Source organism: Bradyrhizobium sp. dw_411 (assembly GCF_018449695.1).
Taxonomy (GTDB): domain Bacteria; phylum Pseudomonadota; class Alphaproteobacteria; order Rhizobiales; family Xanthobacteraceae; genus Bradyrhizobium.
Genome location: NZ_JAAVUY010000016.1, coordinates 56,583 through 166,613 on the forward strand (window position 1 = coordinate 56,583; position 110,031 = coordinate 166,613).

Annotated in this window: 96 protein-coding genes and 2 riboswitches (1 of these 98 cut by a window edge); of the genes, 54 read left to right on the forward strand and 42 right to left on the reverse strand. The window is 59.9% G+C overall.

Features of this window, described 5'->3' with window-relative positions; all coding sequences use genetic code 11:
• Positions 1 to 55, forward strand: partial view of a hypothetical protein gene (locus tag HB676_RS25095; protein ID WP_249780459.1) — the end only. The gene continues 263 nt to the left of window position 1, outside the view; the window shows 55 of its 318 coding nt (coding positions 264-318); its start codon lies off the left edge, out of view; it ends in the stop codon at positions 53 to 55.
• Between the two features lie 58 nt (positions 56 to 113).
• Here the strand turns inward: HB676_RS25095 and modA are convergent, their stop codons facing one another.
• A complete protein-coding gene (gene modA, locus HB676_RS25100; RefSeq protein ID WP_213741148.1) occupies positions 114 to 881 on the reverse strand; it encodes a molybdate ABC transporter substrate-binding protein in 768 nt (255 codons plus the stop codon).
• Positions 882 to 1,013: 132 nt separating this feature from the next.
• Between modA and HB676_RS25105 the strand changes: the two genes are divergently transcribed.
• The 3 genes from HB676_RS25105 to HB676_RS25115 all read left to right on the forward strand — a co-directional run bounded on the left by HB676_RS25105 (position 1,014) and on the right by HB676_RS25115 (position 3,758).
• Positions 1,014 to 2,252 (forward strand): amidohydrolase family protein, encoded by a 1,239-nt coding sequence (locus HB676_RS25105; RefSeq protein ID WP_213741149.1) that lies wholly within the window; start codon positions 1,014 to 1,016, stop codon positions 2,250 to 2,252.
• 82 nt (positions 2,253 to 2,334) lie between these two features.
• The gene (locus HB676_RS25110) at positions 2,335 to 3,372 is read left to right on the forward strand and encodes an ABC transporter substrate-binding protein (protein WP_213741150.1); all 1,038 of its coding nucleotides are present in this window, start codon (positions 2,335 to 2,337) and stop codon (positions 3,370 to 3,372) included.
• 200 nt (positions 3,373 to 3,572) lie between these two features.
• Positions 3,573 to 3,758, forward strand: a complete 186-nt coding sequence (locus HB676_RS25115) for a hypothetical protein (RefSeq protein ID WP_213741151.1) — start codon at positions 3,573 to 3,575, stop codon at positions 3,756 to 3,758.
• Between the two features lie 37 nt (positions 3,759 to 3,795).
• Here the strand turns inward: HB676_RS25115 and HB676_RS25120 are convergent, their stop codons facing one another.
• Positions 3,796 to 4,299: a heme-binding protein gene (locus HB676_RS25120; protein ID WP_213741152.1), complete on the reverse strand. Its 504-nt coding sequence runs from the start codon at positions 4,297 to 4,299 to the stop codon at positions 3,796 to 3,798.
• A 125-nt stretch (positions 4,300 to 4,424) separates the two neighbouring features.
• Here HB676_RS25120 and HB676_RS25125 point away from each other — a divergent pair, with 125 nt between their 5' ends.
• The 5 genes from HB676_RS25125 (at position 4,425) to HB676_RS25145 (ending at position 10,853) form a co-directional block, all read left to right on the forward strand.
• On the forward strand, positions 4,425 to 5,465 hold the full coding sequence (locus HB676_RS25125) for an SMP-30/gluconolactonase/LRE family protein (RefSeq protein WP_213741153.1): 1,041 nt from the start codon (positions 4,425 to 4,427) through the stop codon (positions 5,463 to 5,465).
• 300 nt (positions 5,466 to 5,765) lie between these two features.
• Positions 5,766 to 7,622, forward strand: a complete 1,857-nt coding sequence (locus HB676_RS25130) for a sensor histidine kinase (RefSeq protein ID WP_213741154.1) — start codon at positions 5,766 to 5,768, stop codon at positions 7,620 to 7,622.
• 328 nt (positions 7,623 to 7,950) lie between these two features.
• Positions 7,951 to 8,739 carry a DUF4239 domain-containing protein gene (locus tag HB676_RS25135; protein WP_213741155.1) on the forward strand — a complete coding sequence of 263 codons (789 nt, stop codon included), beginning with the start codon at positions 7,951 to 7,953 and terminating at the stop codon, positions 8,737 to 8,739.
• A gap of 17 nt (positions 8,740 to 8,756) precedes the next feature.
• Entirely contained in the window at positions 8,757 to 9,071 is a 315-nt protein-coding gene (locus HB676_RS25140; RefSeq protein ID WP_213741245.1) for a hypothetical protein, read from the forward strand.
• Between the two features lie 138 nt (positions 9,072 to 9,209).
• Complete coding sequence (locus tag HB676_RS25145; protein ID WP_213741156.1) at positions 9,210 to 10,853, forward strand: tetratricopeptide repeat protein; 1,644 nt, start codon at positions 9,210 to 9,212, stop codon at positions 10,851 to 10,853.
• Between the two features lie 33 nt (positions 10,854 to 10,886).
• Here HB676_RS25145 and HB676_RS25150 read toward each other — a convergent pair whose 3' ends face one another.
• Both HB676_RS25150 and HB676_RS25155 read right to left on the reverse strand, forming a co-directional pair.
• Positions 10,887 to 12,119, reverse strand: coding sequence for an MFS transporter (locus HB676_RS25150; RefSeq protein ID WP_213741157.1), 1,233 nt, complete (start codon positions 12,117 to 12,119; stop codon positions 10,887 to 10,889).
• Between the two features lie 43 nt (positions 12,120 to 12,162).
• Complete coding sequence (locus HB676_RS25155) at positions 12,163 to 17,688, reverse strand: ATP-binding sensor histidine kinase (protein ID WP_249780460.1); 5,526 nt, start codon at positions 17,686 to 17,688, stop codon at positions 12,163 to 12,165.
• 476 nt (positions 17,689 to 18,164) lie between these two features.
• Here HB676_RS25155 and HB676_RS25160 point away from each other — a divergent pair, with 476 nt between their 5' ends.
• The 7 genes from HB676_RS25160 (at position 18,165) to HB676_RS25190 (ending at position 25,228) form a co-directional block, all read left to right on the forward strand.
• Positions 18,165 to 19,373, forward strand: coding sequence for an ABC transporter substrate-binding protein (locus HB676_RS25160; RefSeq protein ID WP_213741158.1), 1,209 nt, complete (start codon positions 18,165 to 18,167; stop codon positions 19,371 to 19,373).
• Positions 19,374 to 19,449: 76 nt separating this feature from the next.
• On the forward strand, positions 19,450 to 20,097 hold the full coding sequence (locus HB676_RS25165; protein ID WP_213741159.1) for a flavin reductase family protein: 648 nt from the start codon (positions 19,450 to 19,452) through the stop codon (positions 20,095 to 20,097).
• A 58-nt stretch (positions 20,098 to 20,155) separates the two neighbouring features.
• Positions 20,156 to 21,139 (forward strand): c-type cytochrome, encoded by a 984-nt coding sequence (locus HB676_RS25170; RefSeq protein ID WP_213741160.1) that lies wholly within the window; start codon positions 20,156 to 20,158, stop codon positions 21,137 to 21,139.
• Between the two features lie 50 nt (positions 21,140 to 21,189).
• Positions 21,190 to 21,867 carry a nitroreductase gene (locus HB676_RS25175; protein WP_213741161.1) on the forward strand — a complete coding sequence of 226 codons (678 nt, stop codon included), beginning with the start codon at positions 21,190 to 21,192 and terminating at the stop codon, positions 21,865 to 21,867.
• 46 nt (positions 21,868 to 21,913) lie between these two features.
• The gene (locus HB676_RS25180) at positions 21,914 to 22,666 is read left to right on the forward strand and encodes an SDR family NAD(P)-dependent oxidoreductase (RefSeq protein ID WP_213741162.1); all 753 of its coding nucleotides are present in this window, start codon (positions 21,914 to 21,916) and stop codon (positions 22,664 to 22,666) included.
• A gap of 264 nt (positions 22,667 to 22,930) precedes the next feature.
• Positions 22,931 to 23,923 carry a tripartite tricarboxylate transporter substrate binding protein gene (locus HB676_RS25185; protein ID WP_213741163.1) on the forward strand — a complete coding sequence of 331 codons (993 nt, stop codon included), beginning with the start codon at positions 22,931 to 22,933 and terminating at the stop codon, positions 23,921 to 23,923.
• A gap of 69 nt (positions 23,924 to 23,992) precedes the next feature.
• Positions 23,993 to 25,228, forward strand: coding sequence for an amidohydrolase family protein (locus HB676_RS25190; protein ID WP_213741164.1), 1,236 nt, complete (start codon positions 23,993 to 23,995; stop codon positions 25,226 to 25,228).
• A gap of 135 nt (positions 25,229 to 25,363) precedes the next feature.
• On the opposite strand, the gene HB676_RS25195 is transcribed toward HB676_RS25190, so the two are convergent.
• Positions 25,364 to 26,458 (reverse strand): helix-turn-helix transcriptional regulator, encoded by a 1,095-nt coding sequence (locus tag HB676_RS25195; RefSeq protein ID WP_213741165.1) that lies wholly within the window; start codon positions 26,456 to 26,458, stop codon positions 25,364 to 25,366.
• Positions 26,459 to 27,547: 1,089 nt separating this feature from the next.
• On the opposite strand from HB676_RS25195, the gene HB676_RS25200 reads away from it, so the two are divergent.
• From HB676_RS25200 to HB676_RS25210, 3 genes are all read left to right on the forward strand, one after another.
• On the forward strand, positions 27,548 to 28,303 hold the full coding sequence (locus HB676_RS25200) for a hypothetical protein (RefSeq protein WP_213741166.1): 756 nt from the start codon (positions 27,548 to 27,550) through the stop codon (positions 28,301 to 28,303).
• Between the two features lie 227 nt (positions 28,304 to 28,530).
• The gene (gene kdgT, locus HB676_RS25205) at positions 28,531 to 29,553 is read left to right on the forward strand and encodes a 2-keto-3-deoxygluconate transporter (protein WP_213741167.1); all 1,023 of its coding nucleotides are present in this window, start codon (positions 28,531 to 28,533) and stop codon (positions 29,551 to 29,553) included.
• A 348-nt stretch (positions 29,554 to 29,901) separates the two neighbouring features.
• On the forward strand, positions 29,902 to 30,585 hold the full coding sequence (locus HB676_RS25210; protein ID WP_213741168.1) for a DJ-1/PfpI family protein: 684 nt from the start codon (positions 29,902 to 29,904) through the stop codon (positions 30,583 to 30,585).
• 243 nt (positions 30,586 to 30,828) lie between these two features.
• Here HB676_RS25210 and HB676_RS25215 read toward each other — a convergent pair whose 3' ends face one another.
• A complete protein-coding gene (locus tag HB676_RS25215; protein ID WP_213741169.1) occupies positions 30,829 to 31,845 on the reverse strand; it encodes an AraC family transcriptional regulator in 1,017 nt (338 codons plus the stop codon).
• 38 nt (positions 31,846 to 31,883) lie between these two features.
• On the opposite strand from HB676_RS25215, the gene HB676_RS25220 reads away from it, so the two are divergent.
• From HB676_RS25220 to HB676_RS25230, 3 genes are read left to right on the forward strand one after another with little or no spacing between them, the layout of a single operon-like run.
• Positions 31,884 to 32,237: a hypothetical protein gene (locus tag HB676_RS25220; protein WP_213741170.1), complete on the forward strand. Its 354-nt coding sequence runs from the start codon at positions 31,884 to 31,886 to the stop codon at positions 32,235 to 32,237.
• A gap of 23 nt (positions 32,238 to 32,260) precedes the next feature.
• A complete protein-coding gene (mddA, locus tag HB676_RS25225) occupies positions 32,261 to 33,046 on the forward strand; it encodes a methanethiol S-methyltransferase (protein WP_213741171.1) in 786 nt (261 codons plus the stop codon).
• A 50-nt stretch (positions 33,047 to 33,096) separates the two neighbouring features.
• Positions 33,097 to 33,927, forward strand: coding sequence for a methyltransferase domain-containing protein (locus HB676_RS25230; protein ID WP_213741172.1), 831 nt, complete (start codon positions 33,097 to 33,099; stop codon positions 33,925 to 33,927).
• Here the strand turns inward: HB676_RS25230 and HB676_RS25235 are convergent, their stop codons facing one another.
• Positions 33,928 to 34,266: a hypothetical protein gene (locus tag HB676_RS25235; RefSeq protein WP_213741246.1), complete on the reverse strand. Its 339-nt coding sequence runs from the start codon at positions 34,264 to 34,266 to the stop codon at positions 33,928 to 33,930.
• On the opposite strand from HB676_RS25235, the gene HB676_RS25240 reads away from it, so the two are divergent.
• The 3 genes from HB676_RS25240 (at position 34,192) to HB676_RS25250 (ending at position 37,598) form a co-directional block, all read left to right on the forward strand.
• Positions 34,192 to 34,599: an Hsp20/alpha crystallin family protein gene (locus HB676_RS25240; protein ID WP_213741173.1), complete on the forward strand. Its 408-nt coding sequence runs from the start codon at positions 34,192 to 34,194 to the stop codon at positions 34,597 to 34,599. The two genes, HB676_RS25235 and HB676_RS25240, sit on opposite strands and share 75 nt — an antisense overlap.
• An 11-nt stretch (positions 34,600 to 34,610) precedes the next feature.
• Positions 34,611 to 37,016, forward strand: coding sequence for an endopeptidase La (gene lon / locus HB676_RS25245; protein WP_213741174.1), 2,406 nt, complete (start codon positions 34,611 to 34,613; stop codon positions 37,014 to 37,016).
• 144 nt (positions 37,017 to 37,160) lie between these two features.
• Complete coding sequence (locus tag HB676_RS25250; RefSeq protein ID WP_213741175.1) at positions 37,161 to 37,598, forward strand: NIPSNAP family protein; 438 nt, start codon at positions 37,161 to 37,163, stop codon at positions 37,596 to 37,598.
• 197 nt (positions 37,599 to 37,795) lie between these two features.
• On the opposite strand, the gene HB676_RS25255 is transcribed toward HB676_RS25250, so the two are convergent.
• Both HB676_RS25255 and HB676_RS25260 read right to left on the reverse strand, forming a co-directional pair.
• A complete protein-coding gene (locus tag HB676_RS25255; protein WP_213741176.1) occupies positions 37,796 to 38,176 on the reverse strand; it encodes a hypothetical protein in 381 nt (126 codons plus the stop codon).
• A gap of 140 nt (positions 38,177 to 38,316) precedes the next feature.
• On the reverse strand, positions 38,317 to 38,460 hold the full coding sequence (locus HB676_RS25260) for a hypothetical protein (protein WP_213741177.1): 144 nt from the start codon (positions 38,458 to 38,460) through the stop codon (positions 38,317 to 38,319).
• Between the two features lie 641 nt (positions 38,461 to 39,101).
• On the opposite strand from HB676_RS25260, the gene HB676_RS25265 reads away from it, so the two are divergent.
• A complete protein-coding gene (locus HB676_RS25265; RefSeq protein WP_249780461.1) occupies positions 39,102 to 39,542 on the forward strand; it encodes a hypothetical protein in 441 nt (146 codons plus the stop codon).
• Positions 39,543 to 39,746: 204 nt separating this feature from the next.
• On the opposite strand, the gene HB676_RS25270 is transcribed toward HB676_RS25265, so the two are convergent.
• The 6 genes from HB676_RS25270 to HB676_RS25295 all read right to left on the reverse strand — a co-directional run bounded on the left by HB676_RS25270 (position 39,747) and on the right by HB676_RS25295 (position 45,839).
• On the reverse strand, positions 39,747 to 40,877 hold the full coding sequence (locus tag HB676_RS25270; protein ID WP_213741178.1) for a murein L,D-transpeptidase family protein: 1,131 nt from the start codon (positions 40,875 to 40,877) through the stop codon (positions 39,747 to 39,749).
• A gap of 16 nt (positions 40,878 to 40,893) precedes the next feature.
• Complete coding sequence (locus HB676_RS25275) at positions 40,894 to 42,483, reverse strand: gamma-glutamyltransferase family protein (RefSeq protein WP_213741179.1); 1,590 nt, start codon at positions 42,481 to 42,483, stop codon at positions 40,894 to 40,896.
• A gap of 207 nt (positions 42,484 to 42,690) precedes the next feature.
• Entirely contained in the window at positions 42,691 to 43,053 is a 363-nt protein-coding gene (locus tag HB676_RS25280; protein ID WP_213741180.1) for a hypothetical protein, read from the reverse strand.
• 11 nt (positions 43,054 to 43,064) lie between these two features.
• On the reverse strand, positions 43,065 to 43,637 hold the full coding sequence (locus HB676_RS25285) for a dual specificity protein phosphatase family protein (RefSeq protein WP_213741181.1): 573 nt from the start codon (positions 43,635 to 43,637) through the stop codon (positions 43,065 to 43,067).
• A 10-nt stretch (positions 43,638 to 43,647) separates the two neighbouring features.
• Positions 43,648 to 44,025 (reverse strand): EamA family transporter, encoded by a 378-nt coding sequence (locus HB676_RS25290; protein WP_213741182.1) that lies wholly within the window; start codon positions 44,023 to 44,025, stop codon positions 43,648 to 43,650.
• Between the two features lie 5 nt (positions 44,026 to 44,030).
• Positions 44,031 to 45,839: a DUF190 domain-containing protein gene (locus tag HB676_RS25295; RefSeq protein WP_249780462.1), complete on the reverse strand. Its 1,809-nt coding sequence runs from the start codon at positions 45,837 to 45,839 to the stop codon at positions 44,031 to 44,033.
• A gap of 88 nt (positions 45,840 to 45,927) precedes the next feature.
• A riboswitch (Fluoride riboswitch) is annotated at positions 45,928 to 46,005 on the reverse strand.
• A gap of 235 nt (positions 46,006 to 46,240) precedes the next feature.
• A riboswitch (Fluoride riboswitch) is annotated at positions 46,241 to 46,301 on the forward strand.
• A 65-nt stretch (positions 46,302 to 46,366) separates the two neighbouring features.
• Here HB676_RS25295 and HB676_RS25300 point away from each other — a divergent pair.
• The gene (locus HB676_RS25300) at positions 46,367 to 46,546 is read left to right on the forward strand and encodes a hypothetical protein (protein WP_213741183.1); all 180 of its coding nucleotides are present in this window, start codon (positions 46,367 to 46,369) and stop codon (positions 46,544 to 46,546) included.
• Positions 46,543 to 46,920, forward strand: coding sequence for a fluoride efflux transporter CrcB (gene crcB, locus HB676_RS25305; protein WP_213741184.1), 378 nt, complete (start codon positions 46,543 to 46,545; stop codon positions 46,918 to 46,920). The genes HB676_RS25300 and crcB overlap by 4 nt, the downstream gene beginning before the upstream one ends.
• Positions 46,921 to 47,711: 791 nt before the next feature.
• Here the strand turns inward: crcB and HB676_RS25310 are convergent.
• A complete protein-coding gene (locus HB676_RS25310) occupies positions 47,712 to 48,380 on the reverse strand; it encodes a class II aldolase/adducin family protein (protein ID WP_213741185.1) in 669 nt (222 codons plus the stop codon).
• Positions 48,381 to 48,475: 95 nt separating this feature from the next.
• Here HB676_RS25310 and HB676_RS25315 point away from each other — a divergent pair, with 95 nt between their 5' ends.
• The 3 genes from HB676_RS25315 to HB676_RS25325 all read left to right on the forward strand — a co-directional run bounded on the left by HB676_RS25315 (position 48,476) and on the right by HB676_RS25325 (position 51,506).
• Positions 48,476 to 49,351, forward strand: coding sequence for an S-methyl-5'-thioadenosine phosphorylase (locus tag HB676_RS25315; RefSeq protein ID WP_213741186.1), 876 nt, complete (start codon positions 48,476 to 48,478; stop codon positions 49,349 to 49,351).
• Positions 49,348 to 50,451 carry an S-methyl-5-thioribose-1-phosphate isomerase gene (gene mtnA, locus HB676_RS25320; RefSeq protein ID WP_213741187.1) on the forward strand — a complete coding sequence of 368 codons (1,104 nt, stop codon included), beginning with the start codon at positions 49,348 to 49,350 and terminating at the stop codon, positions 50,449 to 50,451. Before HB676_RS25315 ends, mtnA begins: the two co-directional genes overlap by 4 nt.
• Before the next feature lie 233 nt (positions 50,452 to 50,684).
• Positions 50,685 to 51,506, forward strand: a complete 822-nt coding sequence (locus HB676_RS25325) for an outer membrane beta-barrel protein (RefSeq protein ID WP_213741188.1) — start codon at positions 50,685 to 50,687, stop codon at positions 51,504 to 51,506.
• 120 nt (positions 51,507 to 51,626) lie between these two features.
• Here the strand turns inward: HB676_RS25325 and HB676_RS25330 are convergent, their stop codons facing one another.
• The gene (locus HB676_RS25330) at positions 51,627 to 52,820 is read right to left on the reverse strand and encodes a CoA transferase (RefSeq protein ID WP_213741189.1); all 1,194 of its coding nucleotides are present in this window, start codon (positions 52,818 to 52,820) and stop codon (positions 51,627 to 51,629) included.
• A gap of 494 nt (positions 52,821 to 53,314) precedes the next feature.
• On the opposite strand from HB676_RS25330, the gene HB676_RS25335 reads away from it, so the two are divergent.
• Positions 53,315 to 54,634, forward strand: coding sequence for a TylF/MycF/NovP-related O-methyltransferase (locus HB676_RS25335; RefSeq protein ID WP_213741190.1), 1,320 nt, complete (start codon positions 53,315 to 53,317; stop codon positions 54,632 to 54,634).
• 72 nt (positions 54,635 to 54,706) lie between these two features.
• Here the strand turns inward: HB676_RS25335 and HB676_RS25340 are convergent, their stop codons facing one another.
• Positions 54,707 to 55,642: a hypothetical protein gene (locus HB676_RS25340; RefSeq protein ID WP_213741191.1), complete on the reverse strand. Its 936-nt coding sequence runs from the start codon at positions 55,640 to 55,642 to the stop codon at positions 54,707 to 54,709.
• A gap of 312 nt (positions 55,643 to 55,954) precedes the next feature.
• Here HB676_RS25340 and HB676_RS25345 point away from each other — a divergent pair, with 312 nt between their 5' ends.
• From HB676_RS25345 to HB676_RS25380, 8 genes are all read left to right on the forward strand, one after another.
• Positions 55,955 to 57,973: a hypothetical protein gene (locus HB676_RS25345; protein WP_213741192.1), complete on the forward strand. Its 2,019-nt coding sequence runs from the start codon at positions 55,955 to 55,957 to the stop codon at positions 57,971 to 57,973.
• A 371-nt stretch (positions 57,974 to 58,344) separates the two neighbouring features.
• Positions 58,345 to 58,737, forward strand: coding sequence for a hypothetical protein (locus HB676_RS25350; protein ID WP_213741193.1), 393 nt, complete (start codon positions 58,345 to 58,347; stop codon positions 58,735 to 58,737).
• 290 nt (positions 58,738 to 59,027) lie between these two features.
• Positions 59,028 to 62,906, forward strand: coding sequence for an FG-GAP-like repeat-containing protein (locus tag HB676_RS25355; protein ID WP_213741194.1), 3,879 nt, complete (start codon positions 59,028 to 59,030; stop codon positions 62,904 to 62,906).
• Complete coding sequence (locus HB676_RS25360; RefSeq protein WP_213741195.1) at positions 62,878 to 63,210, forward strand: hypothetical protein; 333 nt, start codon at positions 62,878 to 62,880, stop codon at positions 63,208 to 63,210. The genes HB676_RS25355 and HB676_RS25360 overlap by 29 nt, the downstream gene beginning before the upstream one ends.
• Before the next feature lie 86 nt (positions 63,211 to 63,296).
• Positions 63,297 to 65,462: a hypothetical protein gene (locus tag HB676_RS25365; protein ID WP_213741196.1), complete on the forward strand. Its 2,166-nt coding sequence runs from the start codon at positions 63,297 to 63,299 to the stop codon at positions 65,460 to 65,462.
• 17 nt (positions 65,463 to 65,479) lie between these two features.
• Positions 65,480 to 66,019, forward strand: coding sequence for a hypothetical protein (locus HB676_RS25370; protein ID WP_213741197.1), 540 nt, complete (start codon positions 65,480 to 65,482; stop codon positions 66,017 to 66,019).
• A gap of 152 nt (positions 66,020 to 66,171) precedes the next feature.
• Positions 66,172 to 66,927 (forward strand): methyltransferase domain-containing protein, encoded by a 756-nt coding sequence (locus tag HB676_RS25375; RefSeq protein ID WP_213741198.1) that lies wholly within the window; start codon positions 66,172 to 66,174, stop codon positions 66,925 to 66,927.
• Positions 66,928 to 66,939: 12 nt separating this feature from the next.
• The gene (locus HB676_RS25380; RefSeq protein ID WP_213741199.1) at positions 66,940 to 67,728 is read left to right on the forward strand and encodes a class I SAM-dependent methyltransferase; all 789 of its coding nucleotides are present in this window, start codon (positions 66,940 to 66,942) and stop codon (positions 67,726 to 67,728) included.
• Here HB676_RS25380 and asnB (HB676_RS25385) read toward each other — a convergent pair.
• Complete coding sequence (gene asnB, locus HB676_RS25385) at positions 67,714 to 69,612, reverse strand: asparagine synthase (glutamine-hydrolyzing) (protein ID WP_213741200.1); 1,899 nt, start codon at positions 69,610 to 69,612, stop codon at positions 67,714 to 67,716. The two genes, HB676_RS25380 and asnB (HB676_RS25385), sit on opposite strands and share 15 nt — an antisense overlap.
• 4 nt (positions 69,613 to 69,616) lie before the next feature.
• Positions 69,617 to 70,765, reverse strand: coding sequence for a glycosyltransferase family 2 protein (locus HB676_RS25390; RefSeq protein ID WP_249780463.1), 1,149 nt, complete (start codon positions 70,763 to 70,765; stop codon positions 69,617 to 69,619).
• A gap of 235 nt (positions 70,766 to 71,000) precedes the next feature.
• Between HB676_RS25390 and HB676_RS25395 the strand changes: the two genes are divergently transcribed.
• Positions 71,001 to 71,810, forward strand: coding sequence for a hypothetical protein (locus HB676_RS25395; RefSeq protein WP_213741201.1), 810 nt, complete (start codon positions 71,001 to 71,003; stop codon positions 71,808 to 71,810).
• Here HB676_RS25395 and HB676_RS25400 read toward each other — a convergent pair.
• The 4 genes from HB676_RS25400 to HB676_RS25415 form a co-directional block, all read right to left on the reverse strand.
• Positions 71,807 to 72,820, reverse strand: a complete 1,014-nt coding sequence (locus HB676_RS25400; protein WP_213741202.1) for an ABC transporter ATP-binding protein — start codon at positions 72,818 to 72,820, stop codon at positions 71,807 to 71,809. The genes HB676_RS25395 and HB676_RS25400 overlap by 4 nt on opposite strands.
• An 84-nt stretch (positions 72,821 to 72,904) precedes the next feature.
• Complete coding sequence (locus HB676_RS25405; protein WP_213741203.1) at positions 72,905 to 73,741, reverse strand: ABC transporter permease; 837 nt, start codon at positions 73,739 to 73,741, stop codon at positions 72,905 to 72,907.
• A 124-nt stretch (positions 73,742 to 73,865) separates the two neighbouring features.
• Positions 73,866 to 75,071 carry a class I SAM-dependent methyltransferase gene (locus tag HB676_RS25410; protein ID WP_213741204.1) on the reverse strand — a complete coding sequence of 402 codons (1,206 nt, stop codon included), beginning with the start codon at positions 75,069 to 75,071 and terminating at the stop codon, positions 73,866 to 73,868.
• A gap of 146 nt (positions 75,072 to 75,217) precedes the next feature.
• The gene (locus HB676_RS25415) at positions 75,218 to 75,763 is read right to left on the reverse strand and encodes a WbuC family cupin fold metalloprotein (RefSeq protein ID WP_213741205.1); all 546 of its coding nucleotides are present in this window, start codon (positions 75,761 to 75,763) and stop codon (positions 75,218 to 75,220) included.
• Positions 75,764 to 76,088: 325 nt separating this feature from the next.
• Here HB676_RS25415 and HB676_RS25420 point away from each other — a divergent pair, with 325 nt between their 5' ends.
• From HB676_RS25420 to HB676_RS25430, 3 genes are all read left to right on the forward strand, one after another.
• Positions 76,089 to 76,979: a sugar nucleotide-binding protein gene (locus HB676_RS25420; protein ID WP_213741206.1), complete on the forward strand. Its 891-nt coding sequence runs from the start codon at positions 76,089 to 76,091 to the stop codon at positions 76,977 to 76,979.
• Positions 76,980 to 76,991: 12 nt separating this feature from the next.
• Entirely contained in the window at positions 76,992 to 78,257 is a 1,266-nt protein-coding gene (locus tag HB676_RS25425) for a class I SAM-dependent methyltransferase (RefSeq protein WP_213741207.1), read from the forward strand.
• A gap of 75 nt (positions 78,258 to 78,332) precedes the next feature.
• Positions 78,333 to 79,013, forward strand: coding sequence for a class I SAM-dependent methyltransferase (locus HB676_RS25430; protein WP_213741208.1), 681 nt, complete (start codon positions 78,333 to 78,335; stop codon positions 79,011 to 79,013).
• Between the two features lie 180 nt (positions 79,014 to 79,193).
• Here the strand turns inward: HB676_RS25430 and HB676_RS25435 are convergent, their stop codons facing one another.
• The 12 genes from HB676_RS25435 to HB676_RS25490 all read right to left on the reverse strand — a co-directional run bounded on the left by HB676_RS25435 (position 79,194) and on the right by HB676_RS25490 (position 90,558).
• The gene (locus tag HB676_RS25435; RefSeq protein WP_213741209.1) at positions 79,194 to 80,369 is read right to left on the reverse strand and encodes a glycosyltransferase family 2 protein; all 1,176 of its coding nucleotides are present in this window, start codon (positions 80,367 to 80,369) and stop codon (positions 79,194 to 79,196) included.
• An 84-nt stretch (positions 80,370 to 80,453) separates the two neighbouring features.
• On the reverse strand, positions 80,454 to 81,116 hold the full coding sequence (locus HB676_RS25440) for a methyltransferase domain-containing protein (RefSeq protein ID WP_213741210.1): 663 nt from the start codon (positions 81,114 to 81,116) through the stop codon (positions 80,454 to 80,456).
• 42 nt (positions 81,117 to 81,158) lie between these two features.
• Complete coding sequence (locus tag HB676_RS25445; RefSeq protein WP_346347422.1) at positions 81,159 to 82,196, reverse strand: aminoglycoside phosphotransferase family protein; 1,038 nt, start codon at positions 82,194 to 82,196, stop codon at positions 81,159 to 81,161.
• Positions 82,189 to 82,815, reverse strand: coding sequence for a hypothetical protein (locus HB676_RS25450; protein WP_249780464.1), 627 nt, complete (start codon positions 82,813 to 82,815; stop codon positions 82,189 to 82,191). The genes HB676_RS25445 and HB676_RS25450 overlap by 8 nt, the downstream gene beginning before the upstream one ends.
• 3 nt (positions 82,816 to 82,818) lie before the next feature.
• Positions 82,819 to 83,868 (reverse strand): zinc-binding dehydrogenase, encoded by a 1,050-nt coding sequence (locus HB676_RS25455; RefSeq protein ID WP_213741212.1) that lies wholly within the window; start codon positions 83,866 to 83,868, stop codon positions 82,819 to 82,821.
• A gap of 11 nt (positions 83,869 to 83,879) precedes the next feature.
• Positions 83,880 to 84,803 carry a transketolase C-terminal domain-containing protein gene (locus tag HB676_RS25460; RefSeq protein ID WP_213741213.1) on the reverse strand — a complete coding sequence of 308 codons (924 nt, stop codon included), beginning with the start codon at positions 84,801 to 84,803 and terminating at the stop codon, positions 83,880 to 83,882.
• The gene (locus tag HB676_RS25465; protein ID WP_213741214.1) at positions 84,800 to 85,648 is read right to left on the reverse strand and encodes a transketolase; all 849 of its coding nucleotides are present in this window, start codon (positions 85,646 to 85,648) and stop codon (positions 84,800 to 84,802) included. The genes HB676_RS25460 and HB676_RS25465 overlap by 4 nt, the downstream gene beginning before the upstream one ends.
• A 43-nt stretch (positions 85,649 to 85,691) precedes the next feature.
• Complete coding sequence (locus HB676_RS25470; protein WP_213741215.1) at positions 85,692 to 86,690, reverse strand: GDP-mannose 4,6-dehydratase; 999 nt, start codon at positions 86,688 to 86,690, stop codon at positions 85,692 to 85,694.
• A gap of 13 nt (positions 86,691 to 86,703) precedes the next feature.
• Positions 86,704 to 87,315 carry an SIS domain-containing protein gene (locus HB676_RS25475; protein WP_249780465.1) on the reverse strand — a complete coding sequence of 204 codons (612 nt, stop codon included), beginning with the start codon at positions 87,313 to 87,315 and terminating at the stop codon, positions 86,704 to 86,706.
• A complete protein-coding gene (locus HB676_RS25480) occupies positions 87,312 to 88,250 on the reverse strand; it encodes an SDR family oxidoreductase (RefSeq protein WP_213741217.1) in 939 nt (312 codons plus the stop codon). Before HB676_RS25480 ends, HB676_RS25475 begins: the two co-directional genes overlap by 4 nt.
• A 108-nt stretch (positions 88,251 to 88,358) precedes the next feature.
• Positions 88,359 to 89,096: a sugar phosphate nucleotidyltransferase gene (locus HB676_RS25485; protein ID WP_213741218.1), complete on the reverse strand. Its 738-nt coding sequence runs from the start codon at positions 89,094 to 89,096 to the stop codon at positions 88,359 to 88,361.
• Between the two features lie 10 nt (positions 89,097 to 89,106).
• Positions 89,107 to 90,558, reverse strand: a complete 1,452-nt coding sequence (locus tag HB676_RS25490) for a PfkB family carbohydrate kinase (protein WP_213741219.1) — start codon at positions 90,556 to 90,558, stop codon at positions 89,107 to 89,109.
• A 286-nt stretch (positions 90,559 to 90,844) separates the two neighbouring features.
• Here HB676_RS25490 and HB676_RS25495 point away from each other — a divergent pair, with 286 nt between their 5' ends.
• From HB676_RS25495 to HB676_RS25520, 6 genes are all read left to right on the forward strand, one after another.
• Positions 90,845 to 92,410, forward strand: coding sequence for an oligosaccharide flippase family protein (locus HB676_RS25495; protein ID WP_213741220.1), 1,566 nt, complete (start codon positions 90,845 to 90,847; stop codon positions 92,408 to 92,410).
• 2 nt (positions 92,411 to 92,412) lie between these two features.
• Positions 92,413 to 94,251, forward strand: coding sequence for an asparagine synthase (glutamine-hydrolyzing) (gene asnB, locus HB676_RS25500; protein WP_213741221.1), 1,839 nt, complete (start codon positions 92,413 to 92,415; stop codon positions 94,249 to 94,251).
• Between the two features lie 3 nt (positions 94,252 to 94,254).
• Positions 94,255 to 95,343, forward strand: a complete 1,089-nt coding sequence (locus HB676_RS25505; RefSeq protein ID WP_213741222.1) for a glycosyltransferase — start codon at positions 94,255 to 94,257, stop codon at positions 95,341 to 95,343.
• A 72-nt stretch (positions 95,344 to 95,415) separates the two neighbouring features.
• Entirely contained in the window at positions 95,416 to 96,045 is a 630-nt protein-coding gene (locus HB676_RS25510) for an acyltransferase (protein ID WP_249780466.1), read from the forward strand.
• A gap of 9 nt (positions 96,046 to 96,054) precedes the next feature.
• Positions 96,055 to 96,981 carry an NAD(P)-dependent oxidoreductase gene (locus HB676_RS25515; protein WP_213741223.1) on the forward strand — a complete coding sequence of 309 codons (927 nt, stop codon included), beginning with the start codon at positions 96,055 to 96,057 and terminating at the stop codon, positions 96,979 to 96,981.
• Positions 96,978 to 98,153, forward strand: a complete 1,176-nt coding sequence (locus HB676_RS25520; RefSeq protein ID WP_213741224.1) for a glycosyltransferase — start codon at positions 96,978 to 96,980, stop codon at positions 98,151 to 98,153. Before HB676_RS25515 ends, HB676_RS25520 begins: the two co-directional genes overlap by 4 nt.
• On the opposite strand, the gene HB676_RS25525 is transcribed toward HB676_RS25520, so the two are convergent.
• The gene (locus tag HB676_RS25525; protein WP_213741225.1) at positions 98,119 to 99,465 is read right to left on the reverse strand and encodes a hypothetical protein; all 1,347 of its coding nucleotides are present in this window, start codon (positions 99,463 to 99,465) and stop codon (positions 98,119 to 98,121) included. The genes HB676_RS25520 and HB676_RS25525 overlap by 35 nt on opposite strands.
• A 296-nt stretch (positions 99,466 to 99,761) precedes the next feature.
• Here HB676_RS25525 and HB676_RS25530 point away from each other — a divergent pair, with 296 nt between their 5' ends.
• The 4 genes from HB676_RS25530 (at position 99,762) to HB676_RS25545 (ending at position 104,230) form a co-directional block, all read left to right on the forward strand.
• Complete coding sequence (locus HB676_RS25530; protein ID WP_213741226.1) at positions 99,762 to 100,823, forward strand: Gfo/Idh/MocA family oxidoreductase; 1,062 nt, start codon at positions 99,762 to 99,764, stop codon at positions 100,821 to 100,823.
• Entirely contained in the window at positions 100,820 to 101,287 is a 468-nt protein-coding gene (locus HB676_RS25535; RefSeq protein WP_213741227.1) for an N-acetyltransferase, read from the forward strand. Before HB676_RS25530 ends, HB676_RS25535 begins: the two co-directional genes overlap by 4 nt.
• 1 nt (position 101,288) lies before the next feature.
• Positions 101,289 to 102,389, forward strand: coding sequence for a DegT/DnrJ/EryC1/StrS family aminotransferase (locus HB676_RS25540; RefSeq protein WP_213741228.1), 1,101 nt, complete (start codon positions 101,289 to 101,291; stop codon positions 102,387 to 102,389).
• Positions 102,390 to 102,631: 242 nt separating this feature from the next.
• The gene (locus HB676_RS25545) at positions 102,632 to 104,230 is read left to right on the forward strand and encodes a tetratricopeptide repeat-containing glycosyltransferase family protein (RefSeq protein ID WP_346347423.1); all 1,599 of its coding nucleotides are present in this window, start codon (positions 102,632 to 102,634) and stop codon (positions 104,228 to 104,230) included.
• On the opposite strand, the gene HB676_RS25550 is transcribed toward HB676_RS25545, so the two are convergent.
• The 5 genes from HB676_RS25550 to HB676_RS25570 form a co-directional block, all read right to left on the reverse strand.
• A complete protein-coding gene (locus HB676_RS25550; RefSeq protein WP_213741229.1) occupies positions 104,208 to 105,434 on the reverse strand; it encodes an AMP-binding protein in 1,227 nt (408 codons plus the stop codon). The two genes, HB676_RS25545 and HB676_RS25550, sit on opposite strands and share 23 nt — an antisense overlap.
• A gap of 157 nt (positions 105,435 to 105,591) precedes the next feature.
• On the reverse strand, positions 105,592 to 106,434 hold the full coding sequence (locus HB676_RS25555; RefSeq protein WP_213741230.1) for an ABC transporter ATP-binding protein: 843 nt from the start codon (positions 106,432 to 106,434) through the stop codon (positions 105,592 to 105,594).
• Between the two features lie 132 nt (positions 106,435 to 106,566).
• A complete protein-coding gene (locus tag HB676_RS25560; protein ID WP_213741231.1) occupies positions 106,567 to 107,847 on the reverse strand; it encodes an ABC transporter substrate-binding protein in 1,281 nt (426 codons plus the stop codon).
• A 55-nt stretch (positions 107,848 to 107,902) separates the two neighbouring features.
• Complete coding sequence (locus tag HB676_RS25565) at positions 107,903 to 108,976, reverse strand: branched-chain amino acid ABC transporter permease (protein WP_213741232.1); 1,074 nt, start codon at positions 108,974 to 108,976, stop codon at positions 107,903 to 107,905.
• Between the two features lie 6 nt (positions 108,977 to 108,982).
• Positions 108,983 to 109,876, reverse strand: a complete 894-nt coding sequence (locus tag HB676_RS25570) for a branched-chain amino acid ABC transporter permease (protein ID WP_213741233.1) — start codon at positions 109,874 to 109,876, stop codon at positions 108,983 to 108,985.
• Between the last annotated feature and the right edge of the window lie 155 nt (positions 109,877 to 110,031).

The following is a 110,031-nucleotide window of genomic DNA, read 5'->3' on the forward strand; positions in this document are numbered from 1 at the left end:
CGCACTCCGGCCGGTGAAGCGCAAGCTGGTGCCCGCAGAGAATCGCGCCCGGTGAGGGCAAGGAATACTGAAGCGAAAATACTGAAGCGGCGAATAGGGTGGGGCGAGGCGGCCTAATCGGCGCCTGGCTCCATGCCCTTCGATTTGAACAGCGCCTGCGCCGATGGGCCGACCAGGGAAGCGATCAGGGCCTTGGCGGCGTCGCCTTCCTTGGTGCCTGCACCGATGCCGGCGGCGTAAACCGTGTAGTTCTGAATTTCCTTCGGCAGCGGTCCGACCAGCGTCACGCCGGCATGCGGCAGGATTTCGCTGATCTGGTGAATGCCAAGCTCGGCCTGGCCGGACTCGACATAATCGGCGACATAGCCACCCTGTTTGAGTTTTTCCTTTGGCTTGACCTGATCGGCTATCCCCAAGCGCTCGAGCAGCTTCTCGACATAGATGCCGCTGGAGCCGCCGCTGGCGGGATCGATGAAGCTGATCGACTTGGCGTCGAGCACGGCCTTCTTGAAAGCGTCGACGGTGGAAATGTCGGGCTTGGCTGCGCCGGTTTTCACCATGACGCCGACGCCGACCCGCGCCAGATTGATACGGCTGCCCGCGGTTACCTTGCCTTCGCCGATGAGCTGGTCGACGGTCTCGGGGGTCATCACCACCACATCGAACTTTTCGCCGCCCTGAATCCGCTTCATCAGTCCGCCGACAGTTTCATTCTCGACCACAACCTTGTTGCCGCTGGCCTTCTCGTATTCGGGGATCAGCGCCACGACAGTGGCCTTGAACGCACCGGCGGTGAGCAGCTTCAGCTCGGTGGCTTGCGCCACATGTGTGCAAAGGACGGCCCCGACGGCGCTGGCGAGCAGCAAGATCTTGTAGCGCATTTTTTTGTTCTCCAGTATCCGCAGGGCTATTTTGCCTCGTGCCCGGCGGGCACCGTAGCAAATCTGTTCGTTCGCTCAATAGGCCGGCGCAGCGGGATCATGCACCTCGTGCTCACGGTCGCAAAGTGGTAGATGCATGGACGGTTTTCGCACCAAAAGGAGACGCCGCTGTCCACACTTCTGATCAAGAACATCGGCGAGTTCTTTACCGGCGAACTGGCGAACCCTCAAAAACCGGTCAAGTCGATCCTGATCGACGGCGAGCGCATCGCCGAACTCGACCCTCCCGCCGACACCAAGGCCGACAGCGTCCTCGACGCCGGCAACAGCGCTGTGATGCCCGGGCTTGTCGACGGGCATGTCCATCCGGTATTCGGCGAATGGACGCCCACCCAGGACACCATCGGCTGGATCGGCAATTACGTGCATGGCGGCACGACGACCATGATCTCGGCTTGCGAACTGCACGTGCCGGGGCTCGATTATCAAAACCTCACCCCCGACCTCGTCACATCGCTGGCGGTGGTGACCGCGGCGACCACGGGCCGCATCCGCTGGAGCGGTGCGAAAGTCTATGCCGGCACCGTCATTCTGGTGCCGGGGATGACGGAATCGCATTTCGACCGATTGGCTGCGGCCAATTCAATTCTCGCGAAATATCTGTTCTATCCGCTGGCGGCCAACAAGGAAGAGGCGCTGCGTTACAATGCCTGGTGCCGCGCGCGCGGAATCCGCATCAAGGTACACACCGGCGGCGTTTCGCGCTCGGGCCTCAGCGAAATGTGCGGCTATGACACGCTGGAGTGGCTCAAGCCCGACATTGCCGCGCATATCAGCGGCGGGCCGATCCCGATGAGCGACGATGATCTCGACAAGGTCATCGATACCACGGACTTCGCGCTCGAGATCTGTTCGTCGGGCAATTATGGCTCGACCCAACGCGCGGTCCGCCGCCTCAAGGACACCAACAAGCTGGCGCGGTTGACGCTCGGCACCGATACGCCTGGCGGCACCGGCGTGATTCCGCGCGGCATGCTGCGTCAGCTTTGTTTCATCTGTTCGGTGTGCGGCGTGTCGCCGGCCGAGGCGATTGCAATCGCGACCGGCAATACCGCCAGGGCACACGGTCTCGACGTCGGTATTCTGGCCCCGGGCTGGCCCGCTGACATCGTGATCTGCGGTCCGGTGCAGGGCTCGGCCGGGACAAGCGTTGCGGACGCGATCGCGCATGGCGACTTGCCCGGCATCGCTTATGTGATCGCCAATGGCGAAATACTGGTCAGCGGGCGCAGCCGCCAGACGCCGCCGCCACAGCGAAAGTATTTCTTCTCATGTTGCGAGGCGCATGTAGGAAAATTTGCTGCAACCTGATCGAATGCAAAATGGTCCGCCAGCGCCGCACCGGATAAGTTGCAGCCGGTCGGGGAATGCCCTGACGGAGTGGAGATCGTCGATGCGCTTGAGCCTGATTGCCCGCGTGGCTTGTATCCTGGTCACGTCATTGATAACGGGCTCGTTTGCGCAAGCGCAGACCGTCGAAAAGACGAAAGTGGTCATTGCCGTATCGGGGCCGCCCGCGCAGATATATTTCCTTCCGGTCGTGCTCGCCAAACGGCTGGGCTATTTTGATGCCGCCGGGGTCAATGTCGAACTGCAGCATTTCAATGCCGGCTCGAAAGCGCTGGAATCCGTCCTCGGCGGCAGCGCCGACATTGTCGCGGGCGCCTACGAGAACACGGTGCGGATGCAGGCCAAGGGCCAGAGTATGCAAAGCGTGGTGCTGTTCGGCCGCTATCCGCAAAACGTGCTCGGAATTTCAAAGGAACAGGCTGGGAACTACAAGTCTCCCGCCGATCTGAAAGGAAAGACGATAGGCATCACCGGCCCGGGTTCGGCGACGCAGACGTTCCTCAATCTGATATTGGCCAATGCCGGGCTGCAGCCGGGCGACGTCACCACGATCACCGTCGGCGCCGGCGCAGTTGCTGTTGCGGCGATGAAACGCCCGGGTGAACTCTACGCGATCTCGAATCTCGATCTTGCGATCACTGAATTGACGATGGCAGGCGATATCGTTGTCGCCGTCGACAGCCGCACTGCGGAGGGGACACGGGCCGTCTATGGCGGAGAGTATGCGTCCGGCAGCCTGTATGCGCCTTCGGCGTTCCTGACCGGCAATCCCAATACCGTGCAGGCGATCGCCAATGCGATGGTGCGGACGCTGAAGTGGATGGCGGCGGCCACGCCTGATGAAATCATCGCCAAGGTGCCCCCAGACTTTTACCAGAACAACCAGGCCGTTTACCGGCAGGCGCTGCAGAATAATCTGTCGAGCTTTTCGCGCGACGGTCTGATGCCGCGCGAGGCGCCGGACAATATTTTGAAGGCGCTGTTCAAATTCGATCCTGTCATCGCCAAGGCTGACATCAAGATGTCAGCGACTTACGATAACCGGTTTGTCGAAAAGGCGCTTCAGGGTACCGGGCAATGAGCCGTTATTGTTTTTAAGGCGCCCTGCATCGGGGCGCTTAACCATACGCTCAACAATGCGCTTGACGCATTTGGCCATCACCTTTGGTCTCACTCAAAATGCAGCTAATAGGATGGGGGCTTTCGAGCTAAGCTCGTCATGGCCGGGCTTGACCCGGGGCATGACGAAAAACCGGTCGGTTCAAACGATATGGTCAAGTCATGAAACAGGAAGACTTAAAGGAAATGGCGCAGCGGTGCCGGCTGATGGCAGACACCGCCGATGAGTTCACCAAAAAGCGATTGCTCGACCTCGCTCTGAAATACGAGGCGCGATATGAAGGCCGGTCTCTGGCCTCCAAGCGGCTCAGCTCAATACCCGTCGACAGCCTGAATAAAGCTGGTTGAGCTGAGCGCCGGAACGGCCTTGGTAGAGATCGCAGGCTTACTTCAGTTGGTCTGCGACCTTGTCGAGCGCGGCCTTGATGCAAGCCTCGTCCTTTTCGCCACCGGGTGCGCCCGATGCGCCGGCGGCGCCGATCACGTCTTCTCCGACCTTGATCGGGAGCGCGCCCTGATTGGCGATCACGTTGGTCAGATGGATCAGTCCCAGCGTCGGATCGGCCTTCAGGCGGTCGACCAAAGCACCTGACGGCGCGCGGAACGTGCGCGCGGTATAGGCCTTGCGGAAACTGTTCTCGAAGGTGTGCGGGCCGGTATTGTCGCCACGCACCTGCAAGATGATTTCACCGGCGCGGCCGACCACCGTCACCGAAACCGCGTAGCCGTTGGTCTTGCATGTCGCCATGGCAGTTTGCGCGATTTCAATCGCGATGGAAGCCGTCAGGTCCTTGTGGCTGAGCAGTTCGGCGTTCGCCGGAGTGGCCGCCGAACCGATACAGACGGCGGCACAAGCCATCATGGCGTGACGAAGTTTGAAAATTGTCATGGTTTTCCCCCTTTTAAGTTTCTGTGAGACCTGCGGCCTCTTGAGACATGCTACTCTATGAGACCGAGTTTTATAACTCAATAGCAACCGGGACCCGTGCCGGCAAAACCCGAATGGACGAAACCATGAGATCCAATCCCATCGACGGCTTCCGCATCGACCGTGACGCGATCAGCTATGTCGGACACGATCTGCAGCGCCCGGAATGTATTCTGGCCGAGCGGGACGGATCGCTCTGGAGCGCCGACGCGCGGGGAGGGGTCATGCAGATCCGGCCTGACGGGACGCAGTCGCTGATTACGCAAGCGGTCGCAGCCGACTTTGCTTCAAAGTCGTCCGATGAAGAGCGGTTTACCGCCGGCACGCTGCCGAACGGGCTGGCGTTCGCGCCAAATGGCGACATCGTGGTGTCGAATTTCGGCACCGACCGGCTTGAACTGATGACGCGCGAAGGACACACGCGCGTTCTGGTCGATCGGATCGACGGCCAGCCGATCGGCAAGGTGAATTTCGTGCTGCGTGACAGCCGCGGCCGCTACTGGATCACGGTCTCGACCCGCATCCAGAACTGGATGAAGGCGCTTCGTCCCGATCTCGCCGACGGCTACGTGGCGCTTTACGAGCCCGACAGCGGCAGGCTTCGCATCGTCGCCGATGGCTTTCGCTTTACGAACGAGATTCGTTTCGATGCCACTGAAGAATGGCTGTATGTGGTCGAGACTTGCGGCCCCTGTATCACGCGTCTGCGGGCGGCCCCCGATGGCACGCTGAGCGACCGCCAGACCTTCGGGCCTAAGGATCATGGCGCGCCGATCGACGGCATTACGTTCGATGCTTACGGAAATCTGTGGGGCACCCATGTCATGGCCGACCGGATCTTCGCGCTGACGCCGGAAGGCGAATTGCGGATTTTGCTGGACGATGCCCCGGCCGAGGCATCGAAAAGGCTGATGGACGCGTTTTACAAGGGACAAGCCACGCCGGAATTGATGCTCGCCTGCGGCGGCACGATTGCGCCGTGGATGGCGAGCCTGACGTTTTTCGGAAACGATCTGCGCCAAGTCGCGATCGGCTCGCTGCGCGGCACAAGGCTGCCGGTGTTTACCGCTCCGGTAGCAGGGCTGCCGATGGCGCATTGGAATGATGCAGTGCCGAACAGTCGTTGAACTGAACGAGCAGCCGGGATTCTATTTGGATGTTGATGGAGATACCGCGCCGGTCCCGTGTTGGATAAGACCGCTCATTCTCAATGTCCGTTGCTGAAGGGCGAGCGGACGAAGGCAGCGCCGTCACTCGACTTCCGCAGATGATCCGGAGCGGACGCGTCGCATTGGACTACTCACTGTTTCATTCTCAAGGAAACTATCCGTAAGCCTGCGTTTATTGACCAAGCCTGCATTTCAGCCCACACTGCTCCAACGAGCAGGCATCGAGGTGTCTCGTGCCAGGTTCTAGCGTGGCTGCTGATGATCCTCGATAATTTCATCCCTTGCGCTCGAGCTATCGGTGCCGCTTACGTGCTGGCGATATTTGCCGCGCCACCGGCAGATGCCGCCGGGATTGAAGACAAACAAATAATGATCCTTCACTCGTTCGGCCAGGATTTCAGGCCTTGGGGGGAATACGCCAGAACCATTCGCTCCGAACTTTCAAGGCAGTCGCGGTGGCCCTTGAACATTAGTGACCACCCGCTCGTGGCGGCACGATCGATCGATAAAAATCCCGAAGTGCCCTTCGTCGAATATCTCAACGCGCTCGGTGCCCAGCGTCAGCATGACCTCATCATCGCCATCGGTGCGCCAGCGGCTGATTTCGTTCAGCGACATCGTGGCGAACTATTTCCTCAAACTCCGATCATTCTGACAGCAGTTGAGCAGCGGCGTGTTCGTTCGGACGACCTCACCGCTAATGATGCCGTTGTCGCAGTAGCTCATGACTACGCGGCTGTCTTCGAGAACATTCTTCGGCTTTTGCCTGACACGCAGACTATCGTCATTGTCAACGGGGCATCGCCGAACGAAAAGTTCTGGTTGGGTGAATTAAAGCGAGAGCTGGAACCGTTTGCAAATCGTATCAAACTGCTCTGGTACGAGGGTATGCCTTTCGAAGCCGTTTTGAAGGAGGCCGCATCGCTGGCACCAAAGTCGGCGATCTTCTGGCATTTAATGAACGTCGATGTCGCTGGCGTGGCCTATGAAGGGGATACCGGCCTGAAGAGGCTCTATGCGGTAGCAAATGCTCCGATCTTCTCCTATGACGACGGTTTTTTCGGGCGAGAGGTGGTCGGTGGGCCGATGTACTCGGTGCAGGACATCAGCCAGAAGACGGCTTCCGTTGCTGTTCGCATCCTGGCCGGAGAAAGGGCGGGCGACATACCGGTGCCTCCCACTCGGTTCGCTGCACCAAAATACGATTGGAGACTGCTGCAACGCTGGAAAATCAACGAAAGCCTTCTTCCATCAGGTAGCCAGGTCTGGTTCCGCGAGGCGTCAGCTTGGGAGAGGTATCGCTCGTTGATACTTCTCGTTTCGGCAGTAATGCTTGTGCAGGCGGCCTTGATCTCCGGTTTGCTCTATCAACGCCGCCGCACTCAGGCAGCCGAACTGGTTGCGCGGCAGCGGTTGACCGAACTTGCGCGCGTTAATCGCGTCTCCACCGTGGGTGAACTGACTGCAACTATCGCGCATGAGCTCAAGCAGCCTCTGGGAGCTATTCTCGCAAACGCCGAAACAATGGAGGCCATCCTCAAATCTCCTTCACCGGATTTGAATGAACTCCAAGAAATCGTTTCCGACATTTGCCGCGATGACCGGCGAGCCGACGACGTAATCGAGCGGGTTCGGGCCCTTCTGCAAAAAACACCATTTGAACCGAAGATCGTCGACCTGAATGACATTGTCGTCGAAACGCTTGAACTGCTCTCTGGCCTCACCGTATCCCGGCAGATCGAGATAGCATACTCGCGACCCCCGGAACCTTTGACCGTCAAAGGCGATCCAGTTCAGCTTCAGCAGGTTCTATTAAATCTTATTGTCAACGGGGTCGACGCTCTCTCAAGCAAGCGGGTCTCCGAGCGACGAATCAAGATAGGGACAGCGACAGTTGACCGGCAGGCAGAACTCTACGTATCCGATAATGGCCCTGGAATTGATTCAAACAAACTCAATGACGTCTTTCAGACGTTCTACTCGACGAAGCCTAACGGCATGGGGATGGGTTTGTCCATTGTCCGAACCATCGTTGAAGCCCATAACGGCCGCATAACGGCAGAAAATCAGCCCGGGGGCGGCGCGGTCTTTCGGCTCCGGCTGCCGCTTGCTTAAGGGGCTTTCGGACTTTGGCGTTACGGCTGGAGGCGTGACGGAAATACTGCCGGCTATTCTCGCGACGCGTGACCTTTCGCACGCCCGGCGATTTCCGCTTGTGGCTGAGCCGCCTTCTGGCGGCTTTTCGTTGCGGCCTCTGCATCGCGACGTCGGTTGATGGGCACTTATCAGACTTCGGCAACGACGCGGCAAGGTCCGCTTGGGGAGGAAGAGCGAACGGAGGGTAGGGCGCTGGTCTACGTTCGCGATTGACCCGAAGCCGACATGGGTCTGTCCCGAACGTACCCGCTGTGCTTTGATAAAGCGATGGGAAGGGGGGACTGCGATGAGCGACTGGATACACTATCTGCCGGTGCCATGGATGGCGCTTGTCGTGTTTGGCTTTACCTATCTGCTTGCCGCGGCTGTCTTCGTTGCCGTGACGGCGCTCGCAACCGGAGAGCGCGCCAAATCCTTTAAAGCGGTTTCTCCCGGAATGCTTCCGGTGCTCGGCATTATCTTCGGCCTGTTCGTTGCGTTTACCGCGGCGCAGGTCTGGGCCGACAATGATCATGCTGGTGCTGCAGTCAGCCGTGAGGCCAGCGCGCTGCGAGCGGTAACGCTGCTGGCTGCCGGCCTGCCGGACGAGCAGGAGGTGCGGCTGCTGGGCCTTGTTCGCAGCTATATCGAGCAGGCGGCGACGGTGGAATGGCCTGACATGGCGCACCAGACGGCCTCTCTGAGGGCTGCGCCAGCGGCGCTCGCCGAGGCGCTGCAACTGGTTGTCGCGATGTCGCCACAGGGCGCGGGTCAGCAGACGGCGCAACGTGAAATCATTTCCGCACTCGGCACCGCGCTGGATGCACGCCGGCAACGGATCATTATCAGCCAGTCTCAGGTTAATCCGGTCAAATGGTGGTGCCTGTATCTGCAGGCAGTGTGCGAATTGCTCGTGATCGCAATCGTACACTGCGACAACAGGCTGTCATCCGCCATCGCATTGGCCCTGTTTGCGACCGGTGTCGCCGTTTCGGTAGTGCTGATCGTCGCACATGATCGGCCGTTCACCGGCCAGATTTCCATAGGCCCGGGCTCATTGCTGCAAATCATGCCCGACGAACCGACGAAGCGGTGAGGTATGTTTGGGATGTGATGACAGCAACTTTCCCTGACTTTGCTGTTGCACAGACCGGTGTCACCGCTTCGATCGAGATGAAGTGGCGCAACGGCTGGTCGGCTTCCGCGGCATTCGAAGGCGAGTTCTCCAACGTCACCTCATCCTACGCCGGCAAGGGTGTGGCGCGTTACGCGTTACGTGTGGTGATGCCGGCTTTTGGCCCATTTCCGACATCGGAAGCGAAAGCAGTCATGTTTACTGTTGACGTGAAAGCGGACGAGAGCAGGGTGGCGGCCAGCCGGCTTCCGCTGACCCCGATCGCCGCGTTTTGGAAGCCGGTGATACCTTAGAAACCAGCGGCCGGCGTCAATCCGACCGGTACCCTCAGCCGACCATCTCGGGGTGTGATTTTGCCCAATTGAATCTGAACCGGAACGGCAAATACCGACACTTATTCCAGAATACTAAAGTTTGTCCACGGAGATGGCATGAGGCCAGCGGATTGGAGATTTTGGAGCGCTCTTTTTGCCGCAACGTTATGCCTGAATTATTCGGCCCTGGCAGGCGCTGACTGCGATGCGCCGGGCAATCCCGATGCTGCGATCGTCGATTGCTCGCAGAGCATCAATTCGGGGAAATGGAAGGGCAGCCGTCTGGCGGCTTTCTACACCAACCGAGGTGCCGCCTATCACGAAAAGGGCGACCTTGACCGCGCCATCGCCGATTTGAGCGAAGCGATCCGGCTTGACCCCAAGATCGCCATGGCCTGGAGCAATCGGGGGGCCGCTTATAACGAGCAGGGCGACAACGACCGCGCCATCGCCGACTTAAGCGAGGCGATCCGGCTCGATCCCAAATTGACCTTGGCGCTCAACAATCGAGGTAACGCCTACAGCGACAAGGGTGACTACGACCATGCCATCGCCGACTTCAACGCGGCGATCCGGTTCAATCCCAAATTTGCCGAGGCCTTCAGCAATCGAGGTGGCGCCTACAGCGCCAAGGGCGACAACGACCGTGCCCTCACCGACGTCAGTGAGGCGATCCGGCTCGATCCCAGCCACCCCAAGGCCTTCATCGGCCGAGGGATGATCTACAGCGCAAAGAACGACAACGACCGTGCCATCGCCGATTTCAATGCGGCGATCCGGCTCGATCCCACATCGGCCATGGCCTTCGATCATCGCGGCAGCGCTTACAACGACAAGGGTGATCACGACCGCGCCATCGCCGACTACAGCGAAGCGATCCGGCTCGATCCCAAACGCGCCAGGGCTTTCCAGCATCGAGGGTATGCCTACAACGACAAGGGCGACAACGACCGCGCCATCGCGGACTTCAACGAGGCAATCCGGCTCGATCCAAAATTCGCCGTGGCCTTCCACAATCGGGCTGCCGCCTACCGCGCCAAGGGCGATAATGATCGCGCCATCGCCGACTACAGTGAGGCGATCCGGCTCGATCCCGAAGATGCCAGCGCCTTCCACTATCGCGGGATTGCTTATCGCGACAAGGGCGATCTCGACCACGCTATCGCCGATTTCAGTGAGACGATCCGGCGGGATCCCAAAGATCCCGACGGCTTCTACGGTCGAGGTATCGCGTATCGCGCCAAGGGCGACTTCAAGCGCGCGATCGCGGATTTCGACGAGGCGATCCGGCTTAATCCGAAGCCGCCGGCGGTCTACTTTGCACGCGGGCTTTCATACTTGTTTGCCGGCTCGGCCGAAAAGGCGCTGGCCGATTTTAACCAGGCAAGTGCGTATGTCCCTGACGATGCCTATCTGGCGCTGTGGGCCGATATCGCCGGCCGGCGCAGCAATCTCCCGAGCCGTCTGGTGCAAACCGGTTCCAGGATCGACATGACCGTCTGGCCGGCGCCCGTCGTCAAATTGTTCATGAACCAGATAACGCCTACTGCCGTGCTTGCGGCGGCCGATGATCCGGACGGTGGCAAAAAGCAGGGCCAGGTCTGCGAGGTGAATTTCTACGGCGGGGAGCTTTCGTTGACGAAAGGGTTGAAAGAGGAAGCCATCGGCCTTTTTCGTCTGGCGGCCAGCGATTGCCCGCACGGTTTCAACGAGTGGGAGGCCGCGAATGCCGAGTTGAGAGCGCTTGGCGTGATGCCCTGAGCAGGTATGACCCGCTCTCAGCCGTCTGTCTCTTCAGCCATCGGTCTCGGGCAGGAACAGCATCATCACGCCGGCCAGGGCAAAACTGCCGGCGCAGAACGCGATGCCGACGGCGAGGCTGAATGAGGTCGCGACGAAGCCGATCAGAAATGGCGAAAATGCCGAAATGCCGCGACCGACATCGAAGCAGAAGCCGGTACCCAGGCTGCGGACATGCATCGGATAAAGCTTGGCGAAATACGACGCGTAAATGCCGGAATAGCCGAAGAAGAACGCCATCAGTGGGCCCATCCACAGCACCAGATTGGGGTCGGTTACGGTGGCGTAAATCGGCACCATGATGGTGGCGCCGATGAAGTTGACGATCAGCGCCTTGCGCCCGCCGATCTTGTAAGCCAGAAATCCGAATACCTGATATCCGATGAACATGCCGACGTTCAGCATCACCACGAACATCGACATGTGGGTAACGTCCATGCCGCGCTCCTCGACCAGGAAGGTCGGCACCCAGGTGTTGACTCCCCAATAGCCGATCAGTGCGAAGCTCGATGACAGCGTACCGAATATTGTGAAGCGCAGCAGGCCGGCCGAGAATATCTCGGTGATCGGGACTTTCGCGGCTCCGGCAATCTGGCGGGACTTTTTTTCCTCCTTCCAGGTCTGCGACTCCGGCACGTACAGATAAGTATAGAGCGCCGCCAGCAAAGCGACGGCGCCGCAGAAAAACATGACGCGCCAGCCGTAACGCGGCAACACGAAGCCGGCGAGCAACGCGGCCGAGCCGAAGCCGAGCGACCATGACGAGAACACGAAAGCCGCGGCGCGACTGCTCTGGTTCGCCGGCCAGGTCTCGTTGACCAACGCTGCGATGACACCGAACACGCCGCCCAGGCCGATGCCGGCGATGAAGCGCAGGACAAGGATCGAGGAATATCCAGGCGCGAGACCGGTCGCGGCTGTAAACAGGCCGAAGACCGCGATGCCGGCGATCAGCGCGTTCCGGCGGCCGTAATTGTCGGCGAACCATCCCATGATAATACTGCTCAGCCCGACCCCGAGCAGCGTCGCGGTACCCAGCAGGCCCGCGTCGGCCATCGTGATACCCAATTCCTTGATCATCAGGGGCAACGACATGGCCAGGATCATGAAGTCGAACGCGTCGAACATGTAGGTCAAAAAGCCGCTGATCAGGACGCGCCATTTGACAGCCAGTCCCCCGACCAGGGTGCGATCGCTGATAGGCACGGGATCGCCGCTGACGGTCATCGTCGTGCTTCCCGTGATCGCGGCAAAACGACGGATGCTATTTTCATATCGAAATCCCGGCGCGGACGGGCAGGATCAACTGGAAGACTGCCCCGCGGGGGTCCGTGGTTGCCCATAATTGCCCGCCATGTGCCTGGATGATCCCGCGGCAGATGGACAGGCCCATACCCAAACCGGCGGGCTTGGTGGTGTAAAACGCGTCAAATATCCGCTCGAGCTTCGCCGCTTCCACGCCCGGACCGGAATCCCGCACGGCAACGTGCACGCCACCGGCTTCCATCTTTGCGGTACTGACATGCAAGTCCCGCGTTGTCTCGCTGCATGCCTTCATTGCCTCGACGGCATTGATGATCAGATTGAGAATGACCTGTTGCAGTTGGACGCCGTCCCCTTCGATCAGGGGTAAATCCTCGGCAAATTGCGTGTGCACCGTGACGCGGTTCTTTTCCACTTCACCTTTCGCAAGACCGATGACGTCGACAATGGCGTCGTTCATATTCAAAGGGTCTCTTCGTGGTGGGGCCTTGTCGATCAATTCGCGGATACTGCGGATGACATCGGCAGCCCGCATTCCGTCCTTGACGATACGGGTGAGGGCCTCCCGGACCTGATCCATGTTTGGCGGCTGCGCATTCAACCATCGCAAAGCGGCTTGAGCGTTGATGACGGTAGCGCCGATCGGCTGATTGACCTCGTGGGCAATCGACGCCGAGAGCTGGCCGGTGATCGCGACGCGGTTCACGTGAGCCAGCTCCATCTGGATGTCGCGATATCGCCGCTCACTTTCCCGCACCGCCTCTTCCGACTTTTTTCTATCGGTCAAGTCGAGCACAAAGGCGACGCCTGCGTTGCTTCCTTCCTCGAACCTTGCGGCGCCGACCAGTACCGTCACGCGGCTTCCGTCTTTCCGGAAATACTCTTTCTCAACGGGCTGCGCGGTTCCCGCACCCTTCAAACCGGTCAGGAGATGGGCGTCGCTATCCTTCCATTCCGCGGGCGTCAGGTCCCTCCAGTTCAGGAAACCCGCGACAAGATCGCCGCGGTCATATTCCACGATGCGCAGAAAGGCATCGTTGGCATCTATGATCCGGCCATCGTCGCGCCAGATGAATATCCCGATGATATTGGAATCGACCAGTCGCCGAACCCTCGCTTCGCGTTCCCGAAGATCGTTGTAGAGACGCGTATTTTCCAGAGAGATCGCGGCTTCCGAAGCAAGCAGCTTGAGGATGGTCATCCGCGCCGATGTGAAGACATGGGGAGCAAGGTTGTTTTCCAGGTAGAGTACGCCGATCAACCCGGACTGCTTGAGTAACGGCAGACAAAGAATCGAACGCGCCTGATGGTGCTGAATGTACGCGTCCGCCGAAAATTGATTCGTACTCGTGGCATCCTCGAGAAGAACACTCTCTTTGGTCCGCACAACATAGTGGAGGATCGACTCCGGCATATCGCCGGCGGTGACGTTGGCCTGTCGCAGACCGACCGTTACCGTATTATCTCCAGCCGTGGCTTCGGCTTCGATCCGGTAGACGCCCTCGCGCGCGAGAATCAGCAGCCCTCGCTTGGCGCCCGCATTCTCGATCGCGGTGCGCATGAGCACGTCGATCAGTTTTTCCAGGACCACCTCGCCTGACACCGCCTGCGAGACTTTTATCACGGTGGCCAGATCGAGGTGTTCGACGGGCGACTGGATGGTGTTTATCCGGCCCGGCTCTTCCGCGGTAATCTGCGGATATAATTGATCGAGTTGACGTACCTTGCCGTCGGCTCCCCAGCGAAGATAAAGCGAGCGTGCATCGCGAAGATACATCGTCGCGATCTTGTCAAAACCGCGCGACGCATAGAAGCGCCCGGCGGCTTCGTTGGCGATCGCCTCATTGTGGACAAAGCCGTTTAGGCGCGCGGAACGGATCGCCTGTTCGTAAAGTTGCTCGGCGTCGAGCGCGCGATCCTCAATACGTGCGATCTCCGCGCCGACCAACGCCGCGCGATTGTCGAAATTCTCCGGGCAATGTTCCGCCCATATCTCAAGCTGCCGGTGGTGCTCGGCGAGCGACTCAGCATGCCGAAGCTTCTCGCCGGGAGATGCGGCATCCCAGGCCGAAGCGTGGGAGAGCGCGCCATAGAAGCGCAACTCCGCGATTTCGAACGATGGCGAAATCCAGAGCAACTCTTGTGCCCGCGATGAGGCTTCGACGGCCGAAGCATAATCTCCGGCAAGGAAGCGGGCTTGCAGCTTTCGAACGCAGTACCAATACTCGCAAATCATCAGGACCGGATCACTTGCCACATGGCGTTCGAATTCGGACTCGTCAAATCCCTGATGGTTGAGGCTGCCGAATTTCGGCGTTAACCCGCGAAGCGTGCGGATCAAGGCAAGCTGCGCTGTGATGAAGTTGACAACGATGCTGAACCGCGTCGTTTGGGCAAACGCCAGACCGGTTTCGGCTTCAAGCTGCGCCGCCGGAAGCGGGTCGCCCACGGCCAGGAAGTTGGTGATCAACTGGCTGCAGCTATAGGCGGCGAAGGTCAGATCGCCAACCCGATAGGCGGCATCGAATGCGCGGCGTATCAGTGGGCGTCCGCCAAGGGCATGTTTCGACCACGGCAGGACAATATTGCCAAAGGACATATAGGTGCGCGCCTGATAGCGCATTAAGCCCCGCCCTTCGACCAGTTCGTAGCCGAGGCGGCCAAAGCGAAATCCGTCGCCGTAATTGCCGAAGCGCGGGCCCGCGATGATGCCGAACCATACATAGGCGAAGCATGCGGCATCGCTGTTGCCATGCTCGAGGCTGAGCGTAACCATCCGGCAAATGACGAGTGAACACAGGTTTCCGTCGTAAAACAAAGCAGGCGTCACCAGCTCGGTCAGGACGTCGAGAATGTCGAGCAGGTCAGGGTCGGTCATCAGGGGCAGGTCGACGAGTTGTTCGATCGACCGGCGCCCGACCAGGGACGAGATGCGATCATACTCGCGCGTTGCTTCCTCCCTGGTCGGATGCGGCGACCAATCCGTACCGCTGCGCCGGAGATATTCGAGACAGACCTCCACGCCGCGGTCGATCCGGGTCAAGCTCGTATAAAGGGTAAGCCGTAATCGGGTGACGACAGCGATGTCGTGGCCGTCCTTGGCGCGCCGCGCCAGCATTGAAAGCCGGCTCTCGGCAGCGACCATGTCCGCGGACAGTAATTCGCATTCGGCCAGCAAATGCTCGATCGAAAAGATCAGGCCGTAGTTACGGTCCCAGCAGTCCTCCGCCAGCAAAAGCCGGCCGGCGGTGAGATATTTGAGCGCAGAGGCGTAGGCCGTCGAGGCCTTGGCGCGCCTGCCGGCAATGAAGTTCAATTGCGCAACCCATTCCCGTTCCTCCACCGAGTTAAGGAGGTGGGAGCCTCGGTTGAGCTGATTGACGATCTCGAAGATCGCCTCCTCCTGCTGGTCAGGAGGGGTCTGGGTCGCGATCAGCCGTCCTATCCGCAGATGGGTCTCGTCGCGCATTTCTTCGGGGATCGACGCATAGGCGGTTTCCTGAAGACGGTCATGAAGAAACCGGTAGGAATCTTCGGAACGAAAAATCAACCCGGCTCGAACGGCTTCCCAGAGTTCGCCATGCATGGCCTCCGAATCCGGATAGACCATCCGCAACCGGGCGAATTCCGCGCTGTTGCCGATGCAGGCAAGCCGCTGCAATGCCTGCTGCGTTTCGACCGGAAGACGATTCAATTTTCCGACCATCAGGTCCACCACATTGTCGGTGTAACCCTTGGCGTGAATGCGATCCACGTCCCAGGACCATCGCGCCTGCACTGGATCGAAGGCAAGCAGTCGTTCGTCAGCGAGCGTGGAGATGAACTGAATGGCGAAGAACGGATTGCCGGCCGTCTTTTCGTGAATCAGTTGGGCCAGCGGGGCGGCATATTTTGGTTCGCAATGAAGGGATTCCGACAGCAATTGCGTCAGGTCTTCGCGGACCAGAGGTGCCAGCACGATATTCTGCACCATCGCGCCGGCTCGGCGCACCGTGTCCAGCTTGCGAATGAGCGGATGAGCGGCATTGACCTCGTTGTCGCGATAGGCGCCGATCAGCAGCAGGTTCTGCATGTCGGCCCGGGTCAGCATGTCCTCGAGCAAATCGAGCGTCGCCGCGTCGAGCCATTGCAGATCGTCAAAGAACAGAACGAGCGGATGTTCGGGCCTTGCGAATATGCCGATGAAACGCCGGAACACCAATTGAAAACGGCCCTGTGCGTCCTGTTGGGGAAGTTCGGGTACCGGGCGCTGGTCTGCGATGATGTGCTTTAATTCGGGAACGAGATCGACAATCAGCATTCCGTTCGGACCCAACGCCTCGTCAAGCGCGTCGCGCCATTTGTGCAGCTCGGCTTCGCTCTTGCTCAGCAGCGGGCGAACCAGGCTCTGAAGGGCTTGTGCCAAAGTGGCATAGGGGATGTCGCGCTTGTACTGGTCGAACTTGCCCGAAGCAAAAAGGCCGCGAGACCGGATGACCGGTTTGTGGAGTTCATTGACGACGGAGGATTTGCCGATGCCGGAGTAACCGGAAACCAGCACCAGTTCGGGTCTGCCGCCGGCCACAACGCGATCGAAGGCGGCGAGAAGGGTATTGATCTCGTAACTTCGCCCGTAGAGTTTTTCGGGGATGAGCAGGCGATCCGGCATGTCGTGTTCGCCAGGCCATAATTCGTCGATACGGCCTTCTGCCTGCCATTGCGCGAGGCAGCACCGAAGATCGCTCTCAACGCCAACAGCCGTCTGGTAGCGCTCCTCGGCGGTTTTCGCGAGCAGCTTCATGATAATGGCGGAGACCGCGGAAGGAACGTTTCTCGTCCGGTCGTGAGGCGGCGGCGGCTGCATCGCGATGTGACAATGTACCCATCCGATCGGATCGGAAGCGGCGAAGGGAAGGCTGCCGGTCAGCATTTCGTAAAGGGTGACCCCGAATGAGTAGAGGTCGCTCCGTGAATCGATCGAGCGATTCATCCGTCCCGTCTGTTCGGGCGCCATGTAGGGCAGTGTTCCGGCGATGAACTCAGGGGGCCCGGCCGGCTGATGCTCCCGCGGAAGGCGCGATGCGATGCCAAAGCCCGTCAGCCAAACCTGGCCCGTGGCGGAATCGACAAGCACATTGGCCGGCTTGATGTCTTTGTGGATGAGGCCATGTCCGTGCAGCTTGCCGAGCGCAACCGAGAGAGCGACGGCGAGTTGCAGGAATCTTCCCAGTTCGAGCGGCTGACCGATCATCCGGCTGAGCGGCTCGCCGCCGGGATCCCGGAGCATCAGAATGGTCCGGTTGCGCTCGCGCACGAGGTCCATGGGCCGTAACGCCCATTCCTCATCCAGTTCGTCCTTCAACTCGTATTCGTGAGCCAATCGATCGAGGCCGCCCGGCCTCGGATAATTCGTGCCGACATAGACGGCCAGAACGCTATTCCGGTTGCCGTCAGCATCTTCGAAAAATGTCCTGCAGAAAACATGATCGTCATCCTCCCAGAACACCTGGAGAGGGTTCATTTCCTCGTCGCGGATCGACGAGGGTGTGTTCATCCTGAACTCTGGCTGGGCACGGCTCTTACCCGATCACATCTGGTCATCGCGCGGCCGGACAATGGACTGAAAGATGCTCTCTTTCCAGAGCATTCGCCGGGCAGGGACGATCCCGGACGAGAGAGAAACAATGCGTCAAACCAACTCCAAGCGCTGGATAATGCGAGGGTTTTCTGGAGGGCTGCCACCTCTGCGGGCATTTGGAGTTTGGCAATCGCGATCGTACGGTCGCCGATGGAGTTCGCGTCGCGCGGTATCGCGCTTGCTGGTTGACAGTCGCAAGCTTGCCCAAAGCCTTGTCCAGGCTTCGCCGATGCAGCGGCACGGTTTCTGCATATCGTTTCCGGATATCGTTTCCAGACATCGTATCGGCGTATCGTATCCGGCGATATCAAGGTAGAAAAGTTGCGCGCACCGGCAAAGCGCAGCGCTTAGCTATCTAAGGTTTTATATCTGCGGATATTCTAGGAGGTGGCATGTCGACCAGGGTTGCGCTGTTAGCATTGTCCGTGACGCTCGCTTTGACCCAGCATGCGAGCGCTCAGGTCTCGGACAGCGTGGTCCGCATCGGCTTGCTGACGGATTATACCGGTGTGTTCTCTGCCCTGTCAGGTCAAGGCGGGGTGGTCGCAGCCCGCATGGCGGTGGAAGATTTCGGCGGCACGGTGCTCGGCAAGCCGATCGAGATCGTGCAGGCCGATCACGGCAACAAGCCCGATACGGCGGCGGCGATCGCCAAGCGCTGGTACGATGTCGAAGGTGTCGACATGATCGCCGACGTGCCCAATTCGTCGGTGGCGCTTGCGGTTCAGGCGGTCGCGCGCGAACGGCAGAAGATCGTCATCGCGTCCGGCTCCGGCACGGCCGAATTCACCGGAAAGTCCTGCACGCCAACCAGCTTCCAATGGACCTGGGATACCTATTCGGCGGCGGTCGCGACCACCAAAGCCGTGATGCAGAGCGGCGCAGATTCCTGGTACATCCTCGCGGCGGATTATACGTTCGGGCGAACGATGGCCGCGGATGTTTCCGCGCAGGTGAAAAAAGCCGGCGGCACCGTCGCCGATGTCGTTCGGCATCCCCTGAATACGCTGGATTTCTCGTCGTTTATCGTTCAGGCGCAGGCCTCGAAAGCCAAGGTGATCGCGCTCGCCAATGGCGGAACCGACACGGTCAACGCCGTCAAGCAGTTCAACGAGTTCGGATTGCGCGAGAGCGGTGTCAAGCTGGTGGGCATGGCGGTTTTCATCACCGACGTTCACGGCATGGGCATTGAAAATGCGCGCGGCCTCGTTCTGACCAACGGTTTCTACTGGGATCGCACCGATGAAACGCGGGCGTGGTCGAAGCGCTTCTTCGCCCGGCATGGTGCGATGCCGACGATGGCCCAGGCGGGCGTCTATTCGGCTGTGACGCACTATCTGAAATCAATCGCATCTGGTGGAACCGACGATGGCGTGCGCGTCGCCGCGGAGATTCGGGCGCATCCGGTCACCGACTTCTTTGCAAATGGCGGCCGCGTCCGCGAAGATGGCCGGCTCGTGCATGACATGTACCTGGTCGAGGTGAAGAACCCCGACGAAGTCAAATATCCCTGGGATTACTACCGCGTCCTGCGGACCATTCCCGGCGAAGAGGCTGTGAGACCTCTGGCGGAGAGCGAGTGCCCGCTGGTACAGAAATAGCACTTAAGCTTGCACAAAGATCTGCTTACCGGAACATCTGCTTCTCGGAATGGCTGGATGAAGGGAGGAGGGCGCGATGACCCATGTCGTGATGTCAGGTTTGAGCAATATGCAGAAATACTGGCTGATCACCGGCAGCATCGCGCCGCGGCCGATAGCGCTGGTGACGACGCGTGGCGCGAACGGGCTCCACAATGCCGCGCCGTTCAGTTCGTTCACCTATATGGGCGAGGACCCGCCGCTGATGGTGATCGGGGTGGACCTTTACGGCGAAGAGAGCCACCGCCCCGGGGAAATCAAGGACACCCTGAAGAACATCCAGGATCGCGGCGAATTCGTCGTCAACATGGTCGACGAGAGCCTGCTCGAAAAGATGGTGCTGTGCGGCAGCGATTTTCCCTCCCACGTCTCCGAACTCGACGCGACCGGTCTGTCGCTGGCCCCGTCGCAGCACATGGAAACCCAGAGGATCGCGGAAACCCCGATTGCCTGGGAATGCAAGCTCTACAAGATTCTCGATTTCGCAACCTCGAGGTCGATCGTGTTCGGCGAAATCGTCGCGATGTATTTCCGTGACGATTTGATCGACGCCGAAGCGATGCGGGTCCGGGTCGATCGCTTTGCCCCCTGCGGACGGCTCGGCGGTCCCAACTATAGCCGCACGAGCGATCGCATCAGGCTGCCGGTGCCGACATTCACGTCGAAAGGCACCCCTCGCGTATAGCGGTTACTTTTGATAACAACGCTGGATTGCCGCTCGAAAAAATACCGGTGGGGGAAAAATGAGACTCGCAGTTGCAGGCGTCGTGGCGCTTTTGGGTGTTGCTGCCGGTGGTGTCGTCAGTGGGGTGTTGGCGCAATCGGCGAGTCCTGCACCCGGTCCTGCAGCGGCGCCGCCTAATCCGGAGTGGGCCTATCCGGCCAATCCGCCGGTCGCCGAGTTCGACGCCACTGTGGAGCACACTCTGCCGGGCAGCAGCCGGAAATATACCCAGGCGCAGGTCGAGAATGATTTCACGCCGCCTGACTGGTTTCCGGAGGATCATCCGCCGATGCCGGTGGTGGTCGCCACCGGACGCGCGCCGGCCGTCAAGGCCTGTTCCAAATGCCACGTCACCAACGGCGCCGGGCATCCGGAATCGTCCGATATCGCCGGAATGTCCGAAGCCTACATCATCCGCCAGATGACGGACTTCAAAGAAGGCCGCCGCAAAGGCGCCCGTGCCGGTTCGATGTTTCCGATCGCCAAGGCGGTAAGCGACGAGGAATTGCGCGAGGCCGCCCGTTATTATGCGGCTCTGCCGCGCGTCGCGTGGACCCGGGTGGTCGAAACCGACACCGTGCCGAAAACCGAATTGCGCGTCGGCGGCATGCGCTTTCCGGTCGCCAATGGCGGCACCGAGCCGATCGGCAACCGCATCATCGAGCTGCCCGAAGCGCCGGAGCGCGCCCATCTTCGCGACTCGCGGATGGGCTTTGTGGCCAACGTCCCCGTCGGCAGCGTCAAACGTGGCGAGGCGCTGGTGAAGGGTGAGGGCGGTCTGACGCCGGCATGCGCCACCTGCCACGGCCAAGACCTGAAAGGCATCGGCGAAGTGCCATACCTTACCGGCCGTTCGCCGATGTACGTGTTTCGTCAGCTCAACGACATCAAGATCGGCACCCGCGCCGGACCCAGCGCGGAGCTGATGCAGCCTGTCGTCGCGAAGCTTAGCCAAGACGACATGCTGGCGATATCGGCCTATCTGGCGACGCTGCCCCGATAAGGTTGAGAGGCAATTTTGAGTTTAGAGGCTATCCCGGGAATCCCAGACCCATGCAGTTCGATGACGTTATCCTCGGCCGCCGCAGCATCCGCGGTTACAAGCCCGATCCGGTGCCCAGGGCGCTGATTGAGGAAATCATCGGTCTGGCGATGCGCGCGCCGTCGTCGATGAACACCCAGCCCTGGAATTTTTACGTCATCACCGGCGAACCGCTGAACAAAATCCGCGCCGGGAATACCGAGCGGATGGTGGCAGGCGTGCCGCAGTCGCGCGAGTTCCGCACCGGACAGCCTTTTGCAGGTCCGCACCGCGACCGGCAGGTTGGCGTCGCCAAGCAATTATTCTCCGCGATGGGGATCGCGCGCGACGACAAGGAGATGCGGCAGGATTGGGTGCTGCGCGGCTTCCGTCAATTCGACGCGCCGGTATGCGTGATCGTGACCTATGACCGCGTGCTGGACGGCAGCGACGATACGCCGTTCGATTGCGGCGCTGTCGCGACCGCCTTGGTCAATGCCGCCTGGTCTCGCGGGCTCGGCGCCGTGATCAACAGCCAGGGCATCATGCAATCGCCTGTGGTGCGCGAGCATGCCGGCATAGCCGACGATCAGGTCATCATGAAAAGCATCGCGCTGGGCTGGCCGGATGAAAGCTTCCCGGCTAATGCGGTGGTGTCCGAACGAAAATCGGTCGAGGAAGCGACGGTGTTCGTCGGTTTCGGCGATTAGAGCAGTTTCGCGCGACCCGGCGCATTCACATTAAAGGAGAGAAGCGATGGACCTGAAGGGCGCGGTGGCATTGGTGACGGGCGGCAATGGCGGGCTGGGGCAGCGTATCTGCCACGCGCTCGCGCAAGAGGGCGCCCATGTCGCCGTGATGTATGCGCGCAGCCGCGAGCAGGCGGAAGGCGTCGCCAGCGAGCTGGCGTCACAATATCACATCAAGGCTCAGGCTTTCGGCTGCGACATCACCGATGGCGCGGCAGTGGATCGGCTTGTCGGCGAAGTGACAAAAGCTTTCGGTCGCCTCGATATCCTGGTCAACGACGCGGCCTACAATTTCGCGGTTCCCTTCGCCGACCTCGATGGCCTGACGCCGCAGGTCTGGAACGATATCATGGCGATCAACCTGACCGGGCCGATGCACCTGTCCAAGGCCGTTGCGCCCGTCATGAAAGCCCAGGGGCGGGGTCGCATCGTCAACATCGCTTCGGTCGCGGGGCTCGCCCCAACCGGTTCTTCGATCGCCTATGCCGTGTCGAAGGCGGGGCTCATTCATCTGACGCGCTGCATGGCGGTGGCGCTGGCGCCCGAGACGCTGGTCAACTGCGTGGCGCCAGGCCTCCTGGACGGCACGCGCGCGACAGCCAATCTCAAGTCCGAGCAGATCGAGCGCTCCGCATCGGCCTCGCTCCTGAAGAAGCCCGCCGACAAGGACGACTGCGCCGACATGGTGGTCACCATATGCCGCACCGAGACCATGACCGGCCAGACCGTCGTCATCGATTCCGGACGCATCTTCCATTAGCAGTGATGAGATTGGATTGAATTACAGCGACAGCGGAAATGCACTCCCTCTCCTGCTTGCGGGAGAGTCGGGGTGGGGTGCTTCGGCAAAACGCGTTAGTAGAGGGGAGGACAGACCTTCCCCCACCCGCCGCGCTTCGCACGGCGACCTCCCCCGCAAGCGGGAGAGGTTCAGTAACCCCGCAGTCTGTGGAACGCATTTTGCAGCGCTGGATCGGTTGTAAAAAACGCTTGATGACAGCGAGTAACCCTTTTGGAGTGATGCATGAAGGTCAGTCTGCCGCGCATCGTTTTTCAGTTTATCGGAGGCTTGCTTGTCCTGCTTTCGCTTGATCCTGCGCGCTCGCTGAGCGCTGAGGAATACCCGACGAGGCCGATCAAATTGATCGTTCCATTCTCGGTTGGAGGCGATGCCGATGTGATCGGCCGCGTCCTTGCGGAGCGTTTGGGCGCAGAGTTGAAACAGCCCATCATCGTGGAAAACGTGACTGGCGCAGGCGGCAATATCGGCGTGGAGCGGGTGATCCGTTCCGAGCCTGACGGTTACACGTTGCTGCTGGCGCCGATGGGGGTCTTGTCGGTCAATCCGACCCTGTACAAGGGGCTGACATTCGACGCATCCAAAGACCTGATACCGATTTCGCTCGCCTACGAGACCGGACATCTGGTGGTCGTGAATCCCTCCTTGCAAGCGAAGTCCCTGGCTGAACTGGCGGATCTGGTACGCAGCAAATCAGGAAAGTTCAGCTTCGGGTCCGGAGGTCTGGGAACGTCGACCCACCTTTACGGTGAGGTGTTCAAAATGACGACGAAGGGAGACATTCTGCATGTTCCCTATCGAGGCAATGGCCAAGCGTTGAACGATGTCATCGCCGGTCAGATCCAGATCATGTTTCCGCAAATCGCTTCGGCGGCAAGTCAGGCTGCGAGTGGTCTGGTCAGACCGCTGGCCGTCACGACGGATCATCGCTCGGCACTGCTTCCCGACGTGCCGACCGTCGTCGAGGCCGGCATGCCAGAATTGGCCGGAACCTCGTGGGGCGGCATCATGGCGCCGCGCGGCACGCCTCCCGAAGTCGTGGCGCGTCTGAACAGCGCAATCGTCAAGGTCGTCAACGGTTCGGATGTGCGAAGCCGCTTTGAAGCGATCGGCATCAACGCGCGCACCAGCACGCCCGAGGCATTGGGCAGCCTGATCGACACAGAACTCGCTCGCTGGAGGCGTGTCATTACGGCTGCCAATCTTACGATCAACTGAGGCCGCTGTCTCACCGCGAGTGCCGGATTTCTTCGGCTGTGAGCCCGCAGAAGTTTATGAAGGAAAACGATGGACCTGATCATCAGAAACGCCCTCATTCTCCGCGGCGCCGGGACAGAATGTGTCGACATCGGTATCCAGGATGGCAAGATCGTCGCGATCGAGAAGAGCCTGGCGGCTGAAGGTGAGGTCTATGATGCGAACCACAGACTTGTCTGCGGCGGACTCGTCGAAACGCATATTCACCTGGACAAGGCCTATCTGATCGACCAATGCCCTGCCTTGCCGGGGCGCGACATCAGTCCCGTGCCGTACACATCTTCCATCAAGCCGAAGCTGTCCACGGAAGAGGTGTATGGCCGGGCGGAACGGGCGCTCAAGGAGTGCCTGATGCGCGGAACCACGCATATCAGGACGCATGTCGAAGTCGATCCTGTCATCGGTATGCGCGGCTTCGACGCGATCGAAAAGCTCAAGGCTGACTACCGATGGGCGGCTGACATTCAGATTTGCGTGTTTCCGCAGGACGGGCTGACAAATTTGCCGGGAACGGAAGAGTTGATCATCCAGGGTTTGCTGCGAGGCGCAAATGTCATCGGCGCTGCTCCGCGATACGATACGGATGCCAAAGCGCAAATTTTGCGTATTTTCGAGCTTGCCCGGGAATTCGATGTCGACGTCGATATGCATCTGGATGTCGGTCCGACGGCCGATCACCTTGATATCTACGATGTGATCGAACTCACCAAGCGGCATGGTCTGGGTGGCCGCGTCACCGTCGGCCACATGGCAAAGCTTTCATTGTTGCCGCCGGCGGAGCTGGAAAAAGTCGGCGCGCGGCTGGCCGATGCTGGCATCAACGTCACCGTGCTGCCCGCGACCGATCTTTTCCTGATGGGCAGGAAGCATGATCATGCGGTCCATCGCGGCGTGGCCGATGCAAATTTTCTGGTCAAGTGCGGCGTCAATTGCTCGATATCGTCAAACAATATCATGAACCCGTCCACGCCTTACGGCGATTGTTCCCTGATCAGGATTGCGAACCTTCAAGCCAATGTGCTGCAGGTGGCGCTGCCCCACGAATTGGCCGAATGCTTTCACATGATTACAGATCGCTCAGCACGCATTCTCAATATTGGGAATTACGGCGTGCAGGTCGGCAATCCGGCCGACATCGTCATGATCGACGCGCCATCGCCGGAAAAGGCCGTCGCGGAAATTCGCCAGCCCGTCGCGGTCTTCAAGCGCGGGAGACGAACCGTGGCCTGGGATCTGCCGCAACTTTTGCAGCCGGCGGGTGCGTGATATTGAATTCGGCCTTCGGCACTTTGCAGACGTGGCGGTGAGGAACCAACGTCGAACCATTGCTGAACAACGCGATCTCGATTGTCCTCCATCCGCAGGGCGACCTCGGCGTATCGGCTGGTGTTGACCCCATCATCAGCCTTTCGATGGCAAGACCAACGGCGGCTGCACCGCTCTGAGCATGTTGACGAGCTGGCTTTGCCGGCTGGTGCCGGTCTTCCGGAAGATGCGTTCGAGGTAAGTGCGTGCGGTCTTGACCGTAACGGCATGCCGGACAGCGCAATCCGATAAGGTCAGACCGTCCGCGAGGTCCATTGCCAATCGAGCTTCCGCGGGCGTCAGGTCGAACAGCGCGTTGAGGAGATTTGCCGATGGCACGAGCTTGCTCGGAGCGATCGGTGTGGCCAGCACCAAAGTATCCGCGCCAGCGAAGATGTCGTGCGCTGCCCGTCGCAGCGGCAAGAGGTGAACGACGAACGCAGCCTCGCTGCCCACCGCCGGCACCGGAATGGAGCAGACTGCAGTGGTGCTCTGATTGATGCCGATCACAGCCTGCTGAAACAGCCGGTTGGCTTCCCCGTCAGCGATAGCCAACCCGCCATGGGCAACCGGCAGGAACGCGTCACTCATCCGCTGGAGGCGCGTATTCGAGGCCAGGACGCGGCCTGAGGCAGAGAGTACGGCGGCAGGCAATCCCATGATCTCAAGCGCCGATGCGGTTGCTTGAGCGCGTTCGATCCCAAGTCGGGCAGCAACGAGGCTTGCGCGGGCGAGATGCGGTCTTAGCGCATCCAGACGATCGATCTCGGCCTGCCTGTGTTTGCCGTCCTCAATCCATTTTTGAAAAACGAACGTTGCCAACTCGCCGGTTGGCATCGCGACGGCCGAACACAGGTGAGCGCCGATGCCAATTTCTCGAAGCATGACGCGGGCCGGATCGCGTGCGATCTCATCCTGTGTCATGAAATCGTCGACACAGACGAAGCTTGCCGGCTGCACGGCGCACATCCTCTGGGCGCTGTCGCAGAACTTCCACGTATCGCCCCTGATGAATTCATCGAACAGGGGGCGCAGATTTTCCAATGTCGTCCCGCGCGGCGGACCATTCTCGCTAAAAAAGAAAATTTGTGCACTGGCCGAGGCCGACAGATCGCTAGCCTTCTGCAGAACAGCGTTCCACAGCTCGGGAACGAAGGCAGCCTCATAAATGCATTCAATCAGATCAATCATGGCCACACGAAAAATATTTAGAACTTCAGAAGAGTCATACGTCGTCTGGCAATCCATTAATATCCACGGCCTACGTCCCGGCCGCAAGCCTGAAACCAGGCGATTTCAGGTGCGCGGTGTCGATTTGGCAGCAGGGGGCGATTTGGCTCGTTGCGGTCAGGCCACTGGGCCCATCCCTTTTCACGGCCGTGATTTGTCTTCTTGGTCGTCATTTGACGACTGGAAAGCGGACTGGTTTCAGAAAGAATCCGTGCGCGACAGACCGCGGCCAATTTTCGATTTTGAACGGCTTTGGAGCGCAGGAACCGCAATACGATGGCTGAGAGCTTTGGAGATCTCGAATGACCACTATTGTACGATTGCTCGCCCGCGGGGCCACATCCTATCCGACTGAAGTCGATGTCCTGAAGCAAATTGCATTATTTTGCTGTGCAGGTCTGTTGGTATCATTGCTCATGATTTCCTACGGCCTGGATCTGAGTTTCGGATTTTTTTGATGGGCGCGCGACTTCTGTTTCTGGCGTCGAGCGGTCTTGCCGATCTGGCCATCCGATGCCCGCCGCCGAGGCAGGGGCGGACGAGGGCAGGGCGCCGATCAATGTCTGCCTGGACATCTTGAGCTACAAATTTCCAGGGTAATTTTCGCCCTTGAATCATGCAGTTCATTTTTCAGTAACGGGGTCTCTAAATGAATTTTCTTCGTAAACGCATCGGGAGGTCTTCTACCGACAAGCGACTTTCAATCGTTACTGGCGTACCAGCAGATTTGGACGCGCAACTAGCCGAATTGAATGATCTGCGTGAGCAAGTCAGAAAGGCGCAGCTTCGGGCCAAGAAATTGGAGCAAACGAGCCATCGGAAAAAACAAATTTAGCACAAGGAGTCTGCCTCAGTTGGCGGCTCTTTCATGGCATCCAAGCGCATATTGGGCGATTAAGCTTGAAAAGTTAGGTTAACAACCGGCCCAAATTGATGTCGCGATAAAAAGCTGTACGTCTAGGAAATGTCTTTCTGCTTCCACAGCGTCAGCAAGAATACGGACGCGCTTGCCGCCGGATGGCCAATCGCAGCTCCTGTTTGGAGGTCACGATGGCACTCCTGACCGATCGGCTGGATGCCACGGCACTCGCCGCGGAGCTGGATGAAAAGGGCTTCGTTTGCATCGAGAATGCGATCGATCCGGCCTGGATCAGGCGCGCGCAGGCCTATGTCCACGGCCTGGTCGAAGAGAAGGGCAAGCGCTATTTTGCCCTGAACTGGCTTTCGCGCGATCGGGGCACCCCGCCTCAGGAACTCACCGACGATCCGCAGATGCGCCGGCTATTGGCGCAACTCGCGCAGATCGGCTGCCCCCGCGCGAAATTGGAGGAGGAAATCTATACAGGCCTGCGCGTCGTCGCAGGTCGTTCGGGCGACGAGAAGTCGCTGCTCCACCATTACGATAAACACGTGATCACGGCGCTGGCGCCGATATTGATCCCGGAGGGACCGAAGGGTCGCGCCGGCGAGTTGATCGTGTTCCCGAACCGCCGCGGCTATCGCCGGTTCGCGCTCGTCAACATCGTCGAAAAGGCGATCGTCCAGAGCAAATGGTACCGCAACCGCGTCTCGCGCAAGCTGGCGGCGGGCGATCAGGCGAACGTCAAATATCTGAAACCCGGCAACCTCTATCTGTTTTGGGGCTACCGGACCTTTCACGCGAATTTCCCGGTTGCCGGCGACGCGGTTCGGGCGACGATGCTGCTGCATTATGGCGATCCGCATCCGAGCAGCCTGATCCTGAAGGCCAACACGGTGCGGCAGATCCGCGACGAGCGCCGCATCGCGGAAAAAGCCACGGCCTGATTTCGACTAATCCGGCGGTCCAAGACGAATAATACAGCGCAAACGTGACGGCGAGCGCGAGTCCGCTGTTGGTAGCTGGCGGACGCAGCGAGTCCGATCCTTGATGTCCACAACTTCGAGAATTTTCCCCGCGTACCCTTTTTAGTTGTGGCGTCGGCCATCGGCGCACGCTATTGGCCGTTAACAACAAAAAATCAAACCGTAAAAAGCCGGGCGCGGGAGGCAATGTGAGGATTTTAAAGTCGATTGAGAAGGTTCCAGGTGGACTCATGCTGGTTCCTCTGCTGCTTGGCGCGGTCTGCAAGACGTTCGCGCCGGGCGCGGGCACTTATTTCGGATCTTTCACCAATGGCTTGATCACCGGCACGGTGCCGATTCTGGCGGTCTGGTTCTTCTGCATGGGCGCTACAATCGATTTGCGGGCAACCGGCATCGTGTTGCGCAAGTCCGGAACGCTGGTCGTCACCAAGACAGTCGTGGCGTGGGTCGTCACCATGATCGCCGCGCGCTTCATCCCCGAGGCCGGGATCACGACCGGCATCTTTGCCGGCCTCTCGGTTCTCGCCATCACCACTTCGATGGACATGACCAATGGCGGTCTCTACGCCGCGGTGATGCAGCAATACGGATCGAAGGAGGACGCAGGTGCTTTCGTGCTGATGTCGATCGAGTCGGGTCCGCTGGTCAGCATGCTCGTGCTCGGCGCGTCGGGTATCGCTGTGTTCGAGCCACGGTTGTTTGTCGGTGCCGTGCTGCCGTTCCTGATCGGGTTTGCACTCGGCAATCTCGACAGCGATCTGCGCAAGTTCTTCGGGCAGTGTGTCCATCCATTGATTCCGTTCTTCGGCTTCGCGCTCGGCAACGGCATCGATCTCAACGTGATTGGCCAGACGGGCATCGGCGGCATCCTGCTTGGATTGATCGTCATCGTGGTGACGGGAATCCCGCTGATGCTCGCCGATCGCTTCATCGCGGGCGGCAATGGCACTGCGGGATTGGCAGCGTCAAGCACGGCGGGAGCGGCGATCGCCAATCCCACCTTGATCGCCAACATGATTCCGAGTTTCAAACCCGTGGCGCCGGCGGCAACGGTGCTGGTGGCGACATCGTGCCTGGTGACCGCAATCCTCGTTCCGATCCTCAGCGGATTCTGGGCCAAGAGGATGGGGCATGTTCCAACGGATGAGGCCAGGCCCTCAACGGACGATACGAATGTCGAAAGCCTTCGGCAGGGCGTCGAGCCGATCTGAAGCGAGCCTCTAGCTGGTGTGATCGTTACTCGCGCTGGACGTCATCGGCGCGATAGCGAGCGGTGTGACTGAGACGCTCCCGGCATTGCTGCCGGGATTGGCACTGGCGTCGTGACAGGTGCTTTATTGCCGTCGGTCTGACAGGTGTGATGACTAAAACTGCCGAAACACCGTTGTCGAGACGAGAGCGGAAGAGGAGACGCGAACATTTCATTTCTGCGAATGGCCATAGCGGCATTGGGCCGCAGATATCTGCTTTAATTGCGCGGCCGGAGACATGCTATCGTCGGCCGGTAAGGTTTTGACGGCGCAAGGGCGCAGCGAGATCAGAATGCCGAGGAGAAATACGTGACCCAACATGTCCTCTTCATCGTCACCAACGCAGCCGTGATCGGTCCGCACAGCCGGAAGACCGGCTTCTTTTTTGCCGAGGTCGCTCATCCGTTCGGCGTGCTGGATAAAGCGGGTATCGCGGTAGAGTTCGCGTCGCCTGCCGGCGGATGGACGCCCTACGACGCGTACGACGAGAAAGACCCCGCCGAGAAAGAATTTTTCGAGAGCAAGGGTTTTCGACGGCTGAATCACAGCCGCAAGCTGTCGGAAGTGGATGCCGCGGACTACGACGCTATCCTCGTGCCCGGCGGCCTCGGGCCCATGGTCGATATCCAACGCAATGCGGACGTCCAAAGGGCAATTGTGCGTGCCTGGAGCACGAACAAGATCGTGACCGCTGTTTGTCACGGTCCGTGCTCGCTGCTCGGGGTCAACCTCGGTGATGGCACGCCCTTCGTGCGCGGCAAGAAGCTCACCTCGTTCTCCAGGAAAGAAGAGTACGACTACGCCCGCGATGACGTGCCCTACGAACTCGAAGACGCGCTAAGGGCAGAAGGTGCCGAATACTCGTCTACATCCAACTGGCAACCTCACGTCGTCGTTGATGGCCGCCTCATCACCGGCCAGAACCCCGCCTCGGCGGAACCTCTGGCGAAAGAGTTGCTCGTAGCCCTTAAACGGGGCGCCGTTCCGGCGTGAGCTGATGAGACGCGGGCTGGTATCAAGGCTGCTTAGGTACTTCGCCCTACGGCTTGTCAAGGAACAGGGCGCTTTCCGCGATTGGAAGGCGGGGCTTATTCATCCGGCGCGTTGCATGGTGCTGGCGCCAACGCAAGCAAATACGCAAAAAAATATTGCACGCCTGGCAATCCCGACGGCGTCGTTCAGGCTACCGGTGACTTCCAGTTTACGGGCATTTTCCAGTCTACGGGCGACCTGCAGTCAGGATGCGACCGCGGTGATCAGGCTGCCGTCGCGCCACCGCCCGGGCGTCACGCCGGTCACCCGCTTGAAGGCGCGATTGAACGCGGCTTCGGAATCGTAGCCGACGTCGGCCGCGATCGCCGCAAGACTGCCGCTCCCGGCGCGGATACGTTCGGCCGCAAGCTGCATCCGCCAGCAGGTGATGTACTCGATCGGGGCCTGACCCATCACCTGGTGAAATCGCTCCGCCAGCACGGTGCGCGACGAGCCGGCTTCGCGCGCCAAATCTTCCACCGTCCAGCGCCGCGCGGGGTCGGCGTGCACGGACTGGATCGCGCGACCGACCAGGGGATCGTTGAGGGCGGCGAACCATCCCTTGGCGCTCGCCGGCAACCGCGTCGCGTAGCGCCGCAACACCTCGACGAACAACAATTCCATCAGCCGGCCAAGCATCAGCTCACTGCCGGGGGCTGCGTTTTCCGTCAGCGCAAGAATCTGGCCGACCGTGGATTTGATCAGCGCGCTGACCTGGTCGTCTTCGGCGCGATCGACCAATAGTGGCGGCAAGGTGCGAAACACTGGTGTCAGCAGGAATTCGGACGACTCCAGAAATCCGCAGACCATGCGGGTTTCCTGTCCGCCGCCGCCATGATTGATGGTCCAGATTCCCTTCAGGGCTCCGGGGCGGACAACGTCCTCCGCGAGCGGCGCTTCGAGGGCGCGCCCGTTGGAGAATTTATGCCGGTCCGCAAACGGCATCAGGATGATATCGCCAGCCGAGATTTTCGTGCGTTCGCCGTTGGCAAGTTCGACGTCGCATTCGCCTGCCGCGATCAGGTGAAACACGCTGACATGGCGAAGATGCGCCATCGGGCTGCTGGCGTCGAAACGCTTCGGACTGATGATGCCGAACGGCGCGGTAAAGCAGGCGTCGAGAAACACCGAGCCGGTCAGGCGCACTGCGCGCAATGACTCGGCAAGCACGTCGTGACCTTTGTCCGGCGCAATAGCAAATGATGGCGGTGTCTCGATCATTGTGGATTTGGCTCTCGGACAATACCCATGAGTCACCGATGCAGGCGTTTGGTTCAACGCGTGGCATCCCACTGATGGAGGTCATGATGATCAGAAATTGGGCTGCAAATGTGGCCAATCGGGGCGTCGCCCTGATCGCATCTCTGCTGATGCGATCGGCGATTAAGTCCCTGCTCGAAATCGACGAACGGTCCCTTCGGGCCGCCGGATTGTCCCGCGCCGACCTTATCGAATGCCTTTCAACGCCGTTCACCGTCGATCCGACGGAACTGCTGGTTTTGCGCAGCAGAGCGGCGCGGTCACGCCGAAGCGTTCGAAGGGTGTCGCGGGCGGGTATGCGACGCGGCGTCGCACCCACAGCGCGCGCCTTTTCCCGAGCGCACCAGTTTTAGCAATCGGATTTGAGGAGTTTTCCATGTCCAGATTAATCGCACTGATTTACGGACTCGTTTCCTACACTTTGTTTGTCGTCACCTTTCTGTACGCGGTCGGTTTCGTCGGCGGTTTCGTCGTGCCGAAGACGATCAACAGCGGCGATATTGCACCGCTGTCGCAAGCCATTTTGAACAATCTCCGCCTGCTGTCCCTGTTCGCAGTTCAGCACAGCGTCATGGCGCGGAAGTCATTCAAGGCGTGGTGGACTAGGTACGTTCCGGCTTCGGTCGAGCGCAGCACCTATGTGTTGTTCGCCAGCCTGACGCTCGACCTGCTGTTCTGGCAATGGCAGGCCATACCGGCCGTGATCTGGCGGATCGACCAGCCGCTGATCGCCATCGCCATCAGCAGCCTGTCGCTCGGCGGCTGGCTGATGGTCCTCACCAGCACGTTCCTGATCAGCCACTTCGAACTGTTCGGCGTGCATCAGGTCGTCAACAATCTGAACGGCAAGGAATTGCCCGCGCCACGCTTTCGCACGCCGTTTCTGTATAACTTTGTGCGCCATCCGATCTATCTCGGTTTCCTCATCGCATTCTGGGCGACGCCGAACATGACCGCGGGCCATCTGCTGTTTGCCGGTGTCACCACGATCTACGTGCTGATCGGAATCATGCTCGAGGAGCGTGATCTGACCGTCCTGTTCGGCGACGACTACCGCCACTACCGCGACCGGGTATCGATGCTGCTGCCGTGGCGCCGCGGATTTCCGCAAGCCCCCAAAGCGTTTCCGCGTCCGGGTCCGAGTTCCGAAGCCGCGGAATAGACCGCAACTGTCCACCGTACCTGTCAACCCACATCGAAAAGGAGAATGCCATGACCATCCAAACCCCGCTCCATCCGGCGACCGACTTCACCGCGATCAAAGGCCGGCAGCAACGCGCCTGGTCGTCCGGCGACTACGCCGTCGTCGGCGTGACCTTGCAGATCGTCGGCGAGATGCTGTGCGAGGCGGTCGATCTGCGCAGTAACCAGCGCGTGCTCGACGTCGCCGCCGGCAACGGCAATGCGACGCTGGCTGCCGCGCGCCGGTTTGCCGAAGTAGTCTCGACAGACTATGTCGGCTCGCTGCTCGAACGCGGCCGCGAACGCGCCCAGGCGGAGCGGCTATCGGCGATCTTCCGTGAGGCTGACGCCGAAGCGCTGCCTTTCGAGGATGCAAGCTTCGATGTGGTGCTATCGACATTCGGCGTGATGTTCACACCGAACCAGCAGCAGGCGGCGAACGAGATGCTGCGGGTGTGCCGTCCCGGCGGGAAAATCGGCCTCGCCAACTGGACCCCGGAAAGCTTCATCGGGCAATTGTTCAAGACTATCGGCAAACACCTGCCGCCGCCGGCAGGCGTCTCATCGCCGGCGCTGTGGGGCACGCGGGCGCATCTCGATCGTTTGTTCGGTGCCGGCGGCCGCATCGGAACGCAGAGCCGGAATTTCGTGTTCCGCTACGAATCGCCGGAGCACTGGATCGAGATTTTCCGGAACTATTACGGCCCCGTGGTGAAGGCGTTCGAAGCCCTCGATGACACAGCGGGCGCCGCACTCGCGACGGATATCGACGCACTGCTCGGCAAGTTCAATCTTGCCACCGACGGTACGCTGGTGATTCCAAGCGAATATCTCGAAGTCGTTATCGTCAGGAATAACTGATCACGTCACTGCGACCCCATCAAAGCCGCCGTCGGACCGATATCGCCGGTCCGGCGGCAAAGCTTTTTCGACCGCAAGCCTTTGCGAAACCAAGAGTGCAATCAGCAACGCCGCCGGCACATCGCATTGCAATAGCTCACCGAATACCGGTACGCTGACGATCCGGAACGGCGGCGCTTTGACGCCGTCGCGCTTTTGTTTTGAACCGATGTTTATTAGATATGGAATCAGGATACTTCCAACTCTGACGGCTGGAGAACTCACATGGCAACCAAAGACCCCATGGATTGGATGCTGTCCGATGCCATCGGAGCCTTGGCTCGCGCCGAGCGAATGCATCAGCAATTCCTGCGATTACGTCCACTGGCTGGTACCCGCGAACCAAGCTGGGAGCCGCCGATCGACGTGCTGGAGACCGATCGCGAGGTGCTGATCCTGATCGCGCTTCCGGGCGTCGATCCCGATGATGTCGAAGCCGTGATCGACGAGGGAGTGCTGATCGTCAGCGGCCGGCGCGCACTCCCGCCCGAACTCCGCAATGCCCGGATACTCCGGATGGAGTTGCCGCAGGGACGTTTCGAGCGCCGCATTACACTGCCGCTGGGTCGTTACACCGTAAGCCGCTTCGCCACCAATGGCTGCATCGGCCTGCGCCTCGCCAAATCGATTTAGGGAGAAACCTCATGTCATCGGCCGACCAGGCAAGCGTCTCCGACGAGCCGTCTGCGGCAGCAGCCCGTCCATCGGTTTCTATTCCGACAGATGCGCTCATCATGATTCCGGTCCGGAATACGGTCCTGTTTCCGGGAATGATCGCGCCGATCACGCTGGGGCGGCCGGAAGCAATCGCCGCCACACAACAGGCGATGCGCGAGCAGCGCCAGATCGGCATTCTCCTGCAGCGCGATGCCGAGCTCAACGAGCCGGGACCTGACGATCTGTATCGCATCGGCACCGTTGCAAATATCATCCGCTACCTGACCGGGCCTGATGACACCCACCATGTCGTCTGCCAGGGCGTTCAACGCATCCGGGTACTCGATTTTCTCCCAGGCACGCCGTTTCCAGCGGCACGCGTTCTCAACATTCCGGAGCCCACAACCAGGTCGCCGGAAATCGAGGCCCGTTTTCTGAATTTGCAGCGCCAGGCCATAGAAGCAACGGAGCTGCTGCCGCAGGCGCCGCAGGAACTGATCGCAATACTGCGGAGCACAACCTCGCCATCGGTGCTCGCCGATCTTGCGACGTCGTATATGGATATAAAACCACGGGACAAGCAGGAAATTCTGGAGACCGTCGACCTTGCGCTTCGCATGGACAAGGTGTCACGGCATCTGGCCGAGCGCATCGAGATTCTGCGGCTGAGCAACGAGATCGGCCAGCAAACCAAGGCGACTTTCGACGGGCGGCAGCGCGAAGCGATCCTGCGCGAGCAAATGGCGACCATCCAGCGACAATTGGGTGAAGGCGATGGCAAGGCTCAAGAGGTTGCGGAATTGAATGCAGCCATCGCCAAGGCGGAGATGCCGGCTGACGTCGAAAGCCAGGCGCGACGAGAAGTTCGCCGGTACGAGCGTATGCCGGACGGCGCAGCCGAAGCAGGCATGGTTCGAAGTTATCTGGATTGGCTGACCGAACTGCCGTGGGGACTGCCGGAGGAGAAGTCGATCGATATCGCCGAAGCTCGGCGCATCCTCGACGAGGACCATTACGGTCTGGAGAAGATCAAGAGCCGGATCATCGAATACCTGGCGGTCCGCAAGCTGGCGCCTGAAGGCAAGGCGCCGATCCTCTGCTTTGCCGGTCCGCCAGGGGTTGGCAAAACCTCGCTGGGGCAGTCCATCGCGCGTGCGATGGGGCGGCCATTCGTGCGGGTGAGTCTTGGCGGCGTGCATGATGAAGCGGAAATCCGCGGCCACCGCCGCACTTATATAGGTGCGCTCCCAGGCAACATCATTCAGGCCATCAAGAAGGCCGGCGCGCGCAATTGCGTCATGATGTTGGACGAGCTCGACAAGCTCGGGCGTGGCGTGCAGGGCGATCCGTCGGCGGCGATGCTGGAAGTGCTCGATCCCGAGCAAAACGGAACCTTTCGCGACAATTATCTCGGCGTTCCCTTCGACCTCTCGCGCGTAGTGTTCATCGCTACCGCCAATATGCTCGATACCGTTCCGGGGCCGCTGTTGGACCGAATGGAAGTCATTAGCCTGGCCGGCTACACAGCGGATGAAAAGCTCCAGATCGCTCAGCGTTATCTGGTGCGCCGCCAGCTTGAGGCCAATGGGCTGAAAGCCGACCAGGTTGAAATCGATCCCGCGGCGCTGGAGCTCATGATCAAAGGATACACGCGAGAGGCGGGCGTCCGGAATCTGGAGCGCGAGATCGGCAGGGCGTTTCGTCACGTCGCCGTCCAGATCGCTGACGGCAGCAAGGATCGCGTGGCGCTTACCGCCCAGGAAATCACGACCATCCTCGGCCCGCCTCGTTTCGAAAATGAAGTCGCGATGCGCACCAGCATTCCCGGTGTGGCGACGGGTCTTGCCTGGACGCCGGTCGGCGGCGATATTCTCTTTATCGAAGCGTCGCGCACGCCCGGCAGAGGATCGTTGATCCTGACCGGACAACTCGGCGAGGTAATGCGCGAAAGCGTTCAGGCGGCGCTGACTCTGGTAAAAAGCCGGGCAGCCCAACTCGGCATCGACCCAGCGACCTTCGAAAAGAGCGACATTCATGTTCACGTCCCGGCCGGCGCTACGCCCAAGGATGGCCCCAGCGCCGGTGTGGCGATGTTCACGGCGCTCACCTCGCTGCTGACGGATCGCACGGTGCGAAGCGACACCGCAATGACTGGCGAGATTTCGTTACGAGGTTTGGTGCTTCCGGTAGGCGGTATCAAAGAGAAAGTCGTTGCCGCCGCCGCGGCGGGCCTGACAAGAGTCATGCTCCCCGCACGCAATCGCCGTGACTACGACGACATTCCCGCAAGCGCCCGCGATAAACTCGAGTTTATCTGGCTGGAACGGGTTGACGAAGCCATAGCCGCTGCGATCGGAGGCGAAACCGGATCGCGGGTCGGCGAAAAGTCATGACTGGCTGATGAGCGGACCAGAGCAGCGCCACCGCTTGCTTCCGCAAATGATCGACAAGAGGCATGCGGAAGATAATTCCGTCTGCTATCGTTCCTCCACTCCGGAATGCCATTTGTGAAATACCGGATAAACGAGGAAACAACGATGAATCCAAAAAAGACGATCCGAGGCGCGATCGCACTACTGGTAGCGGGCTTCTGCTTATTCTCAGCAGAGCGTCTACTGGCTCAGTCGAAGGATGCGGGCAGCCGGGTTTATGAACTCAGAACATACACGACGCTGCCGGGGCGGCTACCGGCGCTCAACAAACGATTTGCCGATCACACCATACGGCTATTCGCAAGACACGGCATCAAGAGCGAGATTTACTGGATTCCCACCGACGACGCGCGAAAAGACAACACGCTGATTTATGTTCTGTCGCACGATAGTCAGGAAGCGGCCGACAAGAACTGGAAGGAATTCCAGGCGGATCCGGAGTGGGTCCAGGCTCGCGAAGCCAGCGAGTCCGATGGAAAAATCCTGGTGAAACCCCCGGAGCGCATCTTCATGAAGATGACGGATTATTCTCCGGGCAGGTAGAGCAACGGGCGGGCCGGGGGCTCGCTTGGTGGCCTGAGGATGCATGGTTCGACCCACTATATCGGATTGAATGGAGAGCCGCCTTCGGGCGGCTTTTCTTTGGATTGAACCGGCCGGGCGACAAGCCCACAAACGGGGGACGCGACCCGACTTCCGCAAATGACGCGAAGCAAACACCAGAGGTATCCCTGCACATATTAATTCTTGTTGCGTTGAACGCGCGCAGGTCGCGGGGTTGCGAGGACCTCCGAGAGTTCGCGCAAGAGCTTGGACGAAAGTTCGTCGTCAAACAGAAAGTTCATGGTCGATAGAGGATGAAGACGAAACGCCACGAGGGCATCCCCACTCTCGTCGATGGCTACCTGAAAAGATGGGCGGCCCTGCAATAAAGGGCGCTCTGGGTCCTGGAGCAACTCACCTTCAAGCGGTGGGAGACGTGATAGTTCTTGCAAGCCCATAACGACTAACGCTGTCGTCAAGCGGCGGTCGAGCCGGAATTGTGCTTGCGCACCTTGCTCGTCCTCTATTTTAAACTCAACTCCCTCGCCAGAAGCGTTAACCTCTATCTCTGCTGGCATTGTCGGCTCCCTTTTAGAGAAGCGACCGCACCGGCCATGCCGCGCAACAGCCATCCGACGCCCGTGGAGAAGGCGAGAAGATTGGTTCCGGGCGTGAGGCGGCCCAGCGCAAAACAGAGCATGAAGCGGTCTTCCGGTATCTATCGCCGCTTTCCGACCAACTCGTGATGCAGAACCGCCGTCGTGGCACTGCCGCCGCCGAGCGTGAAATTGCCATAGCGTGCGAATACCCAAGCCAAGGGCGCGAGACGCGGATGCGTGGTGTGGTCGTCGGAGGTCGTCATGGGGCACGGTCCGGCGCATTTCGCCGTTTGTTGGGATGATGCCCAAACCCATGCAGCCTGTGGCGCAGGGTCCCGTCGTGCCGGTTTGCTTCACGACGTGCTTACGGCACGCCGTGGGGTGGCACTACTCTAACCAGAATTGTCACCGAGTCTAGGCCGCCTTCGCAAATCGGGATCGTTGTCGTCCCCCCAAATCAAACGAAGATTGCGCGCATCCCGGAGGCAAGTTTGGCACAAACTGGACATCCCTTCCGCGCGGAACCGGGCTAGGATCGAGACGGAGCAACGCCAAAACAAAAATCGTCTCCGCCGTGGACAGACAGACCTATGCCAGTTGCTAAGTCGGTCAAGTGTTGGATGCGCGTTTCAATCTCGATCATCGAGAAACTGTGCGCCGCCTATCGTGCAGGCCTGCAAGCCATCCGGATGTTCGCCGGTCAGATGTCGCAAGGCCTCGTCTTTTCCCAACAGAATGAAGCTGCCCGCGCCGGAGGACCATTTCTCCCTCTACATCCGCGCCTACTGGGGCAAGCAGGGCATCCTCGACGGTTCATGGAAGCCGCCGCTAATCAAGAAGGTCGCGTAAAAGTCCAGGCTTCGTCGTTCATACGCCATCTGCACACTGCAAAAAGGAACAGGAAATGCCGCGTTTCACTAGCATCAAGAAAATATCTTTAGCCGTTGTCGTATCGGCCGCAATGCTGATGTCGATATCGGAATCTTACGCGGGCACCGGCACCGTTCGTCTGCGAGTTTTCAAAGCCGGATTTATCATCGGCGGAGGCGGCGGAAAAGGAGTTCTGAATTACCAAGGCCACATCGCTTACTTCAGAGTAGGCGGCATCGGTGTTGGCACCATCGGCGTCGCGGAAACCAGATATGCAGGTGTCGCTTATAATTTGCGAAGTCCCGCGGATATCTATGGAACCTACAGTGCCGCTGGCGCCGGAATCGCCGTCGTCGGCGGTGCCAAGGTTGCACGATTGCAGAACGCAAACGGGGTTGTTCTGGAATTGCGAGGCGTACAAGCGGGCTTCGAGGCTTCGCTTGGATTGGGTGGAATGACTGTTACCCCACTCTAGCTGCGCTGAAGAACCGCTTTGTGATTTCCTCGACGCCGGATGGCGCCGGTTTGAAGCCGCCGGACGCATACAAAGCGGTTCAGCCCGTAGGATGGGTGGAGCGCAGCGATACCCATCGTATCTTCGTGACATTGGCGTCGCGCGCCAAGGTGATGGGTTTCGCAAGTGCTCTACCCATCCTACGATCTGATCAGACCCGGCGGTTCAGCACTGGTGTCCTGCGAGGACGCTCGACAGGAAGCCGGTATGAGCCGGATCGCACCCAACCGGTTTGGCGAACATGGTGCCAAACCATTTATTCGCCAGCGAACCGTCATTGTCGACCCACGGGATCGGCGGCAGTTGCGGCAGGTAGGATGCATACGGCATCACCATCGCAAGCCTCACTCTGCCCGGAAACTGGGCGAGGAATGCCTTGTTCATTCCACCGTCAAATCCGCTGTAAATTGATGTGGTGGGCGCGTTGTCTTTCACCAATTGCGCGTATTCCATCGCGTCGCTGCGCTGTTTCTCCTGCGCCATCGGCGCGATTTTCGGGTTCACGACGAAGGCGGGGCATTTACCGGTGGGATTGAACACGAGGGGACCAGGTGAGTTGGCGGGAGCCTGCGCATCGAAGACGTAGCTGCGATTGCACACATTTACTTTCGGCTCGAGATGCGTCGTCTCGAAGTGATCGTTGCCGATCTTGAGCATTTCCCAGAACGCCAGGTTCGGACTGTTGCGATGCCGCGCCAGGTTCGCCGGCGTCAAGCGGAACGGATAGGCCTGGACCTGGAACGACGGCGCGCCGCCGACGAATACGTCGCGCGCCAGCGCATAGATCTCGCTGATCTGTTCGTCGGTCATGGCGTAGCAACCGCTCGACCAGCAGTCGCCATGAATCATCAGAAAACTGCCGGCGCGGTTGTTCGCCTTGTCGAAGCTGTTGGGAAAGCCGGTATTGATCGCAAGATAGTAGCTGGAGTTGGGATTCATCTGCGCCGGCGTAATGGAATAGAATCCCTCCGGCGTCTGCCGGTCGCCTTCGTAAAGCTTCGGGCCAAGATCGCCGGACCACCGGCAGACCGGATAGGTCTTGAGGATCTCGAAGTGCCCTGACGTGTCCTGTTTCCAGACTTCAAGCTCCGCCTCTTCCTTGAAGATGCGCAAGATGATGGGTGAATGTTTCGGCATCTTCTTTTCTTGAAGCAGCGAAAGCAGCTCGGGCGGCAGCTCCTTTGTGGCCTTGCCCGGCAACAGATTGCTGTTGTCGTCAAGGCATGCGGCCGGCATCACCCCCGCGGCAAGAACCGCCGTCAGCACGAGCGCGCGGAGCAACGCGGCGCAGATCATGACACTACCTCCGGCGTCAGAAGCCCATCGCCGCACCATCGCTGCGCGGGTCGGTCGCGCCCTCGAATAGGCCGTCGGAATGGCGCACCACGGCCCCGCCGTGACCCATCGTTGAAGTGAAGTCGGCCAGCATTTCGATATCGTGCCCGGCGTCGCGCATCGCCTGCACCACGCGCGGGTCGAAACGGCCCTCGAGCTTGAGCGTCACGGTGGCGTCGCCCCAGGTCTTGCCGAGCAACCAGCGTGGCGCGGTGATCGCAGCTTGCAATTCCTGACCGTACATCGCGTAGCGCGAGAAGATGGCGGACTGGCTCTGCGGCTGGCCTTCGCCGCCCATGTTGCCATACACCATTCGCCTTCCGTCCTTGAACAGCGCCATTGCCGGATTGAGCGTGTGAAACGGCTTGCGTCCCGGCTTCAGCGCGCGCGGACCATTGCCTTCGAGCACAAAGCTCGATCCGCGATTTTGCCAGACGATGCCGGAATTCTCGAGCACGCAGCCCGAGCCGAACTCGAAATAGATGCTTTGAATAAAACTGACCGCGATGCCATCCTTGTCGATCGCCCCGAGCCAGACCGTGTCGCCGGGATTGGCCGGCACCGGCCATGGCAATGCGCGCACAGGCGACACATTCGAGGCCAATTGATCGAGAATTTCGGGCTTCAGATAGTCTTCGGCCTTCTGCACCATCAGCGCGGGATCGCCGACGATCCGGTCGCGCACCAGAAAGGCCTGCTTGGTCGCCTCCACGATGCCGTGCAGGTATTCGAACGTTTCGGCCTGCTTGATGTTCAGGCGCTCGAAAATTGCCAGGATCATCAGCGACGCGAGGCCCTGCGTCGGCGGTGGGAAATTATACAGCGTTGCATCTTTCACGCCGACCGAAAGAGCCTCGCGCCGCTGCGCCTTTTGCGAGGTCAGGTCTTCGAGCGTTACCGGTGATCCACAGCGCTTCAGGTCGGCGGCGATCTCCTTGGCCAGTTCTCCGGTGTAGAAATCCATCGCGCCGTGCAGGCCAAGCCGTCTGAGCGTGGCGCCTAACGCCGGCAGCTTCATCAACTGGCCGGCCTTTGGCAGCTTGCCGTCGAGCAAGAATGTTTCAATGAAGCCGGGAGAATCCTTGAGTTCGGGTAATTTCGTTTCGGTCAGTTCCTGTTGTCCTGATGTTACGGCGAATCCGTTCTCGGCCGACCACACGGCGTCCTCGACCAGTCGCGACAGCGGCAGTTTGCCGCCGATCTCCTGATTGATCTTGATCACCTCGGCCCACCCCGAGATGGTGCCCGCGGCCGTATTGGCCGCAAGCGGGCCGCGCGAGGGGATCTCGGTCAGGCCCTTTGCCTTGTAGAATTCCACGGTCGCGGCCGAGGCGGCGGCGCCGCAGCCGTCCACCGCGATCGGCGGCTTGCCGTCTTTTGAAATAAGCCAGAACCCGTCGCCGCCGATCGAATTCATGTGCGGATAGACCACCGGCAGGCTTGCCGCCATCGCCAGCGTGGCCTCGATGGCGTTGCCGCCTTCGCGCAACACGCGCAAGCCTGCTTCGCTGGCAAGATGATGCGGGGAGGTTACCATGCCGCGGCGGGAGCGAGGCGTATTGAGCATAAAGTCCGTCCTCTTCATTGGTCAGGCTGATTTTAGAGGAATCCAGGAAACACTGGTTTTACCGCTGCGGAACCCCCGGGCGTAATGGCATAGAATCCTTCCGGCGTCTGACGGTTTTCCTGTTGGGAGTTTGTAGCCGGTGGCTTTCGCAAGGCAAGTCCGGATGGGGGCAGGTGCGGGCGAAATTCCGGCGACCTGTACCGGGCATCACATGAAATCCGTTTTTTTGAGCAGTTTTAGTTCCCGGTGCTTTCGCATCCAGTTCAAGACATCTGTTGGCTTTCCCCGAAGCACCCTGAGTGATTTGCTACCCCGCGAATCCGTTTTGGCATCGCGGAATTGCCAAACCTCGTTAATGATGACCACATGCCAACGCTGTTTCGGGGGATCGTCCAGACGAAGGTCCATGACTTCAAACCGGAAAGCGTAGTCCTGGCCACTGAATCGATGCCGGTCGATCGAGCAGTTGACGCCGTGTGACGTCCAGGTTGTTACATCGCTTCCGATACCGGGTGGCTCAACGACATACTCGATATCGGCAATTGTCCGGGCATTTCCGATCCGCGCCATTATCCACCTGCTTACTGTATTTGGATGGCTGGCGAGACGACCCGCGCAAGCGTGATGTCCATCGCGATCGTGCTGTTACCCAGCCATGGAAAATGACCGTAGCGGAAGGAGAGTTGTGCCGCGGCCTCAGATGGCGGGCGTTTCTCGACAACCAATTTATAAAGTGCCGAGGCCAAGCCAGTCCGGTCGGCGCCAGCTTCGCAATGAATAAGGATAGGCCGGGCGGATGTTCTCAATAATCCCAATAGCTGAGACACTTGATCATTGGTCAGCTCTCGACTCGCAGAAATGGGAAAGTCGACGTGTTCTACGCCGGCTGCGGCGCTAGCTTTCATTTCGTCATCGTACCAGAGACTGCCGGCATTGTTGCCGCGCAGGTTGATGATCGTCCGTATTCCGTTCTCGCGGATGCGATTTGAGAATTGCGAACCGCTGAGTTGTCCCGATCGATAGATGGCGCCTTCTTCGACTGCGTGAAAGTTGCCACTTAAGCGCAGGTATCCCGCCCACGTGCCGGTGAGCGCGATAATAACTCCGGCCACTGCGCCGAGTCGCTTGAGCCATTGATTTGTTCGGCTTTGCATCGACCGCCAACTAAACCCGGTAAGCGATCAATATGGCGCCGCAGGTTATCATGAGCGCGCCCAGCCAATTTGGCAGCCTCAGCCGCTCGCCGAAGAACATGACCGCGAAGATCGACACGAATACGACGCTGAGCTTGTCGATCGGCGCAACGCGCGCCGCATCGCCAAGCTTGAGAGCCCGGAAATAACAGATCCAGGAGGCGCCGATCGCTGCACCCGACAAGACCAGAAAAAGCCATGTCTTTGCCGACACCGTGGACGGCTGCTGCCAGTGTCCCGTTCCGTAGACGATAAGCCTGGCAGCCAGCGTAATGACGATGGTCTGGATAAACGTCGCAAAGTCAGAGTTGACGTTCTCGAAGACCCAGGAGGTGAGCAGGTTCTTCACCCCGGTTAAGCTCGCAACGCTTCATCTATTTTGACTACGTCGCCTGTCAGGTCCCAGTGTTCGATATGCTTGTAAACGATAACTTTGCGCTTCAGCATGTCGCCATGCGTGCGGCAAAACTCCTCGAGCTCGGCGCGGGGCGCAATAAGTTCCACGCACATCGTCAGGTCCGGGTTTGATATTTCGTATCCTTCATCTTCCAGCTTGCCGCGGTTGCTGTAACCAAAATGGGTGTGATGCGCGGTCGCGTTCATGATGCCGGCCGCCTTGGCCTGGATCACCAGCTCGCGGTAGAGCGGCCGGCCGCCAAATAAACGACTGCCCGTGCCCACTGCCTTTTCGCGCGGCTTCAGATAAATTCGAACCATGCCAATTTCTTTATGCGTGAGTGTATGACGAGCCATGTTTTCTACTTTCTTGGTTGGAAGGGGGAGGCGGCTTGATCGCGCTTGAACCCGGTCGACGAAGTCGCCGAAGGCCTGGACGTTCAGATCCCGAACCTGGCGCACCGACAGATCGGGAGGAATGAAGGCGGCCGCCGTCTTGGGCGTACCAAGGCGTTGGGCCATGTAGATGCTGGAATGGCCACTGCAGAGATACGCAACAAAGCAGGCGACTGCGATGTAGACAGCGTGGAGAGAGCCAAACAGTTCAATGCCCATGATCATGCAGGCGAGCGGGGTGTTGGTGGCGCCGGCAAAGACAGCCACAAACCCAAGGCCGGCGAACAAGTCGGACGGCGCGCCGAAGACGACGGCAAGCGCATTTCCAAGCGCCGCGCCGATAAAAAACAGTGGCGTTACCTCGCCGCCTTTAAAACCGCTGCTCAGCGTGACGACCGTGAAAATCGTTTTCCAAAGCCAGCTCCAATGATCGACCCGACCAGGCAGGAAAAAGCCCGCGATGGTGGCATCCGCTGGATTAGGAGACCACACGCCGAGGCCAAGATATTCGCGCGTGCCCAAGGCGAAGACGAGACCAATCAATATGGCACTGGCAATAACCGGCCGAAGCGGCGCGTATGGGCAGATCGCTTTGTATGCAGCGCTTACCAAGTGAGAAAATTCACTGAAGAAGCGAGCGGCCAAACCAAATAGGACGCCTGCTGCCACCACCTTGAGCAGCAGCAGGGCATTTAAATGAAACCCTGACGTTTCCGAGACATTCGCAAGATAGTTGATGGAGTAATGGGTGTGTTCGATCCCCCAGGCGTGGCAGCTCCAGTCTCCAGCGATGGCGGCCATCAGGCAGGGAAGCAGCGCCTCATATTGCATGCGCCCGATTGTCAGGACTTCGAGGGCGAACACGGCGCCCGCGATAGGCGTTCCAAACACCGCGCCAAAGCCGGCCGCAATGCCGGCCATCAAGACGATCCTGATGTCGGCAGGCGACAGTTTGAACGTTTTGGCAAAGGCGCTGGCAATGCTGCCACCCAGTTGCACGGCCGTCCCCTCGCGACCAGCGGAGCCCCCCACCAGATGGGTCAATACAGTGGTAATGAGGATGAACGGCGCCATGCGGAGCGGGACGCCGCCGCCGGGCTCATGAATCTGTTCGACGATCAGATTATTGCCGCCCTCGGCCGATCGGCCGAAGCGCTGATAGGCCTGCACCATCAGGAAACCGGCGATTGGCATTCCGTAGATGAGCCAGGGGAAACTAAAACGTGCCTGGGTCGCTCTATCCAACCCCCATAAGAATAAGGCGCATAAGGAGCCGACGACCGCAGCCATCGGCACAACAATGCCAATCCATTTGATCAGGCTTCGCAACTGCTCGAAGCGGAGGCCGATAAAGCCCGAAGGGGACATCATCGCGCACCGCCCGCGGCAGCGCCGATTTCGAACCCAAAGTATGATATCAAAAAACAAAACATGACCCTACTCCTTCGCGCGAGAGGCGAATTAAGTAGGAGTCATCAGCTTCTCTTGGAAGCGGTTCGGCCCGAGTGGCCCGGCAGAATCCATTACCGTTATCATCACTTAGCGATAGGGCAGCAATACTGTCAATATTACTTTGTTAGGCACCGGATGCTCAGAAATTACGCCTCGCAAGAAATGACTTGGGTGTCCGTTCTTTTCGTTGCAGTGCACGTATTTATGTATCGTCGCGCGGGTTGCGCGTACGGTTTTCGTTTCTGGCGCAGAGCGTGTTCGGGTCACAGTCGGGGTTGCGATGCAGCCTTGCCGAGCGAAAAAGTCTGGCGTATTTTTCTTGTGTTGATGGGGATGGAGTCCCCCGATAACCGCCGAGAGGCTGATGACTCCTACCGGGCGCAACGCGCCGGTAGGAGCTTGCGCACCGCCGGTCTCGTTGCCCCTAACCAACAGAGGGGTGGCAAATGGATAAACTTCCAGATTCTTTATCAATCGCGCTTTGGCTGGTCGGATCGCTTTGGATCGTTGGCTTCATCGCTTTTCTTGGCGACGCACCTGGCTCTCTTGTCGCCGCAACTTTCGTGGCGGGTTTAGTTGCCGGGGGTTTTGAGTGGTGGGTTGCAACCCGGCGGGCAGGACAATGAACCTGCAATTCATCATCGCGGTCGCGGTTGGCGGTTCGATTGGATCAGTCGCCAGATATTTGGTGGCAATCGGATCGAGTAAAGTCTTCGGATCAGATTTTCCGTGGGGCATTTTTATCATTAACGTCACGGGCTCGTTCCTGATCGGCGCCCTCCTCGGTCTTTTTGCGACAAGGTGGGACGTGCCGCAAGCAGTCCGGATATTTCTCACCGTCGGCATCTGTGGCGGCTACACGACGTTCTCGACGTTCTCATTGGACAGCTATTATTTGATGGAACGTGGAGAACTCGGCGCTGCGCTGCTGTACATGATTGGTTCGGTGCTCCTGTCGATCAGCGCTTTTGGCGGAGGCCTTTATCTCACCCGGCTTTGATTGATCGAATCTAATTTCGGGTTTGGCGGACATGAAGATGTCCGACTTGAGTCCAATATGCGTACCGAAGCAGACGTTTCCGATCGCCCACAAATTTATGGATTGACACTGCAAAAACGGCGCGCACGCGTGATTTGCCCGTCGCGTTAATCAGTCGCAACTGCCGTTGTTGATCGCGACCCCAAATCAAAGGCAAAATCACCGCGTCTCGTCCCTCATGAGGGGCGTTTCGCGATCGTCACGGACGCGGGATGGGATGCGGTGGACGTTAGCAGCGCCTTTGACGAAAGCGCTGATAACGGACGGCGAGGTCGTGTGGTCCTGACGCCTCGACGCTGGCGTCAAGTTTCGCGCAGAAGACTGCGCGAGGCGACGGTGACAAAAGAGCCCGATCACCGGGGAGAGCGCGAAGGAAACCGTTAAAACCATTGCGTGCGGGAATGCCGGGTGATCCCGGTGTACCTGTGGCTTCTACCCCTGTGCTTTTTTGTTGCACAGGGGGCTGCGGGTGCAGCGGGCACCCGGCATTCCCCACGCCCTCTGATTTCAGGGCGGAAGATTTCAGGCATGACTCGGGCGTGATGGGCCGCGGGAATGCGGAGGTATGTGTTGCGGGTAGGACGCGGTCATTGCGAGCGAAGCGAAGCAATCCACACTTCCTTGGCTGCTGGATGGATTGCTGCGTCGCTTCGCGCCTCGCAATGACGATCATGAAATACGAAGTCTGTAGGATGGGTAGAGCGCAGCGAAACCCATCACATAGTGAACAAGCCGATGGGTTTCGCAAGCGCTCAACCCATCCTACAAGATCGCTCCTCCGCGTGACCATATCCCGCCATCCGGCCCATCACATTCTCGATCTCGTCGCGAGGCAACAGCGGCGGCGTGCCGATCTGGAGGCAGCCGTGATATTGCCGCGCCAGGGTTTCGACTTCGACCGCGAGCCACATCGCTCTGTCGAGCGAGGCGCCGACCGCGATCATGCCGTGATGCGCCAGCAGGCAGGCCGATCGGTCTTCCAGCGCAGCGACGGCGTGTTGCGACAGTTCTTCGGTGCCGAACGTCGCATAGGGCGCGCAGCGGATGGTGTCGCCGCCGGCGCAGGCGATCATGTAATGCACGGCCGGTATCGCCATGCCCATGATCGCCAGAATGGTGGAATAAGGAGGATGGGCGTGGACCACCGCGTTCACTTCAGGCCGCGCTTTGATTATATCGCGGTGAAAGCGCCATTCGCTGGAGGGGCGCTGGTTAGTCTCGACCGTGCTGTCGAGCTTCATGAACACGATCTGCTCGGGCTGCATGGTTTCGTAGGGCGTGCCGGTCGGTGTGATCAGCAGGCCGTCCTCGTGGCGCAGGCTGATATTTCCCGAGGTGCCCTGGTTGATGCCGAGGCTGTTCATGCGCAGGCAGGCGTCGATGATGGATTGGCGCTTCACCCGGTCGTTCATGGCTGGCATCAACTTTCCTTGCAGAGAACAATGGTTGATTATTGCCCCGCAATATAGTCGAACATTCGCAGGCTTGCGAACCTGAAACAGAGTTGGAATACCTCATGACAAAGGCCGTACTCGGCATTATCGGCGGCTCCGGCATCTACGATCTGCCGGGCCTGGAAGATGCCCGCGACGAGGTGATATCAAGCCCTTGGGGCGAGCCGTCGGCGGCGCTGCGCCGGGGCAGCATCGCGGGCCTGCCGATCGTGTTTTTGTCGCGGCACGACAAGGGTCACCGGCTGTCGCCATCCGACATCAACTACCGCGCCAATATCGATGTGCTCAAGCGCGCTGGTGTCACCGACCTGATTTCGCTGTCGGCCTGTGGTTCCTTCAAGGAGGAATTGCCGCCCGGCACCTTTGTCATGATCGATCAATTTGTCGATCGGACGCATAAACGCGAGAGTTCGTTCTTCGGCCGGGGCTGTGTCGCGCATGTGTCGATGGCGCATCCGGTGTCGCCACGATTGTCGCAGCATCTGGCCGCCGCGGCCGAAGCCGAGGGCATCGCATTCGCGCGCGGCGGGACTTATGTCTGCATGGAGGGGCCGCAATTCTCGAGTCTGGCCGAGAGCCTGACGTACAAAGGCCTTGGCTATTCGGTGATCGGCATGACCAACATGCCCGAAGCCAAACTCGCCCGCGAGGCCGAGATTTGTTACGCCAGCGTCGCGATGGTCACCGATTTCGACTGCTGGCATCCGGATCATGACGCGGTCACGGTGCAGGACATCATTCGCGTGCTGAACTCGAACGCCGAAAAGGCGAGGGGCCTGGTCGCGCGTCTGGCGAGGGACTTTCCGCGTGAGCACGAGCCGTGCCCTGTTGGTTCCGACCGCGCGCTGGACACGGCCCTGATCACAGCGCCGGAAGCGCGCGATCCGGAACTGCTGAAAAAGCTCGATGCGGTAGCCGGACGGGTGTTGCGCGCATGAAGGTCGATGGACGCCATATCCGCAGCATCTGGGTCGAGCCTGATGGCGTTTCGGTTCGCGCGATCGATCAGCGGCGGTTGCCGCATGAATTCGTGGTCGCCGATATCGCCGACTGCGACGCGGCGGCGGAAGCGATCCGCTCGATGCTGGTGCGCGGTGCGCCCCTGATCGGCGCCACGGCTGCATATGGTGTGGCGCTGGCGATGCGCGCCGATAGCTCGGATGCGGCGCTGGCGCGGGCCTATGACAGGCTGATCGTCACACGCCCCACCGCAATCAATTTGAAATGGGCTCTGGAGGAGATGCGCAAGGCGCTCTCGCCGCTGCCGCCTTCGGCGCGCGCGGCCGCAGCCTTTGCGCGCGCCGGCGAAATCGCCGAGCAGGATATCGAGATCAACAAGAGTATCGGTGCGCATGGCCTCGCGGTGATTGAAAAGATCCGCGCGAAGAAGGCCAACAACCGGATCAACGTGCTGACCCATTGCAATGCCGGCTGGCTCGCGACGGTCGATTGGGGGACGGCGACCGCGCCGATCTACATGGCGCACGATCGCGGCTGGGATGTGCACGTCTGGGTCGACGAAACCAGGCCCCGTAATCAGGGCGCCTCGCTGACGGCCTGGGAGCTTTCGCATCACGGTGTGCCGCACACCGTGATCCCGGACAACACCGGCGGCCATCTGATGCAGCACGGCATGGTCGATCTGGTGATCGTCGGCACTGACCGGGTCGCCGCCAATGGCGACGTCTGCAACAAGATCGGCACGTACTTGAAGGCACTCGCCGCGCACGACAATGAAGTGCCGTTCTATGTCGCGCTGCCGTCGCCGACGATCGATTTTTCGGTTTCTGACGGAAAGAAAATTCCGATCGAACAGCGCGACGCCGACGAAGTCACGATGATGCGGGGACGCACGGCGGACGGCCGGATCGAAACGGTGCGCGTGGTCGCGGAAGGATCACCAGTCGCCAATTACGCGTTCGACGTCACGCCGGCGCGACTCGTGACGGGATTGATCACCGAACGCGGGGTACTCGCTGCGGATCGCGCCGCGCTGGCCGGAGCGTTCCCCGAGCGGAACCAAAAACAGGTTCCCTGATAATTTCGAGTTGGATCAACTGCTTGTCGCCGGAGTGATATTTTGACCATAGCGCCGAAAGCGGCTGAATTTACCCAGGTTGTGGCGCGATATCACCTCGCGAGTGCGCTGTTTGGGCAACAGCCGTCGAGATTCGTTGAATTCCGAATACCGGAACCGTCGGAGAGTCTCGATTGAGCTAGGATTGGTTGAGGAATCCGGTATTTTCCCGTCGATTGTTGAGGGACAAATTCATGTTCAAAAAATTCACTGCTGCGCTGGCGGTTGCTGCCGGTGTATTTGCCGGCACCGGCCTGGCATCCGCGGCGGATCTGGGGGCGGTGCCCTACAACAAGACGCCGGCCTATATCACCCCTGTCTACGATTGGTCGGGAGCCTATGCCGGCGTGAACGTCGGATACGGGTGGGGTCGATCTTCGGATACCTCCACACTTGGTACGCCCCCTGTGTTTACCGATAGCGTCAACGCCAGGATGAACGGCGTCAGTGGTGGCGCTCAGATCGGCTATAATTTGCAGATGCAAAACTGGCTTGTGGGTCTGGAGGGAGACATTCAGGCCACCGGTCAGAGCAACAGCCATTCCTACACCTGCGCGGCCGGTGTTTGCACAACGACGCTGCTCGGCGGTATTTTTCCGATCCCTGGTCCGGCGGTTTCGGCGACTGAAACGCAGCGCATCGATTTTTTTGGAACGGTGCGGGGGCGTGTCGGTCTCGTGGTCGTACCAACAGTTTTGCTGTATGCGACCGGTGGTCTTGCTTACGGACAGGTTGATGCCGACAGCACACTTTCCGGCGCGACCAGATCGCAAAACTACAAACTGGGATGGACCGCGGGCGGCGGCATCGAGGGTGCGATCGGCGGCGGCTGGACGGCCCGGCTCGAATATCTGTATCTCGACCTTGGCAAGGTTTCCGGCACGTTTACATCGAACCTGGCCGACCCCACCGGCACCACGGCGCTGGTCGGCGGCTTCAGTTCACGCATCACGGACAATATCTTGAGAGTCGGCGTGAACTACAGATTTGGCGACCCGGTGATAGCCAAGTACTGAACTGCAAGTACTGGGCTGTCAGGTTTAAAAAAACAGGTTTCAAAAACGGAAGCCCGGCTTGGTGCCGGGCTTTTGTTTGGCTGCTGTTGATGTGGCTTTCGGAAGTGGGCGCGAGTTGCCTCACACCACCTTGGCTTCGCGCAAGCCGTCAATCTCACTGGTGCTGAAGCCGAACTCGGCCAGCACTTCGTTGGTCTGCTCGCCGAATTCCGGCGGCGCCGCCACCATCTTGCTCGGGGTTCGCGACAGCGTGAACGGCTGGCCGACGAGGCGGATGTGACGGTTCTCGGCATTGGGCACGTCCTGCGCGATGCCCAGATGCTTGACCTGGTCGTCCTCGAACATCTGGTCGATCGAATAGATCGGCCCGCAGGGCACGCCGGCGGCGTTGAGCTCCGTGACCCAGGTCTCGGTGCTCTTCTTGGCGGTCAGGACATTGATTTCCTTGTTGATGGCGTCGCGGTTCTTCGAGCGCGCCGCCGAGGTGGCATAATCGGGATTGGTGATCATCTCGGGCGCGCCGAGCGCCTGCGCGCAGCGTTCCCAGATCCGCCCGCCGGTGGTGGCGATATTGATATAACCGTCCGAGGTCTTGAACACGCCGGTCGGAATACTGGTCGGATGGTTGTTGCCGGCCTGCTTGGCGACGTCCTTTTCCATCAGCCAGCGCGCGGCCTGGAAATCCAGCATGAAGATCTGCGCCTGCAACAGCGAGGTCTGCACCCACTGGCCTTCGCCGGAGACGTCGCGCTCCAGCAGCGCCGTGAGGATGCCCATCGCGCAGAACAGGCCGGCGGTGAGATCCGCCACGGGGATGCCGACGCGCATCGGCCCTTCGCCCGGTGCGCCGGTGATCGACATCAGCCCGCCCATGCCCTGGGCGATCTGATCGAAGCCCGGACGCTTGTGATAGGGGCCGTCCTGGCCGAAGCCGGAGATGCTGCCATAGACGATGCGCGGATTGACCTTGCGCACGCTCTCATAATCGATGCCGAGCTTGTCTTTGACGTCGGGCCGGAAATTCTCGACAATCACGTCGGCCTTGGCGGCGAGACGCATGAACACTTCGAGCCCCCTCGGATCCTTCAGGCTGAGCGCCATCGCGCGCTTGTTGCGGTGCAAATTCTGGAAGTCGGCGCCACGGCGGGGACCGCCGAGCTGTTCACCGCCGGCTTCCCCCAACAGGGCATCGATCTTGATGACATTGGCGCCCCAGTCCGCCAACTGCCGCACGCAGGTCGGGCCCGCCCGGACGCGGGTGAGATCGAGCACGGTAAAGCGGGACAGGGCCTGTGAGGCGCGCGGAAAGGACATTCAGAAAACTCCGGTAGAGATCAGGCGGGGCGATCATGGTGCGGGCGCACCATCGCCGAAACCGCGCCTCTTGTCATGCGGCAGCGCATCGGATTCTGACCCTGCAAGCCAGCTATCCGTTTTCGCGAATTCGGGCGCCCAAGGCGCTGGAGCAGGGGCGGAGAGGGGAATGGAGCGGGTTCCAAAGCAGCGGCCCAAGCTCGATCCCGAGTAACACGCAACGCGAACTAACCAACGCGCTCATAGCGTCTCTTGCGTTGGCGATCTTCACTCGATAGCAACATGGATTCAAACCAGATGTTTGTTTCCCATATCTATAGGGCAACGAAAGGCAATGACCGCCGGTGCATCAGAGCAAGGGGCATTTCCGCTCCGTTGACAGCCGGGCGAGCGAATGTTTCCTTGAAACCGGCGAAAAACCGCCCGGCTCCGGACAGTAGTGGATAAACCTGTCGGCGCAGCACCATGACTTCCATAGCGTTGGGAACGTTCCGTTGTTCAAAGATAAGCCAGATAGCGAAGACACGACTTTTTTAAACTGGACCGAGCGGCGCTTATATAAACGGCTATTCACTCCAAGCGCCACTTTCGATGAAGCCCTTCGGTTTTACAATTCGGTCGCCGCAGATGGACGGCCTTTCCCGAAGGCGTGGGAGATCAGGGTCCTGGAGTTGGGGGTGGCTGCTCACCCCGATCGTCAGGACATGCGCGAACGTTTGGAATCCTTGCGCGCTGGAGAGGGCAAGGCAGCCCTGTCTGCGGCCGAGGCAAAAGCGCTCCTCGAAGTGGCGAACCGTCTGCCGACCGAAGGCTTGACGGATGAGGAGAAAATCCAGCTCGTCCTGCTTCTCGATGGCAAAAGCGGCCTGACTGAAGGGCTGCAGCTTTATTCGTCATTAACCGAGCGCGGCATTTCGTTCCGACCGGAATGGGAAGAAAAAGTTTTAGAGCTCTCTTTGGCAAATGAGCCGGAGCGCGTGGACACCCTTGGACGCTACCGTCAGGTTCTGCTGATATTGGGCAAGCCTGTGCCGGCCGACATCGAACGCCGTTACGGCGAACTGACGCTCAAGGAAGAGCATGGTTTCGATCATCAACAAGCGGCTTTTCAGTATCATGGAAAAACCGGACTGAAGGATACCGATCCCGAATTTCGCGTACTTGCCGAGCGTGTTCGAGCATTTTCCATGACCTCGTATGAGCGGATGCATGCGCTCTACCAGGCGGTCGACTTTATCGAGCGGGCAGCAATCCCCGGGGCCATTGTTGAATGCGGTGTCTGGAGAGGCGGCAGCATGATGCTGGTCGCTCATCGCTTGTTGGCCCTGGGACGCACGGATCGCGACCTTTATCTGTTCGACACCTATGAAGGACTGCCACGTCCCGACGAGACAAAGGACGTGGACGTATGGGGCAACCGAGCTATCGATGGCTGGCTTCCCCGTCAAACCAGCGAAGAGAGCAGCCATTGGGCCGAGGCCAGCCTGGAAGATGTACGCGCCAATATTCTTTCGACAGGCTATCCGGAGGAGCGGTTGCATTTTGTCAAAGGCATGGTCGAGCGGACCATTCCGGATGGAGCTCCGCCGGATATTGCCTTGCTACGCCTTGATACCGATTGGTACGCATCGACCAAACATGAAATGGAGCATCTTTTCCCGCGTCTGGCCCGCAATGGAATATTGATCATCGACGATTACGGCCATTTCGAAGGTGCGCGTCAGGCCGTGGACGAATACATTTCCGCGCACGATCTGCCGCTGCTGCTTAACCGTATCGATTATAGCGGACGGCTGGCCATCAAGACCGGTTAGGTCGGGACCGGCGGTCCATGGCCTGAGCCCAATGTGTCGCGATCGCGGTCCGGTCGCGCGCAGGATCGCGAGCTAACGCGGGGAAATCCGCCGCCGCACGCCTTGCGTCAGCCGGGAAATCCAGACGCGCGTTAAATCCACAAAGCTCACAGAATCGAAAGAAAGGCTTGTTCCGTAGTGAACGTCCGCATTTGTTGGCATGCGCACGAGGTCGCTTTGCACGATCTTTTCAAAAGCTGGATCGATCGAGAGTGAGGTCGAGGTTTCCATCGGTACGCGGAACGGATCGGAAGAGGTGCGTCTGTAGACCACCTCGACTCCGACGTCGGTGAAGGTCGCATTCCTGTAGCCCATGGTCTTTAATGCATCGGGAACGGCGTGCTCCGCGCCCAGCGTGACTTCCTGCAGCAGCAACGCATACCGGTTCGCGGGCAGGACGGTGCTGAAGAAAAGCGGATCATAGCGATACAGCGCGTGGTTCAGATACCCAGCCATCGGCAGGTCGTGATAGCAAACGCCATTGATTTTCGTCAGCGTGTGGATGGTCTGGAACGCCCGGAGCTGGTTGAAGACATGCTCCGTCGTGCCGAGATTGATGACCAGATCGAACTGCTCGATCAGACCCGGGCCGGGCTCGTGAATATTCAGATCGAACAGAATGGTATTGGTGGCGTGGAAAATATCGAGCGCCTTGTACTGAAAACCCGCCAGCAGGAGCAGGTCTCCGAGAAATCCGTTGTCGGCAATTTTTTGAAGAGCTTCCGGCGGCACATCTTCCGGTCGTTTGGCCCCGGGAAACCGATCGGCATAAAAGGAAAGAAAAGCACGGGAAGCCTGCTGGTCCTTGTCGCCAAACAGCTGGGTTGCGCCGATGTCGCAGATGCTGCTCCCCGGGGGCAAGGCTCCCGTCGCGGTGAGATGCTTCAGCCGTTCAAGGGTCTTTGGAGACGATCCCATGGCATATCCTTCTCGAGCCTCAGAGGGATAGGCCTCCGGTTTCTCGGTCAATCTGCGCTTGCATCCGCGCACCCCGGTGGGGGACACGCCCTGCGATGGCGACGACAAAACGTCGCGGCGAATTAGCCCTCCGAATTGCCACGCCGTCTCTCATTCTGCAATAGAAGCTTGGCCGGGACTTCGGACGCCGAAGCACTAGACTTTGGGCAGGGAAGCTGTAAGCGATGCTTCCGTGGCCCGGAATAAGAGCAATGGCGCCGCCGATTATGTGATATTTGGCCGTGTGGGCCGGTTCCGGCGGGAAGCGGCCCGCTCTTGTCCCGCAGCAATAAATCTGCAAGCCCGAGGATGCGGATCCCAGAGATGAGCGACAGGCTAAAAGTCAGGTTTTTGACGGTTATCTGGGGCACTCGATACATCGAGGAGTTCGCGAAGGTGTCGTTGCCGTCATATCTGGCGGCGGGCAACCTTCCGTTCATGGCGGCGGAAACCGATCTCGAAATCGTCGTCATGACTTCGATGGAAAGCCGGGACAAGTTCGAAGAGCGGGATTACCTCGACAAGCTGAAGGCGTTTTGTACGGTTCGCTACATCCTGATCGACGATCTGATTACCAACGGAAATTACGGCGTCACGCTGACACTGGCCTATGCGCGCGGAATTCGCGACAGCGGGCCCGAGCAAACCAATACGCATTTCGTCTTCATGAATTCCGACTTCGTTCTGGCGGAGGGCTCGCTCAAGACGCTGGTCGCAAAGTTGCGAGAGGGGCATCGCGCCATCATGGCGCCTTCGCTGCGCGCCTGTTCCGAGGCTGTCGTTCCCGTGCTGATCGATGCAGTCGATCAGGCCAGTGGCACATTGACCATGTCGCCACGGCCGATGGTGCAACTGGCATTCGACAATCTGCATCCCACCGTGATCGGCAAGACGGTCACGCAGGATTTCGTCACCTGCACCAATCACAATCAGATCTACTGGCAAGTCGACAGGAAGACGCTGCTGGGCCGTTACCATCTGATCTTCATGCTGGCGATCAAGCCCGAAGTGCCGATGGGGCTTGTGAACTCCTATTGCGATTACGGGCTCATTCCGGAGCTGGTTCCGTCGGGGGATTTTTCGATCATCGACGATTCCGATGGGTTCTTCATGCTCGAGTTGCAATCGGCGGAGCAGGAGAAAGGCTACCTGCGATGTGCATACACGTCGCCGGAACAGATCGCCGCTGAACTGTCCAGTTGGGCGACGCGCGAACACCGGCGTTTCGCCGAGGTGGATGTCGTTTTCCGATCGGGCGATCTGCCGGCAGGACTGGCGCAAGTTCGCGCAGAGGCGGCGAGGTTCATGTCGGAGTTGAATCGACACATGACACCGCCGCCGGACCATGTCGATCACTTCTATTGGACCTCAGGGGTTCAGGCGTGGGCTTCGACCAAATTTCCCGGTGTCGCACCGGTGCTTCCGCCGGAAATTGCCAGTGAGGCCCGGTTGTTTGCTCAGCCCAGCTCGGGTGTGGAAGCTCCCCCCGCAAGGGATCGATCTGCCGAATTCAGGAGATCGTTGCTCCAGCTCTATACCGCTCTGATCGGATTCGTTCGCCGTAACATCGGGGTCATCCCGGATGTTCCGATCTGGCACTATCTCTGGCTCGATTCCCGGCTGATTCTGAACTGGATCAACTCGATTGCGGGCCACGCCGGTCAAAAGAATGCGCTGGTATGCGACGACACCAGTCCTCTATTGCTTTCGCTGCGAAAGCATATGCCGATCGAACGTCATTTTGGCCTGGAAGAACTTGTATCGGGGGCCGCGATCCCGGCGTCCGGATATGACATTTCAGATCAGGCAGCCGGGGCTGGAGACGGCATATTGGCCGATCAAAAGTTCGATCATATCCTGGTGCATGTCCGCCGGACAGAACTGCCGAATTTGCGGAAAGCGCTGGAGTGGGCTGAGAAGTGCATCAAGCCTGATGGGACCATCGCGGTTTATATCGAGAACCGCAGTGCGGAAGATTATGAAGGTAATTTTTCAATCGAACTGGCGCAGTCGGTCCAGAACCTGCTACCTGTAAACTGGCTCGGGCTTCGGTTGAACGCCAGTTTTGCCGGGGGCAGGGTCAAGCGCCGGTTGAGGTCGAGGGAACGATTCCTGTTCCGCTTTATGTGGCCTTCGTCAGCCGCAAGATTGCCGCTGGCGATGTTTGCGGGATTGTTGTGGTCGGCGGTCGCAGCGCTGACAACCGTAAACAACTTTCGGCTGAGGAACCGGTCGTCAGAATGTCTGGATTATTGTAGCAGCGCCTTGCTGTGTCTGAACGGTCTCCCCGAGGGCGGTGCCATGACAGCATCGCCATCCGAGGCGCGGCGCACCGCAGCGTAGAGCAGTGGATACCAGTTCGCGTGAAGAAAACGCGTCAAAACAAAAGGGTGGAGGCTTATCGGCTCTGCTTCAATCAGAACCGATAAACCTCTAGCAAAATCAGGTCCGGGTGCAGCGAACCCTCGCGCTTTTCGCCGTGGGGCAGAGGCAGGCTGAAAATCGCTTGAAGCGGCAATCCTGGGACGCGGGTTCGATTGCCACGCACTTTGCGTCCCGTTGCCCGATCGGCTGAGATTTGCCGGCTGCGGCATCGCCTGTCAGACAATCCAATAAATTCGCGTTCTTAGGGGTTTGTTAACCCTATTTTACCTACTTCATTATATAATGAATCTCGAATCACATATTGCTCTCGTCAACCTGGAGCGGCTGCAATGTCGGATTTTCTAGACACTGCGGGTTTGGTTGTTGCGTTGTTGTGTACCCAACTGGTCTTCACCTTGTACGGCGCCGGCGTAAGGCGGCCGTTTGGGCATCTTCCAAGAATCCCGGACGTTCCTCGCTACCTGTGGCGCGCGCGCAAAGCGGTCATGGCGCTGGACTCCGTCTTCGCACTATTTGTGTTCGTCATGATGCTCAGTTTGTTCAGCCGCATGAACGGGTTTGCGTTTATCTTTTTCTCGGGCGTGTTCTTTGTGCTGGGAGAAGCGCTCACCTACAAGATCCGACTGGTGCCTTCCTTCTTCGCGTCTCTGGTTCTTGCCGCTCTTGCGGTGACGCTCGTTTGGCCAGGTGTACCGGCGACGCTGATCGTCGCTGCAGGCTAGCGCGTCGAATCTCCCGGTAGCGGCGATCATTATCGCCATTGCGCCAATCTCGGCGATTGCGCGGGAAAGACCTTGGGCTGTACCCCACCCGAGGTTTATCGATGAAAAACAACTCGTTATTGCGATGTACTTCCATGCTGAGCTGTGGAGAACCAGAGGTTGTCCAAGCATTGATCGGCACGGGAGTTTAAGGGAAGCTGGGAAAGCGGCATGGCGGATCGAATCAGTTCGGAGTGAAATCCGTCAGGCTCCGTGTCCGGTTTCGGTTGGTCCGCGAGGCCTTGCATTAAATGTCGATCAAAGTTCGCTTCGACTTGAATATCTCGGAAGTCCCCGCCGAGGTCGCGCCCGCGGCCGGTTTGGTCGATTACGACATTGATGCCGGCTACGGAGAAACCGGCTGGCAAATTCCGGGATCGCACGATCTCGGCCCGTCAGTCCTATCCTCACTTGTTTCCCCGGGCGATCCGGGGACTGTGCTTGCCGCGACCGGCGGTGATGAGTCCGCCAACGTCAGTGAAGGCGTGTCAGCCTACTTGTTCGCCTCGTCTGACGGCTCATTGGATCCGGCGCGTCTGGCGGTGGCTTCCCTTGATGTGCCTGTCAACGAACACAGCATGGGTTCTGGTGGCGTCATCGGGCAAGACGTTAATGGCGGCTATCCCAGCACCGGTCTCCATATAGCCCCGCCCATCGACCGCAGTTTCGTGGCGACATCGGCCGCTTTGTTCGCTCTGACGCCGCCGGTACCTGCGATAGCCACTCTGGCGAGCCTGACGCCGGCTCTCTTCGGGATTCACGGCGCGGAAGCCGGTATTGGCCCTGGCGGTGCTGCCGGAGCCGTCGTCCCACAGCAAATATCTCACGCTGGATCGGATGCAACTGCGCTCGCCGGGAGCGCGGCCGTTCCAATGAGCCTGGAGAATTCAGAAACAGGATCGCCTATCGCCAACGCCGGCGTCGGGTCGGGCGGCGCGACCGCGGCCCAGGTGCGGCAGGCGCTCGACGAGAGTGGCTCGAGCGGCACCGGCGCCGGCATCAAGGTCGGCGTACTCTCGGACAGCTTCAACGATCTCGGCGGCGCTGTCGCCGACGAGGCGAATGGCGCGCTGCCGTCCGCCTCCAATATCCAGGTGATCAGTGATCTCGCTTCGGGCGGCACCGATGAAGGCCGCGCGATGATGCAGATCATCCACGACATCGCGCCCGGCGCCAGCCTCGCATTCTACACTGCATTCAACAGCGAGCAGGATTTTGCCAACGGTATTCTTGCGCTGGCGGCCGCGGGCTCCAAGGTCATCGTCGACGATGTGAGCTATAGCGATGAGCCGTTCTTCCAGAACGGCGTGGTGGCGCAGGCGATCCAGACCGTGGAAGCGGAAGGCGTCACTTACGTTACCGCGGCCGGCAATGACGGCAGCAACGGTTACCAGGCCGCCTGGACGCCGATATCGGGGTCGTTCGACGGAACGTTCTTTACGGATGCGGAAAGTTTCGGGGGCAGTGGCATCCAGACCGTCACGATAAATACCGAAGGAACCGGGGCTACCGTTCCTTTGGTGCTGGAATGGGATCAGCCCTACGGTGCGGCTACCGCCGATCTGCAGGTTCTGGTTTTTCATAATGGCACCCTGATCGGCCAATATTCGAACCGGAACTCCGGCCAGGAACTCAACAACCCCCTGGTGATGGTGCCGTTCAGCGCTTCGGGGACTTACCAGATCGCAATCGAGAATCTGTCCGGGCCCAATCCCGGCCTGATCAAGGAGATTACCGAGGGCGACGGTCTACCGGCGACGATCAGCGGTGCGAATGCCGGCACTGTCGTCGGCCACGCCATGACACCCGGCGCCATCTCCGCAGGCGCGGTGAGTGTCGCCGCTACGCCGGCCTTTGGCTTCAATCCCGCGATCAACGAAAGCTTCTCGTCATCGGGAGCCGGGAGCGAGCTTTTGTTCGCCAACAACGGCACGAGACTGTCTTCGCCTGATGTGCTCAGCCCGGTGACGGTCTCCGGCCTGGACGATATCGCGACGACGGTTATCGGAAACCTCGGCGATTTCTACGGCACCTCGGCGGCGTCGGCGAGCCTGGCCGGCGTTGCCGCGCTGATCTTGTCGGCCAATCCGACCCTGACCCCGGCGCAGGTCGAACTGATCATGGAGGAGAGCGCGCTGCCGATGGCGAACTCGGCCGTGAGTGGGGCAGGGCTGGTACAGGTCGATCCGGCCGTCGCCGACGCGCTTAATTTCAACTTGAATTTGAGACTCATTGGCGCAGGTGATTTCAAGGCGGGTGGCAACGCAAATCTTGCCTGGCAGGACGGAAGCGGCGTGGTGCTCTGGCTCGGCAGTGGCACTGGATTGACCGAGTCCGTTGTTCCCGGCGCATCGATGGGCGCGGCCTGGACCGCGGATGGCGTCGGAGATTTCAACGGCGACGGAAATGCCGATCTGCTGTGGACCAACGCCAGTGGACAGGCCGCAATTTGGGAAATGAATGGCTCCAGCCTTGCAGGCTTTGGCGTCTCCGCCGGCCAGATGGGGACTGCCTGGCAAGTTGCCGGCATTGGTGATTTCAACGCTGACGGCCATTCGGATATTTTGTGGACGAACTCCTCCGGGCAGGCGGCGGTCTGGACCATGAATGGGACCGCGCTCGCTGGCTTCGCCGTTTCGAATGGCGCGATGGGGTCCGCATGGCACGTCGTCGCGGTCGGCGACTTCAACGCCGACGGCCACAGCGATGTGCTGTGGGAAAGCACGTCAGGGGCTTTTGCGACCTGGGAAATGAACGGCGCGAATCTTTCGGGATTTTTCGCAAATGTCGGTCAGGTCGGTCCCGGCTGGGAAGTTGCCGGTGTCGGACATTTCAGCGGCGCCGCGGACAGCACGTCCGATATTGTCGTGGTGAATAGCCTTACCAACCAGGTGCAGATTTGGCAGATGGCAAACGGCGTGATCGCCGACGTCATCAACCCTTCCGGACTGTACGGAATGGAGTGGCACCTCGCGGCCGTCGGCAATTTCGCCGGTGACGCCAACAGCGATCTGTTGTGGATCAGTACCAGCGGCGCCGCCAGCCTTTGGGAGATCCAGGGCTCGTCCGTCCATGCGGTCTCCCTGAGCGCCCCGATGGGCCCCAATCTGCAACTGAGCAGTTCGGTAACGGTTTCCTCGGTGCAACTCAATGACGCGGCGGGTCAGCAGGCAGATTTGCTCGGCGGCGCTGTAACGTTCACCGGGACGATTGCCGCAGGCGCGACGCTCGAATTGACCGCTGCCTCTTCCGAAGCGATAAGCTTCGGCGGCTCGACGGGTACGCTGATACTCGACCATTCTGCCACATTCAGCGGGGAAATATTTAATCTTGCCGGCAACGGCAATTTATCCAGCTCGGATCAAATCGATCTGAAAGACATCGCGTTCGGGCCAGACACGGTGAGTGCGTTCATCGGCAATTCCACCGGAGGCACGTTGACGATCACCGATGCCCAAGGTCACGTCGCAAACATCCTGCTGGCCGGCAATTACACGGATTCCACGTTTTCACTCTCCAGCGACGGAAATGGCGGCACCATCGCGATCGATCCGCCGGCCGCGAATGCCGCCAGCGGCACGTTGTCGTTCAACGAAACCGATTCCGTGAGCACGCCGACCGCGAGCGTCTCGCCGCATAATGGCGGGGCCGGCTACCTCGGTAGTTTCACCGTGGATGCTGTCGATACCGCCAGCGGACAGGAGACGATAGGGTGGCATTTTAATTTTGATTCCGGCCCTGCTGTCCAGACGATTACCCAGTCTTACGATGTGACCGTTGCGGCCCATCAGGCCAACGGCACGAACAGTACTGTGTCGCAGACGATCGCTGTGACGATCGGAGGATCGGGCCCGGACACATTCGTGTTCAAGCCGGGCTTCGGCACCGATGTCATTGCGAACGCCAAAGGCTCGGACACGATCGAGCTGGATGGGTTCGCATCGGTCGCCAACGCTGGCCAGTTGCAGACGCTTTTGACCGAGGCCCAGGCGGGGGTGTCCCAATCGCTGTTTCAGGCCGTTAATGGCGGCCACGATACAATGATCAACCTCGGTAACCACGACAGCATCATGCTGGCCAACGTCAAGATCGCCGACTTGCATGCCAGCAACTTCATCATTCATGCATGACGGTTTTCGTACGTTGGCCATGACGGACGGCACGGCAATCGCCGCCGCGCCCGATTTTTCCCGACTTGGCGTGAAGCCGGCGCTGCCAGCTTGGGGCGGGCTGAAACGAAACGGTGCCGTTCCAACCATTGCCTTCCCGGAACTGGAGAAAGAACAAAGTGGTTGGCGACAGCCGGACGGGGCGCACTGCATTGACAAGTCGTTGCGCCCAAATGTATTCCTGAAATCAACAATATCCCGCCACCGAACCATCGAAAACGGTCAGTGCGTCTCCCGCCAGATTCATGGCTGCAAATTTTGCTGATCAATAATAATCCTGAACCGCTACTCACCATGCGCGTGGGTGGCATTCGATAGCCTCGATCCGCAACCGGAAGCAAACGTGTCGCTATGGTAGACGAAACGAACGCGCGGTACGGGGCCTTTTCTTCGCTCGCAATCGTTTTTATTTTGATCCTCTGGATATGGACTTTACTTCCACAAGGCCTCTTTACAGGCACGGACGGTCGCCTTTACAGGGCGATGATCGCGCAGACGATTGCCTTGGGCGATATCTTTTCGACGACGAACATTAACTACGTCCAGGGCGGGTTCAATCAGGCCCTGCCGATGAATGTCGCATTCGGCTTGAGCTATTTGCCATTCGCGATTTTTTCGGAGACCAATGCGAGATTTGTAGCCTCCGCGATCGCCCTGTTTTTCCATATGGCTTCGTCGGCATGGGTATCGCGCCTGGTCGGCGTTCCGCCGATGCTGATACCCATCAGTGTGCTTACCGCGCTCCTGTTGCAGATCTACCCGTTTCAGTACGAATTTTCGACTACCGTTCAATTCCTCATCAATCCCGGTGTATTCTTCTCGATCGCCCAGTTCACTCTTGTGGTCGGAGTGCTCCTGACCAAACGCTTTGGTGCTGTAGCGCTGTTTGCGAAATACGTCATTGTAACGGTGTTGCTGGCATGGGCGGCGATATCGGATACTTTGTGGTTCGCGCTGAATTTGATTTTTTTCGCGCCATTCCTGCTGACCGCGGTTATGTCGCACCCCTGGCGAATGGCATTGATCCACGGATGCTTGTTACTCGGCGCTTTCGTAATCTTGTGGATACTGGGACCTCTGCAGTACGTATTCGTCGTAATGCAGGCCAATGCGCGCAGTATTTTCGCTTCGGAAATTGGTCGGGGCGACGTCGATTTTTCCCTCACCTCATCCTTGTTTGCAAGCCGGCTTGGTCTGTCGATCTACCTCCTGATCTTCGCGGCTTGTCTGGTCGGGCTGTTCATGCGCCGGCGGATCCTGTTTCTGTTCTGCGGTACGGTCCTGGCATATTTGGCCATTCTCGTTGTCGGAAGCGCCATCTATATCGCGGCGGGCGAACGCTGGGCATTTCCGGCACCGATTTATATTGAAACGGGAACCTTGCATCTGATGTGCGCAGCAGCCTTTGCGGTGCTGGGACGCGCCCTTGGCTTGACGATGCAAGCAACGCGAAAGCCCGCTGCGCGTGCCGCGGTCATCATGGCTGCGCTGGTATTTCTTGTAACCCCGCCAGCCTTTGTCGCCTACTACGCCGTTCGAATCGTCCCGGAGCGAGCTGGTATTTACAAGGAAGATTTAGCTGACGAGAAGAATATCTCCGGCATCTTGCGCGCCGAAAGCGGGCTTGACGATTTCCGCAAGACCAGGCTTTGGGCCGGTAGCATAGCATTTGGGTGTTGCACGCCAGGCTATGCGACGGATCAATGGCTCCAGGGCGTGCCGACCGCGAACGAATATGGTCAACTCACGCCTCCATGGCCGTACGTGCTTGGATCACGGCTGGCATTTCCCAAAGACATGACGCCCAGGATCAACGGCACACCATTCCTGCTTTTTAACGCCAATATCTATCGATCGCTTGGTAGCCGCATTTTCTTGACGCCTGATCCGGTCAGTGACGCCCAGCTCGATCTTGTCCGCACCATCGACGTCGTCAAATTTGCTCCCGAGGCACGAGCGCTGTTGAACGAAGTGTCCTCCCTCCTTGTTTATCGTTTCCGCGCTCCCCAGCCGGTGCTATCGCCCACGCAGGTGCATTTGGCGGGCACATGGGAGGAAGTACTCAAGGTATTTTCCGATCCGGCGTTCGACGTCCGGCGCGATGTCGCGCTGTCAACCCCGATCGGGTCTCAACTTCGGCCCGCTCTCTCAGCTACTTTGACGGCTGTAGATGGACGACTACGGGTGGATGTCGATACCGACGGCCCATCTCTCATCGTGCTTCCAATCCATTTTTCAACATGCTGGCACACGACCTCGATCGATAGCCCCCAATTGCTGAATGCGAATGGCGGTTTTGTGGGCTTTGTGGCACCCAAATCCACAAGCGTTATGTTGGAGTTCGGCTTGTCGGTGTGGAATTCCAAGTGCCGGCGGGACGATCTGGTGTATTGGCGCCAACAAGCAGCAACGATACCGCCCCGGGTCTCGTCTGCGGCGCCATTGTCTTTTGGTCAGGACTTCCTGCATCGGGGCGTGGATGCCTTCGACCAGATGGTATTGAGGGCCAAATGGTAAGCGACGGATTGCCCTTGATGAACTTGAGCGATGGGCGCTGGGCACGCTTTCGGACGACGATCGTTGCCCTCATTCCGATCGCAGCTATCGGCGCCATCTTTTTCGCCGGGTGGCTTTCTCTTGCCGCCTACCGGAATAATTTGTTCGATCGGATTGCCTTCGTTGCACCGGCACCGGCTCAAAAAGTCATGATTGATGATGCCGTAGGCCGCGTCCGTTTTTTCCAGGAGTTGGCTGTCAATTTGATCAAGGAAGGAAACAGCGCCAGCGCTCCTGCCGAGCTCATGCAGATCGCCGTCAAGCGCGCTCCGCCAAATTTTTTAGTTACCACCTCGCCGTGGAAAACCGAACTTGCATTCGCTCGATATGGTGTTCTGTTTGCGGTCAATTTTCCGACGAAATTCGAGCTATGTCAGCTCTTCATCAGACGTCTCCAGCAAGAGGGCTTTCGCGTAGTCCTCAACGGCCAGGATATCGACGCGACGCGACCCAGGTGCGGACCCTCGAACTCGCTCGCGGCGGTCGTTTATGACGGAAATCAACCGGCACCGAAATAGGGCTGCCCGCAGAGCAATACCGCGAAAATCACGCCGGCATATTCGGCTGTGTGGACCTCGTCGCGGGCGTCGCGATATGCTTATGTGCTTGAAAGATCCATGAGATTATCGAGATATAATCTCAATACCGCTCTGCGAGGAGACGCTTGACCATGGCGGCCGAGGGTTACGACGACAAGTTCATGCAATATACTGCAGAGTCTTCAGCCTATGCGGCTCACTTTGTAACAACCAGGCTCAGCTCTGTGCTACGAGTACGCAGCGTGATGGACGTTGGCTGTGCGAGAGGAACATGGCTGCGGGCCTGGATCAAGCAAGGTGTCACTGACGTCCGCGGTGTTGATGGCGCCTATGTCGACAGCTCCCAGCTCGAAGTACCGCCGGACTTGTTCGTGGCTCACGATCTTAGCGAACAATTCAAGCTGGGGCGGCGGTTCGATCTGGTGCAGTGTCTTGAGGTTGCCGAACATCTGCCCCCGGACACATCGAGCAGCCTTGTCGCCACACTCGCCGATCACGCCGCGCGATACGTGATGTTTTCCGCGGCTCCGCCCGGTCAAGGTGGTGAATACCATGTCAACGAGCGGAGCTACGAATTCTGGCGTGGGCTGTTCAGGCAGCATGGATTCCTGCCGTTTGATTTCCTGCGCCCGATGCTCGCCAATGAAGCGGCCGTGTCATTCTGGTATCGCTACAACATCGTTCTTTATGTGCGGGAGGACGCCATCCCGGGATTGGAAGCTGCGGTTTCTGCGACAAGAATTCCCGAGGCGGAGGAAATTCCAGATGTCTCGCCGCCGCTATTCAGGGTTCGCAAGGCCATCGTTCGATGGCTTCCCGCGCCGGTGCAAGATCGTATCGCCCGTGCAAAGGCACGTTTCGCGGCAACCAAGTTTCAGCGCGGGTAAGGCGGCTGCTCAATGTCTTCTCCTCCAGCCACCACTACATTCGACGATGATCAATACAATCTGCCGTATTCTATCGGCTCCGAACATCATTTTTGGAATATTGCCCGCAACCGTATCATCGAGCGTCACCTGCGGCGGGTTATAGCTGCGCAGCAGATGTCTAACGGGCTGGTCCTGGACGTGGGGTGTGGTCCGGGGGTCGTTGTCGATCACTTGCGGCGGTCGGGCATTGATTGCGAGGGTGTTGAGCTCGGGCGACCGCCGGTGCGCCCCGGACTTGAACCGTTTGTGCGGGTTGGTACCGATGCAACATCCTTGCCGCAGAACATCCGCGAGCGCACGAGCACCATTTTATTGCTCGACGTTCTCGAACACATTCAAAACCCGGATGCGTTCCTGGCCAGCTTGATGGACGCCTACCCATCCGTTGAGCATTTTATCGTTACACTGCCGGCACGGATGGAGTTGTGGTCAAACTACGACGATTATTACGGACATTTTCTTCGATACGACGCCAACGCGGTGAGGGCGCTGGCGAAAGCATGCAACCTTCACGTGGTTTCGCTCAAGTACTTTTTCAACGCGCTGTATCCGGTCATGGCAAGCATGGTTTGGCGCAGTCAGACGCGGACCCTGGAAACACGCCCACCTTCCGGCGCCATATTGCGCGGACTGCACGCTTTGGTGGGGGCGAGTTTTTCTCTCGAAGAGCGTATTCCGTTCATGGGGGCGGTGCCTGGGACATCTCTTCTCGCGGTACTCTCGCCACGGGCTGGATCAGGCGAATCAGGCGCAAGATAGTCTGTCGTCATAGGCAGCTACGCCGCTTGTCGTCGGCTTGATTTTGTATTGCAGGCTTAGCCAACTCCATAGAAACAAGCGGTGGTCATCTTGGCAGCCTCGATGATTTAGCCAGGCTTGTTCCGCGAAGCGCTGATTGGCTCCCGGGACCGGCGTTTGAGGAATAGCTGCCGGAAAATCCCGCAACCATTTCGCCGTGGGAACACCAAAGCCTTTTTTGCGACGGTCGACGATACCGGAGGGCAAAGAGCGCCTCGCAACCTGTTTCAACAGGTATTTACGATCGCCGTTGCGATATTTGAGCCGGCTTGGGAGGCGCTGGCAAAAGGCGACGAGATCATTGTCCAGGAAAACCGCCCTGACTTCCAGCGATGAAAGCATGGACGCGCGATCGCCCTTGGTGAGAATATCGTCTTGAAGATATATCCTGGTAAAAAATTCCATCGCGCGATCGATGTTGCTCTTGCCTTCGCTCTCGTCCCAGAGAACGGCCGCCTCCGAGTAGAGCTCGCGAACATCGAGAGGCTCGTCGAAATATTCGGCGATTTCGTTCGGTTCCAGCGGTGACATCCACGCCGGCAATCGAACGGCGGCAGGATAAGACAGGCCTCGCAACGACCGCTTGATCTTGAAATCCAGGCTCATATTCGCCGTCGATGGCGGCAGCCGTTCCGCGAGACCGCGGACGACTCGATGCAACGCGGGCGGCACTATTCGATCGTACATCGCCGCAGGCCCCAGCGCGGCAAACGGATCGTAGCCGGCAAAGAGTTCATCGCCACCGTCGCCGGACAAGGCGACCGTGACCATTTGGCGTGCGAAACGACACAGCATGTAAGTGGGAAGCAGCGAAGCGTCGCCAAGGGGCTCATCTATACGGCTCAGCACCTCTGGAATGAGCGCTTTCGCCGCTTCCAGATCGAGTATCATTTCATGATGTTTCGTTCCAAAATGGCCCGCAACCTCGCTTGCGAAACCGGATTCATCGAAACTCGGTTCTCGAAAACCTATCGTGAAAGTATCGATCTGCCGTCCGCCGCCGTTGGCACACAGGCTTGCGAGCACAGTGCTGGAGTCGAGACCTCCGCTAAGAAACACGCCTATCGGAACGTCGCTGATCATTCGGCGTATAGTTGCCTGTTGCAACAGGTGCGCCAGCTCATCGACCAATTCAGTCTCGGGCCTGTCGCACAGCCCCTCGTCTGCATCAATCGAGAAACGCCAATATGCTGCGATCGATAGTTCACCGGTATCGATTTCGTAGCTGAGCCGGTGGCCTGCGGGCAATTTACGCACACCGCGCATCAGCGAGTGTGGCGCCGGAAAATAGCCGTAGGCAAAGTACTTCTGAAGCGCCTTTGAATCCAGCGATTGATCGACGCAGGGATGATGCGACATCGCGCGCAGTTCGCTGGCAAAGCCAAAGAACCCGCGCTTGTGACTGTAGTAAAATGGCTTCTCGCCAAACCGGTCCCGCGCGGCAAAAATTCGATTTCGGCGAGCATCCAGTATCACGAATGCAAACATTCCGTTGAGGCGCCCGGGAAGGTCATTGCCCCATTCCTCATATCCGTGCACCAGCACTTCGGTGTCCGAATGATCCGTCTTGAATATATGTCCGCGCTGCTCGAGTTGCCTTCTCAGTTCAACGTGGTTGTAGATCTCGCCGTTGAAGACGATGCCGACTTCACCGGTTTCGTTCCACATCGGCTGTGCGCCGCCCTGGTGGTCGAGGATGGAGAGCCTCAAATGGCCGAGGTAGGCGTGCAATCGGTCATCGACATGGGTGCCCGATGCGTCCGGTCCCCGATGCGCGATGCTTTGCATCATGGCGGCGAGTATCTCCCGGTCGCCAGGCCCAACAAAGCCGACTATTCCGCACATCCAGTCAGCCTTTGGCCGAAGTCATATTGAGGACGCTCTGGACATTGTAGGCCGGGCGGCTTTGGGACTCGAAATATACACGGACCAGAATTTCCGCCAGCAGCCCCATCAGGATGCCCATAATCCCAATTAAGAAAAGCATGGCTGACAGCATGGGCAACGGAGTCAAAATCATCGAAATGCCTTCGACGATTTTCAGATAAAGCATCCAGAAGAGACATCCGATAGCGGCAATCATCGAAGCTGCGCCGAAGCCGCCGAACACGTAGATTGGCTTCGAGAAGTACCGATCGAGAAAGCTGATGACGAGCAGGTCGAGGATGACCTTCAGCGTTCTCTCGAGGCCATATTTTGAACTGCCAAACCTTCGCGGGCGGTGGTTGACGGCGATCTCGGCAATCCGGGCACCTTCCGCCTTTGCGTAGATCGGGATGAAGCGGTGCATTTCACCATAGAGCTTGACGCCCTCGATTACGTCGCGCCGGTAAGCTTTGAGAGTGCATCCATAGTCGTGCAGACTGACACCGGATATCCACGAGATCAGGCGATTTGCGACCCGGCTGACGAAGTTACGGGTGATCGCTGCATCCTTTCGATCCTGCCTCCAGCCTGATACGACATCGTAGCCTTCGTCGAGTTTCTTGAGAAGTCGGGGAATGTCAGCGGGATCGTTCTGCAGGTCGCTATCGATCGAGACGATCACGTCGCCGGAAGCGTAGTTGATGCCGGCCATCATCGCCGCGGTTTGACCGAAGTTGCGGCGGAAATTTACGACCTTGAATTCCGGATGCCTTGCGGCGATCTCCTTCAATACCTCGGCAGATCTGTCGCTGCTGCCGTCGTTGACGGCAATAATCTCGAAGGGAAGTCCGAAGCCCGCAGCGGCGTCGAACAATGCCCGTTCGAGCTCGGGCAAGCTGTCTTCTTCATTGAAAACGGGTACGACAATTGAAATCATGGGAGTGCATACTCTAAGGCCAAACCAAGCAACTGCTGCCTGATACCTAATATAGAAGCTTTGATAGTAAGACAAATCGGGGGGCAACCTGCGGTAGCCCCAAATTTGGTCTTGGACGGTCGGGGTTCGAGAGCGATGATTTTGGGTAATAGGGCGGATGACGCCGCCAGAACCGTTGAAGGAAAATAGCCGCATTGCTCGGCTTCTTCACCCTGCCGCTCATGTCGATTCTCCACCGCGGGTTCCTAGTAGAACGAGAAGCTCGTGATCTACGCCAGCTCGCGCCGGCGCAGATCCGGCGCCTCGACTGCATCGGCCAGGACGGTGGCAGAACAGTCAAAGGATATGCTAAGGCTAGGTTACCTTCTTTTTCCTGCGGCCGGCGTGGCCCGGAATCGTCAATACCGGAGCGAAGATTATGGGAATAAGCATGTCGATGATCCACGTCATGGAGGGCTACGGCTTGCTCGGGCATGGCCGCAAGATCCTCGATTTTGGAAGCTCCAATCTCTACACGGCCACGCCGGAGGAAGTCGCGGCTTTCGTGAAGCGCCATAATCCCAAACCACGCAGCGACCTCGACGCCTGGGCGGCGCGGTTGGCGGCGGGCTCGCAACCCGATGCATCCGGTCAAGCGCTCAACCAGGCTTTTGCCGGCGAGTTGTTTGAGGCCGCCGGCATGGGCTATGACGCGATCGACATCGCGGATGGCTACAAGACGACGATTGTGGATCTCAATTCGAAGCGCCTGCCCGAGAAGATGGTCGGCGCCTACGATACCGTCCTCAATCACGGCACCAGCGAGCATATCCTGAACCAGATGAACGTTTTTGCTGCCGTGCATGCGGCGACGAAAAAGGATGGCTTGATCATGCACCTGGTGCCCAGCATCGGGTATGTCGATCACGGTTACTTCTGCTACACGAGCCGGTTTTTCTTCGATCTCGCCGCTTACAACAACTACGAGGTCGTAGACATGTGGTACGATGGGCCTGCATCGCAGGAAAACGTGTTTGCATCGGCGCGCCAATACCAGACCTATTTTCCGGTCTTGACCAAGCGTCTCGAAAAAATCGGACAGGTGGAGCGGGAATCCCTGCTGGACAGGACCAACATTCCGACGATATCGATCGCGCTGGTTTATCGCAAAGTGAAGAATGTCCCCTTTATGGGAACTGTCGAGACCAGCACCAGCGTGGGCGCGCTGCCCTCAGATCTGCTTTCGGCCTACAAAAGCTAAACACCTGTCAGTTCGACAGCAGACGCGGCGCGTTCGCGAAGCTCGTCTGGAAGCTCCCCGGAATTTCCGGCGAGAATAATTCTCAGGCGATCTGTCAGGTCCGTGCGTGATGGGTCATTTGCCAACACGTTCAGGATCATGCGTGTCTCGATTTGGGGTGGAACGGGTTTTTTCTGCGCAGCGAGAACGCTGACGTATCGTTGCCACATCCCGGCATCATCGGGTGCGATGGTCAAGGCGTAACGCAGGCCCTGTTCCTCCAGTTCAAGTGGAGGCCTCTCGCCGCGGCGTGCCATTTCAGTCGCAAGCACGTACGCGCGATGAAGGCTTGCCGCGTCATCCGCCTGTGCCGCTTCAATCACGGAGGCACGATAGGTTTCCAACAGCGTCTGGGCGGGGCCGTCCGAAACGACACGGCCGTGCTCCAGCAGCAGGCATCGATTGCACATGCTCGCAAGCAGGGCCTCGGAATGCGAAGCAATCACGAGGATCGACGAACGTTCGATAAGATCGTTCAATTTCTTCTGGGCTTTTTGGGCGAACTGCGCGTCGCCTGTCGCGAGGCCCTCATCGAGTAAGAGGATTTCGGGTTCTACCGCGGTGGCGATCGAAAAGCCGAGGCGCGTCATCATGCCTGACGAATAGATTCGGACGGGCAAGTCGATGTAGTCGCCAAGCTCGGCGAAATCGATGATCTCTTCCATCTTCGCCAGGATCTTGCGCCGGCTGAGGCCCATATGAAGCCCGAAACTATACAGGTTTTCGCGTCCGGTGCCGTCCGGGTTGAGGCCGGGCGTGGTGTTGAACAGAGTGGAGATGCGCCCGACGGAAGTGATGCGGCCGCGGGTGGGAGGATAGGCGCCGGACAGCAGCCGCAGCATGGTGGATTTGCCGGCCCCGTTGTGCCCCATCAGGCCCAGGCGATCGCCCTCACGCAGCTCGAAAGAAATTTCACGCAAGGCGGTGACCACGCTGCGTTCGGTATCGATGGCGCCGCCGGTGCGCGACATCACCGATCGCAGCCCGCGCCTGAGATTTACCGGAAACTCCACCCAGGCATTTTCAAGCGACAGCCGTGTCATGCGTGGTTTCCTTCAATACCAGTAGGGCATGCGGTCGCGCTGCTTGCCGTAAACCCAGAGCGTAATCGTCGAGCCAACCACGAGCGTGGCGAGCACCCACAGCCAGCTCACCAGCGGGGGCACAATCCCGAGCAACGGATCCCGCATGATCCGTACAAGGTGATAAAGCGGATTGAAATCGGCAGCAAAGGCGAGGTTGGGCCCGAGCATGTCCTTTGGCCAGAATACCGGCGTCACGAAGATCGCAATCTGCATCGCGCTGGCGGTCGCTGGAATCAAGTCACGCACGCGCAGACACATCATGCCGATGAAAAGACTCATCCAGACGCCGTTCATCATAATGAGAAGCAGCCCCGGAATGGCATAGAACACGGCCCAGCCGGGCGAATACCAGGTTCCGACCATCACCACGATGTAGAAAACGAATTGATGGCAAAACATCAGCAGGGATCGCCAGACATGCGCGAAGGCGAATGCGATGAAAGGGAACCGCATCGAAAGCGCGGTGGATTGTCCGGCAACCATGATGCCGGCGCCTTCGGTGATGAAGGAGGCAATCAGGCCCCACACGATCATGCTGGCGGTGACGTAGCGAAAATACTGGTAGGGGTCCTGGTGCAGAATTGAACCCCAGATCACACCCATCACCACCACGAAGGCGGCGAGGCTAAGCGTGTGCCAGAATGCACCGATCCGGGTTCGGCGGAATCGCCAGATCACATCGATCCAGCCGGCATGCAGCCAAACCGGCGCCATATGGATCGCTTCAGCGAGTTCGTTCAGCGAAACCGCGAAAGGACCTCCCGGCGAAGGCAGGACCACTTCCTTGGTGCTTGCTTTGGTATTCATTTCCTCGGCCATGATTGGGCTTTTAGCTGCCAACTTCCAGAAAGTCATGTCACCAGGTCTCGCGGATTGACGCTTTGACCCAACCAATATGGTGCGGAAAGGCCGCAGCGGCCTTCTGTCTCGATTAAATCTCCCCGGCGAATACCGACCGCGGGCTCGCACGGAAGATCGAGCGGAATGTTCCACCCGTGCGCGTGAAGGCTTCGTTGCGGCCGATCACGGCGTTCTCGTTGTTGATCGATAGCGCCAGCAAACACAGCGCGATCTTTCGTTCCGCAAGCGCGGCGGACGGGAGAATGGGCAGGCGGGCGCCGGGCAGGAACTTGTTTTGCTTCTGCGGGGTGTCATCGGCGACGAAATCGATCAGGTCGGTGACGCCCATGAAGTTGGCGAAGGCACAGGCGAGGTGGCCGGCGCCGAACAGCGCGATCGGGCCTTTCTCGGCACGGACGCGCTCGAGCCTGGCGCGCAATTCCTTGCGTGCCGGTTCATAGGCGTCGGCGTAGCGCGCCAGCCATCCGGTCTGGGCCCGCGCGGCCTCGGTGATACGGACTGGCCCGGGCCCGCCTGTCTTGCGGGCGAGCTGCACCAGCGAGTTTTCGAACGGCAGCGGATAGATGTCGGTCCGGATCGGCTCGAAGCCGCCGATGGTCAAGAGCGGCGCAAAGGTCTCGGGCGTCAGGAACAGCGAATGTTCCTCCCACACCATGCAATAATCATTCAGGCGCAGGCTCGTGGTGCAGTCCGGCACCTCGACCATGATGATGCCGCCCGGCTTCACGAGTGCTGCGATGCCATGAATGAACGCGTGCAAATCTTCGGCGTGCTCCATGATGTGGCGAACGATCAGCACATCCGCAGCACCGCGCCGCGCCGCGATCGCGCTCATGCGCTCCGGCGTCGTCAGCTTCTGCACGGTCTCGATATTGGCGGCCGGATTTTTGACGCCGAGATCCCCGTCGAGCGTCACCCGCCAGCTATGTTTGAAACCCTTGCGCGTGAAGCGGTCGATCGTGGTGTCGTCCTTCGAGGTCAGCGCACCGATGACGCTGTCGGTGGTGACACCGGGGAGTGCGACGATCTGATCGACGACCCCGTCGAGATGCTCTTCCGGCTCGCGGGCAAACAGCCAGTCATACGGCGGCACCAGCGCGTCATGGGGCACCGGCTTCATGATCTGGATCGTCGCGCAATTCTCGCATTGTCCCAGCGCCAGACGGAAATTGCGCTCCGGCGCGTTCGCCTCTTTCAGGAAAAACGACGAGACGGGATGAGACCCCACATCCAGCCGCTCCACGACTTCAGGCGACCCGCAAACCAGACAAACCATGTTTTTCTCCAGACCGCCCGCAATCCCAGGGGGGTGGCGACGGGTTTTCTCTACAACGTTGACCCATCAAGCGAAAGCGTCCGATGCCCCTGTCCAATCCCCTTTGTCAGGTCCCTTGGGCCTCGTCCGCAGAACGTTGTTCCGGGTCACAGATGGGCTGAGGATGGCCCAGGCAAAGCAAGCCCCGACAGATACGCATGACCTGCGGCCGCGTCGGTCTCCGGCGGCGCCCATTCGGGCGTCTCGGTCATGTCGCGGCTAAAGGGGCCGATGGTAGTTTCGAGGAAGACGATCCATTCGGACCGGAAGATCAAGGTGTGAAATATCCGGTCGGGCATCCGGTAGAAGAAATTTCCGCCCTCCGCGGCCGGGGTCATTGGGATCACTTGCGTCACCGCGCCCGTCTCATCGAACAGCAGCGCATCGCAGGCGCCCTCGATCAGCGTCATCGTCTCGAGCTTGCCGATATGGCGGTGCGGCCGGACATAGGAACTGCGATGCATGACAATCAGCATTTCCTGCTGCGCGGCATGTTCATCGGCATGGAAGCACAGCCGGCATCGCCGCCGCGCGGATTTCCCTGCCTTGTCCTTGAGCAGATCGACAATCGAATGGTCTGCTGCGAGGAAGCCGCCATCGGAATAGATGATTTCCGGCGAGATATGCTTCAGGCGGGTGTGAAACTGGTTCATGGTAAGGCCGAACCGAGGGGTGATCGATTGTGCGGAGCACCCCGGGTAAAGCCACCTCCATATCGTGGTCGTCAGGCGGTTAAATGCCCTGATAGGGGCTGGTCCATCTAGCATGTCGGCCGCGCGGGAGGCAAACCCGGACGCGGGTGCCGAGAAACCCATTTTGGCATTGTTTCGTCTGATCTAAAGCATTAGAAAATCAAATGTTTTTTGGATTTATGGGGAGTGCCTGGCCGAGCTTGCCGCCGCCTTTGGCCAACGAGGTTGACAAGGCGAGTGCCCGCATGGTTCGCATCTGCGCTTCCTCGATAGGATTCCTCAGGGAATGACGGATAAATCAGCGTATCTGGTGGTGGGCGGCGACAGCCTGGTCGGCGGCGGCGTGGTCGCCGCGCTCGAGCAGCGCGGCCATCGGACGTTCGCGAGCACGCGCCGGCGCGACACGCTCGATCCCAAACGGGTCTATCTCGATTTCGAAAGCGAGCAGCCATTCCGGGCGCCGGCCGAGGCCGGCTACGCCTTCCTGATCGCGGCGGCGACCAATTACGATCGTTGTGAAACCGACCCGCTCGCCAAGGTCATCAATGTCGAACTGATCCCGCGCGCGGTGGCATCGCTGCTCGAACAGGGCCTGTTCGTGACGTTCGTTTCCACCAATTCGGTATTCGGCGGCGAACAGCCATGGCCGCATGAGGATGGCGCGCACGCGCCGGGCATCGCCTATGCGCAGCAGAAGTCCGATGGCGAGAAGGTCGTGCTCGATGCCGCTGCAAAGCTCGGCGCGTTGGACCGGCTGAACATCGTGCGCCTGACCAAGATCATGAATGCAGGCGTCTCGCCGGTTCCGGCCTGGATCGCGGCGTGGAAGAAAAACCAGCCGATCCAGCCGTTCGCCGATTTGATCTTCGCGCCCATTTCGGTGAAGTTCGTCGGCAATGCGCTCGCCACGATCGGCGAGAAACGGGTCTCCGGCAATCTTCATCTGTCCGGCGCCGCCAATGTCAGCTACATCGAATTCGCCCAGGCCCTGGCGGCGCGGCTCGGTGTCAGCAACGACCTGATCCATCCGACCACTTCTGTCGAAAAAGGCATACACATCGCGTTCAAGCCGCGTTTCAGTGGCCTCGGCATGACCAGAACCACTGAGCTGACCGGGATTGAACCGCAACCGCTCGATCGTCTCGTCGACGATCTGATTGCAGACCTGAGAGACTGAGGGAAAACCGAGATGCCAGCGACAGTTTCTCATCGCGACACTTGCCGGTTGTGCGGCTCAAAAAACGTCGAGCGCGTCGTCAGCCTGCAGCCGATTCCGCTGTCGGAGAATTATTCAACCGATCGCCAGGTAGCGGCGAATGCGCCGCGTTATCCCGTCGATGTCTACATGTGCGGCGATTGCGGACACGTCCAGCATCTGGACGTGATCGATCCCAAGGATCTCTGGGATTCCTATACGTACTACTCGGGTGACGCCAAGGGCATGCCGGAACACTTCCTGCAGGTGTCCGACAAGATCATCAAGAAGAGCAATCCGCCCGCGGGTTCGCTCATTGTCGATATCGGCAGCAATGACGGCTCGCTGCTCAAGCCGTTCAAGCAGGCCGGGTTCCGCGTGCTCGGCATCGATCCGGCCACCGAGGTCGCGAAGAAGGCCAACGAGTCCGGCATCCCGACCATTCCGTCGCTGATGAGTCTCGATCTGGCCAAGCAGATCCATGGCGAGCACGGACCGGCGCAGGTGATCTGCGCTTTCAACGTGTTCGCGCATGCCGACAATCTCGGCGAGATGGTGGATTGCGTGCGCCTGATGCTGGCGCCGGATGGGTTGTTCTTCTTCGAAGCGCAATACCTGCTGGATATTATCGACGGCGTGCTGATCGCGACCATCTTCCACGAACATATGAGCCATCACTCGGTAAAGCCGCTGATCGATTTCCTCGATCGGCACGGGCTGGAACTGATCTCGGTCGAGCGCGCCCGCATCCAGCACGGCTCGCTGATCGGCGCGGTGCAGCTCAAGGGCGGGAAACGTCCGGTCGAAGACTCCGTGAAGCAGTTGCTTGCGCTGGAAGCCGACCGCAAGCTCGACAAGTTGCAGACCTTGCGTGACTTCGACGCCAAGGTGAAGCAATTGCGGGATCGCACGATCGGTCTGGTCGAGACCTGGAAGAAGCAGGGCGCGACGATCGCAGGCTATGGCGCCGCGCGCAGCGGCCCGACCCTGATTGCGCAGCTCGGGCTTGCCGGCGCGATCGAGTTCATTGTCGACGACCATCCGCAAAAGGTCGGCAAGTATGAGACCGGCGATGGCATCCCGGTGGTTCCGACCGCGGAACTATGCAAGAGAATGCCCGATTACACGGTGATCCTGGCGTGGGTACATTCGCAAAAGATCATCGAAACCAATCAGGAATATTTGGACAAGGGCGGTCACCTCGTTGTTCTCTGTCCGCAGACGCGGATCGTCGGGAAAAACGGGGACGTCAAGTTCTGAGCGACAAGATTTGAGCGACCAAGTTCCGAGCGGCCAGGCCGCGATCGATATGAGGCCGTGGAAAGGCATTACGTGATGGATACGCCGAAAACAAAAGAAGCCCAGTACCAGGTCATCGTCGAGGCCGCCCAGGAACGGGGATATGAGACCCTCGGTCTTCGCGGCAGCGAGAGCTGGTACCAGGATCCGAAGCACATCGTGTTCCGGCTGTCGCGCTACAAGTTCGTTTCGAAGATGCTGTCCGGCCGCAACCATGTGCTGGAAGTCGGATGCGGTGACGCGTTCGGAACCCGCATTGTTCAGGCCGAGGTCGGCAAGCTCACGGCGATCGACTTCGATCCGGTGTTCATCGAGGATGTGAACAAGCGGATGTTGCCGCGCTGGCAATTCGATGCGCGTGTGCATGACATGCTCGACGGTCCCGTCGCCGGCAATTTCGACGCGGTCTATTCGCTCGACGTGCTGGAGCATATCGAGCCGGCGAAAGAGAAATTGTTCCTCAAGAATGCGTTCGAGCCGCTCGACGTCAACGGCGCCGCGATCATCGGACTGCCGTCACTGGAGAGCCAGCCTTATGCTTCGGTCCAGTCGAAGCTCGGGCACATCAATTGCAAATCGGCGCCCGACCTGAAGAAGCTGATGGCGGAGTTCTTCCACAACGTCTTCATCTTCAGCATGAACGACGAAGTGGTGCATACCGGCTTCCACAAGATGGCCAATTACGTGTTCGCCATCGGTGCGGGAAAGCGGTCTTAAGTTGGTCGCATCGTCGACCGTATCCATTGGTTCATGGTTCGAGACGCGCGAAGTCGCGCTCCTCACCATGATGACCTGAGATCCTCGTACGGACCTCATCCTGAGGAGCATCGCAAAGCGATGCGTCTCGAAGGATGGAGCTATTTCCACATGCAGTCGGGCAGGTTCCCTTGCTCGTGCTCAACGCCCGGCGATATCGGCGGGTTTGTCGTTCGCTCTGGCCGCGGCAGTCATCGCTTTGCCGGCTTCGTCCATCCGATGCATCCAGCCGGTGACGTCGTCACGGTTGCGATCGAGCACGATCCGGTTTCGCAGCAAATGCACCGCCAGATGCAGCGGCGAGAACGGCCAGAGCCGAAGCGCCAGCCAGCCCATGGCAAGAATTCTTCCCGCTTTTCCAAAGCCCGTGGTCTGGCGTATGGCGGTCAATGCCCTGACATCGGAATCATTGCCGCCGGCGACCGCGGCAATGACGGCGGGGTCGGCGTTTTTGCCATGCCACACCAGTTGCAGCCGGGCCGCGCTGAATCGTAATCGCCGGACAAACCGGTCCGGATAATCAGGCGCAGTCTGCCCCACGATCGAATTAGCCAGCCGGTCATGCGCGACGGCGAGTTGGCGGGTGTTCTTCTCCCGATCCAGCAGCGTCGCGCCGGACAGCGTGGTGGCGGCGACCCGGAATATGGCGCGGATGCCCGGCACGTACACAAACCCGTTCTGGAATGCGACGATCCTGCCGACGATCACATCGCAGAACACGCCGAGCGTGACATCGAAGCCGCCGGCGGCGCGCAACAGGTCCGTGCGGAAAATGCCGGTGGTGCCGGATATCCAGTGGTCGGTCTTCTTGATGCGCCGACAGATGGTTTTCGGATCGAGATATTCGGTGCGGAACGAGGGCGGCGTGATCGGCCGCACGCCGCGAATGGCGCCGTCGCTGCCGACGATCGCGAGCTGGCTGCAGGCGAGGCCTGCCTGCGGATGGTTGCCCAGCGCCGCCAGCAGCGGCCCGTAGAGATTTGGCAGCACCAGGTCGTCGGCGCCGGGAAACGTAACATAGCGGCCCCGTGCAGCCGCGAGGCCTGTATTGAGCGCCGCGGCGACGCCCTGATTAACCTCATGGCGAATAATCTTGATCCGCGGGCTCGCAGCCTCCAGCGCCGCCAGCACCGGCTCGCTGCCATCGGTCGAGCCGTCATCGACGATGATGATCTCGGGATCGCAGTTCTCGCTGTGCAGGACGCTCGCGACCGCACGGGGGAGAAAGTCGCGCTGATTGTAATGGGGAATGACGACGGTGAGCAGTTCGTCCCGGGGCGGTCGTTCGCCCGGAGTTGCTGCGTTACCGTCGGACATCTTCATTCACCGGGACTGTCCGCGATCCCACGTCCGAATGCTCGGCCGGTATGGCCGATGCATTCGGACTGAAATCGCCGATCGTTACTCGAAAACGATAAATTCGTGGTCACCGGTATAACCGGCCTGCTTGAAAACGAAATCCCATTCTTCCGGTGTATGGAATGCGCGGCAGGTGAGCTGCCAGTACATCAGGTTCACCTTTTCGCGCTCGTTGCGATAGGCCTCGACGCAGAGATATTTGCCGCCGCGGCTGACGCGTTCGATTTCGCCCAGCGCCGCATGCAGATCGTAATTGTAGAGATTATGAAGCGTATTGATCGAGACGATCAGATCGAAATGCTTGTCGGGGTAGGGCAGCTTGGCGGCCGAGCCGACCTGGCAGAACGGTTTGACGTCCTCCATGGTGTGTTCGATGGCGTAGGCGGAGATATCGATCCCTGAAACCTCCACGCCCGGCACGCTCTCAAGGAAATCGTGCAGCAGGAAGCCCTTGCCGGAACCGACATCGAGGATCCGCATGCCCGGCTTGATGCCATAGGTAGCGACCATCGCGTCAGCGACCTTGCGCCAGCGGCCGTCATATTTGTAGCCGCCATAGCCGGTCTCGCGGCTGCCGTCCCAATAATCATAGTCGAACTTGATCGCCATTTCGGCGACATCGGCCTTGTCGCGCTGGGTGACGCGCGCGACGTAATCGCGCTTGGTCGATTTGTGAACGAGGCTGACGAAGTCCCGGTATGCCATCTTAACTCCTTGAGGTCGCTTGTTAGGTCTTTTGGACCTGTTCTAGACGATAATCTCGCCGATCTTGGCTTCGGCTTTCCTGATCTGGTTCTGGCAACGAATATCCCATGCGCCGGCGTCGGCGAAAGACCGGCGCGCGGCGCCGACCGGCAGGAAATCGTTGAGAATGATGCAGCTCCATTTGACGCGATAGGCATCGAGCAGAATACGACACCGCGCGCGGCCGGCCTCGTCCAGTTCCAGTCCGTCGGCCAGACGCGTCAGGAAGCCCGCGTGGTAGTTCAGGGATACCGGAATTTCGGGCTGGCAGAAGAAGTCCGACACCAGCTTGGCCGGATCGTCACGGCCGGCATACTCAAAATCGAGAAAGATCACGCGGCCGGTCTCGTCGGCCAGCGCGTTGTGAAACCCGAAATCGGATGGTGACAGGCAGCATTCTTCGGGAAGTAGCGGGCGGTCGATCTTGAGCCCGGAATCCTGCGCATCGCTGAGGAGACGCGCCTTCACTGCGTTCCATTTCGGCAGCAGCACCTCGTCGACCAGGCGTTGCGCCTGCTGCACATGCGGCGCCTCTGGATCGAGGGTGGCCAGACGGGCGACGCGGCGCTCCACCGTGGCGATGTGATCGGCGAGGCTGAAACAGGCCTCGGAGGCCGGCGCCAGCGCCTGTGGCGTACGGGGAGCCGCATTGACCGCCAAGACAAAATCGATTGCGGCATCGATATGCTGCGGCTTCAGTTCGCTGGCGAGCAGTTTCCGCCCTGGCACGAAGCCATAGAGCCCCGCCCGTGCGGCCTCGTCGCTGGCCAGCGGCTCGGGGACCACGCGCACGCCGCGGGACCATGTGTGCTTCAGGAACCCCCATTCGGCCGCGAGGCGGTCGCGCGGGTCGCGCGGATCGCTGAAATAGCTCTTCAGGACCACGTCTTCTCCGGCGTCGGTCGCGACCCGGTAGACCTGATTGTTCTTGCCGCCGTCGAGGCGGCCGAGCGTGGTCGCGCGGCCCCGGCCGGCGCTGCCGACGAGGCGGTTGGCCAGCGCCAGCAGTTTCTGATCGGCCGGGGAGGCGAGATCAGCCACGGGCGATATCCGCCGTAATGTCAGCCCAAATACCAGTCCACGAGGAACTGCGGTGGACACCGGACGCCTGCTTGCCTGCAAACTGGTTTTCGGGATCGAACAGGATGCGGCGCATGCCATCGGGAAAGCCCGGCATTGCCAGGATTTCAGGGAGGTCGTCGACAAAGACCTCGCATTGAAGCGCGGCCGCGCGAGCGACTTTTTCTTCCTTGGTCAGCTCAAAGAACACCTTGGCCGGATCGATCTGCGATGCGCCGTCGCCGACGAGATCGCGCGCGGCGAGAAATCCGCGTGCCGCGGCGTGCATGTCGTGCTTCGGGCCCAGCATGGGATGCCTGGTCTTGTGGCTGACGATGAAGAGCTCGTGGTTGGCCTTGCGGGCCGCCGCGACGAACTCCGCAAAGCCCGGATAGGGCGAGACCAGTTCCATCCGCGCGCCGTAGACATAGCCTTGCAGCTCGGTGAAATCGTCCTTGCGGCCGGAACCGTTGAGATGGTCGCGGACGCTGTTCTTGTCGCGGCCGAGATGCGGCGGGATCAAGCCTCGTTCGAGCGCAGCGGCATGGAACACGCCGTCGTAGCAGGCGATCGTGTTGTCGAAGTCGATGCCGATGCGCATGATCTAGCCGGATCGGCGCAGCGACATGTCGATCAGCGGCCGCCCGACCTTGCCCGCCGCCAGATCCTGCAGCGCCTGATCGGCCTCATCGAGCGAATACGGCTTCGACAGGAGGTCCCGCACCGGGAACCGTTCGGAGCCCAACAGGCGCGCGAAGCGGCCATAGTCGCGGTCGGGAACGCTGTCGCCGCCCCAGGTGCCGAGCAGGCTCTTGCCCTGATTGAAAACGCCGGGATTGATCGAAAGCATGGCGCCTTGCTTGGCGTTGCCGATCACCACGGCGCGGCCGCCCTGCTGGCGGGTCGCGTTGACGGCCTGATCCATCACGGTGGGCATCCCGGAGGATTCCACCGCGAGATCGACGCCCTGCGGCACGATCTTCTTGATCTCTGCAATGACGTCGGCACTCGTGGGATCGATCACATGGGTCGCGCCGTAAAGCTTGGCCAGCGCCCGGCGGGTCGGATTGGGATCGATGCCGATCACCGGCATGGCGCCCGCCAATGACGCCGCCATCAGGGCATTGAGGCCGATGCCGCCGGTGCCGAACACGGCAATGGCGTCGCCCGGCTGCACTTTGAGCACGTTGTAGACCGCGCCCATGCCCGTGGGCGCGGCACAGCCGAGCAGCACCGCGACGTCCATCGCCAAATGGCCGGGCAGCAGGGTCAGGCGGTTTTCGCTGACCACGGCGTGGCGCTGGAAGGTGGTGACGCCACCGGCATTGACCTTCTTGCCTTCCCATTCATAGACCGCGCCGCCGGCCTCGATGCCGCTGCCCTTGATCCAGGACAGCACCACCTTGTCGTCGCGCTTTACTTTGGTGACCGCGTTGCCGGTCTCGAGCACGACGCCGGTTCCCTCATGGCCGAGGCAATGCGGCACCCACTTGTCCTCGCCCTTGTCGCCGCGCCATTCCATGACCTGGGTTCCGCAGGCGCCGGAATAGGTGATCTCGACCAGCACCTGGCCGGGCTTGAGCACGGGGATTTCGATCTCGGCCACGACCAGGGGAGAGCCCGTCTGGACGAGGAGGGCAGCTTGGGTTTTCATTTTTTCAGGTCTCAGTGCAAAGCGAGGATGATCTTGTCGGCGATCTGATGGGCGCTCAGTCCAAGCATCTCGCGGGCATATTCCTGCTCGCCGGATTTCTTGAAGAACGCATCAGGCGTGCCGAAGCGGATGAAGTTCTGGTTCGGGGTCTTGGAATCGCTCAGCCATTCCGACACCGCGGCGCCGAACCCGCCGATCAGCGAATGCTCTTCGATGGTCGCGACGAGTTTGAATTTGCCGAACGCCTGTTTGAGATAGGCCTCGTCGAGCGGCTTGACGGTGTGGAAGCTCACGACCTGCGCCGAGATGCCCTTCTCACCGAGCTTGTGGGCGGCCTCGATCACTTCCGGCAGCATATTGCCGGTGGAGAGCAGGCAGACATCCTTGCCCTCGGTGATGGTGATGGCCTTGCCGATCGCGAAGTCCGCGATGGGCCCCTTATGCACGACCGGCTCGCCCTTTTTGCCCATGCGGATATAGACCGGGCGATCCTGCTTCATCGAAGCCTGCAAAGCGGCCCGCACTTCGAACGCATCGCCCGGCGCGATCACCACCATGTTCGGGATCGAGCGCAGGAACGAGATGTCCTCGCAGGCGTGATGCGTCGGGCCGAGACCCGAATAGGCGAGGCCGGCGCCGACCGCGACAATGGTCACGGGCGCTTCGTGATAGCATACGTCGGTGCGGATCTGCTCAAGGCAGCGCGTGGTGACGAACGGCGTGATGGTGTAGGCGACCGGGCGCAGGCCGTTCATCGCCATGCCCGCGGCGACGCCCATCATGTTGGCTTCCGCCACGCCGCAATTGAAGAAGCGGGCCGGATGCTTGGCCTTGAATTTATCGAACAGGCGATTGCCGATGTCGCCGGACAGCATGACGATGCGGGAATCCTGGTCGCCGAGCTTGGTCAGTTCGTCTGCGAACGCGTTTCTCATGTCAGACCGAGCTCCTTGTGCGACTTGACGACTTCTTCAGCCGTCGGCGCGCGATAATGCCAGTTATTGTCATCCTCCATGAAGGACACGCCCTTGCCCTTGACGGTATGGGCGATCAGCGCCACCGGCTTGCCGGAGCCGTTGGGGATGTTCTGCATGGCTTCGGCAAGGGCGCCGACGTCATGGCCGTCGATCTCGTGGGCGTCCCAGCCGAACGCCGCCCACTTCTCGCGCAGCGGCGCCAGCATCAGCGTTTCGTTGGAGCGCGCGGTGGCCTGCCACTTGTTGTAGTCGATGATGACGCAGACATTTTCGAGCTTCTGCGCGGCGCCGAACATCGCGGCTTCCCAGACCGAGCCCTCGTTGTTCTCGCCGTCGGACAACAGCGCGAATACCCGGAACGCCTCGCCCTTGATCCGGCCTGACAGCGCCATGCCGAGGCCGAGCGGCAGACCGTGCCCGAGCGAACCGGTGGCGGCTTCGACACCCGGGAGAAGATTCGCCGGCGGATGCTCGGCGAGCCGGCCGCCGTCCTGGCAGTAGGTCTCGAGTTCCGCGATCGGGAAATAGCCCTTCATCGCCAGCACCGCATAGAGCGCCGCGGCAGCATGGCCCTTGGACAGGATGAAGCGATCGCGCAGCGGATCTTTCGGCTGTTCCGGATTGATGTTGAGCACATGCCAATAGGCGGCCGTGAGCACATCGGCGCAGGACAGCGACGAGGCCAGATGCGCCGCTTGCGCCGCATGCGACATGTCGATGATCTTGCCGCGCAACTGCGCTGCGCGCTGTTTCAACGCGCCGGCGTCAACTTGTGTCGCGGCTTTGCGGACTGCAACGTTCATCGTGGTCTCCCAATCGCGCGCTCCAAAGCAGAGCGCCTGGTCGTCAGGGCTTGTGGTTATATTTCGCGGGCAGTTTTGCCAGATCGCCGCTGAACCGTTCGGCCCAGCGAATGACGTCGTCAATGCCTTGTTCCAACGACACCGTATCCCGCCAGCCGAGTTCAGTACGCAATTTAAGACTGTCCAGCGTGTAGGCGGTGTCCTTGCCTGGCCGCTCCGGCCCGATCTCGACGCAATCGTCGAATGATTTGCCGAGGCGCTTGAGGATCATTTCGACCAGCGTGCGGATCGAAACCAGCTCATAGCCGGAGATGTGATAGGTGTCGCCGGGAATGCCGGTGCGGGCAACCTTCAATGTCGCATCCGATACGTCGGTCATGTGAATGAAGACGCGGATCGATTTGCCGCCGCCGTCGAGCCGCAGTTTCTGACCGCCCATCGCCGCGACGATGGTTCGCGGAATGATGCGATAAAGCTGCTGGCCGGGCCCGTAGACATTGGCGGCGCGGGTGAAAACCACCGGAAACTGATAGTTCGCAAAATACGTCCGCAGACTCATGTCAGAGGCGGCACGCGACACTGCATAGGGCGTCGAGGGATTGAACGGCGTGTCTTCCTTCACCCAGCCTTCGGTCGAGCCGTAGACCTCGGGCGTGGTGACGTGAACGTAGCGTTCCAGCCCGTCGTAATTGCGCAGCATTTCATGCAGCCGCACATTGGAGACGACGTTGGTCATCATCCAGTGATCGGGATACAGCCAGCTTTCGCCGACCATGCTCTGCGCCGCGAAGTTCACGACATGGGTCGGACGCTCGCTCGCCAGCAGGCCCTTGAGCGCCTCAAGGTCGTGGTTGAGGTCGATCGGCTTGAAGCGGACTTTTCCCGGACGGTCCTGCCATTTGTAGGGCAGGAAAGCCTGATGGGCTTCCTCCGAGCGGCTGGTCGCCATGACGTCATGGCCCTGCGCCGCCAGAAAGTCGGCAAAGGTCGCGCCCGAAAACGAGTTCGATCCGAGAATGAGGTACTTTTCGTGCGCCGCCATAATGATCCGTTCTTCAGCCCTTGTTCTTCGCCGCGGCGACGTCGCCGCGCTGCGCGTACAGCCACTGCATCAGCATATGGCCGACGATGGTCTGGGCGTCTTCGGAAATCTGCATGTCGTCAATGGCGAAATGGATCGGTACGTCGGCGAGCGCCTTGGACTTGCCGCCGGAATAACCCAGCATCGCGTAGCTGATCATGCCGATCTTCTTGCCCTCCTCGAGCGCCTTGACGATGTTCGGCGAGTTGCCCGAACCCGACAGCACGATGAGGACGTCGCCTTTCTGCGCCAGCACGGCCAGTTGCAGCGAAAACACCTGATCGTAGCCTTCGTCATTGGCGAGGCAGGTGATCACGGACGGGTTGGCGGTCAGCGAATGCACGCGCATTCCCGAGCCCGGGGTCTTCGACAGCGCATAGAGATAATCATTGGCGAGGTGATTGGCGTTGCCGCCGCTGCCGCCATTGCCGGCAAAGAAAACCTGCCGGCCGGTCTGCCAGCAGTCGAGCAGTTCATAGGCCAGACGCTCGACCGGAGCCCAGTCGAAGCCCGCCAACAGCGTGTTCAGACGGCTTGAATAATCGCCAAACAGGCGGGCCGGGGTTGAGAATGCGCGCGGGTTCATTTCACTACATCCCTTTCCATCCATTTGAGATTGTACCAGCGATCTTCATCCTTGAGCTGGCCTTGCGAGTACATGCCGATGATTTCCTTGATGGCATCCTCGACGGTCTTTTTCGGCCGGAAGCCGGTTGCCAGCAGCCGGTCGGAATTGATGCGGTAGCTGCGCGGGTCGTTCGACGGGGTGACCACGATGTCCGCCTTGACGTGCTTGGCGACCATATTGGCGATGTCGAGAATCGAGATGTTCTCGAAGCCCGCATTATAGACACCGGTGTGCTCGGGGTGGTCGAGCAGGAACAGATAGAGATCGGTGATGTCGTCGATGTGAATATTGGGACGGGTCTGGTCGCCGCCGAATACCGTAATGCGGCCATTCATCAGCGCCTGCATCGTCAGCATGTTAACGGACACATCCAGCCGCTGCCGCGGTGAAAATCCGCAGACCGTCGCGGGCCGCACGATCTGCACCACCATGTCGTCGCTGTAGGACAGCACGATCCGCTCGCCGCACATCTTGGTCTTGTTGTATTCGGAGATCGGCAGGAGTTCGAGGTCTTCGGTGACCTGTTCCTCGTCCTTGATGCCGTAGACGCTGCCCGACGAGGCGTAAATGAATCGCTTGATGCCGTGGCGCTTGGCGCGGTCGGCGAGCTGCATGGTGGCGAGGCAGCTGATCTCCCAGGTCAGTTTGGGATCGAGATCGCCGCAGGGGTCGTTGGCCACGCTGGAGAGATGGATGATTGCATCGACGCCGGTCAGATCGATCTGGTCCGGGTTGCGCACGTCGCCCTGGACGACGGTCAGATCGGGATGCGGTTCAAGGAAATTCCCGAACCACATGATGTCGAACGCGACGACCTGATGGCCTGCCTTGAGCAGCTTCGGAACGAGGACGCTGCCCTTGTAGCCGCACGCGCCGGTCAGAAAGATTTTCATGTGATAGAATCCATTGTCTCGTCGCGCCCGGGGCTGAATTTGGTCGATTACAGAATCCGGGGCGCCCGCCAGACAGGGTGATGCCAGAGGCGGACGCCAAGAACAATCTCAAACCGAATGCCTTGTGTGGGCCGATCCGGACCCTGGCCGCTGACCGAATTCGGCACGGGCCCGGCGCAGAGCCTCGGGATTGCCGATATCGCGATGGTAACCGTTTGTTTCTACAGATAAAATTCGTTCGACGAAGCCCGGAATGATCTCGGTGGAGAGGTCCACCACCGGGGTTCCCCGGGCCGCGATAATATCGATGATCTCGGGCTCGAAAACGTACACCGCGCCGTTGGCGAGGTTCCCCGGCGGATTCGCAACCTTCTCGTGGAACGCCATCACGGTTTGGCGCTCGTCGAGCTCGAGAATCCCGCAGGATTGGGGGTCGTCGGTCCGAAAAGCCAGCATTGTCATCAGATGGCCGGGCGGACGTCCCTGATGGGCCGCGATCAGCCCGGCAATGTCGAAATCGGTCAGATTGTCGGCATGGGCCAGCACGAAGGGTTGGCCTTGAAACCAGTCCCGGTTGGCGAGCACGGTGCCGCCGGTTCCGAGCAATTCGGCCTCGTACACCAGGTCGATCTTCGACGCCCAGCGCGACGCTTTGACATGGGCGTTCACTTGCTCCGCGAGGTAATGGGTATTGATCAATACCCGCTCCACCCCGGCGTCGAACAACAGCTCCAGCCAATAGTCCAGCAGCGGCCGGCCATTGATTTCGATCAGGCATTTCGGGGTCGTCGCCGTATACGGCATCAAACGGCTGCCGACACCGGCGGCGAGAAGCAATACGCGCACCGTCATCCCCTCAGTCGTGACTGAACCCGGTCTCGTCGATTTCGGCGACGATATCGGCAACCGTCAAAGGTATGTTTCCGAGCCGCGAAACCTGCAGCGCCGCCGCCAGTCCGCCCAGATAGGCGCTTTGCCAGATATCGGCCCCGACGCGCAGCGCCATGCTGCAACTCATGAAGACACTGTCGCCGGCGCCCGAGACATCCTTGGGCGAGGGATTGAAGGCCGGCAAGCGGTCGGTACGCATGGTGCCGTCGCGCCAAGTGTTGATCAGCATGCCTTCGGCGCCGAGCGTGATCAGCACGTTTTCGGCGCGGGCTTTGTTGATGAGGTTCTCACCGACCGCCGCCAGCCCGGATTCGAAATCGTTCAGGGCCAGACGGGCCTCGCGTTCGGTCGGGGACAGCAGCGACATGTTCTTGTAGCGGGAGACGTCGCCGATCTGCGACGAGGCCTGGCTGTCGGCGGCCAGCATCACGCCGGCCGCGCGCGCCTTGGCGGTGATCGTGTCGACGAGATCCTGCGGCAGGCAGCCGTAGTTGAAACACGAAAACAAAATCAGATCGCATTTGGGCAAAGCGGCTTCGACCGCCGCCAGCATCCGGCGCTGAACGTCCGGGTTTGCGGGGTGGTGACGCAGATGATTGACCCGCAACAGGGTTTTGTTCAGAGCCCTGAAGCGCTGCTTCCGGGTGGTCGGCCGGGTGCTGTCGGCGAAGAAATCACAGCGCACGCCCTGCGCCTCAAGCGAATCGAGTGCGTATTTTGCGAATTCGTCTTCTCCGACGATGGTGCAATATTGCACCTCGGCGCCGAGACCGCGCGCATGCGCCGCGACGCCGCCGGCTCCGCCGACAAACGTTCTCGTCAGAATCGGTGTCACGACGATGGTCGGATCTTCCTGCGACATGCCGACCGCGTCACAGGTGACGTAATCGTCAATGATCAGGTCGCCGATTACCAATACCCGCATCCCCGCCATTTTTGCGAGAGTGGATTTCAGGTCCGCGAAGCTGAAGCCGTGGCGCTCCAGAAAATCCACCGGCTTGCGGACCGCGACCAGGTCGACGGAATATTCCCGCTCCAATAGCGACGTCGACGCAAAGCGCAGCTCGCCGGAACTGAAGATCAGCCGGCCGCCATAGGACGCCACCGCGGCCTGTTCCGGATTGGCACGGGTCTCGAACTCCTTGCCCTTGACCACGACGTTCGGCTTCAATTCTTCGATGAATGTGGCCGCCGGCACGTCAAGGCCGACCACATGATTGACCATGCTGATCGACCGCACGTTTTCAACGCGCACATCCAGCGGAAGCGTCACGCCGGGGACATTGTCGGCGTTGACGCCGACGACCACCACATCGGCCTGCTCGGTTGCGAATTTCAGCAGTCGCAGATGCCCGGGATGAACGACGTTAAAGTTGCCGGAAATAAAAGCGATGGTTTTGGTATCGCCGCAAGCCATTCTGATTTCGCGAGAATCCGCAGATTTGCGCGTAGTAGGGTGGTTATTCAAAGGGGTCCCCGACGAACGATCAAGTTCAAATGACGGTGCAATCAACGGTGGATTGGGTCAAGGGACATATAGGCAATGGACGCGCCGAAGGGAACCACAGAAAGCATGCGCCGGGCTTGCGCCGGCCATCGACATCCTTCCGCCGGGCTGGTAGCCCCGCTTCGGTTACCAGAACGCTACTTGGCCTCGATCGCGATCCGCCCCGGTCGGACAACAAGACGGTTTGATCGCTGACATGGCCGCGCCGCAAGACAACTCTCATCGCAACACTCATCTGTTGGGAAACTCGGCGTGGAACGCCAGTGCCTTTCTGGTCACGGTGGGATTGAATTTCCTCGTTCTGCCGTTCGTGCTGTTTCGGCTGGGAGCGAGCGTGTTCGGCGTTGCCGGTCTGGTGACGGCGTGCATCGCGCCGGCGCTGGCCTTCACCAACGCTTTGGCATCGTCGACGACGCGTGAATTGGCCTACCGGCTGGCGCCGGGCGAGCGCGAAGAAGCGCGCCGCGTCTTTGCCGCGGCGTTGTGGCTGGCGGGCGCGGGCGGTGTACCGATCGCCGCCATGATTGCGCTGCTCGGTTCGCCGGTTGCGCACCGTATCTTTCATCTTAACGGCGAGGTGGTCGACGATCTGGCGCGAGCCTTTGTGTTCGGCGCGGCCGGATGGTTGTGCCAGTGCCTCTCGATGGTGTTTTTTGCGCTGTTTACCGCGCGCCAGAATTATGCGCGGCTTGCCTCCATCAGTGTCGTCACGGTGATTGTTTCGACAGCATCGATGCTGGTGCTGATACCGCTCTGGCCGCAAGCCTCGACCTATCTCGGCTGTCAGGCATTGGGCTTTGCGGCGGGACTGCTGATGGCGGTCATCCTTGCCTGGCGGACGATCGGGGAGTGGATGGCCCGTCCCGCGCTGCATCGCGGTCCTCTCAGAGGTCTGCTCGATATGGGCGGCTGGCAGTTCGTCGCGCAATCCGGCGGCCTGATCGCGGGACAGGCAGACCGGTATCTGCTGGGCGTATTTCTCGCCCCGCAATTCGTCGGCTATTACACCATTGCCCAGCGGTTGGAGACTGCGATCTATGTCGGCATCCTGAGGATCGGCGAAACGCTGTTTCCGTTCTTCAGTTCGCTGCAAAGGGAATCCAGCACGCGAGTAGCGGACCTGTTGTTTCGCTCGTCCTGGGTGCTCAATGTTCTGGCGGCGACATTCCTCGGCGCGTTGATCCCTGTGGCCGGCGCCGTGCTGTATGCCTGGACGGGAAGGGAAGTCGCCACCGAGGCGCAAGCGTTGCTGGTCATACTGGCGGTCGCGGGCATGCTGGGATGCGCGTCAAATGTATTCGCCTATTATCTGCTGGCCAATGGCCGGTCTCGCGCCACCGCGCTGATCACGCTGATCACGGCGCTGGTGACGCTGGCCTCGAGCACCGTTGCGCTCACTCATTTCGGATGGCGGGCGGCGGGGTGGGGCGTCCTGCTCGGCATGATCACGCAGATCGCCGTCACCACGATCCTGCTCCGACGCAGTTTTGAGCTGCCGCATCTGTGGTCGCGGCTGTTTCACCTGGTCCTGCAGCCGCTGGGAACGGGCATCGCGACCGCGATCGGGTTGCGTTATTTCGTTGCCGACCGGTTGTTCGACCATGCCCCGCGCTGGTGGTTTGTCGGCGTCTCCTATGGCGCGGCGGCTGCAATCATCTTTGCCGTTATCGTCGCCGTCTCCTGCATGGGACCCTATGGTGAAACCTGCTGGCGCGATCTGCGCTTGATCGCCGGCCGTTTCCTGCTGCGGGCGAGCGTCTGATCATGTGCGGCATTGCGGGTATCGTCAATTTTCGCGGCAAGCCGATAGAGCCGGCCGAGATCAAAGGTTTGACGGATCTGCAGGCGCATCGCGGGCCCGACGGCGATGGTCATTGGTTCAACGCCAATCGAAATGTCGCGCTCGGTCACCGCCGGCTGGCGATCATCGATCCCGGTCCGGGTGGCCGGCAGCCGATGGTGTCGGCCGACGGGCGATACGTGATCACTTACAACGGCGAAATCTATAATTTTCTGGAGCTGCGCCGCGAACTCGAAGCGCAAGGGCATGTGTTTCGCACGCAATCCGACACGGAAGTCATTCTTGCGGCGTGGCAGACCTGGCAGCAGGGCATGCTGTCGCGCTTCAACGGCATGTGGGCGCTGGCGATCTTCGATACCGCGAGCGAGGCGTTGTTCCTGGCGCGGGATCGCTTCGGCATCAAACCGCTTCTCTATGCGATGTCACCGGATCGTTTGGTGTTCGCGTCGGAACAGCGCGCCCTGGTGCAGAGCGGACTGATCGCGACGTCGGTGGATCTCGAAGTCGCGCGGCGGCTGTTGCTTGACGCGTTCAGCGTCGAAGGCAGCGAACGCACGCTTTGCAGGGAGGTGCTCCGCCTGCAAGGCGGGCATTACCTGTGGCTGCGCGATGGACGGCTGACGATCGAGCGCTGGTGGCGCACGGTCGATCATCTGCCCGAACTGCCGAAGACGGAAGCCGGGCGCATCGAACGCTTCCATGAATTGTTTGCGGATGCGGTTGCCCTGAGGATGCGCAGCGATGTGTCGATCGGGACATGCCTGTCGGGTGGGTTCGATTCATCCGCCGTGCTTTGCACCATGGCCGCGCACGAAAAAGCGGGGCTTGGGCCGCGCGACAACACGTCCTGGCGGCACGCCTTTGTCGCGACATTTCCAGGTGCCTCGAACGACGAACGCCCGATGGCGGAGCAAGCGGCCGCATGGGCCAATGTCGATCCGGCGTTCCTGGAAATTGGCCAGAACCACGCTTTGACGGACATCGAGCGGATTCTCGGCGACACCGATGACGTCTATATCAGTCTGCCCAGCGTGGTCTGGCTGGTCTATCAGGAGCTTCGCCGCCAGAATGTCGTGGTGTCGCTCGACGGCCATGGCGCGGATGAGTTGATGGGGGCCTATCGGCAGGACGGCCAGTCCGGCGCTTTCTGGCTGAGAAATATTCTCGCCGGACTTTCTTCGAATTCAGCGCGCGGCCGGCGCGGGGTCGATTTGTTGCGCGCTTTCATGGTCCGGCGCCGCGGACATTATTTCCTGCGCGGGGGCTTGCGCGATACGCCTGCGCCATTCGCGCTGGTGGGTGACGACGATGCGTTGCCGTCCGATTGGGGCGCACTGAACCGGCGCCTCTACCGGATGTTTCATGGCACTGTGTTGCCGACCATCCTGCGGAATTTCGATCGCCTCTCGATGGCCCATGGTATCGAAGTGCGGATGCCGTTCATGGATTGGCGCCTGGTGACCTATACGATGGCGCTGCCGGATCACAGCAAAGCTTCCGACGGTTACTCCAAGATGATTGCGCGGCGCGCGATGGCGGGCCGGATGCCGGAATCGATCCGCATGGAGCGTCATAAAGTGGGATTTAATTCGCCGATGCCTGAGTGGCTGAATGGACCGCTGGCCGGCTGGACCGCCGCGCTGCTCGATCGCAAAGTACCGGCCTTCTCCGAACTGGTCGACGAGACCAGCCTGCGCCAGACAATCGAGCGGCTGACGGCGTCACGGACATGGGACTGGGAATCGGTCGGACGAATCTGGCCGTATCTGAACATGAAATGGATGATGGCAAAGGTCGCCTGAGGCATGCGTCTTTTTCAGAACTGCGGGCTCACGCCATCCTATCTGGCGCATCTCGATCGGCTCGCGGCCACAGCTTCGGGCTTCGGGCAGCGCCGGCGCCTTTTCCTCGATGATCGTTTTGGCGCGCTTCACATCCTGCAGCCGGTACTTGAGGGCGATGCCGATGCGTTCCTCACCTGCGGCAATGACGACACGTTGCAGCGCCAATGGGCGCGAGAAAACGGATTGCCCGACGCCACGTCGCTCGATGACATCATGCTGCAGCAGATCGAGCATCATCGGACCGAAGTGTTTTACAATCTCGATCCCGTGCGTTTCCCGAGCGCCTTTGTTCGCCGCTTGCCCGGATGTATCAGGACCACGCTATGCTGGCGCGCGGCGCCCTCGGGACGTGCGGACCTGACGGCCTATGGCGCGGTGCTGGGGAATTTCCCCTCGATCCTGGAGTCCTGGCGCCACAAAGGCTGCCGCGCCGAATTGTTTTTTCCGGCAATCGATCCCGTGATGAACGATGTTGGCCACGGCGATCGGCCAATCGACGTGCTTTTTGTCGGCGGCTATTCCCGGCATCACTCCGCGCGCGCGAAAATTCTCGAGCAGGTCGCGCGCCTCGCGGATACCTCGCAGGTGGTTTTTTGCCTCGATGCTTCGCGGCTGACGCTGCTGGCGGAAAGTCCGGTCGGCCGCCTGTTGCCGCTGCGCAAGCACCGCCGCCCCGGCGTGATTACAGCCGTTGCCAAGCCTCCGGTTTTTGGACGGCAACTCTATGAACTGATCGGGCAATCGAAGATCGTGCTCAACGGTGCGATCGATATGGCTGGTCATGACCGGGGAAACATGCGTTGCTTCGAGGCCATGGGTTGCGGCGCGTTGCTTGTATCCGATGCTGGCAATTATCCCGAGGGGATGGTCCCCGATGAAACCATCGTGACATATGAGACGGGCGAACATTGCCTCGCCCGGATCAGGCAGTGCCTTTCCGATACGGCGTGCGCCAGAGAGATCGCCGACAACGGACGGCGCCGGATCGGTGAATTATACGCCAAGGAAAGCCAGTGGGCTCGCTTCAAAAAACTCGCGGCAAGTTTCTAAAGATTTCTGCCGATCTTGCCGGGGACCGGAAATTGCGGGAATGACCGTTGTTCGATCCGCAGGGCGGAAGGAATGGACGAGATGTCAGGATTAAGTGCACTCGTGCGCTATGGCTCGCATGCAATCGACGGCATCAATTTGCATTTCTGGATCCAGCGGCTGATCGGCCGGGCAACCTGCCGTTTGCAGGAAGGCGCTTTCCTCAGTCACTCCGCGCGAATCCGCAATGCGCTGGGCGACAGTAACAACATTGTCATCGGACGGCATTCGCACATCAGGGGCGAATTGATGATCTTCGCGCATGGCGGGCGGATTTCGATTGGCGAATGGTGTTATGTCGGCGTAGGTACGCGCATCTGGTCGGCAGGTTCGATCGAGATCGGTAACAGGGTTCTGATTTCCCACGGTGTCAACATATTCGACAATCTGACCCATCCGCTCAAGGCGTCGGAGCGGCACGAACAGGCAAAGCAGATCTTCACCAGTGGTCACCCGCGCGACATTTCCCTCGATGAGAAACCGGTCAAGATTTGCGATGACGCCTGGATCGGCGCCGGCGCGATGATTTTACGCGGCGTCACGGTGGGCGAGGGTGGCATCGTTGCCGCAGGCGCTATCGTGACCAGCGATGTACCATCCTATTCGATCGTCGCAGGCAATCCGGCTGTACGCGTCAGGGAGCTGTCGCCCGATGAGCGTTAGGGCAATGCCATGACGGTGTGGATCACCGGTGCCGGCGGCTTCATGGGCCGTTATCTGGCCCGTGCATTGGCGGATGCGGGTCACGTCGTTCATGGTATCGGTCATGGCGCGCTCAGCGAATCCGAAAAGCAATGCGTTGGCCTGCGGACCTGGCTGAATGGCGAGATCGACGCCGCCAGTCTGAACGCGCTTGCCGTGCACGGATTGCCGTCGAAGGTGTTTCATCTGGCCGGCGGCTCATCGGTCGGATTATCGATCGCGCACCCCCTTGAAGATTTTTCCCGCAACGTTGCCAGCACGGCGCGGCTGCTGGAGTGGCTGCGCGGGACCTCGCCGGAAAGTCTAATCATCGCTGTGTCGAGTGCGGCGGTCTACGGCGCCGATCATCACGGGCCGATTTCCGAAGGTGCCACGCCAGCCCCAATGTCGCCATATGGCCGGCACAAGTTGATGATGGAGCAATTGTGCCAAAGCTATGCAGAGACTTTTGGCATGCGCACGCTGGTCGCGCGATTGTTCTCGGTTTACGGACCTGAGCTTCGTAAACAATTGCTGTGGGACGTCTGTTCACAATTGCAACAGGATGGACAGACACTGGTTCTTGGCGGCACCGGCGCCGAAATCCGCGACTGGACCGATGTGCGGGACATTGCGCGCCTGCTGAGTGCAATCGCTGACCTGCCGCAGCCGCAAAAGTTTCGCATCGTCAATGGCGGCTCAGGCCGCGGAACCAGCGTCGCGGAAATTGCCAGCATGCTTGTTCGGAATTGGGGCGCTGACGTCGCGCTGCGTTATTCCGGCATTGTCAGGCCGGGAGATCCTCCGAGCCTGCTGGCGGACGACACGCTGCTGCGGCGATTGCCGTTCAACTGGCAGATACCGCTCGAGCGCGGAATTGCAGACTATGTGAAGTGGTTCAAAGGCGCGCGTTCGTGATTGATCGTGCTCCGCTGCGTGTCGCGTTCACCAATATTCCGCGTCGCCTTTGGGTCGGCGGATACAACTATCAAAGCAATCTTTTTGTGGCGCTGAACCGGCATTGCCCCGGCGAAATTCTGCCGGTTGTCTTCGCAGGGACGAATGACGATCCGGAGGAACTTGCGGAACTCGGCGAAATTCCGGGCGTTGAGATTGTGCGGTCGCGCGCGTTCGATCGGCGTCGAACCAGTCTCTTGGCCGCCCTGACGCTTGGGCTCGATCGGCCGGCGGTGACCGAGTTTCAGGCCAAACGTATCGATCTCGTTTTCGAGGCCGCGCGGTTCTTCGGCTGGCGATTGCCCTTTCCGGCGGTGGCGTGGTTTCCGGATTTTCAGCATCGCGGATTGCCGCAACTGTTTTCTCCCGCCGCGCGGTGGCGCCGGGATATCGGCTTTCGGGCCCAGATTGCATCGGGGCGGAGTATTTTGTTGAGCAGCGAAAGTGCGCTGCGCGACTGCCGGGAGTTTTATCCAAATCTCCGCAACGAGGTCTCGGTGGTCCGCTTCGCCGCGCAGCCCGCGGCCGGGTTGCTGACGACTGATATCGACGACGTGCTGGCGCAATACGGCTTGCCATCAGGATATTTCTATCTGCCGAACCAGTTCTGGCGGCACAAAAACCATCAGGTCGTGGTCGATGCGCTCGATCTCGCCAGACAGCGCGGCCTCGATGTCGTCGTCGCCGTCTCCGGCAGTCCGGACGATTCGCGCGAATCCGGCTATTTCGACGATCTGATGAAGCAGGTCAAAAACCGCGGCCTTGAAACGAATTTTCGCTATCTCGGCATGATCCCGCTGGATCATGTCTATGCGTTGTTGCGGGCTTCGATAGCGCTGATCAATCCATCGCGGTTCGAGGGCTGGAGCACCACAGTCGAGGAAGCCAAATCGTTTGGCGTACCGGCGATCCTCTCCGATATCGATGTGCACCGCGAACAGACCGGCGGCACCGCCCGCTATTTCGGTGTCGACGATCCGCAGGCGTTGGCCAGGCATCTCGGCGATGTCTGGCAGGCGGCGGGATCGCCCGCTGTCCGCGATCTCCGGCCTGATCTCGATGCGCGCGTGGCGTCTTTCGCGGTCGATTTCGCGCGCGTCATTCAGAACACGATGCGTTCATCGCGGCGGTAGAGGCGCCGTCCCGCTCGAAAATGTCGCGGGGCGTGATGTACCACAACATAAACAGCAGCGCCGCGCCGTGCGTCAGCAGGGTGGTCGTCAGCGGCACGTTGAGCAGAGTTTGCGGCAGCATCGCGCCGGAGATCAGGATGAAAGCCGGCGGCAGGCCCGCGGACAGGCGATTGCCCAGCGCGATGACGAGCCCGCCCACAAAAGCGGCGGCAGGTGCGAACCATGTTCCGAGCGAGGCGATGCCTTCGGTCGCGAACAATGAGGCATTGAAATTGCCGAGGTCGTATTCTTTCTTCAGCACGACAGCCAGTTGCTCTTGATACGGGCAGTGCATGAGCGGCTTCAAAAACGATATCTGGCAGAAATAAGTGAGATCGTGCCTGGAAAAGAAATCATTGTAGACGTCGAGCGCGACCGAGGGGACCGCGATCATCCGGAAATTGACGGTGTCGAAATAGGGAGCCGCGAGCTTCCCGAACAGGGCGAACATCACCAATCCGATAACAACCGGCGCCAGCAGCGACACGATGACGGCGACCCTGGCTTCGAAAACCCGTGACAGCACCAGCATGCCAACAAGCCAGAGCGGTGTCAGCAGCGCGGTCTTGTTGATCGTCACCGGATAAAACAACAGCAGCAGAACCAGAACAACCGCCGCGCGCCGGTGTGCTTTGGTAACGACAAAGCCGGCGAATGCGAACGGCAACAAGGCAGTCGAGACCATCGCGAGCAGATAATTCACCCCAATGGGGGTATCGAGTTGGGCGCGGTGGTCGTTCATGTCTTCCAGGCGAACCAGCTTGAAATGGTAGACCGCGCCGATGGCGACGGTCGCGATGCCCAGTACCAAAAGGCACGTCAGCAGCCGGTCGAATGATTTTGCCGTCAGCGCATGGATCTGGCGCAGCGGCGACGTGATGAACAGAGCGGGCAGCAGAAACACGATGGCCGAGGCGACCGCGGACAGCGCGCCGATCCAATGATCATAGTTCCGGCCCGAAAAACAATTCAGCCAGAGATAACCAAGCACCATCGTGAAAAAGTAAAAACCGACAAAGTAACCGAAGCTGAAATTGGCGCGCACGAGGAGCAGCGCGACGACGGCAAAGACCACCACCACGGCAACGGCGACATACCATCGGGATGGATCGAAATAGATGTGAAACTTGTCGGGTTTGAGATCGAACTTGTCGAGTTTAAGGTCATCGGAAATTCGGTGATAGGCCACAGCCACCAGCGACAGGCAACACGCGATCATGTGAACGCCGATCAGCGCGCCGAGCCTGATGCGGTCGCGACGATCGTCGGTCATGTCAGGTTGCTGTGCCCCTCATGCGCCGAGATAACGCAATCGGTGCGCGGCCCGCAAGTGTGGAGGGGCCGTGTAGGTGCCGTAGGGTGGGCAAAGCGAAGCGTGCCCACCACCGGTCTCACGTCAGCGTTTGCCGTATCGAAGGAAAGATGGTGGGCACGGCGCTATGCGCCTTTGCCCACCCTACGAAGCCCGTTCAACGATTTCGTTAATATCCAACGTTGGACTATACTGGGCCTGAGCCCAAGGTTTCTAAACATTTCCCTCAGGGCCACGACCGCCACAAAGGAACTTGGATGATCAGATTTGGCCTGCTCGGATGTGGACGCATCGCAAAGCGTCATTCCGAATTGCTGGGCGGCGGTCATATCGACGGAGCCGGTCTGGCTACGGTTTGCGATCCCGTTCGCGCGCGCGCCGATGCGATTGCCTCCAGATTCGGTGTTCCCGCCAGTTACGACATCAATGAATTCCTGGCGCGCGAGGATATCGACGCGGTCGCGGTGCTGACGCCGAGCGGCATGCATCCCGCGCATGTGATCGCCTGCGCCAAAGCGGGAAAGCATGTCGTGGTCGAAAAGCCGATGGCGCTGCGGCTGAAGGATGCCGACGACATGATCCGCGCCTGCGATGACGCCGGCGTCAAGCTGTTCATCGTCAAGCAAAACCGGTTCAACGTGCCTGTCGTCAAAGCGCGCGAGGCGTTGGACGCGGGCCGTTTCGGGAAATTGATCCTCGGCACGGTGCGGGTGCGGTGGTGCCGGGATCAGGCTTACTATGATCAGGACGAATGGCGCGGCACCTGGGCCCAGGATGGCGGCGTGCTGACCAACCAGGCCAGTCATCACATCGATATGCTGGAGTGGTTTTTCGGCGACGTTGTCAGCGTTCATGCCCGCGCCATCACGGCGCTGGCCAACATCGAAACCGAAGACACTGCGGTGGCGACGCTGAAATTTCGCAACGGCGCGCTGGGCATCATCGAGGCGACTACCGCGACGCGCCCGACCGATCTCGAAGGTTCGCTCTCGATATTGGGTGAAAAAGGCACGGTCGAAATTGCCGGGTTCGCAATGAACGCGATCAGGCATTGGCGTTTTGCCGACGAACGCGCATCCGACAAGGACGTGATCGAGAAATTCTCGGTCAATCCGCCTGACGTCTATGGTTTCGGCCATCAGGCCTATTACCGCCACGTGATCGATTGCCTGACCAGCCAGAGCGCCGCCTTGGTGGACGGACTGGAAGGACGCAAGAGCCTTGAACTGATCTCGGCGCTTTATGAATCCATCGAGACCGGCCAGGAAGTGCCGCTTCGCTTCGTGCCACGCTTGAGCCGGCTCGGAGTGGCGTCGTGAACCGGCCGGAGGTGCTGCAGAGTGGTGTGCGCGATGTTGCATTCGGTGCGCGCGTCAAGATCGTCGAGCCCTGTAACCTCTACGAGTGCAGCATCGGTGACGATTGTTTTGTCGGGCCGTTCACCGAAATCCAGAAGGGGGCCGTGATCGGCGCGCGCAGCCGTGTGCAGTCGCATAGTTTTATCTGCGAACTGGTCACGATCGGCGAGGATTGTTTCATCGGCCATGGCGTGATGTTCATCAACGACACGTTTTCCTCAGGCGGCCCGGCCGGCGGACGCAAGGAATTGTGGCGCGAGACCGTGATCGGCAATCGCGTCTCGATCGGCTCCAACGCGACCATCCTGCCGGTGCGCATCGCCGACGATGTCGTGATCGGCGCGGGGGCCGTGGTCACGAAGGATATTACCGCGCCCGGCACCTATGCGGGCAATCCCGCGCGCCTTCTTTCGCCGCGGGAATGAGATGCCGGTTCCTTTTTCTGATCTGCAACTGCAATACCGAACCATCAAAAGCGAGATCGACAACGCCATAGCAGCCGTGATCCGCGACAACGCCTTCATTCGCGGTCCCTATGTCGAAGCCTTTGAGCGGGAATTTGCTGAGGCCGTTGAGATCGCGCATTGCGTCTCCTGCGCCAGCGGCACCGATGCGTTGTATCTGGCGATGGCTGCGCTCGACGTCCGGCCCGGTGACGAAGTCATCACATCCGCGCATTCGTGGATCTCGACATCGGCGATGATCACGCATGCCGGTGCGAATGTGATTTTCGCCGATACCGATGGCGCGACCTTTACGATCGATCCCGCCGCAATCGAGGCGGCGATTACGCCGCAGACGGCCGGCATCATCCCGGTGCATCTCTACGGTCAGCCGGCCGACATGGACGCGATCATGGCGATCGCGCGCAAGCATGGATTGTGGGTGATCGAGGATTGCGCGCAGGCGCATCTGGCGCGCATCAAGGGAAAGCAGGTCGGCACGTTCGGCAACGCCGCGGCGTATTCGTTCTATCCTGGCAAGAATCTGGGCGCGATGGGCGATGCCGGTGCGGTTGTCACCAACGACAGTGCATTAGCCGAGCGTATGGCTATGCTGGCGCGTCACGGCGGATTGACAAAACATCAGCACCGGATCGAGGGCATCAACAGCCGGCTCGACGGAATGCAGGCGGCGATCCTGTCGGCGAAACTGCCGCATCTGCGGGAGTGGACGAACGCGCGTCAGGATGCCGCGAAGATTTACGACGCGGCTTTGGGCCAGATCGAAGATGTCGTCGTGCCCCAGGTCGGCCCGGATCGTAAGCATGTCTATCATCTTTATACGCTTCGGCATCCGCGCCGCGATGCGCTGGCGGCACATCTGAACGCCCATGGCGTCCAGACCGCGATCAATTATCCGATCGCGCTGCCGTTCCTCGAAGTCTACCGCCGGCTTGCTGCGCGCCCCGAGCAATTTCCAAACGCGCATCGCGATCAAAGCCGGATTCTGTCGCTGCCGCTGTTCGCGGAGATCACGCGGGCGCAGCAGGACGAGGTGATGGAGCGTATTATTAAATTTCGATAAGATCGTTTGTAATGTCGCCCTTTGGGGACGAGAACTGCCGACATCGTAAAGGGCGGTGCCAGTGGGGGTGCAAAGGGGGCGACTGCGCTCAATTGGCATCAAGGTCGCCAATGCCGCCCAACTTGCGGGAAGCAGCGAATCATTTAGACATCAGGATTGCGTACGGGGAAACGTGCGGATGAGCCGTCGCGAACGCCGGGCCGCTGGCCGTAGGTTTCAGAATATTACCTGAAGGTATCCACGTGGGCGCTGCGACCACGCTTCACTCGGTCTGTCTTGGCCACATGCAGGCGGGACGATATCTGGACGCCCGAATCTGCTGTGAGCAGGCTCTCGCAGTCGATCCCGATGATGCCGGCGTCCTGCACCTGATGGGGTTGCTTTGCCTCCACGGCGAGCAATTCGATCAGGCCGTCGAGTGGATTGCCCAGGCGATAAGACAAGACCCCAAGTCGATCTATCTTTGGAGCCTCGGAACCGTACTGCGTAAGCAAGGCCGGAACGAAGAAGCCCTCAAAATTTTTGACAAGGCGGTGCAGCTCGAGCCTGCAAATGCCGAATTATGGACAAATCTCGGTCATGTTCTGATGGAGCTGGAGCGCCCGGCGGATGCGCTGCTGAGCTTTCGACACGCGACCACGCTCAACCCGGATCATTGGGCCGCAGTGAACGGCTGCGGGAGCGCTCTACACAAAATGGATCGGGTGGAGGAGGCGCTGAACGCGTTCGAGCGGGCGTTGCGCTTGCGGCCGGACTTCCTGCCATCATTGAAAACCAAGGCTCATTTACTGGCCTATCTTCATCGTTTCGAAGAAGTCGTCGCAACGTATGAGGACATAAAGAAGCTCGAGCCCGACAATGCGGAAACAGACTGGAATCTGGCTCTCGTCCATATGTTGACGGGAAACTTTGAAGCCGGGTGGGCTGGCCGTGAGGCGCGGCGAAGTGTTCCATACTTTTCAATCTCCCATCCGAAAACCTCCAAGCCGATGTGGCTTGGTCAAGAGCCGGTCGAAGGCAAGACTATCCTGGTCTATGCCGACGAGGGTCTGGGAGACTCAATTCAGTTCGTGCGTTATGTACCGATGCTGGTGGCCCGCGGTGCGCGCGTCATTCTGGTTGTTCAAAAGCCCCTTCTTCCGTTGCTCTCCGGAATTCCCGGAGTGTCTCAGTGCCTTCCAACATCGGTGGGTACGTTGCCGGCGTTCGACATGCATTGTCCGATCTGCAGCCTGCCGATGGCTTTCGGCACGCGGCTCGATACGATTCCGTCAACGACATCCTATCTGCCGGGTCCGGAAGCGGACCGCCTGCGGGTTTGGGAAGATCGTCTCGGACCACGCGACAGCCTGCGGGTCGGTCTGGTGTGGTCCGGCAACCCGGACCACCGCGACGACCACAATCGGTCAATTCCGCTGCAAGCGCTGTTGCACCTCCTCGACGTCGATGCGACCTTTGTTAGCTTGCAGAAGGACCCGAGACCGGACGACAAAGCGGCACTCCGCGAGCGGCCCGGCATTGTTGACCTCACCGCGGATCTCACCGATTTCGGTGAAACCGCGGCCCTGGTCAGTTGTCTCGATCTGGTGATTACAGTCGATACAAGCGTCGCGCATCTCGCCGCCGCGCTTGGCCGTCCGACCTGGATCCTCCTGCCTTACACGCCGGACTACCGCTGGCTGCTCGATCGTGACGACAGCCCTTGGTACCCAAGCGTGCGTTTATTCAGGCAGACCGAAACCCGTAATTACGCCGAAGTTATCGATCGGGTCAGGGTTGAGCTGCTGAATTTGATCTCGGAAGGAACGAGCACAACGGCTATCCGCGCTCGTCAGCAATAACCTTGCCGTCATTCGGCAATGCGCCTGCCGCCACCAGTTCAACGCCGCCGCTCAGCTTTGTCAGCGCGCGCAGCGTTGAGGCGAGCTCAGTTTGCAGCGCTTCACTTGGCGAGGCGCATTCGCATCGAAGCGTCATCACATCGGCTTCGCCCTCGCGCGTCACGACAAGCCGCAGCTGTCCCAGTTCGGGATGGCGCTTGCCGATCTCGGCGACCTGTTCGGGCCGCACGAACATGCCCTTGACCTTGGTGGTCTGGTCGGCGCGGCCCATCCATCCCTTGATGCGCATATTGCTGCGGCCGCAGGCGCTGCGGCCGGGCAGGGCGGCGGTGAGATCGCCGAGCGCAAGACGAATCCAGGGGTGATCGGGATCGAGCGAGGTGACGACGATCTCGCCGACGTCGCCCTCGGCGACGGGATCGCCGGTGCCGGGCCGCACGATTTCCATGATCAGGTCTTCGTTGACGGTCATGCCGTCGCGCGCCGGCGTCTCGAACGCAATCAGGCCGAGATCGGCGGTGCCGAACGCCTGATAGGCATCGATGCCGCGAGATGTGATGTGGTCCTGCAGCGATTTCGGAAACGCCGCGCCGGACACCAGCGCGCGCTTGATCGAGGAGACATCACGGCCGGCACTTGCAGCCGCGTCGAGCAGGATCTTCAGAAAATCCGGCGTGCCGCTGTAGCCGACCGGGCGATAGGCCTCGATCAGTTCGAATTGCGCTTCGGTGTTGCCGGGCCCGGCCGGGATTACCGCGCAGCCGAGCGCACGCGCGGACGTATCGAAGATGAAGCCGCCGGGCGTCAGGTGATAGCTGAACGTGTTCAGCACGACGTCGCCGGGCCGAAAACCCGCTGCGAACAGTGCTCGCGCGCCGCGCCAGGGATCGGCTTTGGTCGTTTCGGGCTCGAAAATAGGTCCGGGTGAGGTGAACAGACGTGAAAACGAACCCCGATGTTTGGCGACAAATCCACCGAACGGCGGCGAGGCCTTGTGCAGGGCCGGGAGTTCGGATTTGCGCAACACGGGCAGGCGCGCCAGCGCGACGCGGCTGGTAATGCTGGCGGGGTCGACACCCCTGAGATGTTCCGCATAGGCCGGTGCGGCCATCGTCTTGCGCAACACGTCCGGCAGCCGCGCGAACAGGTCAGCCTCGCGCTGCGCGGGATCGCGGGTTTCAAGGGCGTCGTAGTGCTCGGTCATCTGCGTGTCACCGTCGTGTCCGACGCATCAACAGCGTCATTCCGGGATGGTCCGAAGGACCAGACCTCAGATGTGCAGTGCACATCGGGGAATCTCGAGATTCCGGGTTCGATGCTTTGCATCGCCCCGGAATGACGTGGAGGGACCGTCGTCTTGCTCACAGCCACCGCTTCCGCCGCTTAAAACTCTTCAAATTCTTGAAACTCTTGCGCTGGTCGCCGGCGCCGCCGAGGTAGAATTCCTTGACGTCCTCATTGTCGCGCAGCTCGTCAGCCGTGCCGTCGAGCACCACCTTGCCCTGTTCCATGATGTAGCCATGGCTCGCGACCGACAGCGCCGCGCGGGCGTTCTGCTCGACCAGCAGAATCGTGACGCCGAGGTCGCGGTTGATCTCCTTGATGATCGCAAAGACTTCCTTGACCAGCAGCGGCGACAGGCCCATCGACGGCTCGTCCATCAGGATCATCTTGGGGCGCGCCATCAGCGCGCGGCCGATCGCCAGCATCTGCTGTTCGCCGCCGGAGAGATAACCGGCCAACCCCGTGCGCTCCTTGAGGCGCGGGAAATACCGGTAGACCATGTCGATGTCGGCGCCGACTTCATTGTCACTGCGGGTGAAGGCGCCGAGCCGTAAGTTCTCCAGCGACGTCATGTCGGCGATGATGCGGCGGCCTTCCATCACCTGGAAGATGCCGCGGCGCACGATCTTGTCGGGATCGATGCCGTTGATGCGCTCGCCATTGAAGATGATCTCGCCGCGGGTGACTTCACCGTCCTCGGTCTTGAGCAATCCCGAAATCGCCTTCAGCGTGGTCGACTTGCCCGCGCCATTGGCGCCGAGCAGCGCGACGATCGCGCCCTGCGGTACGTCGAGGCTGAGGCCCCGCAGCACCAGGATGACATCGTCATAGACCACCTCGATGTTGCGCACGCTGAGCAGCGGCGAGGGGGCTGGCGCTGTTGAGACTGACGGGCGATCAATTTCGGTCGTTTCGGTCATGTGTGCCTGTCGTTTTATCGGTCGTCATTGCCGGGCCTGACCCGGCAATCCATCTTCTAAGCAAAATCTTTTTAGAGGGATGCGCGGGTCAAGCCCGCGCATGACGAGTGTGAATGTGGCGCCGCTGTCGGATCACCATCCAAACCATTCCGCCTTGCGCGGCAGTTCCACCGTCTTGACCTTTTCGAGCTTGATGGTGCCCTTGGCCATCACGTCGTTGATGTCGCCATCGGTCGCGCCGGAGACTTTCGAGCGGTAGAGATCGACGGTCGTGGTCGGCCGGTGATCCTTCTCGGTCCAGGTCGAGGGATTGCAGACGCCTTCCATGCCGGCCGGCACCCAGTTGGCTTTCTGGTAGAAGCCCTTGGCGACGTTCTCGCCGGTGGCGCCGCCGTTCTTGGCGGCCCAGTCGAGCGCTTCCTTCATGTAGAGCGCGGTGCAGACGCCGGCGATGTAATGCACGGGACGATAGACCTTGCCTGTCGGGTCGGACATTTTCGAAATCTCCACCACAGTCTTCATGCCCGGGGCGTTGCCGCCCCAGCCCACTGCGGTGCGCAGCGGGAAGATCACGCCATCGGCTGCATCGCCGGCGGCCTTGGCGCCGTTTTCATCCATGCCCCAGACGTTGCTGAGAAACTGAATGTCCACGCCCGCGGTCTTGCAGGCCTTCATCACGGAGATGTTGGAGGCGGCGGTATTGCCCAGATAAGCGTAATTGGCGCCGGCGCTCTTGAGGCTCAGGCATTGCGCGCTGTAATCGCCAGGCGCGAGCGCGAACACCAGCGGCGGCAGCACTTCGAATCCGAGTTCGGTGGCGAGCGCTTCGCCCGCTGCTTTGGGAGCATTCGGATAGGGATGGTTGGCGCCCATATGCACGAATTTCGGCTTGCCGGGTTTGCCCTTGGACTTCCAGTCCTCGGCGGCCCAAGTCAATTCGGCGCGCAGCGCATCGGAGTAACTCGGGCCGTAGAAGAAATTATACGGCGCGGCTTTTGCTTTCCCGCTGGTGCCTTCGGGATCTGTCAATGCGGCGGCATAGGAGCCCGAGATATCCGGAATCTTGTCCTGCGCGAGGAAGCCGGTCAGCGCCTCGGTGTCGGCAGTGCCCCAACCCATGATCGCCGCGACCTTGTCGCCGCCGGACCATTTCTTGTAGAGCGCGATCGCGCGCGGCACTTGATAGCCGTAATCATTGCTGTCGACATTGAGCTGCTTGCCGCCGACGCCGCCGTTCTTGTTGACCCAGGCGAAGGTATCCGCGACGCCTTGTCCGTAGGGCGTGCCGACGTCGGACGTGCCGCCCGAGAGATCCTGAAGATGGCCGATGGATATCTGGGCTTGCGCGCTCGTTGCTGCGGCGCCGAGCAGCAGCGCGAGCGAAACGGTACCGAGCAGTGATTTCATCGTCATGAGCAATTCCTCCGGTTTTTTATTTAAGGTCATTGTAGCCAGTCCCGTTCCAACCTCAATGCGAAAACGGGTAGAGTTTCCAGTACGTCTTGATCTGCCGCCAGCGATGCGCGAGGCCGTCCGGCTCGAACATCAAAAACGCGATGATGATCAGGCCAATCGCGATCTCGCGCAAAAACGTGATGTTGTTGTTGAGCGACAGCGCCTTGTCGATCGCGCTGCCCTTGAGGCCAGAGCTGATCCATTCCATCGATTCCGGCAGCAGCACCACGAATGCCGTGCCCATCAGCGTGCCCATGATCGAGCCGGTGCCGCCGATGATCACCATCGCAAGGAAGATGATGGAGCGGTCGATGCCGAACCCTTCATTGGAGACGACGAGCTGATAATGCGCGTAGAGCGCGCCGCTGATGCCGGCGAAAAACGCCGCGAGGCCGAACGACAGCGTGCGGTATTTCGTAAGATTAATGCCCATGATCTCGGCGGAGAGATAATGGTCGCGGATCGCGACCAGCGCGCGGCCGTCGCGGGTGCGCATCAGGTTCGTTACCAGGAGATAGCTCACCACGAGATAGGCCAGCACCACGTAAAAATATTGCTTATCGCCGCGGAACGTATAGCCGAAGATCGAGAACGGATTGGCGCTGGCGGGTACCGATCCGCCGGAGAACCATTCGGCGCGCGAGAAGAAATCGAGCAGGATATATTGCGCGGCCAGCGTTGCGATGACGAGATAGAGTCCCTTGAGGCGCGCTGCCGGCACGCCGAAGATCAGGCCGACCAGCGCCGTGATCACGCCGGCCAGCGGGATTGCGAAGAATACCGGGATCGGCAGCGTGTTGGAGATATAGGCCGAGGTGAAGGCGCCGAACAGAAAGAACGCGGCATGGCCGATCGAGATCTGTCCGGTGAAGCCGACGAGAATATTCAGGCCAAGCGCGGCGATGGCAAATATGCCGATCTGGATCAGCGTACTGAGCCAGTAGGCGCTGAGCACCAGCGGCGCGAAACAAGTCAGCACGACGCCAAGAATGGCCATGTTGCGGCTGGTCGTGGTCGGAAAGATCGTGGTGTCCGCCGCATAGGTCGTGCGGTAGTCGCCGGAAGGAATGAGGGAGGGGCCTGCCATAATGATTTACACCCGCTCGATGTCTTTGGTGCCGAACAGGCCATAGGGCTTGATCATGAGAATAATGATCAGCACGTAGAACGGCGCGACTTCATAGAGATTGCCCCAGTGCAGATATTCGCTGTCGATATATTGCGCGATGTTTTCCAGTAGCCCGATGATGATGCCGCCCAGCACCGCGCCGCCGATCGAGTCGAGGCCGCCCAGGATCGCCGCGGGAAATACCTTGATGCCGTAGGCTGACAGGCCCGACGACACGCCGTTGACGACGGCGACCACCACGCCCGCGACTGCCGACACGGTTGCGGAGATCGCCCACGCCATCGCGAACACGCTTTTCACCGAAATGCCGAGCGACTGCGCGACCTGCTGGTTGAACGCGGTGGCGCGCATCGCCAGACCATATTTGGAGACGCGGAAGAACCACGCCATCCCGAGCATCATCGCGACCGATACCACGAGGCTCATGACATAGACGGTCTGAATCTGCAGGCCGAGGAAGTTCACAGACTGGCTGGTGAACACCTGCGGGAACGGCTGCGGATTGACGCCGAAGATCCATTTCAGCGACGCCTGAAACACGGTGGAGAGGCCGATCGTCACCATGATCACCGAAATGATCGGCTCGCCAATCATCGGCCGCAGGATCACGATCTGAATCGCGATGCCGAATGCAAACATGAACACCAGCGTCAGCGGCATGCCGACCCAGAACGGTACTTGATATTTGGTGAGCAGCGCCCAGCACACCCAGGCCCCGACCAGCAGCAATTCGCCCTGCGCGAAATTCACCACCTGCGTGGCCTTGTAGATCAGCACAAACGACATCGCCACCACGCCGTAAAGCGTACCGACCACGAGGCCGTTGACGAGGAGCTGGATGAGGAAGTGGAGGTTCATGTTGGTTGACCGCCGAGAGCCGCAGACCTCTTCCCCTCTCCCCTTGTGGGAGAGGGTGGCTTCGCGAAGCGAAGACGGGTGAGGGGTTCTCTCGGCATCGTAATCTGCTGATCGAGACCCCTCACCCAACCGCGTTTGTATCGACCGGCGGTGCT

Bases quoted from the DNA above. Each gene is read 5' to 3' on its own strand.
- HB676_RS25450 (WP_249780464.1), bottom strand. From the start codon at position 82,815: ATGCGCATCGGCATCGACTTCGACAACACGATCGCCTGCTACGACGGC.
- HB676_RS25230 (WP_213741172.1), top strand. From the start codon at position 33,097: ATGACCATCCAAACCCCGCTCCATCCGGCGACCGACTTCACCGCGATC.
- mddA (WP_213741171.1), top strand. From the start codon at position 32,261: ATGTCCAGATTAATCGCACTGATTTACGGACTCGTTTCCTACACTTTG.
- asnB (WP_213741200.1), bottom strand. From the start codon at position 69,612: ATGTGCGGAATAGTCGGCTTTGTTGGGCCTGGCGACCGGGAGATACTC.
- HB676_RS25555 (WP_213741230.1), bottom strand. From the start codon at position 106,434: ATGACCGAAACGACCGAAATTGATCGCCCGTCAGTCTCAACAGCGCCA.
- HB676_RS25115 (WP_213741151.1), top strand. From the start codon at position 3,573: ATGAAACAGGAAGACTTAAAGGAAATGGCGCAGCGGTGCCGGCTGATG.
- HB676_RS25300 (WP_213741183.1), top strand. From the start codon at position 46,367: ATGGATAAACTTCCAGATTCTTTATCAATCGCGCTTTGGCTGGTCGGA.
- HB676_RS25195 (WP_213741165.1), bottom strand. From the start codon at position 26,458: ATGATTGATCTGATTGAATGCATTTATGAGGCTGCCTTCGTTCCCGAG.
- HB676_RS25475 (WP_249780465.1), bottom strand. From the start codon at position 87,315: ATGAACCCGCGCGCATTCTCAACCCCGGCCCGCCTGTTTGGCGATTAT.
- HB676_RS25250 (WP_213741175.1), top strand. From the start codon at position 37,161: ATGAATCCAAAAAAGACGATCCGAGGCGCGATCGCACTACTGGTAGCG.
- HB676_RS25175 (WP_213741161.1), top strand. From the start codon at position 21,190: ATGCAGTTCGATGACGTTATCCTCGGCCGCCGCAGCATCCGCGGTTAC.
- HB676_RS25390 (WP_249780463.1), bottom strand. From the start codon at position 70,765: ATGCGGCTATTTTCCTTCAACGGTTCTGGCGGCGTCATCCGCCCTATT.
- HB676_RS25495 (WP_213741220.1), top strand. From the start codon at position 90,845: ATGGCCGCGCCGCAAGACAACTCTCATCGCAACACTCATCTGTTGGGA.
- HB676_RS25455 (WP_213741212.1), bottom strand. From the start codon at position 83,868: ATGAAAACCCAAGCTGCCCTCCTCGTCCAGACGGGCTCTCCCCTGGTC.
- HB676_RS25180 (WP_213741162.1), top strand. From the start codon at position 21,914: ATGGACCTGAAGGGCGCGGTGGCATTGGTGACGGGCGGCAATGGCGGG.
- HB676_RS25380 (WP_213741199.1), top strand. From the start codon at position 66,940: ATGTCTTCTCCTCCAGCCACCACTACATTCGACGATGATCAATACAAT.
- HB676_RS25265 (WP_249780461.1), top strand. From the start codon at position 39,102: ATGCCGCGTTTCACTAGCATCAAGAAAATATCTTTAGCCGTTGTCGTA.
- HB676_RS25125 (WP_213741153.1), top strand. From the start codon at position 4,425: ATGAGATCCAATCCCATCGACGGCTTCCGCATCGACCGTGACGCGATC.
- HB676_RS25160 (WP_213741158.1), top strand. From the start codon at position 18,165: ATGTCGACCAGGGTTGCGCTGTTAGCATTGTCCGTGACGCTCGCTTTG.
- HB676_RS25415 (WP_213741205.1), bottom strand. From the start codon at position 75,763: ATGAACCAGTTTCACACCCGCCTGAAGCATATCTCGCCGGAAATCATC.
- HB676_RS25435 (WP_213741209.1), bottom strand. From the start codon at position 80,369: ATGTCCGACGGTAACGCAGCAACTCCGGGCGAACGACCGCCCCGGGAC.
- HB676_RS25220 (WP_213741170.1), top strand. From the start codon at position 31,884: ATGCAGGCGTTTGGTTCAACGCGTGGCATCCCACTGATGGAGGTCATG.
- mtnA (WP_213741187.1), top strand. From the start codon at position 49,348: ATGAAGGTCGATGGACGCCATATCCGCAGCATCTGGGTCGAGCCTGAT.
- HB676_RS25375 (WP_213741198.1), top strand. From the start codon at position 66,172: ATGGCGGCCGAGGGTTACGACGACAAGTTCATGCAATATACTGCAGAG.
- HB676_RS25315 (WP_213741186.1), top strand. From the start codon at position 48,476: ATGACAAAGGCCGTACTCGGCATTATCGGCGGCTCCGGCATCTACGAT.
- HB676_RS25310 (WP_213741185.1), bottom strand. From the start codon at position 48,380: ATGCCAGCCATGAACGACCGGGTGAAGCGCCAATCCATCATCGACGCC.
- HB676_RS25360 (WP_213741195.1), top strand. From the start codon at position 62,878: ATGCCAGCAACTTCATCATTCATGCATGACGGTTTTCGTACGTTGGCC.
- HB676_RS25425 (WP_213741207.1), top strand. From the start codon at position 76,992: ATGCCAGCGACAGTTTCTCATCGCGACACTTGCCGGTTGTGCGGCTCA.
- HB676_RS25140 (WP_213741245.1), top strand. From the start codon at position 8,757: ATGACAGCAACTTTCCCTGACTTTGCTGTTGCACAGACCGGTGTCACC.
- HB676_RS25395 (WP_213741201.1), top strand. From the start codon at position 71,001: ATGTCGATGATCCACGTCATGGAGGGCTACGGCTTGCTCGGGCATGGC.
- HB676_RS25185 (WP_213741163.1), top strand. From the start codon at position 22,931: ATGAAGGTCAGTCTGCCGCGCATCGTTTTTCAGTTTATCGGAGGCTTG.
- crcB (WP_213741184.1), top strand. From the start codon at position 46,543: ATGAACCTGCAATTCATCATCGCGGTCGCGGTTGGCGGTTCGATTGGA.
- HB676_RS25165 (WP_213741159.1), top strand. From the start codon at position 19,450: ATGACCCATGTCGTGATGTCAGGTTTGAGCAATATGCAGAAATACTGG.
- HB676_RS25480 (WP_213741217.1), bottom strand. From the start codon at position 88,250: ATGAAAATCTTTCTGACCGGCGCGTGCGGCTACAAGGGCAGCGTCCTC.
- HB676_RS25260 (WP_213741177.1), bottom strand. From the start codon at position 38,460: ATGACGACCTCCGACGACCACACCACGCATCCGCGTCTCGCGCCCTTG.
- HB676_RS25465 (WP_213741214.1), bottom strand. From the start codon at position 85,648: ATGAACGTTGCAGTCCGCAAAGCCGCGACACAAGTTGACGCCGGCGCG.
- HB676_RS25430 (WP_213741208.1), top strand. From the start codon at position 78,333: ATGGATACGCCGAAAACAAAAGAAGCCCAGTACCAGGTCATCGTCGAG.
- HB676_RS25405 (WP_213741203.1), bottom strand. From the start codon at position 73,741: ATGAATACCAAAGCAAGCACCAAGGAAGTGGTCCTGCCTTCGCCGGGA.
- HB676_RS25470 (WP_213741215.1), bottom strand. From the start codon at position 86,690: ATGGCGGCGCACGAAAAGTACCTCATTCTCGGATCGAACTCGTTTTCG.
- modA (WP_213741148.1), bottom strand. From the start codon at position 881: ATGCGCTACAAGATCTTGCTGCTCGCCAGCGCCGTCGGGGCCGTCCTT.
- HB676_RS25150 (WP_213741157.1), bottom strand. From the start codon at position 12,119: ATGACCGTCAGCGGCGATCCCGTGCCTATCAGCGATCGCACCCTGGTC.
- HB676_RS25550 (WP_213741229.1), bottom strand. From the start codon at position 105,434: ATGACCGAGCACTACGACGCCCTTGAAACCCGCGATCCCGCGCAGCGC.
- HB676_RS25350 (WP_213741193.1), top strand. From the start codon at position 58,345: ATGTCGGATTTTCTAGACACTGCGGGTTTGGTTGTTGCGTTGTTGTGT.
- HB676_RS25145 (WP_213741156.1), top strand. From the start codon at position 9,210: ATGAGGCCAGCGGATTGGAGATTTTGGAGCGCTCTTTTTGCCGCAACG.
- HB676_RS25280 (WP_213741180.1), bottom strand. From the start codon at position 43,053: ATGGCGCGGATCGGAAATGCCCGGACAATTGCCGATATCGAGTATGTC.
- HB676_RS25330 (WP_213741189.1), bottom strand. From the start codon at position 52,820: ATGTCCTTTCCGCGCGCCTCACAGGCCCTGTCCCGCTTTACCGTGCTC.
- HB676_RS25110 (WP_213741150.1), top strand. From the start codon at position 2,335: ATGCGCTTGAGCCTGATTGCCCGCGTGGCTTGTATCCTGGTCACGTCA.
- HB676_RS25135 (WP_213741155.1), top strand. From the start codon at position 7,951: ATGAGCGACTGGATACACTATCTGCCGGTGCCATGGATGGCGCTTGTC.
- HB676_RS25460 (WP_213741213.1), bottom strand. From the start codon at position 84,803: ATGAGAAACGCGTTCGCAGACGAACTGACCAAGCTCGGCGACCAGGAT.
- HB676_RS25410 (WP_213741204.1), bottom strand. From the start codon at position 75,071: ATGGTTTGTCTGGTTTGCGGGTCGCCTGAAGTCGTGGAGCGGCTGGAT.
- HB676_RS25565 (WP_213741232.1), bottom strand. From the start codon at position 108,976: ATGGCAGGCCCCTCCCTCATTCCTTCCGGCGACTACCGCACGACCTAT.
- asnB (WP_213741221.1), top strand. From the start codon at position 92,413: ATGTGCGGCATTGCGGGTATCGTCAATTTTCGCGGCAAGCCGATAGAG.
- HB676_RS25240 (WP_213741173.1), top strand. From the start codon at position 34,192: ATGGCAACCAAAGACCCCATGGATTGGATGCTGTCCGATGCCATCGGA.
- HB676_RS25530 (WP_213741226.1), top strand. From the start codon at position 99,762: ATGATCAGATTTGGCCTGCTCGGATGTGGACGCATCGCAAAGCGTCAT.
- HB676_RS25515 (WP_213741223.1), top strand. From the start codon at position 96,055: ATGACGGTGTGGATCACCGGTGCCGGCGGCTTCATGGGCCGTTATCTG.
- HB676_RS25190 (WP_213741164.1), top strand. From the start codon at position 23,993: ATGGACCTGATCATCAGAAACGCCCTCATTCTCCGCGGCGCCGGGACA.
- HB676_RS25440 (WP_213741210.1), bottom strand. From the start codon at position 81,116: ATGGCATACCGGGACTTCGTCAGCCTCGTTCACAAATCGACCAAGCGC.
- HB676_RS25525 (WP_213741225.1), bottom strand. From the start codon at position 99,465: ATGACCGACGATCGTCGCGACCGCATCAGGCTCGGCGCGCTGATCGGC.
- HB676_RS25490 (WP_213741219.1), bottom strand. From the start codon at position 90,558: ATGGCTTGCGGCGATACCAAAACCATCGCTTTTATTTCCGGCAACTTT.
- HB676_RS25560 (WP_213741231.1), bottom strand. From the start codon at position 107,847: ATGACGATGAAATCACTGCTCGGTACCGTTTCGCTCGCGCTGCTGCTC.
- HB676_RS25420 (WP_213741206.1), top strand. From the start codon at position 76,089: ATGACGGATAAATCAGCGTATCTGGTGGTGGGCGGCGACAGCCTGGTC.
- HB676_RS25365 (WP_213741196.1), top strand. From the start codon at position 63,297: ATGGTAGACGAAACGAACGCGCGGTACGGGGCCTTTTCTTCGCTCGCA.
- HB676_RS25540 (WP_213741228.1), top strand. From the start codon at position 101,289: ATGCCGGTTCCTTTTTCTGATCTGCAACTGCAATACCGAACCATCAAA.
- HB676_RS25370 (WP_213741197.1), top strand. From the start codon at position 65,480: ATGAACTTGAGCGATGGGCGCTGGGCACGCTTTCGGACGACGATCGTT.
- lon (WP_213741174.1), top strand. From the start codon at position 34,611: ATGTCATCGGCCGACCAGGCAAGCGTCTCCGACGAGCCGTCTGCGGCA.
- HB676_RS25120 (WP_213741152.1), bottom strand. From the start codon at position 4,299: ATGACAATTTTCAAACTTCGTCACGCCATGATGGCTTGTGCCGCCGTC.
- HB676_RS25130 (WP_213741154.1), top strand. From the start codon at position 5,766: ATGATCCTCGATAATTTCATCCCTTGCGCTCGAGCTATCGGTGCCGCT.
- HB676_RS25215 (WP_213741169.1), bottom strand. From the start codon at position 31,845: ATGATCGAGACACCGCCATCATTTGCTATTGCGCCGGACAAAGGTCAC.
- HB676_RS25285 (WP_213741181.1), bottom strand. From the start codon at position 43,637: ATGCAAAGCCGAACAAATCAATGGCTCAAGCGACTCGGCGCAGTGGCC.
- HB676_RS25170 (WP_213741160.1), top strand. From the start codon at position 20,156: ATGAGACTCGCAGTTGCAGGCGTCGTGGCGCTTTTGGGTGTTGCTGCC.
- HB676_RS25270 (WP_213741178.1), bottom strand. From the start codon at position 40,877: ATGATCTGCGCCGCGTTGCTCCGCGCGCTCGTGCTGACGGCGGTTCTT.
- HB676_RS25255 (WP_213741176.1), bottom strand. From the start codon at position 38,176: ATGCCAGCAGAGATAGAGGTTAACGCTTCTGGCGAGGGAGTTGAGTTT.
- HB676_RS25235 (WP_213741246.1), bottom strand. From the start codon at position 34,266: ATGCATTCGCTCGGCGCGAGCCAAGGCTCCGATGGCATCGGACAGCAT.
- HB676_RS25510 (WP_249780466.1), top strand. From the start codon at position 95,416: ATGGACGAGATGTCAGGATTAAGTGCACTCGTGCGCTATGGCTCGCAT.
- HB676_RS25325 (WP_213741188.1), top strand. From the start codon at position 50,685: ATGTTCAAAAAATTCACTGCTGCGCTGGCGGTTGCTGCCGGTGTATTT.
- HB676_RS25155 (WP_249780460.1), bottom strand. From the start codon at position 17,688: ATGAACACACCCTCGTCGATCCGCGACGAGGAAATGAACCCTCTCCAG.
- HB676_RS25105 (WP_213741149.1), top strand. From the start codon at position 1,014: ATGCATGGACGGTTTTCGCACCAAAAGGAGACGCCGCTGTCCACACTT.
- HB676_RS25355 (WP_213741194.1), top strand. From the start codon at position 59,028: ATGTCGATCAAAGTTCGCTTCGACTTGAATATCTCGGAAGTCCCCGCC.
- HB676_RS25200 (WP_213741166.1), top strand. From the start codon at position 27,548: ATGGCACTCCTGACCGATCGGCTGGATGCCACGGCACTCGCCGCGGAG.
- HB676_RS25295 (WP_249780462.1), bottom strand. From the start codon at position 45,839: ATGATGTCCCCTTCGGGCTTTATCGGCCTCCGCTTCGAGCAGTTGCGA.
- HB676_RS25345 (WP_213741192.1), top strand. From the start codon at position 55,955: ATGAGCGACAGGCTAAAAGTCAGGTTTTTGACGGTTATCTGGGGCACT.
- HB676_RS25570 (WP_213741233.1), bottom strand. From the start codon at position 109,876: ATGAACCTCCACTTCCTCATCCAGCTCCTCGTCAACGGCCTCGTGGTC.
- HB676_RS25505 (WP_213741222.1), top strand. From the start codon at position 94,255: ATGCGTCTTTTTCAGAACTGCGGGCTCACGCCATCCTATCTGGCGCAT.
- HB676_RS25400 (WP_213741202.1), bottom strand. From the start codon at position 72,820: ATGTCGCGCACCGGCGGCGCCATCGATACCGAACGCAGCGTGGTCACC.
- HB676_RS25275 (WP_213741179.1), bottom strand. From the start codon at position 42,483: ATGCTCAATACGCCTCGCTCCCGCCGCGGCATGGTAACCTCCCCGCAT.